Here is a 112556-nt window from a genome sequence, read left to right as displayed (position 1 = left end):
GGCGGGCTGCCGGCCGAAGTGATGCTGCCGAAGATCGAGTGGGACGACATGCCGCTTTCCATGGGCCAATACGGCATGAGCGAGGGCGAACCGCAGCTGCGTGAAATCCTCGCTGCCGAGGCCCGGGCCCTGGGTGTGCCGTGTGAGGCGAGCCAGGTGCTGGTGGTCAGTGGTTCCCAGCAGACCCTGGATCTGGCAGCCAAGCTGTACATCGACAAGGGCACCGAGATCATGCTCGAAGCGCCGACCTACCTGGCGGCGCTGCAGATCTTCCAGCTGTTTGGCGCTGACTGCATCACCGTGCCCCTGGAGGCCGACGGCCCGGATCTCGGGTTATTGCGTGCGCGCCTGGAACAACACCGGCCGGCGTTTATCTACCTGATCCCGACCTTCCAGAACCCGTCGGCGGTGCGCTACAGCGAAGCCAAGCGCGATGCGGTGGCGGCGTTGCTCGATGAATTCGGTGTGACCCTGATCGAAGACGAACCTTATCGCGAGCTGACCTTTGACGGCGGCAGCGCCACCCCCATCGTCAGTCGTTTGAAAAAGGCCAGCTGGATCTACACCGGCACGGTTTCCAAGACCTTGCTCCCCGGTTTACGTGTGGGTTACCTGATCGCCAGCCCGGACCTGTTCCCGCATCTGCTGCGGCTGAAACAGTCGGCCGACTTGCACACCAACCGTGTTGGCCAGTGGCAGGCGATGCAATGGCTTGGCAGCGAAAAATTCCAGCAGCACCTGCACGAGTTGCGAGCTTTTTACCGGGTGCGCCGCGATGCATTTCAGGCCGCACTGCAGACTCACTTCGCGGACCTGGCGGATTGGCAGGTGCCTCAGGGTGGACTGTTTTTCTGGCTGAGCTTGAAACAGCCCCTGGACACCCGCACCTTGCTCAAGCCGGCGCTGGAACAGGACGTGGCTTTTATGCCTGGCGAGCCGTTCTTTTCCGAGCCGGACCGCAATCCAGGTCATTTGCGGTTGAATTTCAGTCATATCGATCCAGCGCGGCTGGACGAAGGTCTCAAGCGGTTGGCCGCCGTAGTACGTCAAGCACAGGCTGCACAAGCAGCCTAAGGGGAGGGCCATGTACAAGGTTTACGGCGATTATCGTTCAGGCAACTGCTACAAGATCAAGCTGATGCTGCACCTGCTGGGGCTGCCCTATGCCTGGCAGGCGGTGGATATCCTCAATGGCGACACCCAGACCGAGGCCTTTCTGGCCAAGAACCCCAACGGCAAGATTCCGGTGCTGGAACTTGAAGACGGCACCTGCTTGTGGGAGTCCAACGCGATCCTAAACTTCCTGGCCGATGGCAGCCGGTTCTTGCCCAGCGAGCCGAGATTGCGCACCCAGGTCCTGCAATGGCAGTTTTTCGAACAATACAGTCACGAGCCTTACATCGCCGTGGCGCGTTTTATCCAGCTGTACCAGGGCTTGCCGGCAGAGCGGCAGCATGAATACGAAAAACTGCAAAAGCGCGGCTACAAGGCGCTGGACGTGATGGAACAGCAACTGAGCCGCACGCCCTACCTGGTGGGCGAGCAGTTCTCGATTGCCGATATTGCGTTGTATGCCTACACCCACGTGGCCGATGAGGGTGGATTCGACCTGGTTCGCTACCCGGCGATCCAGGCCTGGATCCAGCGGGTACAAAGCCAGCCGGGGTATATCGGGATGTTTGACTGAACCTGCGCGGCCGCCGGACCGGGGCTGAGCAGCCCCGGGGTTGGCGACCTCAAGCCGCCTGGAAGCGTTTGTCGAGGTAGTCGATGATCGCTTTGGATTCATACATCCAGGTGGTCTGGCCGTTTTCTTCGATGCGCAGGCACGGGACTTTGATCTTGCCGCCCTGTTCCAACAGGGTCTGGCGGTCCTGTTCGTTGTTTTTCGCATCACGCAGGGCCACCGGCACGTTCAGGCGGCGCAGGGTGCGGCGGGTTTTCACGCAGAACGGGCAGGCATGGAACTGGTACAGGGTCAGGTCCTTGGCGGCCTGATCGACCTGGGCCTGGGCGGCAGCAGGGCGCTGCTGCTTGCGCGGGCGGGTGATGAAGTCGATGAGGATGATGAGTTGGCCCAGGCCGACTCGGAGCGCTTTGACAATCACAATTACAGCCTCTTGCCCATGAATGAAGGGGCGGCAGCTTACCTGATTTTGCTCAGGCGAAAAAAAACCGGCGATGAACGCCGGTTTTTCTGTGTTCGGTATTACTTGATCAGGCTGAGAAACTCGCTGCGGGTAGCAGCGTTTTCGCGGAACTCACCGAGCATCACCGAGGTGATCATGGACGAGTTCTGTTTCTCGACACCGCGCATCATCATGCACATGTGCTTGGCCTCGATCACCACAGCCACGCCCAGGGCGCCCGTCACTTGCTGGACGGCGTCGGCGATCTGCCGGCTGAGGTTTTCCTGGATCTGCAGGCGGCGGGCATACATATCGACGATGCGCGCGACCTTCGACAGGCCTAGGACCTTGCCACTCGGAATGTAAGCGACGTGGGCCTTGCCGATGAAAGGCAGCAGGTGGTGTTCGCACAGCGAGTAAAGCTCGATGTCCTTGACCAGTACCATTTCGCTGTTGTCGGAGCTGAACAAGGCACCGTTGGTGACTTCTTCCAGCGTTTGTTCATAACCGCGGCAGAGGTACTGCATGGCTTTGGCGGCACGCTTGGGCGTGTCGAGCAGGCCCTCGCGGGAGACGTCCTCGCCCAGTTGGCCGAGGATCGCGGTGTAATTCTGTTCCAGGGACATGAAACTACCTGTGGGATTTTACGCAAAGGGCAAGGGTACGGTGGCGGACACGACGCTGCAAGCATGCAACATCGGCTTTATTCGTCGCGACCTTCCATCATGGTGCGTTTGAGCATGACGTAAACCGCTCCGGCACCGCCATGCCTGGCCTGGCACGAGGTGAAGCCAAGCACTTGCGAATGCTGGCGCAACCAGGTGTTGACGTGGCTTTTGATCATCGGCCGCTTGCCGTCCAGGCGCACCGCCTTGCCGTGGGTTACGCGCACGCAACGGATTTCGAATTTGGTGGCTTCGGCGAGAAAGGCCCACAGGGTTTCCCGGGCTTTTTCCACGGTCATGCCGTGCAGGTCGAGGCTGCCTTCGAACGGGATCTGGCCAACCTTCAGCTTGCGCATCTGGCTTTCCTGAACCCCGTCGCGGGCCCACATCAACTCGTCTTCCGGACCCACGTCGATAACGAACTGGTCGGACAGGCCATCCACAGTCGTGGCGTCGTTGCGCACGGTCGCGGCCTGGCGCAATGTCGCAATCTGCGCCCGGTCGGACTTGGGTTTGCCGGTATCGGCGCGATCATGCTTGATCGGCTTGACGCCGCGGATCTCGCTTTTGAACAGGGAAAAATCGTCGTCTTGCATGTCAGCCTCCGCGAAGGGCGGCTAGTTTACCCAACTCGACGCCAGCGGCGCGACAAAACACGGGCGCGTCGAGTCAGTCATGTTTTTTCATCAGGTGCGGGGCGATGTTCAGCGTTTGCGGTTGGCGCATGCGGCGCCGGCAGCGACGCCAGAGCCAGACACCGGCGTACAGCAACAACAGGCCCACCACCAGAATCACCGCCGAGCCCGCTGGGCTCGCATTCAACTCGCCGAGTGCCGGAGGGCGTCCGAGCAGGCTGGCAGCGCCGGCCATTGCCAGCAGCACACCGAAGGTCGCCAGCAATGCAGAGAATGCCGCGCCCAAGCGCAATCGCCAGTTTCGCGGGCCTTTGGGCCGTAGTCGGCGTGCGTCAAAACCATCGGATATCTTCATTCCGACCTTCCTCAATGGGTATCGGCCCTTCGACCGGGAGATGCGCGGGTTGTTCCTGAGGCTAAGGCAATTGCCGCCAATGACAGGTTATTACGGATGAGCGGCCCACCAGCCGCTCATCTGGGGAGGGGATCAAATCAGATCTTTGGTCTGCGCCAGGGTGGCGAAGTTGTCGGCCATGATTGCCATTTCGGTCTGCTGCACGGTTTCGGCGCTGAGGATACCGCCCTTGTAGGGCAGGTCGCGGGTGGCGCAGGCGTCCTCGACTAACGTGCAGCGAAAGCCCAGGTTCTTGGCCGCGCGCACGGTGGTGCTGACGCTGGAGTGGCTCATGAAGCCGGCGACGATCAGGTCGAGCGAGCCGAGGTCCTGCAGGCGTTTTTCCAGGTCGGTGCCATGGAAGGCGCTGGGCAGCAGCTTGCCGATGATGGTTTCGTCACCTTGGGGCTCTAGACCCGGGATGAACTCGCCCCGTTCGCCTTGCGGGTCGAACAGGCCGCCGACGGTGCCGAGGTGACGCACATGCACCACTGGCCGGCCGGCTGCGCGGGCAGCGGCCACCAGTTGCTGGATGTTGGCGACGGCCGCCGCCATGCCGGACAGCGCCAGCGGGCCGTTCAAATATTCTTTCTGGGCGTCGATGATCACCAGGGTCGCGTGGCTCAGATTGGCCGCTGCATAACCACGACCGCTGAGTTGAAACATCGTCTTTGGAACAGACATTCTGGGGCTCCTGTGAGTGGGGCTTTTGCGTCATTGTCCTCTGGCAGAGCGCTTCTGTGAATCGCTACTAACGTAAGGTGCGCCGTTGTTGGCTTACAGCCGTGTCAAGGGCCGTGTGCAATGGCGTCCGACGACGAAAAACGGCTCCGGTGCCGGGTTTTTTCAAGCGTCGTCGGGGAGCGTTTAGGCTGCTAGAATTGCCAGTCGTTTTTTCAGGAGTCTGCCCGTGATCACTTCCCGCCTGCGCACCTTGCGCGACCACATCCGCTGGGCTGTCAGCCGTTTTCATGGGGAGGATCTTTTTTTCGGCCATGGGACCGACAATGCCTGGGATGAAGCCCGCCAGTTGGTACTGGGAGCCCTACATCTGCCGTGGGAAATCGCCGACAGTTATCTGGATTGCGCGCTGGAGGACGATGAGCTGGTCAACCTGCAACGGCTGCTCAAGCGTCGGATCGAAGAGCGCATCCCCACCGCCTACCTGTTGGGCGAGGCCTGGTTCTGTGGCTTGTCGTTCATTGTCGACGAGCGTGTGCTGATCCCGCGTTCGCCGATTGGCGAGCTGATCGAAAAACGCTTTGCGCCCTGGTTGGGCAGCGAGCCAGCGCGGATTCTCGATCTGTGCACCGGGTCCGGCTGCATCGGTATTGCCTGTGCCTACGAATTCCAGAGTGCCGAAGTGGTACTCGCCGACCTGTCGTTCGAAGCCCTTGAAGTAGCCAATCAGAACATCGAGCGCCATGGCGTCGATGAACGTGTATTCACCGTGCAGGGCGACGGGTTTGACGGGTTGCCGGGGCAGCGGTTCGACTTGATCGTGTCCAACCCGCCCTATGTCGACGCCGAAGATTTTGCCGACATGCCCGATGAGTATCAGCACGAACCGGAGCTGGGCCTGGCCTGTGGTGAAGACGGCTTGAACCTGGTGCGACGCATGCTGGCCGAGGCCGGCGAGCACCTGACCGAGAAGGGCTTGCTGATCGTCGAGGTCGGTAACAGCCAGGTGCATGTCGAGGCGCTGTACCCGGAAGTCGACTTCGCCTGGCTCGACTTCGCGCGTGGCGGCCATGGCGTGTTCATGCTGACTGCCGAGCAGTGCCGAGCGCATCAGGGGCTGTTCGCCTCCCGCGTCTGAGGCATGAAAAAGCCCGCTCGATGGCGGGCTTTTACGTGACAGCACGGATATTCAGCGGTGGGTGGCGATCCAGATCAGCAGCCCGGCCTGGAACACCGCAAAGGCCACCAGGCAACTGATGGTAAAGCGCAGCCCGGTGTCTTCGCGTTTGTACTTGCTGACCTTTTCGTCCTGCTTGCGCAGTTTGCCTTCCAGCTCTTCGAGGTTCTGTTCGGCTTGCTGGAGCATCTGCGCGGCTTCGAGGATTTCCACGAACTGCAGCTTCTCAGTGTTCCACTTGTCCAGCAGCTCACCGACCTGCACCGCCTTCACGCTGCCCTTCAAGTGCTGGGCATCGGCGTAGACCACATCAAAGCCCTGGGTGCGCAGCACGTGGTCGCGGCGCAGGCGCGTGTCTTCGTTCAGCGCATCCTTGTTTGCCAGGTCAAAGCCTTCGATCCGATAGTGCGACCACTTCTTCTGCGCCCAAATCGCCGCCTGGGCCAGTAGGAAGCGGCCGATGCCGCGGTTTGCCGGTTCGATCTGCAAACCGCTTTCCGGCTGGAACGTGACGCTGTGGGTGGCATGGTCGACCCACAAATCCAGATGATTCTGTTCCTTGCGTACCCGTTGCCCGGGCAACGAAATACTCATGCGCAACAAGCTGTGCTCTTTGTTACTGCGCTCGGCATAACCGAACTCCACAAAACGCAAAGGCCGCCCACCGGTGGCGCGATCAGTCTGCAGCGGTGCCAGGCGGAGCATCTTATGGTGCTCGGCATGCACATCCGCCCACGGCCGCTCGACCGCCTCCGGGGCGGGTTTGTCGAGTTCGGTGTCGGTTGAATTCGGGGTTTCAGTCATAACGGCGAGGTCCTGTCCAAGCGCTGCTTGCCGACGGAAAGTAAGCGGCCGGCAAAGGCTTATCGGCCGTTTTTTTCAGGACTGGAGGGCGAAAACGCGTTAACGGATGTGAAGTCCGTCAATAAATCCGAGAATTTTCGTTCCCAGCTCGGCGGCCAGTGGCAGTTGCGGATCCTTGTACGAGGCCAACTGACGCTTGATGTCGTTGGGCACGATGCGCATCACGTGGTTCATGCCCTCGATCAGCGCCAGCTGCGCATCCGGCTTGGCAGCCTTGAGCATTTGCGCATCGCCGACGCCGACCTGGATGTCGTTGCTGCCCTGAATGATCAGTGCCGGCATTTTCAGTCTGGCAAAGGCGGCGGACGGGTCTTCCCGGAACAGGGTGATCAGGTAGGGCTGGACGCTGGGGCGGAAGATCACCTGCAGTTGCGGCGGCACGTCTTCATCCACCCGGCCGGCCTTGAGGCTGTCCAGGAGTTCGTTGGCGCGCAGCATCAGCGCGGGTGGCAGGCGGTAGCTCAACTGCTGGCGCAGTACCTGGTCGACCGGGCGCGCGGTGCCGGACACCGAAATGACCGCCGCCGCATCCAGTTGCGGAGCGGCGAGGGTGGCAATCAGCGCACCTTCACTGTGGCCAAGCACGATCAGCGGGCCCAGGCGCGAGTCGGCCTTGAGCTTCTGGCCCCAGGCCACGGCGTCCGACACGTAGGCGTCGAGGGTCAGGTTGCGTTCGTCCGGGGTCGCGGCCAGGCTGGCGGCGACCCCGCGCTTGTCGTAGCGCACACTGGCGATGTTGTGCTTGGCCAGCACCCAGGCCAGGCGCTTGAGGCTGTCATTGCGCCCGCCGTCCGGGTTGTTGCCGTCGCGATCGGTGGGCCCGGAGCCGGAGATGATCAGCACCACCGGCACCGGCTGCTCGGATTTGGGCAGCAGCAGCGAGCCATAGAGTTCGCCGTGCCCGGTGTCCAGGCTGATCGGGCGTTGCAATACGGCGGCCTGGACCAGGCCGGTGAACAGGGTAAGGCTCAAGAGGAGAACTCGCAGCATCATCACGCCATCATGGATAAGGTGCCGGTTGGACTTCCCGGTACGAATAAGGTTCGAGGATGAACTAGTCCGATAGCCTGCGTATACTGGCGCGCTCAGTAATCCTGATTGAGTTATTTCGGCTGATTTCACGGAGCTCCCCGCATGTCCGGCAATACCTACGGCAAGCTGTTCACTGTCACCACCGCGGGCGAAAGCCATGGTCCGGCGTTGGTCGCCATTGTCGACGGCTGCCCGCCGGGCCTCGAGCTGTCGCTGGACGATCTGCAACGTGACCTGGACCGGCGCAAACCCGGCACCAGCCGCCATACCACCCAGCGTCAGGAGCCCGATGAGGTCGAGATCCTTTCCGGGGTATTCGAAGGCAAGACCACGGGCTGCGCCATCGGTCTGCTGATCCGCAATACCGACCAGAAGTCCAAGGATTACTCGGCGATCAAGGATCTGTTTCGCCCCGCTCACGCTGACTACACCTACCACCATAAATACGGCGTACGCGACTACCGTGGCGGCGGCCGCAGTTCGGCGCGGGAAACCGCCATGCGCGTCGCGGCCGGTGCCATCGCCAAGAAGTTCCTGGCCACCCAGGGTATTGTGGTTCGCGGCTACATGAGCCAGTTGGGCCCGATCGAGATCCCGTTCAAGACCTGGGACTCGGTGGAAGACAACGCCTTTTTCAGCCCCGACCCGGACAAAGTGCCGGAGCTGGAGGCCTATATGGACCAGTTGCGCCGCGACCAGGATTCGGTCGGAGCCAAGATCACGGTAGTCGCCGAAGGCGTGATGCCGGGCCTGGGCGAGCCGATTTTCGATCGCCTGGACGCCGAACTGGCCCACGCGCTGATGAGCATCAATGCGGTCAAGGGCGTGGAGATCGGCGCCGGCTTTGCCAGCGTCGCCCAGCGCGGCACCGAACACCGTGACGAACTGACCCCGGAAGGTTTCCTCAGCAACAACGCCGGCGGCATCCTCGGCGGGATCTCTTCGGGACAGCCGATCATTGCCCACCTAGCACTCAAGCCAACCTCCAGCATCACCACTGCGGGCCGTTCCATCGACGTTGATGGCAACCCGGTGGACGTCATCACCAAGGGCCGTCACGACCCGTGCGTCGGCATTCGCGCCACGCCGATCGCCGAGGCGATGATGGCCATCGTGCTGATGGATCACCTGCTGCGTCATCGCGGGCAGAATGCCGACGTGCGCGTCAGCACGCCGGTGCTGGGCCAGTTGTAATGGCGGTCCTGCCAGTCGCCACGGTCTGAACGCCGTGGCGGCGCTCCCGTACTGGCGGCTCTCCAGCTTCTACCTGTTCTATTTCGCCTTGCTGGGGTCGACCGCGCCGTTTCTTGCGCTGTATTTCGACCACCTGGGGTTTTCCAGCGCGCGCATTGGCGAGTTGGTGGCCATCCCCATGCTGATGCGCTGCGTGGCGCCCAATATCTGGGGCTGGCTGGGGGACTACAGCGGGCGGCGCCTGGCTATCGTGCGTTTTGGCGCGATCTGCACGTTGCTGAGTTTTTCGCTGATTTTCATCAGCAAGACCTACGCCTGGCTGGCGATGGTCATGGCCCTGCACGCCTTCTTCTGGCACGCAGTGCTGCCCCAGTTCGAAGTGATCACCCTGGCCCATCTGCGGGGCCAGCCCGCACGCTACAGCCAGATCCGCCTGTGGGGCTCGATCGGTTTTATCCTGGCGGTGGTCATCATCGGGCGCCTGTTCGAATGGCTGAGCCTGGATATCTACCCGGTGACGCTGGTGGTGATCATGTCCGGAATCGTACTCAGCAGCGCCTGGGTGCCCAATGCCCAGCCTGCGACCCAGGGCAGCAACAGTTCGGCCGGTTCGGGGTTTCTCAAGCAACTGCGGGTGCCGGGCGTCCTGGCGTTTTATCTGTGCGTGGCCTTGATGCAGTTGAGCCATGGCCCGTATAACACCTTCCTCACGTTGCACCTGGAGCGACTCGGTTACAGCCGTGGGTTGATCGGCCTGTTGTGGGCGCTGGGGGTGGTGGCCGAAGTGCTGATGTTCCTGGCCATGAGCCGGATCCTGGCGCGCTTTTCAGTACGCCGGGTGCTGCTGGCGAGTGTGCTGCTGGCGGCCTTGCGCTGGCTGCTGCTGGGAGAGTTTGCCGAGTACCTCGGGGTCTTGTTGCTGGCCCAGGTGCTGCACGCGGCGACATTCGGCAGCTTTCATGCGGCTGCCATTCATTTCGTGCAACGTAGTTTCGGTGCCCGCCAGCAGGGGCAGGGCCAGGCGCTGTATGCCGCCCTGGCCGGTGCCGGCGGGGCCATGGGGGCCTTGTATTCCGGTTACAGCTGGAATGCCCTGGGACCTGTGTTGACCTTTAGTATTGCCAGCGTCGCAGCTTTGGCTGCAGCCGTTATCATTGCCACACGTATGCAAGAGGACAGGCCATGAGCCTTACCCGTGAACAGCTCGCCCAGGAAATCATCGATGCCGGGCGCTTTCTTTATGGCCGCGGCTGGTCGCCGGCCACCAGCAGCAACTATTCGGCCCGCCTGTCGTCGACCGAGGCTTTGCTCACGGTCTCTGGCAAGCACAAGGGGCAGTTGGGGGTGGACGATGTGCTGGCCACCGACCTGGCCGGCAACAGCCTGGAACCGGGGAAGAAGCCGTCGGCGGAAACCCTGCTGCACACCCAGCTCTACAGTTGGCGCCCGCAGATCGGTGCGGTATTGCATACCCATTCGGTGAACGCCACAGTGCTCTCGCGCCTGACCCCGGGGACCGTGATCGAGTTCGAAGACTACGAACTGCAGAAAGCCTTCAGCGGCGTCTCGACCCACGAGTCGCGGGTACGGGTACCGATCTTTGACAATGATCAGGACATTGCGCGCCTGGCAGCCAAGGTCCAGCCCTGGCTGGAGGCCCACCCGGATTGCGTCGGCTACCTGATTCGCGGCCATGGCCTGTACACCTGGGGCGCACGCATGAGTGATGCGCTGCGCCAGATCGAGGCTTTTGAGTTTCTGTTCGAATGCGAGTTGAAGACCCGCGCGATCCTGAACCGTTAAACCGTCAAGGCTTTCTTCGACCGAAGTAGCCATCGCCTGATGAAGTGCCTCGCCTGACCGGTGTGTAAAAGCCGGAAGGCGGGACGAAGACCTAGGAGTTGCCATTATGAGCAGCCTGTCCGTTTACCACGTATCCAGCCCGGACCTGCCAAACAAGGTCCTGACCCATTTCGACGATATCGCTTCGACCCTGGCCGAGCAGGGCGTGCGTTTCGATCGCTGGCAAGCTGCTAGCAAGATCGAGCCGGGTGCCAGCCAGGAAGAAGTGATCGCCGCCTACCAGGTGCAGATCGATCGCCTGATGACCGAGCGCGGCTACATCACCGTCGATGTCATCAGCCTCAACAGCGATCACCCGCAAAAAGCTGAATTGCGCGCCAAGTTCCTCGACGAGCACCGACACGGCGAAGATGAAGTACGGTTTTTCGTCGCCGGGCGTGGGCTGTTTACCCTGCATATCGATGATTATGTGTACGCGGTGCTGTGTGAGAAAAACGACCTGATCTCGGTGCCAGCTGGCACCCCGCACTGGTTTGACATGGGCGAGCACCCGCATTTCGTCGCCATCCGCCTGTTCAATAATGCAGAAGGTTGGGTCGCTCAATTCACCGGCGAAGACATCGCCAGCCGTTTCCCACGCCTGGAGGATTGAGCGGATGCCGATCAAGGCCATTCTGACCGACATTGAAGGCACCACCAGCGCGGTGAGTTTCGTGTTTGATGTGCTGTTTCCCTACGCCGCCACGCATTTGCCCGACTTTGTTCGCCAGCACGCCACCCGCGCAGATGTGGCCGAGCAGTTGCAGGCGGTGCGCCAGGACAGCGGCGAAACGGCGGCGGATGTGGAGCGGGTGATCGAGACTCTGTTGGGCTGGATCGCCGAAGACCGCAAGGCCACGCCGCTCAAGGCATTGCAGGGCATGGTCTGGGAGCAGGGTTATCAGGCCGGCCAGCTCAAAGGGCATGTCTACCCCGACGCGGTCGAAGCGCTGCAGCACTGGCATCAGCAGGGTTATGAGTTGTATGTCTACTCGTCTGGCTCGATCCAGGCGCAGAAACTGATCTTCGGCTGTTCGGATGCCGGGGATCTGTCTGGGCTGTTCAGCGGGTATTTCGACACCACTTCAGGCCCCAAGCGCGAGGAGCAATCCTATCGCCGCATCAGCCAGGCCATGGCTTGCCCGGCGGCGCAGGTGCTGTTCCTGTCGGATATCGTCCAGGAACTGGACGCAGCCAAAGCCGCTGGCATGGCCACCTGTGGCCTGGTGCGCGACGGCGGGGAATTGTTGGGGCATCTCAATGTAACGAGCTTTGCCGATATCGATCCGACCAGCTTCTAAAACGAAGGCCGTGTCAGCGCAAGGCTGGCACGGCCTGAGGTGTGGCGCGAGCTTCACTCAAACGGAGTGATAGGTCGGCAGGGCGAAGCGATTCTGGCTTTGCAGCATGGAAATCTGTGGCAACTCGCTGGCTTGTTCGGCCAGGTCGCGACGAATCGCACTGATCACCCAAGACAACTGGTCACCGGCATGCAACTGCGCGTAGGAGATCGACCGTTTGAACTGTCGGCCTTCGCTATTGCGCAATGTGAGCAGGATGCCGCCGTCAGGACGTGGCTGGGTGGTGACTTCGAAGTTGGAGAACAGCGACGAAAATTTTTCTTGGATCAGGCTCATGTCTATCAGCTCCGTTAGCTCTTGAATGGCAAGCGTGGAGTGATAGGTGCAGCGATTGTGCCAGTATTTGATTTTAATAAAACTCTATTAAAATCAAGATGTTACAAATTATCCGATTTTTCTTTTTCGTGCATATTGCATGAATGGCCATCGTGCATCCTGCATTTTGCGTGGTTCGGGCGGGCTCTGGCGCTCGATCCGGGTACCGCTGTGACCCTGGCACCGTCCTAAAAATTCCATGGCTCAGACTTGCGGTCGGCAATTTTTCCCCAGGGCAGGCGTTGCCAAGGGATACAAAACTTTGCAAAAACCACGTGTACAGTCCGAGAACGGCTGACGTATTTTTCAGCCTGCAACGCTGCCTCACGGCTGTCGTGGCCAAGCGTTGTGCCAGCTGTTTACGGGAGTTGCCGAGTAGTGCCGGTTATCACGACAAGGAAAGTCATGAGCGGCGGATTGCGAGGTCCGCTCGACCGAATAATAAGAAACAGGATGGGATCCATGAACAGCAATCAAAGCGACATGATCACCTGGGGCATGATAATTCGTAAGTTGCCGTCCATTGCCCGGGCGTTGCCTCGGGTGCTCAAGGGCATGAAAGCGGCCAACGTCGAGAAACCTGATCAAGCCTGCGGTCTGGGCTGGACCTTCGAACAGGCAACACAGCGCAATCCCGATGGCGCGGCGCTGCTCTATGGCAACCAGCGGCTGACTTATACACAGGTCAACCAATGGGCCAACCGCATCACTCATTACCTGCAGCAACAGGGCCTGGGCAAGGGCGATGTGGTGGCGATCTTCATTGAGAACCGCCCGGAACTGCTGGTGACGGTGCTGGCGGTGGCCAAGCTGGGTGGCATCTGCGCAATGCTCAATACGGCGCAGACCCAGGGCGTGCTCGCGCACAGCCTGAATCTGGTCAAGCCGGCAGCGATTGTGGTTGGTGGCGAACTGGTCGCGGCCTATTCCGCGGTTCGCCCGCAGTTGGCGATCGACGCGCAGCGGACCTGGTTTGTTGCCGATCAACAGACCTTTGTCGATCCGGGCGAGGCGCCCGAGGGCTACATCAATCTGATCAGCGCCAGCGCCGATTCGCCATCGAGCAATCCGCCGAGCACCCAGCAGATCTACCTCGATGACCCGTGCTTCTACATCTATACCTCCGGTACCACAGGCCTGCCCAAGGCCGGGATCTTCAAGCACGGGCGCTGGATGCGCACCTCCGCCAGCTTCGGCACCATCGCCCTGAATATGCAGCCCGAAGACGTGGTCTATTGCACCTTGCCGCTGTACCACGCCACCGGGCTTTGTGTGTGCTGGGGTTCGGCCATTGTCGGCGCCTCGGGGTTTGCGATCCGGCGCAAGTTCAGTGCCAGCCGGTTCTGGGATGACGTACGACAATTCAATGCCACCACCCTGGGCTATGTCGGCGAGCTTTGCCGCTACCTGATCGATCAGCCGCCCAGCGCCCGGGACCGTGACAACCCGGTGTTGAAGATGATCGGCAATGGCCTGCGCCCGGGCGTCTGGGCCGAGTTCAAGCAACGTTTCGGAGTTGGGCATATCTGCGAGCTGTACGCCGCCAGCGACGGCAATATCGGTTTCACCAACGTGCTCAACTTCAACAACACCATTGGGTTTTCCCTGGCGTCCTGGGCCTTGGTGGAGTACGCCCACGACACGGGGGAACCGATCCGCAACAGTGCCGGGTTCATGCAGAAGGTCGCCAAGGGCGGGCAGGGCCTGCTGTTGGCGAAGATCGATGACAAGGCGCCTCTGGACGGCTACACCGAGCCAGAGAAAAACCGCAAGGTCACGCTGTGCGATGTGTTCGAGAAGGGCGATCGCTACTTCAACACCGGCGATCTGCTGCGCGATATCGGTTTTGGCCATGCGCAATTCGTCGACCGTCTGGGCGATACCTATCGCTGGAAGGGCGAAAACGTCTCCACCACCGAGGTCGAGAATATCTTCCTGCAACACCCCCATATCGCCGAGGCCGTGGCCTACGGAGTGCAAGTGCACAACACCAACGGCCGTGCCGGAATGGCGGCGATCACCCCGGCCGAGTCCCTGGCGACCCTGGATTTTCGCGACCTGCTGCAATTTGCCCGGGAGCAGATGCCGGCGTATGCCGTGCCGCTGTTCCTGCGGGTGAAGGTCAAGATGGAAACCACCGGCACCTTCAAATACCAGAAAACCCGGCTCAAGGAAGAAGCCTTCGACCCCGCCAAGACCGGTGACGACCCGATCTATGCCTGGCTGCCAGGCTCGGATACCTATGTGCAGGTAACTGAACAGACGGTGCTGGATATCCAGTCGGGCAAATTCCGTTATTGATTCTGGCTATGGCCGCTCTTGAGAAAAAAGGGGTGACAGGGCCGGGGCGGCTTAAGGAAACTAGCGCCTTTGCAATTTGCCGAATGTGGAGTTTCCGATGACAGACAACAGCCGCCAGATGACCCAGGAAGAAGCTGAGGAGTTTGCCGAGCAGGTGTTCAACGTGGCCCGTCAGGGTGACGCATTGATGCTCGACAGGCTGGTGAGCAACGGCCTGCCGATCAACCTGCGCAACCATAAGGGCGACACTTTGCTGATGCTCGCCAGCTACCACGGCCACCTGGACGCGGTGCAAGTGCTGCTCAAACACAAGGCCGACCCGGAGATTCGCAACGATAACGGGCAGAGCCCGATTGCCGGCGCGGCGTTCAAGGGCGACCTGGCGGTGGTCAAGGCGTTGGTCGAGGGCGGCGCCGAGGTTGAAGGTTCGTCCTTCGACGGCCGTACCGCGCTGATGATGGCCGCGATGTTCAACCGCACCGAGATCGTCGACTACCTGATCAGCCAGGGCGCCGACCCCAAGGGCCGCGACGCGAATGGCGTGAGTGCGCTGGAGGCGGCCAAGACCATGGGCGCCAAGGACACGATCGCGCAGCTTGAGCGCCTGCTGGGCTGACCGCAGGGGAGGGCGAGGGCGCAACACCCTCGCCGCCTCCTGGCCTTTGCGCTATCCTGCGCGCCCGAAAAAATCACTCGCCTTCAGGATGCACCCATGAAAACCGCCCTAATCGAACTCATCGGCAAAATCAGCTCCGGGTGCATGGGCGATGCTGAAATCGAGCAAATCGCCACCGACGCGGCGCAAGCCTACGCCGACCCCGAAGCGTTTCTGACGGCCAATCCGGACATCAACTACGACGATACTTTCCCGATCCCGCTGGGTGAGTGGGTGGTAGTGGGTAGTCTGCCGGACACCGTGCTGTTCCAGGCCGATACCTATGTTGACCTGTTCGCCCAGATCGTCGACTCGTTCGGCCCGGGCGTTACCTTCAACATCAAGCCCAAGCAACTGGCGAAGACCGAGGCGTTGACTGCCCTCAACCGCATTCAGATCCAGATGGCCAGCATGAACCCGGAAAACGGCGGTTATGTGCTGATGAATTTCAGCCAACTGCTGGATGACGAGCTGCAACTGGTGCTGGTGTATGGCAACGACGTGCCGCGCGTCCTGGAGTTGTGCGCCGAGGTAGGGATCGCCGCTGCGCCGTCCCTGGAAGCGCTCAAGGTCGCGATTCACGTTTAAAACCGGCGATCTGCGCAATAAAACGGAACCCTGGCCAGGCGCGGCTATCCTAAGGGTGCAATCCATCACTTGGGAGCAACACCATGGGATCCACCTTCAATGGCCTTATCGGCCTGATTATTCTGGCGCTGGATATCTGGGCGATCATCAACGTTCTGAAAAGTAGCGCAGAAACCGGGATGAAAATCATCTGGGTGCTGCTGATCATCCTGTTGCCGGTGCTGGGCCTGATTATCTGGGCGATCGCCGGGCCGCGAGGCAACGTGCGGATCTGACCCCCAGCGGGTGTAACTACCCCCGAGCCCCGGCAACGGCTGCCGGGTGATCCATGCCGTGGCCCGGGCCGGGCATGAAAGTCGAACCAGAAGGTTCGACCTGTCATGTTCGGCGACGTAGAATGCGCGCCTTTCCTTGGTCGAATGCCCACACGCAGGTGTCGGCATCCGACCATCATGGGCGGGTAACCGTCCGTTGCCACCAGCATTTATCGGGGGACTTACCCATGAGCAGCACCAAGACCAGCGAATACCTGGAAACCCTCTACGAAGGCTACGGCCAGCGTTTTCGCGTGGAAAAAATGCTTCACGAAGTGCGTACCGAACACCAGCACCTGGTGATTTTCGAAAACCCGCGCATGGGCCGGGTCATGGCGTTGGACGGTGTGATCCAGACCACCGAGGCTGACGAATACATCTACCACGAGATGCTGACCCACGTGCCGATCCTCGCCCACGGCACGGCCAAGCGCGTGCTGATCATCGGCGGCGGTGACGGCGGCATGTTGCGTGAAGTGACCAAGCACCGCGGTATCGAACACATCACCATGGTCGAGATCGACGGCACCGTGGTCGAAATGTGCAAGGAGTTTCTGCCCAACCACTCCAAGGGTGCGTTCGATGATCCACGCCTGAACCTGGTGATCGACGACGGCATGCGCTTCGTCGCTACCACCGAAGAGAAGTTCGACGTGATCATCTCCGACTCCACCGACCCGATCGGCCCGGGTGAAGTCCTGTTCTCGGAAAACTTCTACCAGGCCTGCCATCGCTGCCTGAATGAAGGCGGGATCCTGGTGACCCAGAACGGCACGCCGTTCATGCAACTGGGTGAAGTCCAGACCACCGCCGGCCGCCTGCGCAGCCTGTTCCCGGATTGGCACTTCTATCAGGCGGCGATTCCGACCTACATCGGCGGTGCCATGACCTTTGCCTGGGGCGCGACCGACACCGCTTATCGCAAGCTGTCCCGTGACGTCCTGCGCCAGCGTTTTGCCGGCAGCGGTATCGTGACGCGCTACTACAACCCGGAAATTCATATCGGCGCCTTTGCCCTGCCGCAATACGTCTTGCAAGCAGTGAACAAACCGAGCAACGACTGATCATCATATGGAAAGGGCCTCAGGGCCCTTTTTTATGTGACCAAATATGCGTTGCACAAAATTTTCACAAAGTTTCCAAGACAATCCGCCCGCACCGTTTCCTCTGTTTTGTGACGCAATCTCTTGCCCTAGAGCCGTTGCGGGCTTGCTTGGGTGTTTGCCAGTAATCAATGGCAATGCCACGAGTGATCGTGCAACATTTGCGCTCCGCGTATCCCCCCTGCCCCTGGTGGCGAAAAGAGGGCAGAGCGCAGCTGCATTTTTGAAACTTAAACTTCCAATGGGTCCTAAAACGACATGGCAAACCCGGACGCCCTGAGTCAGCAGCGAGCCTCGAATCGCCTGCTGCAACCGACCGTCAAATCCCACCTGGCTTATACGCTGCTGTGCGCGTTGGTCATGATGGTGATGTTCACTTTGCTGCGCGTGGCGCTGCTGGCCTACAACCGCGAGATGATCCTCGACACCCCGGCTTCGACTTTTCTCGAAGCGTTCGCCAACGGTCTGCGTTTTGACCTGCGGCTGGTGGTGTACCTGAGCATTCCGCTGTTGCTGGCACTGTTCAGCGCCAGGGCCATGGCCGCACGCGGCTTCTTCCGCTTCTGGCTGACCCTGGTATCGAGCATCGCGCTGTTCCTCGGCCTGATGGAGATGGACTTTTACCGTGAGTTCCACCAGCGCCTCAACGGCCTGGTCTTCCAGTATGTGAAGGAAGACCCGAAAACCGTGATGAGCATGCTCTGGTATGGCTTCCCGGTGGTGCGTTACCTGCTGGCGTGGGCCGTGGGTACCTGGATCCTGAGCCTGGCGTTCAAGGGCGCCGACCGTGCGACCCGCCCTCGTGGCCCCTTCAGTGGTGGCAGCATCGGCACCCGGCAGATCGCCCCCTGGTACGCCCGGGTCGGTGTGTTCGTGGTTTGCCTGCTGATCTGTGTGGTTGCAGCGCGCGGCACCTTGCGCCAAGGGCCGCCGCTGCGTTGGGGTGACGTTTACACCACCGACTCCAACTTCGCCAACCAGCTCGGCCTGAATGGCACCTTGCAACTGGTGGCGGCAGCCAAGGACCGCATGTCGGAAGACCGCGGCAACATCTGGAAAGCCACCCTGCCTCAGGAAGAGGCAACCAAGATCGTGCGCCAAATGCTGGTGATGCCGGACGAAAAACTGGTGGATGCCAGCACGGCCGCCGTGCGCCGTGACTACACGCCGCCCGCCGAGAAGACCCTGCCGATCAAGAACGTGGTCGTGATCCTGATGGAAAGCATGGCCGGTCACTCGGTCGGTGCATTGGGCGCTCCCGGCAACATCACGCCGTACCTCGACAAGTTGTCCAAGGAAGGGCTGCTGTTCGACAACTTCTTCTCCAATGGCACCCATACCCACCAGGGCATGTTTGCCACCATGGCCTGCTTCCCGAACCTGCCCGGTTTCGAATACCTGATGCAGACCCCGGAAGGCAGCCACAAGTTGTCGGGCCTGCCGCAACTGCTCAGTGCTCGCAAGTACGACGATGTGTACGTCTACAACGGCGACTTCGCCTGGGATAACCAGTCGGGCTTCTTCAGCAACCAGGGCATGACCAACTTTGTCGGGCGCAACGACTTCGTCAACCCGGTGTTCTCCGATCCGACCTGGGGCGTATCCGACCAGGATATGTTCGATCGCGGCCTGGTCGAGCTCAAGGCGCGGGAGAATGGCGCACCGTTCTATGCCCTGCTGCAAACCCTGTCCAACCACACGCCTTACGCGCTGCCGACGCCGTTGCCGGTTGAGCCGGTGACCGATCGCGGCACCCTGAATGAGCATTTGACCGCCATGCGTTACGCCGACTGGGCGTTGGGCCAGTTCTTCGAGAAGGCGCGTAAAGAGCCTTACTTCAAGGAAACCCTGTTCGTGGTGGTGGGTGACCATGGCTTCGGCAACGAGCGCCAGATCACCGAAATGGACCTGGGCCGCTTCAACGTGCCGATGCTGATGATCGCGCCGGGGATCCAGGAAAAGTTCGGTCCGCGCAGCCATATCGTCGGGACCCAGGTCGACATCGTGCCGACCATCATGGGCCGCCTGGGTGGCGAAGTGCGTCACCAGTGCTGGGGCCGTGACCTGCTGAACCTGCCGGAAGGCGACACCGGGTTTGGCGTGATCAAGCCATCGGGTAGCGAGCAGACCACCGCCATTGTGACGGCGGGTGAGATCCTGGTGCTGCCGAAGGAAAAGGAAATGCTGCCCAAGATGTACCAATACCAACTGGGGACTAACCCACGAGCTGAAATCGTTCCGGACGCACCTGATACCGCCGAGATGAAACTCAAGTTGGAAGCCTTCCTGCAAACAGCCACCAAGAGTCTGATTGATAACACGGCCGGTGTTATCGATGGCAAGCCGGACTGATCAGTAAGCGCAATAAAAAAGAGGCCCCGCAAGGGCCTCTTTTTTTTCAGCGATACAATAGTGCTGTGCTTATATTCGACCCAGCAGCAGCAATACCAGCAGCACTACCAGAACCACACCGATGATACCGGACGGGCCGTAACCCCAGCTTCTGGAGTGCGGGAACACCGGAAGACCACCGATCAGAAGAAGTATCAGAATAACGATCAGAATTGTGCCCATGTCGATTTCCTTATTGGAGTTTTCGGTCAAGACGCGGCTGTTTGACGACGAGGTTCAGTTATCAACTAAGCCGAACCGCTTAATAAATCCGACTCTGCACGCGGAGAAAAAATTCCAAGTATTTTTAATGTTTTTTGCACACGGGTTTATTTCTTTTAATGCTGGGGCAATTGCCCCTCGGCGCTGAACTTATTGATTCGCGCCAAGTCCCGACTCGGATTGTGCAAGGCATGGGGGCTAAGTTTGCCTGGGGCATTCAGCATTCTGATGGTACGTGGGAGAGCCAGGCTCCTTCGCTACACTGCGGCTCAACTTCCCCGGAACAACAAGGCAACTCCTATGCAAAATCGCATGATGATTACTGGCGCCGGGTCCGGCCTGGGTCGTGAAATCGCACTGCGCTGGGCTCGTGAAGGTTGGCAGTTGGCGTTGTCCGATGTCAGTGAGCCGGGCTTGCAGGAAACCCTGAAGCTGGTGCGCGAGGCGGGTGGCGATGGCTTCGTGCAGCGCTGCGATGTGCGCGACTACAGCCAATTGACCGCGTTTGCCCAGGCCTGCGAGGTGAAGCTGGGCGGTATCGATGTGATCGTCAACAACGCCGGGGTGGCCTCGGGCGGGTTTTTCAGCGAGCTGTCCCTGGAGGATTGGGACTGGCAGATTGCAATCAACCTGATGGGCGTGGTCAAGGGCTGCAAGGCGTTCCTGCCGTTGCTGGAACAGAGCAAGGGCAAGATCATCAACATCGCCTCCATGGCGGCCCTGATGCAGGGCCCGGCCATGAGCAACTACAACGTGGCCAAGGCCGGTGTGGTGGCGCTGTCGGAAAGCCTACTGATCGAGTTGGCGCAACAGGAGGTCGGGGTGCATGTGGTATGCCCGTCGTTCTTCCAGACCAACCTGCTGGATTCATTCCGTGGCCCGACCCCGGCGATGAAAGCCCAGGTCGGCAAACTGCTTGAAAGCTCGCCCATCAGCGCGGCCGACATTGCCGACTATATCTACCGTCAGGTCGCCGCCGGCGAGTTCATGATCCTGCCCCATGAGCAGGGCCGCATGGCCTGGGCCCTGAAGCAGAAGAACCCGCAGCTGCTGTACGACGAAATGACCCTGATGGCCGACAAGATGCGGGCCAAGGCCCGGCAAAGCGCAAGCTGAACTTGCCCGCTGGCCGGTGCGTCGTTAGGGTTGCCGGCATCTGGCAATCCTGACGAGACCTTGCATGCTCAATTACCTGTGGTTTTTCCTTGCCGCGCTATTTGAAATCGCTGGCTGCTACGCCTTCTGGATGTGGTTGCGCCAGGGCAAGAGTGCCTGGTGGATCATCCCCGCGCTATTGAGCCTGACCTTGTTTGCCCTGTTGTTGACCCGCGTCGAGGCCACTTATGCGGGGCGCGCCTACGCCGCCTATGGCGGGATCTATATCATCGCTTCGATTGGCTGGCTGGGGCTGGTGGAGCGGGTGCGTCCGCTGAGCTCGGACTGGCTCGGGGTGGCACTGTGTGTGATAGGCGCGAGCGTCATCCTGTTCGGCCCACGCTTCTCCAACGGCTGATCGGGCCCAATGCGGGCCCGCAGACTCTTCAGTCGAACAGGGCCTTGGGCACATCGTGCTTGAGCATCAACTGGCACTGTTCGCTCTCCGGATCGAAAACGATCAGCGCCTGACCCTTGCTCAAGGCCTGGCGCACCCGCAGCACGCGGGTTTCCAGTGGCGTGTCATCGCCATTATCGGTGCCGTCGCGGGTCACGAAGTCTTCGATCAGGCGGGTCAGGGTGTCGACTTCAAGTTGGTCGTGGGGAATCAGCATACGGGCCTCCGGCAAACAATCCCGGATGCTACTGCGCCCGGGCCTGCACCGCCAGCCAAAGCGCGTGCAGGCGGGGTGTCAGTCGCCGTTATGATTTTTGCCCGACCAGGCTGTCGACCGACGGCACTCGGGTGTCGCTCTCCATCTGTGCGTCATGCTCCAGTTGATGGCTGAAGCGATCGAGTGAGCCCTGGGCCGGTTGCGCGTCGCTGGCGAATACCGGCGGGCTGAGGATGTAAGCCCCGAGCAAACGACTGAGCGCCGCCAGGCTGTCGATATGAGTGCGTTCGTAGCCGTGGGTCGCGTCGCAACCGAAGGCCAGCAGCGCCGTGCGGATATCGTGACCGGCGGTGACCGCCGAATGGGCGTCGCTGAAGTAGTAGCGGAACAAATCCCGGCGTACCGGCAACTCGTGGTCATGGGCCAGGCGCAGCAGGTGGCGCGACAGGTGGTAGTCATAAGGGCCGCCGGAATCCTGCATGGCGACACTCACCGCGTGTTCGCTGGAGTGCTGGCCGGGCGCGACCGGGGCGATGTCGATGCCGACAAACTCGCTGACATCCCAGGGCAGGGCGGCCGCCGCGCCACTGCCGGTCTCCTCGGTGATGGTGAACAGCGGGTGGCAGTCGATCATCAAGGGTTCGCCACTGTCGACAATGGCCTTGAGCGCGGCCAGCAAGGCGGCGACCCCGGCCTTGTCGTCCAGGTGGCGGGCGCTGATATGCCCGCTTTCGGTGAACTCCGGCAGCGGATCGAAGGCGACGAAATCCCCGACGCCGATGCCCAGGGAGTCGCAGTCGGCGCGGGTGGTGCAATAGGCGTCCAGGCGCAGCTCGATGTGGTCCCAGCTGATGGGCATTTCATCCACTGCCGTGTTGAACGCGTGCCCGGAGGCCATCAACGGCAACACGCTGCCGCGCAGCACCCCGTTATCGGTAAACAGGCTGACCCGGCTGCCTTCGGCAAAGCGGCTGGACCAGCAGCCGACTGGGGCCAGGGTCAGGCGCCCATTGTCTTTGACCGAGCGGACGCTGGCGCCAATGGTGTCCAGGTGGGCCGAGACCGCGCGGTCCGGGCTGTTTTTCTGGCCCTTGAGGGTGGCGCGGATGGTGCCACGGCGGGTCAGTTCAAAGGGAATGCCCAGTTCTTCCAGGCGTTCGGCGACGTAACGCACGATGGTGTCGGTAAAGCCCGTCGGACTGGGGATGGCCAGCATCTCCAGGAGGACTTTCTGCAGGTAGGTGAGGTCGGGTTCGGGGATTTTACGGGTCATGGAAACTCCTGATGAGTAAAGGGCATCGATGGTTTCGATGAGGCCAAGGGCGTGTTGCCTGGTGCAGGTCGAGGGCCTTGATGCCGGCACCACAGCCCGTCGGGCTGCCGATGCCGGCCCAGGGCGAACCTAGGTCGCCGGTTGGCTATGGGGGAACAGCAGATCGACAAAGCGCTCCGCCGTCGGTTGCGGCTCGTGGTTGGCCAGGCCGGCGCGTTCATTGGCTTCGATAAACACGTACTGCGGCTGATCGGCGGCCGGCACCATCAGGTCGAGGCCGACCATCGGGATATCCAGCGCCCGCGCGGCTCGCACCGCAGCGTCGACCAGGGTCGGATGCAATATCGCTGTGACGTCTTCCAGGGTGCCCCCGGTGTGCAGGTTGGCGGTACGTCGCACAAACAGGCGTTCGCCTGCCGGCAGTACGCTGTTGTAGTCATAGCCTGCGGCATGCAGGGTGCGCTGGGTTTCGTGGTCCAGGGGGATCTTGCTTTCGCCGCCGGTAGCGGCCTGGCGTCGGCGGCTCTGGGCTTCGATCAGGGCACCGATTGAATGCTGACCGTCACCGATCACTTCAGCAGGCCGGCGAATCGCGGCCGCCACCACTTCAAAGCCAATCACCAGGATTCGCAGATCCAGGCCTTGGTGAAAGCTTTCCAGCAACACCCGGCCGTCGAACTGCCGGGCATGATCGATAGCCTGCTGCACCTCTTCAATGCTGCGCAGGTCGACCGCCACGCCCTGGCCTTGCTCGCCGTCCAGGGGCTTGACCACGACCCGCTCGTGTTCATCGAGAAACGCCAGGTTGTCGTCGGCGTTACCCGCCAATTGCTGCGCGGGCAGATTCAGCCCGGCGCTGCGCAGCACTTTGTGGGTCAGGCTCTTGTCCTGGCACAGGCTCATGCTGATGGAACTGGTCAGGTCGCTCAGGGACTCGCGGCAGCGCACCCGGCGCCCGCCGTGGCTCAGGGTGAACATCCCGGCCTCGGCGTCGTCGACCTGCACATCGATGCCGCGGCGATGGGCTTCCTCGACAATGATCCGCGCGTAGGGGTTGAACTCGGCTTGGGGCCCAGGGCCCAGGAACAGCGGCTGATTGATGCCGTTCTTGCGCTTGATGGCAAAGGTCGACAGGGTGCGAAAACCGAGCTTGGCATAGAGGTTCTTGGCCTGGCGGTTGTCGTGCAGCACCGACAGGTCGAGGTAGCTCAGACCACGGCTCATGAAGTGCTCGATCAGGTGCCGCACCAGCACTTCGCCGACACCGGGGCGGGTGCACTGCGGGTCTACCGCCAGGCACCAGAGGCTGCTGCCGTTTTCCGGGTCCTGGAACGCCTTGTGATGGTTGAGCCCCATCACGCTGCCGATCACCGCGCCGCTGTCTTCGTCTTCCGCCAGCCAGTACACCGGGCCGCCCGCGTGGCGCGGAGTCAACAGCGCCGGGTCGATGGGCAGCATATTGCGCGCCTGGTACAGCTGGTTGACGGCCTGCCAGTCGGCCTCGTTCTGCGCGCGGCGGATGCGAAACCCGCGAAAGACCCGGGTCGCCTGGCGGTAATCACTAAACCACAGGCGCAAGGTGTCGGACGGGTCGAGAAACAGCTGCGTCGGCTCCAGCCCCAGAATCTGCTGCGGCGCTGCCACATACAGCGCGATATCGCGCTCGCCGGGCTGTTCGTTGAGCAACTCCTGGGCCAGGCTCGCCGGGTCGGGAAAGGTATGGCCGATCAGCAGCCGGCCCCACCCGCAATGCACGGCAATGGGTTCCGGCCCGGGCTCGCTGCCGTCTTCGGCAAAGCGCGCTTGCAGGCGTTCATAAGACGGCGCCTGACCGCGTAACAAGCGTTGGCTGTAAGCCGTGGCGTGGGGTTTCATCGATCAGATTCCTTGTTCGCTGAGCCACAGGTTCAGCGCTGCCAGTTGCCACAGCTTGGAGCCGCGCAATGGCGTCAGTTGGCCTTGCGGGTCGGTCAGCAGGCGGTCGAGCATGGCCGGGTTGAACAGGCCACGATCCTGGCTCGGGTCCAGCAGCAGTTCGCGCACCCAGTTCAGGGTGTCGCCTTGCAGGTGCTTGAGGCCCGGGACCGGGAAATAGCCTTTCTTGCGGTCGATCACTTCGCTGGGGATGACCAGCCGTGCCGCTTCCTTGAGCACTTGCTTGCCGCCGTCCGGCAGCTTGTATTTACCCGGCACCCGCGCCGACAACTCCACCAGGCGGTAGTCGAGGAAGGGCGTGCGCGCTTCCAGGCCCCAGGCCATGGTCATGTTATCCACACGCTTGACCGGGTCGTCGACCAGCATCACCGTGCTGTCCAGGCGCAGGGCCTTGTCCACCGCGGCGTCGGCTCCGGGCTGGGCGAAATGCTCGCGCACAAAGTCACCGGCGGCGTCGTTGGCGGTCAGCCATTTGGGCTGCACGGTGGCGGCGTAGTCGTCATAGCTGCGGTCGAAGAACGCCTCGCGGTAGGCGGCATACGGGTCGCTGGCGCCATCTACCTGCGGGTACCAGTGGTAACCGGCAAACAGTTCATCGGCGCCCTGGCCGCTTTGCACCACCTTGCAGTGCTTGGCCACTTCCCGCGACAGCAGGTAAAAGGCGATGCAGTCGTGGCTGACCATGGGCTCGCTCATGGCACGGAAGGCTGCCGGCAACTGCTCGATGATTTCGCGCTCGTCGATACGCAACTGGTGATGCTCGGTGCCGTAATGCTTGGCGATCAGGTCCGAGTACTGGAACTCGTCGCCACGTTCGCCGCCGGCATCCTGAAAACCGATGGAGAAGGTCGAGAGATTTTCCACCCCGACTTCCCGCAGCAGGCCCACCAGCATGCTCGAATCGACACCGCCCGAAAGCAGCACACCGACATCCACCGCCGCCCGCTGGCGGATCGCCACGGCTTCACGGGTGCTGTCGAGCACACGGTCGCGCCAGTCTTCCAGGGTCAGGTCGAGCTCGTCAGCGCGCGGACCGTAGGGCAGGGTCCACCAGGTTTGCTGCTCGGTGCGGCCATCGGCTTCGATGCGCATCCAGGTCGCGGGCGGTAGTTTCTCGATACCGGCCAGCAGGGTGCGCGGCGCAGGTACCACGGCGTGGAAATTCAGGTAATGGTTCAGCGCCACCGGATCGAGGATCGGGTTGATGTCGCCGCCCTTGAGCAGTGCCGGCAAGGCCGAGGCAAAGCGCAGGCGCTGGCCGGTGCGGGACAGGTACAGCGGCTTGACGCCCAAACGGTCGCGGGCGATGAACAGGCGCTGGGCATCGCGCTCCCAGATGGCAAAGGCAAACATGCCGTTGAGCTTGGGCAGCAGGTCGGCGCCCCAGGCGTGATAGCCCTTGAGTAGCACTTCGGTGTCGCCACCGGAATAAAAGCAGTAACCCAGGCCTTCGAGTTCGGCCCGCAGCTCGGGGAAGTTGTAGATCGCGCCGTTGAACGCCAGGGACAGCCCCAACTGGTTGTCGATCATCGGCTGCGCCGAGCCGTCCGACAGGTCCATGATTTTCAGGCGTCGATGGCCGAGGGCAATGGGCCCCTGGCTATGAAAGCCCCACGCGTCAGGGCCGCGAGGGGCCAGGTGATGGGTAATTCGTTCAACCGCTGCCAGGTCGGCAGGTTGATGATCAAAGCGTAATTCGCCAGCTAGTCCGCACATAAGTCCTTACCGGTTTTTCCGTTGGGGAGAGTCAATCGTTGATCGGCCAGAAGGGCCGGTACTCAGAAACTGACCTGTGTGAAACTCGGGAGTTTTAGACCGATAGGTTATAAGGCGCCCGGCTGTAGTGCGCAGCCAGGTGCTGGAAAAGGCTTGGGGTGCATGCGGGCGGCGTTGCACGGGAGCAACGCCGCCAAGGGGCTCAGGCTTTGCCGCGAATCAGCCGACGCAAGGCAAAACGGTTGGGATGGCAGGCTTCGGCCACGCTGCGGGGCAGGGGCAGCGGCTCGTTTTCCAGCCAGGCGGCCAGCAGTTCGCCAGACAGCGGGGCGGTGATCAGCCCCCGGGAGCCGTGGCCGCTGTTGATATACAGGCCATCCAGCCAGGGGCACCGCAGGTCCGGTACTTGCCGTGCGTCCTTGGCCAGTGCGGCGTAGGTCTGGGCGAAGAGCGTCTGATCAGCCAGCGGCCCGACGATCGGCAGGTAATCCGGGCTGGTGCAACGAAACGCGGCCCGTCCCTGCAGGTTATCCACAGGCAGTTGATCGGCCTGCAGGCGTGCCACCAGGTCGCTGGAGATTTCTTCCAGCATCTGCAGGTTGCCGGCGTGTTCGGCCGCGGTGGGCGTCAGGTCGTCGCTGTTGAAGTCAAAGCTCGCCCCCAGGGTGTGTTCGCCCAGGCGTGGCGGCGCGACATAACCTTCGGCGCAGACCACGGTGGCCAGGCTCTGGCTGAGGGCGGTCTGCGGCAGGCGGGTGATCTGCCCGCGAATACGCTTGAGGGGCAGTTCGGCGCTGGGCGCGAAGCGCTTGATCTCTGCCGCGCCGGCAAGAATCACCACCGGCGCACTGGCCAGCAACTGCTCGCCGTCCCAGGCTTGCCATTGCTGGTCGACCTTGTGCAGGTGCAGCACATCGTGGTGCGCGAGGACCTCGATCAACGGGTTGCGGGCCTGCCACTGGCACAGTGCCGGTGGATGGACCCAACCGCCCTCGGGGAAAAACAGCCCCCCTTGGGCCAGGGCGATACCGGCCCGTGCCTCGGCCTGGGCCTGGTCCAGTCGATGCAACAGGTCGGGGGGAAAGGCCTCGGCCAATTGTTGCTGGCGCTCATCTTCCTTGGCGTTGAACGCCAGTTGCAGCACCCCGCAGCCGTCCCAGTCGACGCCCCGTTGCAGGTGCTCCAGCAGACGCCGGGTGTAACCGAAGCCGCTGAGGATCAGCTGCGACAACGCGGTGCCGTGGGCCGAAAGCTTGAGGTAGAGCACGCCCTGGGGGTTGCCCGAGGCTTCCTGGGCCAGCCCGGCATGGCGCTCCAGCAGGCTGACCCGCCAACCGCGTGCGGCCAGGCTCGCGGCACTGGCGCAACCGGCCAGGCCGGCACCGATCACCAGGGCGTGTTTGTCTGTCGGGGCCTGATCGGGGCGAGCGAACCAGGGCCTGGCAGTGGCGGGTGCCGGAGTCTCGGCGGGCCAGCCGAGAAACTCGCCGCGCAGCACTTCCCATTTGTGGCCGATGCCCGGGGTGCGTTTCATTTTGAAGCCGGCGGCGTTCAGCAGGCGGCGCACCCAGCCGGTGCTGGTAAAGGTGCTGATAGTCGAACCCGGGGCCGCCAGGCGCGCCAGCTCGGCGAACAGCTCCGGGGTCCACATGTCGGGGTTTTTCGCCGGGGCGAAGCCGTCGAGGAACCAGGCATCGATCTGTGCGTCGAGCTGGGGCAACTGCTCCAGGGCATCGCCGATCAGCAGGGTCAGGGTGACGCGGCCCTGGTCCAGGACCAGGCGCTGGAAACCCTGATGCACTGCGACATAGGCCTTGAGCAGTAGCTCGGCGAACGCTGCCAATTCCGGCCACAGGGCCAGGGCGCGTTGCAGGTCGGCAGGGGCCAGCGGGTACTTTTCAACACTGACGAAATGCAGGCGAGCGCTGGGCTCGGCCTGTTGCTCGAAGAGCTGCCAGGCGCAGAGGAAATTCAGCCCGGTGCCGAAGCCGGTCTCGCCAATGACAAATCGGGCACCCGGGGCCAGCGCGGCAAAGCGTTCGCGCAGCCGATTCTGTTCGATAAACACATGGCGGGTTTCATCCAGCCCGGACTCGGTGGAGAAGTACACGTCATCGAACACCCGCGAGTGCGGGCGTCCCTGTTCGTCCCAGTCGAGCTGGGCGTGGGGCAATACGGCGGTCATGTTCGGCTCGATTACGGCAAGGCGGCCATTCTAGCCGATAGCCGTGGCGGCGATTGATCCATGACAAGGCCGTGGTTCGACAGTCGGCCGCCATTGGCGCGGGGGCAAGGCCGGGTGAATGAATCGTCGGGGATTTGTTTCCACAGCCAGGGGGCGATCCGCTAGTCTTGCCCCATCTTGGAAGGGAGCCGCCCATGTTCGAATCTGCCGAAATCGGTCACGCCATCGACAAAGAAGTCTACGACGCCGAAGTCCCCGCCCTGCGGGAAGCCCTGCTGGAAGCACAGTTCGAGTTGCGAGAAAAAGCGGCCTTTCCGGTGATCGTATTGATCAACGGCATCGAAGGCGCCGGCAAGGGCGAGACGGTCAAGCTGCTTAACGAGTGGATGGACCCGCGGCTGATCGAGGTGCGCACCTTCGACCAGCAGACCGACGAAGAACTGGCGCGGCCGCCGGCCTGGCGCTACTGGCGGATGCTGCCGGCCAAGGGCCGCATGGGTGTGTTTTTTGGCAACTGGTACAGCCAGATGCTCCAGGGGCGGGTGCATGGGGAGTTCAAGGATGCGCGCCTGGACCAGGCGATCAACGCCGCCGAACGCCTGGAGAAAATGCTCTGCGACGAGGGCGCGCTGATCTTCAAGTTCTGGTTCCATTTGTCGAAGAAACAGATGAAGGCGCGGCTCAAGTCGCTGCAGGACGATCCGCTGCACAGCTGGCGTATCAGCCCCCTGGACTGGCAGCAGTCGAAGACCTACGACAAGTTCGTCAAATACGGCGAGCGTGTCCTGCGCCGCACCAGCCGCGACTACGCGCCCTGGCACGTGATCGAAGGTGTGGACCCGCACTACCGCAGCCTGACAGTGGGGCGGATTCTGCTCGAGGGCCTGCAGAACGCCCTCAACCGTCCCGCCGCCAAGCCGGCCACGGTGAACGCGGCGCCGTTGCCGGTGAGCGTCGATCAGATCAGCCTGCTCGACAGCCTGGACATGACCCAGCACCTGGAAAAAGACGATTACGAAGAACAACTGATTACCGAGCAGGCGCGCCTCGCCGGTTTGCTGCGTGACAAGCGCATGCGCAAACACGCGCTGGTGGCGGTGTTCGAAGGCAACGATGCGGCGGGCAAGGGGGGCGCCATTCGCCGTCTGGCGGCAGCCCTCGACCCGCGCCAGTACAGCATCGTGCCGATTGCCGCGCCCACCGAAGAGGAGCGGGCGCAGCCTTATCTCTGGCGGTTCTGGCGGCATATTCCGGCGCGGGGCAAATTCACCGTGTTCGACCGCTCGTGGTATGGCCGGGTGTTGGTGGAGCGGGTCGAGGGCTTTTGCAGCCCGGGTGACTGGTTGCGTGCCTATGGCGAGATCAATGACTTCGAAGAGCAGCTCGATGATGCGCGGGTGATCGTGGTCAAGTTCTGGCTGGCGATCGACAAGCAGACCCAGCTAGAGCGCTTCCAGGCCCGCGAGGAAATCCCCTTCAAGCGCTTCAAGATCACCGAGGATGACTGGCGCAACCGCGACAAGTGGGACGCCTATCGCGCGGCCGTTGGCGACATGGTTGATCGCACCAGCACCGAAGTTGCGGCCTGGACCCTGGTCGAAGCCAATGACAAGCGCTGGGCGCGGGTCAAAGTGCTGCGCACCATCAACCGCGCCCTGGAATCGGCGTTTGAAAAGTCCGACAAGCACGATAAGAAGCACGGCAAATAAGGCGATGGTTTTGCATACGCGGGGTGAATGATTGTCGCGGTCGGGGGAGGGCTGGATCTATGCTCGATCCACTCTTAACCGACAACAACAATGAGGTGTGCCATGCGTGAAGTGGTGATCGTCGACAGCGTACGGACTGGCCTGGCCAAATCCTTTCGCGGCAAGTTCAACCAGACCCGTCCGGATGACATGGCGGCTCATTGCGTGAATGCGCTGCTGACCCGCAATGGCATCGACCCGGCCAGCGTCGAGGACTGCATCGTCGGCGCCGGCTCCAACGAAGGCGCCCAGGGCTACAACATCGGGCGCAACGTCGCGGTGCTTTCGCAACTGGGCACCGGCACTGCGGGCATGACCCTCAACCGTTTCTGCTCCTCGGGCCTGCAGGCAATCGCCATCGCCGCGAACCAGATCGCTTCCGGTTGCAGCGAGATCATCGTCGCCGGTGGCGTCGAGTCCATCAGCCTGACCATGAAAAGCGTCAACACCGACAACCTGATCAACCCGCTGCTCAAGGAACAGGTTCCCGGGATCTACTTCCCCATGGGCCAGACCGCCGAGGTTGTCGCCCGGCGCTACAACGTCAGTCGCGAAGAACAGGACCTGTACGCCCTGCAAAGTCAGCAGCGTACGGCCCAGGCCCAGGCGGCCGGCCTGTTTGATGACGAAATCGTGCCGATGGCGGTCAAGTACCGGGTCGAGGACAAGAACACCGGCCAGGTGCAGATTCTCGAGGGCGTGGTGGACCGCGACGACTGCAACCGCCCTGACACCACCCTGGAAAGCCTGGCTGGCCTCAAGCCAGTATTTGCCGAAGACGGCTCGGTGACCGCGGGCAACTCCTCGCAATTGTCCGATGGCGCGTCCATGACTCTGGTCATGAGCCTGGAAAAAGCGCTGGCACTGGGGCTCAAGCCTCGGGCGTTGTTTCGCGGGTTTACGGTAGCCGGTTGCGAGCCCGACGAGATGGGCATCGGCCCGGTGTTCTCGGTGCCCAAGCTGCTCAAGGCCAAGGGTCTGCAAGTGGCCGATATCGACCTGTGGGAGCTCAATGAGGCATTCGCCTCGCAGTGCCTGTACAGCCGCAACCGCCTGGAAATCGACAACCAGAAATACAACGTCAACGGCGGTTCGATCTCCATCGGCCACCCGTTCGGCATGACCGGCTCGCGACAGGTAGGGCACCTGGTGCGTGAGCTGCAACGGCGCAACCTGCGCTATGGCATCGTCACCATGTGCGTGGGCGGGGGCATGGGTGCGAGTGGGTTGTTCGAGGCCTTGCGTTGAGCAGACAGTCCTCTTTGTGGGGCCTGGCGGCGGGTTGCACCGCTGACGGAGCGACGGCTCTTACATGGGTTGCCTGTGCAAGAGCCGTTTTTATCCACAGCCCGAATCAGCCCTGTTTGCCAGCCTCGAGCATGTTTTCCGGGCGAACCCAGGCGTCGAACTCCTCGTCGGTCAGATAACCCAGTTGCAGCGCCGCTTCGCGCAAGGTCAGGTTCTCGCCGTAGGCCTTCTTGGCGATTTCCGCCGACTTGTCGTAGCCGATATGGGGGTTGAGCGCGGTCACCAGCATCAGGCCGCGTTCAAGGTGCGCCGCCATTTGCACCGGATCAGGTTCCAGGCCCGCCACGCAATGCTGCTGGAAGTTGCTGCAGCCATCGGCCAGCAGGCGAATCGATTGCAGCAGGTTGTGGATGATCACCGGTTTGAACACGTTCAGTTGCAGGTGACCCTGGCTGGCGGCGAAGCCGATGGCCACGTCGTTGCCCATGACCTGGCAGGCCAGCATCGACAGGGCTTCGCACTGGGTCGGGTTGACCTTGCCGGGCATGATCGAACTGCCGGGCTCGTTGGCCGGCAACTTGACCTCGGCAAACCCGGCCCGCGGCCCGGAGCCCAGCAGGCGCAGGTCGTTGGCGATTTTCATCAGGCACACGGCCAGGGTCTTCAGCGCACCGGACAGGCTGGTCAGCGGCTCATGGCCGGCGAGGGCGGCGAATTTGTTGGGTGCGGTGACAAACGGCAGGCCCGACAGCGCGGCCAGCTCGGCGGCAATCGCTTCGCCGAAACCATGGGGTGAATTGAGTCCGGTGCCCACTGCGGTGCCGCCCTGTGCCAATTCGCACACCGCTGGCAGCGTGGCGCGAATCGCCCGTTCGGCGTAATCGAGCTGGGCGATGAATGCCGACAACTCCTGGCCGAAGGTGATGGGCGTGGCGTCCATCAAGTGAGTGCGTCCGGTCTTCACCAGCTTCATGTGCCGCGCCGAAAGTTCGGCCAGGCCGCCGGACAACTCGGCGATCGCTGGCAGCAGGTGATGCTGCACGGCCTGGGCTGCGGCAATGTGCATGGCGGTCGGGAAGCTGTCGTTGGAGCTTTGCGAGCGGTTGACGTGGTCGTTGGGGTGCACCGGGCTTTTGCCGCCGCGTGGGTTGCCGGCCAGTTCGTTGGCGCGTCCGGCGATCACCTCATTGACGTTCATATTGCTCTGGGTGCCGCTGCCGGTCTGCCAGACCACCAGCGGAAACTGCTGGTCGTGATCGCCTGCCAGCACTTCGTCGGCGGCCTGCTCGATCAGGCGTGCGATGTCAGCGGGCAGGTCGCCGTTGCGATCGTTGACCCGGGCCGCGGCCTTCTTGATCAGGGCCAGGGCATGCACCACCGACAGCGGCATGCGCTCGTCGCCGATTGCGAAGTTGATCAGCGAACGCTGTGTCTGAGCGCCCCAGTAGGCTTCATCCGGGACTTCAACCTGGCCAAGGCTGTCGGTTTCGATACGGCTCATCGTGCACACTCCTGTAGGTCTGATTGCGCAGTTTAGGTCGTGATCGGGCAGAGGGGTTCCCTAAAGCTGCTTTTGCGTCGTTTGGTCGAGCAAATCCAGGCGCGGCAAGGGGTGGGGTTGAGTGCATGAGTTTTTTAGGCGCAGAATGGTCGCCCTTGGGGTCTTACCTCGCCTGCTAGAAAAGGAAACTCGATGACTCGTCTTCGTGCCATCTGTACCGCGGTTGTTCTGGTTTGCGCCAGCGGCCAGGTTCTTGCCGATACCGCCAGCCACAATGCCAGTGCCGAAGCCTTCCTGACCCTGGCGCACGCCGACAAGCTGGGTACCCCGGTGTACATGCAAGTGCAGCAAATGTTCGCTCAGCGGTTTGAGCAGACCAAAGCCCCCGAATCGAAAAAAGCCCTGCTGGACACCTACCAGGCCAAGGCCAACGCCGCCCTGGACCAGGCCATCGGCTGGAACAAGCTGAAGCCGGACATGGTCAAGCTCTACACCAGCAATTTCAGCGAATCCGAACTCAAGGACCTGGTGGCGTTCTACCAGTCGCCGCTGGGCAAGAAAGTCCTGGAAAAAATGCCTCAGCTGACCCAGCAATCGGCCCAACTGACCCAAGCCAAGCTGGAAAGCGCGGTGCCTGTGGTCAACAAGCTGCTGGATGACATGACCACTGAACTGACGCCAAAAGCAGCACCGGCGAAGAAGAAGTAAGCGGAGCCAGGAATGACCATGCAACAACGTATCGAATCGGCGCTCGGCGCATTGCAGCCAGAGCATTTGCAGGTGGCGGATGAAAGCCATATGCACAGTCGCGGGCTGCAGACCCATTTCAAGGCCGTGCTGGTTAGTGAGCAGTTTGCCGGGCTCAACAGTGTCAAGCGCCACCAGAAGGTGTACGCCACGCTTGGCGACCTGATGGGCGAGTTCCATGCGTTGGCGCTGCATACCTATACCCCTGAGGAATGGGCGAAGATCGGTGTGGCCCCGGCCTCGCCGACCTGCGCCGGGGGCAGCGGCAAGCATTGAGGGGCCCGCCGCAAGCTTGACGCTTGCCCCTTGGAGCTTGTAGCTGCCTTCCTGCTACAATCCGCAACGCGCCGCTCAGTCGGCGCGTTTTTTTTCGCATCCGGTTCACCCTTTACGAGGGTAGCCACCTGGAGATCACCCATGACACAACCCATTGTCGTGGCGGCACTGTATAAGTTCGTCACCCTTGAAGATTACGTAGCCCTGCGCGAACCCCTGCTGCAGGCGATGCTCGACAACGGCATCAAAGGCACCCTGTTGATCGCCGAAGAAGGCATCAACGGTACGGTTTCCGGTAGCCGCGAAGGCATCGACGGGCTGATGGCCTGGCTCAAGAACGATCCGCGCATGGACGATATCGACCACAAAGAGTCGTACTGCGACGACCAGCCGTTCTACCGCACCAAGGTCAAGCTGAAGAAAGAGATCGTCACCCTGGGTGTCGAGGGCGTGGACCCCAACAAGCAGGTCGGGACCTATGTCGACCCGCAAGACTGGAACGCCCTGATCAGCGATCCGGAAGTACTGCTGATCGATACCCGCAACGACTATGAAGTCTCGATCGGCACCTTCGAAGGCGCCATCGATCCGAAAACCACCAGTTTTCGCGAGTTCCCCGATTACATCAAAGCCCACTTCGACCCGAGCAAACACAAGAAAGTCGCGATGTTCTGCACCGGCGGCATTCGCTGTGAAAAAGCCTCCAGCTACATGCTCAGCGAAGGCTTCGACGAGGTGTTCCACCTCAAGGGCGGAATCCTCAAGTACCTCGAAGAAGTACCGCAGCAAGAGAGCAAATGGCAGGGCGACTGCTTTGTCTTCGATAACCGGGTCACCGTGCGCCACGACCTGAGCGAAGGCGACTACGATCAATGTCATGCCTGCCGCACTCCGGTAAGCGTCGAAGATCGCGCATCCGAGCACTATGTGCCGGGCATCAGTTGCCCGCACTGCTGGAACACCCTGAGCGAGAAGACCCGACGCAGCGCCGCCGATCGGCAGAAGCAGATCGAACTGGCCAAGGCTCGCAACATGCCTCACCCCATTGGTTACAACTACAAGCAATCACCTTCCGAGGCCTGAGCCATGTCTGCCCGCCTGCTCTATGTAATGGATCCGATGTGTTCCTGGTGCTGGGGCTTCGCTCCGGTGGCCGAGGCCCTGGTGGAGCAGGCACATGCAGCAGGCGTCGAGCTGCACCTGGTGGTGGGTGGTTTGCGCACCGGCAGCGGTGCGGCGCTCGAGCCCACGACCCGGCGCTACATTCTTGAGCACTGGCAGGCGGTCACCGAGGCCACCGGCCAGCCGTTCCAGTTCGAAGGTGCGCTGCCGGATGGCTTCGTCTACGACACCGAGCCCGCCTGCCGCGCCATCGTCACCGCCCGCAGCCTGGCGCCCGACTGCGCCTGGAAGCTGCTCGGGCTGATCCAGCGAGCGTTTTACCGTGAGGGGCGCGACGTCACCCACGCCAGTGTGCTGGTGGAGTTGGCCGAGCAGGCGGGTGTGCCGCGAATCGAATTCGCCGAGGCTTTCGACCGTGCCGAACAGCACGCAGCCACCGCAGCGGATTTCACCTGGGTACAGGATCTGGGCATTGCCGGTTTCCCGACCCTGCTGGCCGAGCGCAATGGTCAACTGGCGTTGCTGACCAATGGTTATCAACCGCTGAGCGAGTTGTCGCCACTGCTCGGACGCTGGTTGGAGCGAGCTGCCGGTGGATGAACGGGACGCGACGAGCGAGCAAGGTCAAACGGTCGACCGCCTGAGCTGGGCGGAAATTCGCCGTCTGGCACTGCATCACAAGAAAGCCTTGTGGATTGCCAACGGCGTCGCCGTGCTGGCGACCTTGTGCAGCGTGCCGATCCCTCTGCTGCTGCCGCTGTTGGTGGACGAAGTGCTGCTGGGCCACGGTGACGCCGCGCTGAAATTCATGAACCATGCCTTGCCCACGGCTTGGCAGAGCGCGGCCGGTTATATCGGCCTGATGCTGCTGGCGACGCTGACCCTGCGCTGTGGCGCGCTGGTGTTCAACGTGTTGCAGGCGCGGCTGTTCGCCGGGCTGGCCAAGGACATCGTGTATCGGATTCGCACCCGGCTGATCGAGCGTCTCAAGCGGATCTCCCTGGCTGAATACGAAAGCCTGGGCAGCGGCACCGTGACCACGCACTTGGTCACCGACCTCGACACTGTGGATAAGTTTGTCGGCGAAACCCTCAGTCGCTTCCTGGTGGCGATGCTGACCCTGGTCGGCACGGCCGGGATCCTGATGTGGATGCACTGGCAGCTGGCGCTGTTGATCCTGTTGTTCAACCCGCTGGTGATCTACGCCACGGTGCAACTGGGCAAACGGGTCAAGCACCTGAAGAAGCTGGAGAACGACAGCACCGCGCGTTTCACCCAGGCCCTGACCGAAACCCTGGACTCGATACAGGAAGTGCGGGCCGGCAATCGCCAGGGATTTTTTCTCGGCCGCCTTGGGCTGCGGGCACGGGAGGTTCGCGATTTTGCCGTGGCCTCGCAGTGGAAAAGTGATGCATCCAGCCGCGCCAGCGGCCTGCTGTTCCAGTTCGGCATCGATATATTTCGTGCAGCGGCCATGCTCACCGTGTTGTTTTCCGACCTGTCCATCGGCCAGATGCTGGCGGTATTCAGCTACCTCTGGTTCATGATCGGCCCGGTGGAGCAGTTGCTGAACCTGCAATACGCCTACTACGCCGCCGGTGGTGCCCTTTCACGCATCAACGAGTTGCTGGCGCGTGCCGACGAGCCGCAATACCCGGGGGGTGTGGACCCGTTCCAGGGCCGTGAAACCGTGGGAATCGACGTCCGTGGCCTGTGTTTTGGCTATGGCGACGAACTGGTGCTCAATCAACTGGACCTGTCGATCACCCCTGGCGAAAAGGTCGCCATCGTCGGTGCCAGTGGCGGTGGAAAAAGTACCCTGGTGCAGTTGCTGCTGGGGCTCTATACCCCGCAGGCCGGGACCATCCGCTTCGGCGGTTCGACCCAGCAGGAGATTGGCCTGGAAACCGTGCGGGAAAACGTCGCAGTGGTGTTGCAGCATCCGGCGCTGTTCAACGACAGCATCCGCGCCAACCTGACCATGGGCCGCGAGCGCACAGACGCTGCCTGCTGGCAGGCCCTGGAAATCGCCCAGCTGGAAGCCACGGTGCGCAACCTGCCCCAGGGCCTGGACAGCGTTGTTGGACGTTCAGGGGTGCGTTTGTCCGGCGGCCAACGCCAGCGATTGGCCATTGCGCGCATGGTTCTGGCCGAGCCCAAGGTCGTGATACTCGACGAAGCGACCTCCGCCCTGGACGCCGCTACCGAGTACAGCCTGCACCAGGCATTGACCCGATTCCTGCGCGGGCGCACGACCCTGATCATTGCCCACCGCCTGTCGGCGGTAAAACAGGCGGATCGGGTGCTGGTGTTCGATGGCGGGCAGATTGCCGAAGATGGCGACCATCAGCAGTTAATTGCCGACGGAGGTTTGTACGCCAAGCTTTATGGGCACTTGCAGCAAATTTGACGCTCTTGAGTTTTGCCCGATTTTCTGCGCTTAGTAATTGAATTCCTTGGTGGAAAGCCTGTTTCGAGCGTATCGGCCACAGGCATTCAAGGGCGAGGCGCCGACGCGCGCGCCTCGCTGCACTTCGAACGGACGCAAACTAGCCTAGTCTGTGCTGGTAGGTGCAGGACTCCTCGGGTGTTCATTGGGCAATGCTTATGCAAGGGACCTCATGAAGCAAAAGCGCACTCTCGGAACCCCACGGCTGCTGGGCATTGTCTGGCCATTTATCGCCGTGGTGTTGTTTCAAGCACTGTTGGGTGGCCTGAGCCTCTACGTCCTTTCGGCGGTGCGTGGGTATGTCGCGGGCGAAAGCCTGTGGTCCAAGGGGCAGAAGGATGCGATTTATTACCTCAACCTCTATGCCGACAGCCGCGATGAATCGGCCTTCCTCAAATACCAGAACGCAATTGCCGTGCCCCAGGGCGGTCATGAACTGCGTCTCGCCCTGGACCGCAAGCCGCCGGACCTGGAAGCCGCGCGACTGGGTATCCTCAAGGGCGGTAACCATCCGGACGATGTGTCCAGCCTGATCTGGCTGTACCTCAACTTTCGCCACTTCAGTTACCTGGAAAAGGCCATCGACCTGTGGACCGTCGGCGACAGCTACCTGGTGCAGCTGGATGCGGTGGCGCGGGATATGCACCAGAGCATCAGCCGCAATCAAGTCAGTGATGCCGATATCCTTCGCTGGAAGAGCCAGATTTTCGCCATCAATGATGGGGTGACTCCGGCCGCCAAGGCGTTCAGTGATGCCCTGGGCGAGGGCTCGCGGGTCATCCTGCGTTTGCTGCTGGTGACCAACCTGGCCACCGCGCTGGTGTTGATTGCCCTGGCGTTATTGCGAACTCACAAATTGCTCACCCAGCGCCATGAATTTGCCGATGCCTTGCAGCTGGAAAAGGAGCGGGCGCAAATCACCCTGCAGTCCATCGGCGACGGGGTGATCACCACCGATGTGGAAGGCGCCATCGCCTATATGAACCCTGCAGCCGAAGAGCTGACCCACTGGAAAGCCGAGCAGGCGGTAGGGTTGCCCCTGGCGGCATTGTTCAACCTGCTGGATGAAAATGCCCAAGCCGACGGGTTTACCCTGATCGAACATATTCTCAGTGGCCAGCTCAGTGGCGGCAGCGAGCATTCCAAGCTGATCCAGCGCCTAGACGGCAGCACGGTGTCGGTGACCCTGGTCGGGGCTCCGATCCAGAACGCGGGCAAGGTCAGCGGCACCGTGCTGGTGCTGCACGACATGACCCAGGAGCGTCAGTACATCGCCAATCTGTCCTGGCAGGCGACCCATGATGCGCTGACGGGGCTGGCCAACCGCCGGGAATTCGAGTTCCGCCTGGAGCAGGCATTGCACAACCTGTCGCGCCAGCCAGGGCGCCATGCGTTGATGTTTCTGGATCTGGACCAGTTCAAACTGGTCAACGATACCTGCGGTCACGCGGCCGGGGATGAATTGTTGCGGCACATCTGCGCGCTCCTGCAATCCGGGCTGCGCGAGGGCGATACCCTGGCGCGCCTGGGTGGCGATGAGTTCGGCATTTTATTGGAGAACTGCCCACCTGACGCGGCAGAGAAAATCGCCGAAGGCCTGCGCCAGACCGTGCAGAACCTGCATTTCGTGTGGAAGGGCCGGCCGTTCGTGACCACGGTCAGCATCGGCCTGGTGCATATCGCGCAGACCCCAACCACTCTGGAAACCTCCCTGCGTGCGGCCGACATGGCCTGCTATATGGCCAAGGAAAAGGGCCGCAATCGAGTCCAGGTCTACCACGCCGATGACTCGGAGCTGTCCTTGCGCTTTGGCGAAATGGCCTGGGTCCAGCGCCTGCATATGGCCCTTGAGGAAAATCGCTTCTGCCTTTACTCCCAGGAGATTGCGGCCCTCGGACACCCTGATCGCTCTGGCGGACATATCGAGATTCTGTTGCGCCTGCATGACGAAGCCGGGCGCATGATCCTGCCGGACAGCTTTATTCCTGCAGCCGAGCGCTATGGGCTGATGACGTCCCTGGACCGTTGGGTGGTGCAGAACGTGTTCAAGATCATTGCCCAGTGCATTGAGGAGAAAAGCGAAGGGCCGATGGCCATGTGTGCGATCAATCTGTCGGGCATTACCATCGGTGACGACGACTTTCTCGACTTCCTGCGCGAGCAATTCACCCGCTACGCCATTCCGCCAGCGATGATCTGTTTTGAAATCACCGAAACCAGCGCTATTGCCAACCTGGGCAGCGCGATTCGTTTTATTAATGAACTCAAAGGGTTGGGTTGTCACTTCTCCCTGGATGACTTTTGTGCGGGCATGTCCTCATTCGCTTATCTCAAACATTTGCCTGTAGACTTCTTGAAGATCGATGGAAGTTTCGTAAAGGATATGCTGGACGACCCGATTAACCGCGCCATGGTCGAAGTGATCAATCACATCGGCCATGTCATGGGTAAACGCACCATTGCCGAGTTTGTCGAAACGCCGCAAATCGAGCAGGCGTTGCTTGAAATCGGTGTGGATTTTGCTCAGGGCTACATCATCGAACGCCCGCAATTGTTCACCTGTGACAGTCTGCAGTGTCGACCACCACGCGCGCAGCCGCTGTTGTTCAAGGCGCCCGGCACGTTCCGTTGAAACCTTTGTTGATCAGTATGAATCACACTCAAAAGGAGCCCGACAGTGATTGACACCTTCAACCGAACCGGCCCGCTCATGGAAGCCGCAAGTTACCCCGCCTGGGCTCAGCAACTGATCCAGGATTGCAGCGAGAGCAAGCGCCGTGTAGTCGAACACGAACTGTATCAGCGCATGCGTGACAACAAACTCAGTGCCAAGACCATGCGCCAATACCTTATTGGCGGTTGGCCGGTGGTCGAGCAGTTTGCTTTGTACATGGCGCAAAACCTGACCAAGACCCGCTTTGCCCGCCATCCGGGCGAGGACATGGCGCGACGCTGGCTGATGCGCAATATTCGCGTCGAGCTCAACCATGCCGATTACTGGGTGCACTGGAGTCGAGCCCATGGCATCAGCCTGGAGGATCTGCAGGCGCAACAAGTGCCGCCCGAATTGCACGCCTTGAGCCACTGGTGCTGGCATACCAGTTCCTCTGACTCCCTGATCGTGGCGATTGCTGCCACCAACTATGCGATCGAAGGTGCGACGGGCGAGTGGTCTGCGCTGGTCTGTTCCAATGGCCTATACGCCGCGGCCTTTCCTGAAGAGGACCGCAAGCGCGCCATGAAGTGGTTGAAGATGCATGCCCAGTACGATGACGCCCATCCATGGGAAGCACTGGAAATCATCTGCACCCTGGCCGGCCAGAATCCGAGTAAGGCGTTGCAGGTCGAGTTGCGCCAGGCTGTGTGCAAGAGCTACGACTACATGTACCTGTTCCTGGAGCGCTGTATGCAGCAGGAAAAAGCCCCCGTAAGCCGCGAGCGGTTGGCCCTAGCGGAAGGCTGAGTACAGGATTTGCCTGCGCGGGCAGGTTCGGCGTCAACGGGAGCTGCGGCTTTCCGAGGCGACGAACCTGCCCGCGATTGTTTTCGGGGCAGGTTCAGCCGGCCATTGCCAGGCGGTTACGGCCTTCGCGCTTGGCCACATAGAGTGCGCTGTCGGCACGGCGCAGCAGGCTGTCCGACGACTCGCCAGGCAACAGAGTCGAGCAGCCGAGGCTGACGGTCAGTTCGATCGGCTGGCCGTCGACCCGATAATCGTGGGTCTGAGTCGCATGCCGCAGGCGCTCGCCAATCATCGCGGCAGCGTCGCGCCCGGTGTTGGAAAGCAGGATCAGAAACTCCTCCCCGCCGAAACGGAACACCATGTCGACATTGCGCAGTTGCCCCTTGATGGCTGCTGCAACGGCTTTGAGCACCTCATCGCCCGCGCTGTGGCCATGGTTGTCATTGATTCTCTTGAAGTGGTCAATATCCAGCATGAGCAGCGACAGCGGCTGGGTGTGCCGGCGTGCCATTTCGATTTCGCGCTGCAGGGTCTGGTCCATGGCGATACGGTTGCCGGTATCGGTCAGGGGGTCACGCAGGGCACTGCGGGTCGCTGCGCGATACAGCAGGGCGTTGCGCATGGGGTAGAGCAGGGATGAGAGCAGCGATTCGAGGTTGCCCTGTTCCTGGTCGTTGAAGCGCTGATTGCGTCGGAACACCAGTTCGCCCATGGGCTCGCCTTCATGGCTGAGGCTGTAGCTGACCGAGTGGTGGCCGCGCAGCCCGAACTCCAGGCGCAGGTCGCTGGGGGTGTGTTGATAGACCATGGCATCGAGGGGGACCAGGCGCTGGACTTCACGGAAGAACAGGCCAAGGATCCGCTGTGGTTCGAGGCTGGTTTGCAGCTGCAGGCCCAGTTGCTGGCGTAATTGAGCCAGCCCTACCGGACGTTGCGCCAATGGCGATGGTTGACCAAAGCCCAGGCGTTGCAATTTGGCGCTATCGAAGTCAATTGCGTTGGTCTGGGTTGGTGTTTTCATATGGCGTGAGCCCCTGAGCACGTAATGCAGTCTTACTGGCTGGGTGAGAGCGGCTCTGGGCTGCGCGTCATACTGTTCCATCAGTCCCGTAGGACGAGTTTTCACAGTCTAATCCGCTTTGCCCGTCGTTATAAGCCCCGATTGGGGCGGTGCCTGGCTCGCCAATACACTGCGTGTATGAGCAGGTTTAGAGCGAAAGTCATGCCATTCGGTTCAGATAAATAAAAGTCTTTTGAATTCAATCTGTTGGCAATAATGAGTGGCAAGAGAGGATGCCTGGCGCGGCATTTGTTTGACTGGAGGCGGCAAAAGTCCGCGGAATTTCAAAAAAGGCCGCGACAGCTTTCCGCCGCGACCTGATGTACGGCATGTTTACTGGGCGTCGAAGGCCTGGCCGTTGATCCCGCTGCTGTCCGGCCCCATGAGGTAGAGGTAGACCGGCATGATCTGCTCCGGAGTTGGGTTGTTGCTCGGGTTTTCCCCGGGGTAGGCCTGGGCGCGCATGCTGGTGCGGGTGGCGCCAGGGTTGATGCTGTTGGCGCGGACCGGGGCCACGGTATCCAGTTCGTCGGCCAGGGTCTGCATCAGGCCCTCGGTCGCGAATTTGGAAACGCCGTAGGCGCCCCAGTAGGCACGACCTTTGCGGCCGACGCTGCTCGAAGTGAAGACCACCGAGGCGTCCTTGGATAGCTTGAGCAACGGCAGCAGGGTGCCGGTCAGCATGAACATGGCGTTGACGTTGACTTGCATCACGCGCATGAAGTTCTCGCCCGAGAGCTGCTCTAGTGGCGTGCGCGGGCCGATGATCGACGCGTTGTGCAGCAGGCCGTCGAGGTGGCCGAATTCGGTTTCGATCATGGCCGCCAGTTCGTCGTACTGGTGAGGCAGGGCGGTTTCCAGGTTGAACGGGATCACCGCCGGTTGCGGATGGCCGGCGGCTTCGATTTCGTCGTAGACCTGGGTCAGGTTGGCTTCGGTCTTGCCCAGCAGCAATACGGTGGCACCGTGGGCGGCAAAGGTCTTGGCGGCGGCAGCACCGATGCCACGGCCGGCGCCGGTGACCAGGATGACCCGATCCTTGAGCAGTTCGGGGCGAGCGGAGTAATCAAACATAAAAACCTCAACACAATTCAACGATAGGACCGGCAGCGCTCTTGGCGCTGGGCCGGTCGCACAGCCTGGGCGGTGACAGTGCAACTGCTCGGGCGAGGGGTATTACCCGCGTCGCATCAGCAGCTGCAGAGGGCGTTATCCAGCACGCGGCGCAGTTCCAGCGGGTGATCGACTACCACGTCGGCGCCCCAGTGCCTGGGGTTGTCGTCCGGGTGGATATAGCCGTAGGTCACGGCGGCGGTCTTGGTGCCGGCATCGCGCCCGGATTCGATATCACGCAGGTCATCGCCGACGAACAATACGCTGGCCGGGTCTAGGTCGAGCATCTTGCACGCCAGGATCAGCGGCTCCGGGTCGGGTTTGCTGTTTTTCACGTGGTCCGGGCAAATCAGCAGGGCCGAGCGTTCGGACAGCCCCAGTTGCTGCATGATCGGTTCGGCGAAACGCAGCGGCTTGTTGGTCACCACGCCCCAGATCAGGTTGGCCTTCTCGATATCCGCCAGCAGCTCGGCCATGCCGTCGAACAATTTGCTGTGCACCGCGCAGTGCTGGAGGTAACGCTCCAGGAACTCCAGGCGCAGCTCTTCGAATCCGGGCGATTCAGGGTCCATGGAGAAGGTCACGGCGACCATGGCCCGGGCACCACCGGAGATTTCGTCACGGATGTGCTGGTCGACGATCGGTGCTAGGCCGCGATCGGTGCGCATGCTCTGGCAGACGGCGATGAAGTCCGGCGCGGTGTCGAGCAGGGTGCCGTCCATGTCGAAAAGAACTGCTCTGATACCCATGGGCTTATTCCTCTCGCTGGGTCTGGATCATGTAGTTGACGTCAACGTCCGCCGCCAGCTTGTAGTGCTTGGTCAGGGGGTTGTAGGTCAGGCCGATGATGTCCTTGACGGTCAGGCCGGCCATGCGGCTCCAGGCGCCAAGCTCGGAAGGGCGGATGAATTTCTTGAAGTCATGGGTGCCGCGCGGCAGCAGCTTCATGATGTATTCCGCGCCAATGATGGCGAACAGGTAAGCCTTGGGATTGCGGTTGATGGTGGAGAAAAACACCTGGCCGCCCGGCTTGACCATGCGGAAGCAGGCGCGGATCACCGACGACGGGTCCGGTACGTGTTCGAGCATTTCCAGGCAGGTCACGACGTCGAATTGCTCGGGCATTTCTTCGGCCAGGGCTTCGGCGGTGATTTGCCGGTATTCGACGCTGACACCCGACTCCAGCTGGTGCAACTGCGCCACTGCCAGTGGCGCCTCGCCCATGTCGATACCCATCACGGTAGCGCCACGCTGGGCCATGGCTTCGCTGAGGATGCCGCCGCCGCAACCGACGTCGAGGACTTTCTTGCCCGCGAGGTTGACCCGCTCGTCGATCCAGTTGACCCGCAACGGGTTGATGTCGTGCAGGGGTTTGAACTCGCTTTCACGGTCCCACCAGCGGTGAGCCAGGGCTTCGAATTTGGCGATTTCAGCGTGGTCGACGTTGCTCATGGGTAATCCTCAAATCTAAAAAATTCTGCACTGGGCCTTGAGTTGATCCTCAAGGGGTCTGTCTATTCGGTATGTCCGCTGATGCGCTGGCCCCAGGCGGTGGCCGTGGCGCACAGCTGCTGTTCATCGAGGCGGGTCAGGCGCCGGTCGTCGAGCAACTGCTTGCCGGCGACCCAAAGGTGTTTCACGCAATCGCGGCCGGTGGCATATATAAGCTGCGAAACCGGGTCATAAATCGGCTGCTGGGCCAAACCCGACAGGTCGAACGCCACCAGGTCCGCGGCCTTGCCCAGTTCCAGCGAACCGACTTCAGCCTCCAGGCCCAGGGCGCGAGCGCCGTTCAGGGTCGCCATGCGCAGGGCACGATGGGCGTCCAGTGCGGTGGCGGAGCCTGCAACGGCTTTGGCCAGCAGCGCGGCAGTGCGGGTTTCACCCAGCAGATCCAAGTCATTGTTACTGGCGGCGCCATCGGTGCCGACCGCGACATTCACCCCAGCCTGCCAAAGTCGCTCCACCGGGCAGAAACCGCTGGCCAGCTTGAGGTTCGATTCCGGGCAATGAATAACGTTGCTGTTGGTTTCTACCAGCAAAGCCAGGTCTTCATCGCTGACCTGGGTCATATGAACGGCCTGGAACCGAGGGCCGAGCAAACCGAGGCGGCCAAGGCGGGCCAGGGGCCGCTCGCCGCGCTGTTCGAGGGATTGTTGCACCTCGAATGCGGTTTCATGGACGTGCATATGGATCGAGGCGTCGAGTTCTTCGGCGATAACGCGAATTTTTTCCAGGTTCTCATCGCCCACGGTATAGGGTGCATGAGGGCCGAAGGTGATCTTGATGCGTGGGTGGTGCTTGAGGTCGCCGAACAGCTCGACGCCCTGGCGGATCGCTTCATCGGCGTCGTGGGCGCCGGGAATCGGGAAATCGAGGATTGGAATCGCGATCTGTGCGCGTATGCCGCTGTTGTGCACGCGTTCGCTGGCCACCTTGGGGAAGAAGTACATGTCGGAGAAGCAGGTAATGCCGCCTTTGAGCTGTTCGGCAATCGCCAGGTCGGTGCCGTCGCGCACGAAGGCTTCATCGACCCACTTGGCCTCGGCCGGCCAGATGTGCTTTTCCAGCCAGGTCATGAGCGGTAGATCGTCGGCCAGGCCGCGAAACAGGGTCATGGCCGCATGCCCGTGAGCGTTGATCAGGCCCGGGCTGAGCAGCATGCCTGGCAGTTCCCGCACTTGCGTGGCCTTCAGGCGCAAGGCCTCGGCCCTGGGCCCGATAAAGGCGATGCGCCCGTCGCGGATGCCCAGGCCGTGTTCTTTGAGAACCACGCCAGCAGGTTCGACAGGCACCAACCAGGTCGGCAACAGCAATAAGTCGAGCGCAGCGGCAGGTGTCGGCATCGAAGATCGGTTCCAGAGCTTTTGTAAGGGATGGCGAAGTATACCCGAGCGTCTTCGCCGGGGGATCGCTATAATCGACGGCTTTTGTTCATGAGTGCGGGGTGAAGGATGCGCGATCGACTGTTGGCTGCGGAGAAGGTGAAGGCCATCGATTGGCGGGATGACGCCCTGTATCTGCTCGATCAGCGCATTTTGCCTTTCGAGGAAACCTGGATCGCCTACACCAGCGCCGCGGGCGTTGCCGAGGCAATTCGCTCCATGGTGGTCCGTGGCGCGCCGGCAATCGGCATCAGCGCGGCCTATGGCGTGGTCCTGGCGGCGCGCGCGCGGTTTGCCGCCGGCGGTGACTGGCAGGCGGCAATGGAGGAGGACTTCACCCTGCTTGCCGACTCGCGCCCGACCGCGGTCAACCTGTTCTGGGCGCTCAATCGCATGCGCGATCGCCTGGAGCGGCTCAAGGACCACATCGACCCGCTGGCCGTGCTCGAGGCCGAAGCTCTGGCCATTCATGAAAGCGATCGCGAAGCCAACCTGACCATGGCGCAGTTGGGCGTGGACCTGATCCGCCGGCACCAGGGCAATGCCCAGGCGCTGCTGACCCACTGCAATACCGGTGCCCTGGCCACCGGTGGCTTTGGCACGGCGTTGGGGGTTATCCGCGCGGCATGGCTCGAAGGCATGGTCGAGCGCGTTTACGCCGATGAAACCCGGCCTTGGCTGCAAGGTTCGCGCCTGACGGCCTGGGAGCTGGCCAATGAAGGCATTCCGGTGACCTTGAACGCAGACTCTGCGGCGGCCCATATCATGAAGACCAAGGGTGTGACCTGGGTGATAGTCGGTGCCGACCGCATCACCGCCAACGGTGATGTGGCGAACAAGATCGGCACTTATCAGTTGGCGGTCAATGCCATGCACCATGGCGTGCGATTCATGGTGGTCGCGCCCAGTTCCACCATCGACATGAACCTCGCCAGTGGCGATGAGATCCCGATCGAAGAGCGCGACGGCAAGGAATTGCTGGAAGTGGGCGGCAAGCGCGTCGGTGCCGAGGTGGACGCCTTCAACCCGGTATTCGATGTGACGCCGGCAGACCTGATCGACGCCATCGTCACTGAAAAAGGCATAGTCGAGCGGCCGGATACCGCGAAAATGGCCCAATTGATGTGCCGCAAACGCCTGCATTGAGACACTCGTTTCCCGTGGAGTAGGCCGCTGCTCCCTGGAAACGGCTATTGGTCAAGAAAAAATCCCCGTTTAAGCGCGAAATCCGCCTCTGAGCTTCTCTGGTCCCCTATCAGGCTGTCACCGGTCAACTAACTACGCACCATGCGCATCTGGGGGATAGGTGCGTGGCGGCGATTGTGATAACATCCGGCGGTTTCCAAGGTGGCCCAAAGTGGTTGCCTTTACTGCGCAAATCCATGGCATAACTTGTTGATTTGTCGTAAGTCGGTGCAAGGCGCTAGGCCTGCAGCGACGAGCTTCGTTCGTCCCATATGGATGTGACGAGGTTTCACCAGAAAAAGGAATCAGGCTTCTCATGGGCGAACTGGCCAAAGAAATCCTCCCGGTCAATATCGAAGACGAGCTGAAACAGTCCTACCTCGACTATGCGATGAGCGTAATTGTCGGGCGGGCACTGCCTGATGCGCGCGATGGCTTGAAGCCCGTGCATCGGCGTGTGCTGTTCGCGATGAGCGAGCTGGGCAACGACTTCAACAAGCCGTACAAGAAATCTGCCCGTGTTGTCGGTGACGTGATCGGTAAGTATCACCCTCACGGTGATACCGCGGTGTACGACACCATCGTTCGGATGGCGCAGCCATTCTCGCTGCGCTACCTGTTGGTAGACGGTCAGGGCAACTTCGGTTCGGTCGACGGCGATAACGCTGCGGCCATGCGATACACCGAAGTGCGCATGACCAAGCTGGCACATGAGCTGCTGGCCGACCTGCATAAAGAAACCGTGGACTGGGTGCCGAACTACGACGGCACCGAAATGATCCCGGCGGTCATGCCGACCCGTATTCCCAACCTGCTGGTCAACGGTTCCAGCGGCATCGCCGTGGGCATGGCGACTAACATTCCGCCGCACAACCTCGGTGAAGTCATCGACGGTTGCCTGGCGCTGATCGACAACCCTGAGTTGACGGTCGACGAGCTGATGCAATACATCCCGGGCCCGGACTTCCCGACCGCCGCGATCATCAACGGTCGTGCCGGCATCATCGAAGCCTATCGCACCGGTCGTGGCCGCATTTACATGCGCGCCCGCTCGATGATCGAAGATATCGACAAGGTCGGTGGCCGCCAGCAGATCGTCATTACCGAGCTCCCATACCAGTTGAACAAGGCGCGTCTGATCGAGAAGATCGCCGAGCTGGTTAAAGAGAAGAAGCTCGAAGGCATCACCGAGCTGCGCGACGAGTCCGACAAAGACGGGATGCGCGTGGTGATCGAGCTGCGTCGCGGCGAAGTGCCTGAGGTGATCCTCAATAACCTCTACGCCCAGACCCAATTGCAAGCGGTGTTCGGTATCAACATCGTGGCCCTGATCGATGGCCGCCCTCGGATCCTCAACCTCAAGGATCTGCTGGAAGCCTTCGTTCGTCACCGTCGTGAAGTCGTCACCCGCCGTACTGTGTTCGAGCTGCGTAAAGCGCGCGAACGCGGCCACATTCTTGAAGGTCAAGCGGTTGCCCTGTCGAACATCGACCCGGTCATTGCCCTGATCAAGGCCTCGCCAACCCCGTCGGAAGCCAAGGAAGCGCTGATCAGCACTGCCTGGGAGTCCTCCGCGGTGGTGGCAATGGTCGAACGCGCCGGCGCCGATTCCTGCCGTCCAGAGACCCTGGACCCGCAGTACGGCCTGCGCGAAGGCAAGTACTTCCTGTCGCCAGAGCAGGCGCAAGCCATTCTGGAGCTGCGTCTGCACCGCCTGACCGGCCTGGAACACGAAAAACTGCTGGCTGAGTATCAAGAGATCCTCAACCAGATCGGCGAGCTGATCCGCATCCTCAACAGCGCTACGCGCCTGATGGAAGTGATCCGCGAAGAGCTGGAAGTGATCCGTGCCGAATACGGCGATGTGCGCCGCACCGAGATTCTCGATGCCCGTCTCGACCTGACCCTGGGTGACATGATCCCGGAAGAAGAGCGCGTGGTGACCATCTCCCACGGCGGCTATGCCAAGACCCAGCCATTGGCTGCGTACCAGGCCCAGCGTCGTGGCGGGAAAGGCAAATCGGCCACTGGCGTCAAGGATGAGGACTACATTGCTCACCTGCTGGTAGCCAACAGCCACACCACGCTGCTGCTGTTCTCCAGCAAGGGCAAGGTGTACTGGCTCAAGACTTACGAAATCCCTGAAGCATCGCGTGCGGCCCGTGGTCGTCCGCTGGTCAACCTGTTGCCGCTGGATGAGGGTGAGTACATCACCACCATGCTGCCGGTCGAGGAATACACCGAAGGTCACTTCATCTTCATGGCCACCGCTGGCGGCACCGTGAAGAAGACCCCGCTGGAATCCTTCAGTCGTCAACGCAGCGTCGGCCTGATCGCGCTGGAGCTGGACGAAGGCGACGTGCTGATTTCTGCCGCGATCACCGATGGCGAGCGTGAAGTCATGCTGTTCTCCGACGGCGGCAAGGTCACTCGCTTCAAGGAATCCGACGTTCGCGCTATGGGACGTACCGCTCGCGGTGTGCGCGGCATGCGTCTGCCGGAAGGCCAGAAGCTGATTTCCATGCTGATTCCGGAAGAGGGCAGCCAGATCCTGACCGCATCCGCACGTGGTTATGGCAAGCGCACGGCGATCACCGAATTCCCTGAGTACAAACGTGGCGGCCAGGGCGTTATCGCCATGGTCAGCAATGATCGTAACGGCCGTCTGGTCGGTGCGGTCCAGGTGCTGGATGGTGAGGAAATCATGCTGATTTCCGACCAGGGCACCCTGGTGCGTACACGGGTCGACGAAGTGTCGAGCCTGGGTCGTAACACCCAGGGCGTGACCCTGATCAAGCTGGCCAGCGATGAAACGTTGGTCGGCCTGGAGCGGGTGCAGGAGCCGTCTGAAGTCGAGGGTGACGAGCTGGAAGGCGAAGAGGGCGAAGAGTTCGAAGGGACCGTGCTGGACGCGGGCACCGATCCGGATGACGCAACCGAGGGCCGGCAGGCTGACGCCGCAGGCGAAGAAGAGTCGCAAGACTAAATAAATCGTAGCAGGGCAGAGTGTTTGCTCTGTCCGCTACCGTGAATGCATAGCGAGAGTGGATGTGAGCAAACGAGCCTATAACTTCTGCGCGGGTCCCGCTGCGCTACCTGAAGCTGTCCTGTCGCGTGCCCAGGCCGAGTTGCTGGATTGGCATGGCAAGGGCCTGTCGGTCATGGAGATGAGCCATCGCAGCGATGAGTTCGTGTCCATTGCCACCAAGGCTGAGCAGGATCTGCGTGACCTGCTGGATATCCCCTCGAACTACAAAGTGCTGTTTCTGCAGGGCGGCGCCAGCCAGCAATTTGCTCAGATCCCCCTGAACCTGTTGCCGGAAAACGGCTCGGCCGACTATATCGATACCGGTATCTGGTCGCAGAAAGCCATTGAAGAAGCCTCGCGCTACGGCCACGTCAATGTGGCTGCCACCGCCAAGCCCTACGACTATTTCGCCATTCCCGGCCAAAACGAATGGCAGCTGTCGAAAGACGCGGCCTACGTTCACTACGCACCGAACGAAACCATCGGCGGCCTGGAATTCAACTGGATCCCGGAAACCGGCGACGTTCCGCTGGTGGCTGACATGTCTTCCGACATCCTGTCGCGCCCTGTGGATATCTCCCGTTTCGGCATGATCTACGCCGGCGCGCAGAAAAACATCGGCCCTAGCGGGATCCTGGTCAACATCATCCGTGAAGACCTGCTGGGGCGTGCCCGCTCCCTGTGCCCGACCATGCTCGACTACAAGGTCGCGGCGGATAACGGCTCGATGTACAACACCCCGCCGACCCTGGCCTGGTATCTGTCCGGGCTGGTGTTCGAGTGGCTCAAGGAACAAGGCGGCGTAGAGGCCATCGGCAAGCTCAATGAAGTGAAGCAGCGCACGCTGTATGACTTCATCGACGCCAGCGGCCTGTACAGCAACCCGATCAACAAGTCCGACCGCTCGTGGATGAACGTGCCGTTCCGTTTGGCTGACGATCGCCTGGACAAGCCGTTCCTGGCCGGTGCCGAAGCGCGTGGCCTGTTGAACCTCAAGGGTCACCGCTCGGTTGGCGGCATGCGCGCCTCCATCTACAACGCCGTCGACATCACCGCAGTCAATGCGCTGGTGGCCTACATGGCAGAGTTCGAGAAGGAACACGGTTAATGTCTGAGCAAGAACTCAAGGCACTGCGCCTGCGCATTGATGCCCTGGACGAAAAGGTCCTGGAACTGATCAGTGAGCGTGCGCGCTGCGCCCAGGAAGTCGCGCGCGTCAAGATGGCCTCCCTGGCCGAAGGCGAAGTGCCAGTGTTCTATCGTCCTGAGCGTGAAGCTCAGGTGCTCAAGCGGGTGATGGAGCGTAACCAGGGGCCGCTAGGCAACGAAGAGATGGCGCGCTTGTTTCGCGAAATCATGTCGTCGTGCCTGGCGCTCGAGCAGCCGCTGAAAGTGGCTTACCTCGGCCCTGAAGGCACCTTCACCCAGGCCGCGGCGATGAAGCATTTCGGTCACGCCGTGATCAGCAAGCCAATGGCAGCGATCGATGAAGTGTTCCGCGAAGTGGCAGCCGGTGCGGTGAATTTTGGCGTGGTCCCGGTGGAAAACTCCACCGAGGGCGCGGTCAACCACACCCTCGACAGCTTCCTTGAGCACGACATGGTCATCTGTGGCGAAGTCGAGTTGCGGATTCACCACCATTTGCTGGTCGGTGAAAACACCAAGACTGACAGCATCAGCCGCATCTACTCCCATGCCCAATCCCTCGCCCAGTGCCGCAAGTGGCTGGACGCGCACTACCCGAATGTGGAGCGTGTCGCCGTCTCGAGCAATGCCGAGGCCGCGAAGCGGGTCAAGGGTGAGTGGAACTCGGCGGCGATTGCCGGTGATATGGCAGCAGGTTTGTATGGCCTGACTCGCCTGGCCGAGAAAATCGAGGACCGCCCGGACAACTCCACGCGGTTCCTGATGATCGGCAGCCAGGAAGTACCGCCGACTGGCGACGACAAGACCTCGATCATCGTCTCCATGAGCAACAAGCCGGGCGCGCTGCATGAGCTGCTGGTGCCATTCCACGATAACGGCATCGACCTGACGCGAATCGAAACCCGACCTTCGCGCAGTGGCAAGTGGACCTATGTGTTCTTTATCGACTTCGTCGGCCATCACCGCGACCCATTGGTCAAAGGTGTGCTGGAGAAGATCAGTCAGGAAGCAGTGGCACTCAAGGTGCTGGGTTCCTACCCGAAAGCGGTTCTCTGAGGCTTTAACAATGAGTGGCGACTTCCTCGCTCTGGCACAGCCGGGCGTGCAACAACTTTCGCCTTACGTTCCGGGCAAACCCGTGGACGAACTGGCGCGTGAGCTGGACATCGATCCGGCAAAAATCGTCAAGCTGGCAAGTAACGAAAACCCGCTGGGCGCCAGCCCCAAAGCGCTGGCGGCGATCCGTGACGAGCTGGCAGAGCTGACACGTTATCCCGATGGCAATGGTTTTGCCCTCAAGACCCTGTTGGCCGAGCGTTGCGCTGTCGAGCTGAGCCAGGTCACCCTGGGCAACGGTTCCAACGACATTCTGGAGTTGGTCGCTCGTGCCTACCTGGCCCCGGGCTTGAATGCCGTATTCAGCGCCCATGCCTTTGCCGTCTATCCGATTGTCACCCAGGCCGTGGGCGCGCAGGCGCACGTGGTTCCGGCCAAGGATTGGGGGCATGACCTGCCTGCAATGCTCCAGGCAATCGACGCCAATACCCGGGTGGTGTTTATCGCCAATCCGAACAACCCGACCGGTACCTGGTTCAGCGCCGAGGCGTTGGACGAGTTCCTGCAGGATGTGCCAGGGCATGTGCTGGTGGTGCTGGACGAGGCTTATATCGAGTACGCCGAAGGCAGCGACTTGCCCGACGGCCTGGATTTCCTGGCGGCCTACCCGAATCTGCTGGTTTCGCGGACCTTCTCCAAGGCCTATGGCCTGGCGTCGTTGCGTGTGGGTTATGGCTTGTCGACGCCGGTGGTGGCCGATGTGCTGAACCGGGTTCGCCAGCCGTTCAACGTCAACAGTCTGGCGTTGGCTGCTGCCTGTGCGGCGTTGCAGGACGAGGAATACCTGGCTGAAAGCCGTCGCCTGAATGAGGCTGGCATGCAGCAGCTGGAGGCGGGCTTTCGCGAGCTGGGACTGTCGTGGATTCCTTCCAAGGGCAACTTCATTGCCGTTGACCTGGGAAGGGTGGCTGCTCCGGTATTCCAGGGGTTGCTGCGCGAGGGTGTGATTGTGCGTCCGGTGGCCAATTACGGTATGCCAAACCACCTGCGTATTACCGTCGGTCTGCCGGCTGAAAACAGTCGCTTCCTCGAGGCGTTGTCCAAGGTTCTGGCTCGTGGTTGATGTCATTCCAATGCAATCTGCTGTGCCTATGATCGGTCGCCTGGTGGTGGTCGGTCTGGGGCTGATTGGTGGCTCTTTTGCCAAGGGCCTGCGTGAAAGCGGGGTGTGTCGCGAGGTGGTAGGGGTCGATCTGGATCCTCAATCGCGCAAGTTGGCAGTCGAATTGGGCGTGGTGGACCGCTGCGAAGAAGACCTCGCCGTGGCCTGCCAGGGTGCTGATGTGATCCAGCTGGCAGTACCGATCCTGGCCATGGAAAAGCTCCTGGCGCTCTTGGCTGGCATGGACCTGGGGCAGGCGATCCTGACGGATGTCGGCAGCGCCAAGGGCAACGTGGTGCGCGCTGCAACCGAGGCCTTTGGTGGCATGCCGCCGCGCTTCGTGCCGGGGCACCCGATTGCCGGTTCCGAGCAGAGCGGCGTCGAGGCGTCCAATGCCCAGCTGTTTCGTCGACATAAAGTAATTCTGACTCCGCTGGAGCAGACCGACCCCGAGGCGTTGAGGCTGGTCGATCGGTTATGGCGCGAGCTGGGAGCGGATGTCGAGCATATGCAGGTCGAGCGCCACGATGAAGTGTTGGCGGCGACCAGTCATTTGCCCCACCTGCTGGCATTCGGCCTGGTCGACTCGTTGGCCAAGCGCAGTGAAAATCTGGACATCTTCCGTTACGCTGCGGGCGGTTTCCGCGATTTCACGAGAATCGCCGGCAGCGACCCGGTCATGTGGCACGACATCTTCCTCGCCAATCGCGAAGCGGTACTGCGCACACTCGATACATTTCGCAACGATCTCGACGCTCTGCGCGACGCGGTCGATGCAGGGGATGGGCACCAATTGTTGGGCGTATTCACTCGCGCCCGGGTTGCCCGCGAGCATTTCAGTAAAATCCTGGCCCGCCGGGCCTATGTGGACGCTATGAACTCCAACGATCTGATTTTCCTGGCAAATCCTGGTGGCCGCCTGAATGGGCGGATTCGTGTACCGGGTGACAAGTCGATTTCTCACCGCTCGATCATGCTCGGCTCGCTGGCTGAAGGCGTTACCGAGGTCGAAGGTTTCCTCGAAGGCGAAGACGCGCTGGCAACCTTGCAGGCGTTTCGCGACATGGGCGTGGTGATAGAAGGTCCGCACCACGGCCGCGTAACCATTCACGGCGTTGGCCTGCATGGCTTGAAGCCCGCTCCAGGTCCTATCTACCTGGGCAACTCCGGTACCTCGATGCGCCTGCTGTCCGGCCTCCTGGCGGCGCAGAACTTCGACAGCACCCTGACGGGTGATGCGTCGCTGTCCAAGCGTCCGATGAATCGCGTGGCCAACCCGTTGCGGGAAATGGGCGCTGTCATCGAAACGGCTGCCGAAGGTCGTCCGCCGATGGTCATTCGCGGTGGCAGCAAGCTCAAGGGCCTGACGTACACCATGCCGATGGCCAGTGCCCAGGTTAAGTCCTGCCTGCTGCTGGCGGGGCTTTACGCCGAAGGCAAAACTACCGTGACCGAGCCTGCGCCGACCCGTGACCATACTGAGCGTATGCTGCGCGGTTTCGGCTACCCGGTCAGCGTCGACGGTGCGACTGCTTCGGTTGAGTCGGGCCACAAACTGACTGCTACGCACATTGAAGTACCAGGCGATATCTCGTCGTCGGCGTTCTTCCTGGTGGCTGCGTCGATCGCCGAGGGTTCGGAGTTGGTGCTGGAGCATGTCGGTATCAACCCGACCCGCACCGGCGTGATCGACATCCTGCGCCTGATGGGAGCGGATATCACCCTAGAAAACCAGCGTGAAGTCGGTGGCGAACCTGTGGCAGACCTGCGCGTACGGGCGGCTAAACTCAAAGGTGTCGAGATTCCTGAAGAGTTGGTGCCCTTGGCCATTGACGAGTTCCCGGTGCTGTTTGTCGCAGCGGCCTGCGCCGAAGGGCGTACCGTGCTGCGTGGTGCTGAAGAGCTGCGGGTCAAGGAGTCTGATCGTATCCAGGTCATGGCCGACGGCCTGCTGGCGCTGGGCGTCAAGTGCGAACCTACGCCGGACGGCATCATCATCGATGGCGGCCAGATTGGTGGCGGTGAAGTGCACGGTCACGGTGATCACCGGATTGCGATGGCTTTCAGCGTGGCTTCGCTGCGTGCCAATGCTCCGATCCGCATTCATGATTGCGCGAACGTGGCGACTTCTTTCCCCAACTTCCTCGCGCTGTGCGCGCAGGTCGGTATCCGCGTAGCGCAAGAGGCTCAGTCGTGAACATCAAGGCACCTGTAATCACCATCGATGGGCCTAGTGGTTCTGGCAAGGGAACCATCGCCGGGATGCTGGCCAAGCGTCTGGGCTGGTGCCTGCTGGACTCCGGGGCCTTGTACCGGTTGCTGGCATTTGCTGCACGCAACCATGGCGTCGACCTGACCAACGAAGAGTCGCTGAAATTGCTCGCGGCTCATCTCGATGTACAGTTCCTCGGTGCGACTGAAGGGCATCCGCAGCGCATCATTCTCGAAGGTGACGATGTCACTGATGATCTGCGCAATGAGCAGGTGGGCGCCTGGGCTTCCCAGGTAGCCGCATTACCCGCGGTGCGTGATGCGCTGTTGCAGCGCCAGCGGGCCTTCCAGGAGCCGCCGGGCCTCGTGGCTGACGGTCGTGACATGGGGACGGTGGTTTTTCCAGAGGCGCCGTTGAAGATTTTCCTCACTGCCAGTGCCGAGGAGCGTGCACGTCGCCGTTACCTGCAGTTGAAGGGAAAAGTAGATGGTGTTAGTCTGTCGAGTCTGCTAGATGAGATTCGTGCGCGCGATGAGCGCGACACCCAGCGAGCGGTAGCCCCGCTTAAACCGGCGGCTGACGCCATACAGCTGGATTCCACGGAGTTGTCCATCGAGCAGGTGCTGGAACGCATTCTGAGCGAGATCGCCATTCGCGACATCGCCGGGTGACCAAGAAGAGCGTGGGGAACCAGTCATAGTCCCGCGTTCTTTCTTTTATATGAACGTAACCCACATCGTCTGGGATGTGGCAGATGGGCGTATTCTTCGCCCTTATCAACAGGAATTAAAATGAGCGAAAGCTTTGCGGAACTCTTTGAAGAAAGCCTAAAAACCCTGAACCTTCAGGCAGGCTCCATCATCACCGGTGTTATCGTTGATATCGATTACCAAGCTCGTTGGGTAACCGTTCACGCTGGCCTGAAGTCTGAAGCACTCATCCCGCTTGAGCAGTTCTACAACGACGCTGGCGACCTGACTATCAACGTCGGTGACGAAGTTCACGTTGCGCTGGACTCGGTTGAAGATGGCTTTGGTGAAACCAAGCTGTCCCGTGAAAAAGCCAAGCGCGCTGAATGCTGGATTGTTCTGGAAGCAGCCTTCGCAGCCGAAGAAGTGGTCAAGGGCGTTATCAACGGTAAGGTTAAAGGCGGCTTCACTGTCGACGTTAACGGCATCCGTGCGTTCCTGCCAGGTTCTCTGGTTGACGTCCGTCCAGTGCGCGACACCACGCACCTGGAAGGCAAAGAGCTGGAATTCAAGGTCATCAAGCTGGACCAGAAGCGCAACAACGTTGTCGTTTCCCGTCGCAGCGTCCTCGAAGCCGAGAACTCCGCCGAGCGTGAAGCTCTGCTGGAATCCCTGCAGGAAGGCCAGCAAGTCAAAGGTATCGTTAAAAACCTCACCGATTACGGCGCATTCGTCGATCTGGGTGGCGTTGATGGCCTGCTGCACATCACCGACATGGCTTGGAAGCGTATCAAGCATCCTTCCGAAATCGTCAACGTTGGCGACGAGATCGATGTCAAGGTTCTGAAGTACGATCGTGAACGTAACCGTGTCTCCCTGGGCTTGAAGCAGCTGGGCGAAGATCCATGGGTCGCTATCAAAGCTCGTTACCCAGAAAGCACTCGCGTTACCGCGCGTGTAACCAACCTGACCGACTACGGCTGCTTCGCTGAGCTGGAAGAAGGCGTTGAAGGCCTGGTACACGTTTCCGAAATGGACTGGACCAACAAGAACATCCACCCTTCGAAAGTCGTACAAGTCGGCGACGAAGTGGAAGTTATGGTTCTGGACATCGACGAAGAACGTCGTCGTATCTCCCTCGGTATCAAACAGTGCAAATCTAACCCATGGGAAGATTTCTCTGGCCAGTTCAACAAGGGCGATAAAATCTCCGGCACCATCAAGTCGATCACCGATTTCGGTATCTTCATTGGTCTGGACGGCGGCATCGACGGCCTGGTTCACCTGTCCGACATCTCCTGGAACGAAGTGGGCGAAGAAGCCGTACGCCGCTTCAAGAAGGGCGACGAGCTGGACACCGTTATCCTGTCGGTTGACCCAGAGCGTGAGCGTATCTCCCTGGGCATCAAGCAACTGGAAAGTGATCCGTTCTCCGAGTACGTTCAAGAGAACGATAAAGGCGCAATCGTTAAGGGTGTTGTAAAAGAAGTTGACGCCAAAGGCGCCATCATCACCCTGGCCAACGATATCGAAGCTACTCTGAAAGCCTCCGAAATCAGCCGTGACCGCATCGAAGATGCACGTAACGTTCTGAAAGAAGGCGAAGAAGTTGAAGCCAAGATCATCAGCGTTGACCGCAAGAGCCGCGTAATCCAGCTCTCGATCAAGTCGAAAGACGTTGAAGACGAGAAAGAAGCAATCCAAAGCCTGCGCGACAAGCCAGCTGCTTCGGACATCGCTGCTGGTCCTACCACTCTGGGCGACCTGTTGCGTGCACAAATGGAAAAACAGAACTAAGTTCTGTAAGACCATAGAAAAAGGGCGACTTCGGTCGCCCTTTTTTGTGCCTTGAATTTGAGTTAAACCCTTCTGAAACCAACATATGCAGTGAGTTGTCTCTTCTTACAAGCAACAAGCTTGCTCATCAGGAGCTAGGCTTGGGTTGAAAGGGTGTCAGCATCGCAGCCTATGCTGCATAAGGAAGGGAATGAACAGACTCGCAGTTATTGTCGCCGTGCTCCTTCTTGCTGGATGTACTACCAGCGCCAAGACCCATGCGATACGTGGCGTCAGTGGAATTGAAATTGATTGCTCGGGTTTGGGCTCGGATTGGGATAAATGTTACAAGCGCGCGGCTAAGGAGTGCAAAGCCGGTGGGTACAAGGTCATAACCAAGTCTAGCGATGCGAAGGACGAGGAGGGCGATTATCCCTTCGGCTGGAACCCCGCTGGCTACGTTACCCGCACAATGCTGGTCATGTGTAGGTAAGTGGCTCTGAGGTGCTGAAGGGGGCGCTAGATGCGATGCAATTGTGGTCCAGCAGATAAGTCAATACACGGGCTGTTCAAAATCCTCAGAGCATGCTAAAACCTTCTGAGCACTGACCTAGCTGCTTGAAAAAGAAGGGAAAAATATGACGAAGTCGGAGTTGATCGAACGAATTGTCACCCATCAAGGGCTGCTGTCATCCAAGGATGTCGAGCTGGCCATCAAGACTATGCTTGAGCAAATGTCCCAATGCCTCGCTACCGGCGACCGGATAGAAATTCGGGGGTTTGGTAGTTTCTCACTGCACTACCGTGCGCCGCGAGTGGGTCGCAACCCGAAGACAGGGCAGTCGGTAAGCCTCGACGGGAAATTCGTGCCGCATTTCAAGCCGGGTAAAGAACTGCGCGATCGAGTGAATGAAGAAGAGGAAGAGGGTTTTTAATTTTAAGTATATACACGAGGGTAATGATTGAAGTTGCCAGACTTGGTTGTTTTTGACTTTTGGCGCTGGTGTTATTGCGTGGCGTACTTTGCCGCGTCTATATAACAAATATTAAGGCAGGTCGGATTTTACTAAAAATACTCTGAGATTGATGGTGTAGTTCTTCTGTTTTTTCGGTGGATGGCCGCTTTGCAAAATTTTTATTTTGAGTTCCACATCTGACGCATTCAAAGAGCGCATGTACCGTGTGATTCTATGGGGCGTGTAGAATTTTTCTGTCTGTTTTTTAATCAGTATTTGGGTCATTACTCTTGATTTGAAGGCGATTCATCAAGGTTTGATGTTTCTAGCTGGCCGATTTCACTGAATCAATAAGTATCTAAATTTCAAGAGGTAAGATGAGCAGGATCCTTTTGACCGGAGTGTCCGGCCTTGTGGGCCGTGCTGTTCACGAGCGGTTATCCATCTCCCCAATAAATGAATTGGTTGCAGTGCTGCGAACGCATGTAAACGATTTTCCTGAGTCCACAGTCGTTGCGAAAGTTGCCGATATCGATGGAAATACAGCTTGGGGGGATGCCTTAGGTGGATGCAGCGCTGTTGTTCATGCTGCGGCACGTGTCCATGTCATGAATGAAACCTCAAGTGACAGCCTTCGTGATTTTCGTCGGGTAAATGTTGAAGGATCTCTCAATCTGGCCCGACAAGCAGCACAAGCGGGCGTTCGTCGCTTTGTATTTATTAGCTCGATCAAGGTCAATGGCGAAGGAACAGTTCCAGGCGCTCCTTATTTTGCAGATGCTGAACCTGCACCAGCAGATCCCTATGGTATTTCTAAAATGGAAGCCGAGCAGGGATTAAGGGAGATCGCCAGGAAAACCGGGATGGAGGTTGTCATTATCCGGCCCACTCTCGTTTACGGACCGGGCGTGAAAGCCAATTTTCTGAATATGATGCGTTGGTTGAACAAGGGAGTGCCGCTGCCATTGGGGGCGATTAATAATCGCCGTAGTCTGGTGGCGCTGGGAAATCTGGTTGATTTAGTTGTTACCTGTCTGAGTCACCCTGCGGCTGCCAATCAGACCTTTCTGGTTAGCGATGGTGAGGATCTTTCTACGACTGAGTTGTTGCGTAGAATGGGGCAAGCCCTTGGCTCTCCGGCTCGTCTACTGCCTGTACCCAGTTGGATGCTTGAGACAGGGGCTACGCTTCTCGGCAGAAAAGCTCTTTCCCAGCGCTTATGCGGTTCGCTCCAGGTCGATATCAGTAAAACCCGCGAGTTGTTAGGCTGGACTCCTCCCCTGAGTGTTGACGCTGCACTGCGCGTCACCGCTCAGCATTTTATTGAACAGCGTAAGTAATCCGCAGGCGGTCCAACGAGCGCAGTTATTCTCATCCGGATGTTAGCGCCTTGGATCTGTCCGCTGATGAACTCTCATATGGTTTCAGGAACTGAATCGTAAATGGCAATTTGGTACTTTTTTGCGGGGGTGGCACTTGCCTCGCTTTTGCTCACATGGGTACTACGTCGATACGCATTGGCGCGCAGCCTTATGGATATACCTAATGGGCGTAGCTCTCATACGGTGCCAACGCCGCGCGGGGGCGGGGTGGCAATTGTCCTTAGTTTCCTTCTCACTTTGCCGTTTCTGGCGGTAGCAGTTGAGATGCCATTGCCTGTTGTATGGGCACTGACGGGAGCTGGAGGACTGATAGCAATTGTTGGGTTTCTGGATGATCACGGGCATATCGCCGCCCGCTGGCGATTATTGGCGCATTTCCTTGCCGCGGCGTGGGCATTGCTCTGGTTGGGTGGGCTGCCGACTATCAAAATTTTTGGGGCTGACATCAGCCTTGGTTGGCTGGGCCACGCCCTGGCTGCTTTTTATCTGGTCTGGTTGCTCAATCTCTACAACTTCATGGATGGAATTGATGGTATCGCCAGTGTTGAGGCTATTTGTACGTGCCTGGGGGCTTGCCTGATCTATTGGTTGACTGGCAATGAGCATTTGATTTGGTCGCCATTGTTACTGGCGATGGCTGTGCTCGGATTCCTCTACTGGAATTTCCCACCGGCACGCATTTTCATGGGGGATGCGGGCAGTGGTTTTCTCGGCATTATCCTCGGCGTCCTGTCTCTGCAAGCTGCGTGGGACTCGCCACAATTTTTATGGGTGTGGCTGATCCTGCTGGGCGTATTCATCGTTGACGCTACTTTCACCTTGATCCGGCGTCTGCTGAGAGGGGACAAGGTTTATGAAGCGCACCGTAGCCATGGATATCAATTCGCTTCCCGACAGTTTGAGCGCCATCTGCCGGTCACGCTTGCAGTCGTGTTTATTAATCTGTTCTGGTTGCTGCCAATAGCGCTTGGCGTCAGTCTTTTTGGGCTGGATGGTATTATTGGTGTTGCGCTGGCTTATCTGCCTTTGATTTTCCTGGCACTCAGATTCCATGCTGGAGAGCTGGAACAAAAAAGCTGATGCACATCTGCATGGGTTAGCGTGGAACACGTATTGGCTTGCTGACCAAATAAATCAATACACCATGGTTATCAAGCCTAGGGATTGAGGTAGTAACAGAGGTTATGGATAAAATACGAACATATCTATTGAGCCTTCCGCGCCGACAAAAGCGCTTCCTTCAGGTGGCCACCGACATTGTGTTGGTTTGGATCGCCTTGTGGATGGCGTTTGTTGTGAGGTTGGGGTTCGAGGATCTGAACAATCCCTTTGTCGTTCATCTCTGGCTATTTTTGAGCGCGCCGGTGGTGGCAATTCCGCTTTTTGTCCGGTTTGGAATGTATCGCGCGGTGATGCGTTACTTTGGTAACGATGCGCTGATCGCCATTGCCAAAGCAGTCAGTTTATCTGCGTTGATACTGGCCCTGGTTGTGTACTTGTACAGTAATCATCAAACGGTCGTCCCTCGTTCCATCGTGTTCAACTATTGGTGGTTGAGCATGGTTCTGGTAGGTGGATTACGTCTGGTGATGCGCCAGTACTTTATCGGTGACTGGTTTACCGCAGCACAGCATGTTCCTTTTACTAATCGCGATGATGGGCTGCCCAAAGTTGCCATCTATGGAGCCGGCGCTGCTGGTAACCAGCTTGTTGCTGCATTGCGCATGGGTAAGCTTATGCGTCCCGTGGCCTTTATCGATGATGACAGCAGCATCGCCGATCGGGTGATCTCCGGGTTGCAGGTCTATAAGCCAAAACACATCAAACAGATGATTGATGATACAGGGGCGATCGAAGTGCTCCTGGCTATCCCTTCATCAAGCCGCAGTCGTCGTCGGGAAATATTGGGTTTCCTGGAGAAGTACCCACTGCACGTGCGCAGTGTTCCCGGTTTTATGGACCTTGCCAGTGGTCGGGTAAAGGTCGATGACATTCAAGAGGTGGATATTGCTGACTTGCTGGGGCGTGATGCAGTGCCCGCGCAGGAGGAGCTGCTTGCCCGTTGTATCAAAGGGCGAATTGTTCTGGTGACGGGAGCGGGTGGGTCTATCGGCTCTGAACTTTGCAGGCAGATACTTTCGTCCGAGCCAACGACGCTGCTGCTGTTCGACCATAGTGAATTCAATCTTTACAGCATTCTGTCAGAGTTGGAGCAGCGCATCGCGCGCGAATCATTGCCGGTCAAGTTGCTACCCATTTTAGGCTCGGCCCGTAATCAGGCGAAGTTGTTAGATGTGATGACAACCTGGAAGGTCGATACGGTCTACCACGCCGCGGCGTACAAGCATGTGCCGATGGTCGAGCACAACATTGCCGAAGGTGTCCTGAATAACGTCATCGGCACACTGAATACGGCTCAGGCCGCTTTGCAGGCAGGTGTCGCAAACTTTGTACTTATCTCTACAGATAAGGCTGTTCGCCCGACCAATGTCATGGGCAGTACCAAGCGTCTTGCCGAATTGACTCTGCAGGCGTTGAGTCGTGAACTGGCTCCCGTTTTTCTGGGCGATGAGTCGAATATTTCTCGAGTCAATAAAACCCGCTTCACCATGGTTCGCTTCGGCAATGTGCTGGGATCTTCCGGTTCAGTCATTCCGTTGTTCCATAAGCAGATCAAATCTGGCGGCCCGCTAACGGTCACCCATCCCAAGATCACCCGTTACTTCATGACCATCCCTGAAGCGGCTCAATTGGTGATTCAGGCCGGCTCCATGGGGCAGGGCGGTGATGTTTTCGTGCTGGATATGGGGGAGCCGGTCAAGATCGTCGAGTTGGCGGAGAAGATGATTCACCTTTCGGGCCTGAGCGTGCGTTCGGACAAGAACCCGCATGGTGATATCGCCATCGAGTTCACAGGTCTGCGTCCGGGTGAAAAGCTTTACGAAGAGTTGCTGATTGGCGACAACGTTGCTGCGACCGATCACCCCATGATCATGAGTGCCAACGAAGACCATTTGCCTTGGGATGTATTGAAGGTCCGGCTGACCGAACTGCTTGCTGCTGTTGAGCTGGATGACTACGCCCGGGTTCGCCAATTGCTGCGCGAGACGGTCAGCGGCTATACCCCGGACGGGGAGATTGTTGATTGGATTTATCAGCAGCGGCGCCTCAAACCCTAGACCTACATAAGCTGTAACTCACCCACTTTTGACTTGCCCGGCACATCACCTAGGTTTGGAAGGCAGCTTCGGAAAGCTGCTTTTCCTAATCGATGTCATGGAGAGTCACTCAATGCGTAACCCTTACTTTTCTTCGTTGATCTTTGCATTGCTGGCCGGCGTGGCGGCGACTGTCGTCAACGCTGCTCCTGTTGCCAAATCGCAAACTGAAGCTCCGATCGTTGCTTCAGCTCCCGCAACGGTCGCGGTAACCAAGCTCGATTTGAATACCGCTGATGTAGCAGCATTGCAGCGTGAGCTTTTCGGTGTCGGTGAAACCAAAGCGAAGGCCATCATCGCTTATCGCGAAAGCAATGGCCCGTTCACATCGGTGGATGAATTGCTGGAAGTCAAAGGGATCGGCAAGGTGTTGCTGGAAAAGAACCGCGAGAAACTCGAGGTCAATTGAAGCTGATCTAACGTCTGAAGCCGGTCATTGACCGGCTTTTTTTTGCGTCGGTTTTGGTGAGTGTAGGCAGGCTTTTTTGTGAGCTGAACGTTGCGAAGCAGGCGCTGCGCAATGTGGCTGCGGCCAAAATTCCCAAGTGCTTCACGCAAGCCTGTTCAGCTCGATGACGGTGGCGTCTGCTTCAGTTGCTCACGCGCGACATCCAGTATGCGTCGAGCCAGCTCGGTGCTTTGCACACTGCGCGACAGTACCAGGGCACCAACCAAGGTCGACATGATCAGCAGGCTTTGATCGTTAGCCTGCTCTGTACCCAGCAAGGCGTTTTGCACTTGCTCAAGTCGGGCCTTGAGGATGGCATCGGTGGTGGGGCTTGGCTGGCCGCGCAAGCCCAATTCTGCGGACATGGTCGGCAGGGGGCACCCTTGGTGAGGGGAGCTTTGATGCCATTCGGAAAGGTAGTTGTCGATAAAGGCGTGCAGCGGTCGCTGCTCGCTAAACAGCTGGGCGCAATGCTCGTCGAGCTCTGCAGCCGAGGCTTGCAGGGCTTTCTCGACCAGTTCGTCCTTGGACGCGAAATGCGAGTAGAAGCCTCCGTGGGTCAGGCCTAAGGCTTTCATCAGCGGTTGCAGTCCGGTGGCGCCGATACCGTCACGTCGGAAGCGCTGCGAAGCCTCTTTGATGATGCGCTGGTGGGTCTGGGCTTTGTGGTCTGGTGAGTACCGCATCTTAGAAATCTCCACAAACTGAGGCGCCATCTTAACCAAGGTTAATCAGATGGTGACTGTACTTCAAAGTCCCGACGGCCAGCTGTCGGCGGAGTCAGTCCGTTGCTGACGGGATGTGGGTAGTTGGCACGATTAGTGGTTATCTGTTGTTCAGTGATTGTTGAACAATGTCGAGGCGCCCCATGAGTGCAGGTGTGTCACTGGCCGATCAGATCAGGCTCGAATTGCGTGACGATATTATCGGTGGGCGCCTGCTGCCCGGGATGGCGTTGATCGAAAGCGAGCTGGTGGCGGCTTACAACGCTTCGCGCAATACCATCCGCGAAGCCTTGCATCAGCTTGGGCAGGAAGGCTTGACCCGTTATGTGCGCAACAAGGGGGTCATGGTCCGGCGCTTGGGCACGGAAGAAGTACGTGATCTGTTCCAGGTGCGCCGGACGCTGGAGTTGCAGGCCATCGCCAATAGCCGGCCTTTGCGCGACTACCAGTCCGATCGCATGCTCGAATCCATTGAGGCCGCGCAGTTGGCATGGGAGCGTGAAGACTGGCGCTCGGTAGGCACCCATAGCCTGGGTTTCCACCAGCATGTTGTGGGGTTGATGGGCAGTCGGTTGTTCGACGAGTTCTTCACCAACGTTGTGGCACAGATGCGACTGGTGTTTTGTGCCGCCCCGGACGAGCAGCATTTCCAGGCCCCCTGGCTGACGCGGGACCGGCATATCCATGACTTGCTGGCCGAAGGCGACAGGTACCAGGCGGGTGTGGCCATGGAAGGGTATCTGGACGACTCCGAGCGTTTGCTGCTCGACATTCTCAATCAGGCTTCCCGTTAACCCGCGAGGGCTTCAACCATGTACAAGGACTATCCAGCCGCTTATCAGGTGAGCAAAGGCTCTGCTTTGCAGGTAGACACGGCGTTTTATGAGCGGATCCGCGATACACCCGACAAGCGCCGGCTGATCGAGCAGTTCGAGGTTCCGATCCGCACCGGGCGTGCCTGGAAAGTACCCGCCGGGCATGTGTTTCGGGTGACCACCCCGGTGGGGCCTCAGGTTGGCGACTTCAATGTCTGGAATGCCAATGACCCTCGGGAGCGGTTGTGGGCGGCGCGAACCCGGCAATTGCAGGGTGCCCACGTCAGCACCCATGACCGGCTCTGGTCGAATCTCCCGTTTCTGCGGCCGTTGGTCACCATCACCGATGACAGTCTGGCCAGCTACGGCATCGATGAGCATGGTGGCCGGGTGCATGACCTGCTGGGCACGCGCTGCGACCCCTACGTCAACCGGATGCTGACCGGCGAGGACTTCCATCACCATTGCCACTCCAATCTGACCCGCGCCGTGCTGCCCCATGGCCTGACCGAGTTCGATGTGCACGATGTGTTGAATATCTTTCAGTGCACCGGGCTCAACCATGACGACCTGTATTTCATGAAGGCCTGTCCGGCGCAGAAGGGCGACTACCTGGAGTTCTTCGCCGAGATCGACGTGCTGTGTGCGTTGTCGACCTGTCCCGGCGGCGATCTGTCGTTGCCGATGTGGGGGCCGGATGCCCAGGATCCGTTGAGCGTCTGCCGACCGTTGGGGGTGGAGATTTATCAGCTGGAGGAATCGTTGCTCGAGGGTTGGAGCCAACCCGAACGTGCGGCCTATAAGGGGCAGCATGGTCTGCAACTGGCCAGGGCCGATTGGGAATAGCGGCCATTGAAAAGCCCCTTCCTGATCAGGGAAGGGGCTTGAGGTTTAACGGTCTTGCGCTTCCTTGGCATCCATTTGTGCGTTGCGCTCGGCGACGCGTTTACGTTGCTCATCGGTCAGTTCCACCTTGTCGGCGGTGTCGCGCAGCATCATCAAGCCGCCGACGATCGAACCTATAGCAACCACCAGAATCAACCAGGCATACCAGGGCATAGGGCTCTCCTTGATGGCAGGCCGGTGGGCGAAGGGTTCGCCTGCGAGCCTGCCTGTACCACTTTGAGTTAAAGCGTTTCGCAGTGGTTCCATTGTATGCCTGATCAGGCGGGCATGCGTCCGCTCCGTTGTCAGAGCCCGGTGAGCATCGCGTCCGCTGGAGCCTCGGCGCGCAGTTGCGCGGTGAGCTGGAAGTAGATGAAGCCGGCCGCCATGAAACCGAGAAAGATCAGCCCGATCAGGGTGTTGAACCAGGCCATGGCCACCAGGCAAACCACCGCCAGTGCCAGGGCGATGGCGGGTACCAGCGGGTAGCCCGGGGCACGGAAAGTACGTTCCAGGTTGGGCTCGGTTTTGCGCAGCTTGAACAGGCTGAGCATGCTCATGATGTACATCACAATCGCTCCGAACACCGCCATGGTGATCATTGCCGCCGTCAGCGTCATGCCGCCCAGGTTGATCAGGCCGTCACTGTAGATGGCGGCGATACCGATCAGGCCGCCCGCGATGATGGCACGGTGCGGGGTCTGGAAACGTGACAGTCTGGACAGCGATTTGGGCAGGTAGCCGGCGCGGGCGAGGGCGAAGAATTGCCGCGAGTAGCCAAGGATGATGCCGTGGAAGCTCGCCACCAGGCCGAACAGGCCGATCCACACCAACATATGCAGCCATCCCGAGCTTTCGCCGACCACGGTCTTCATTGCCTGGGGCAGCGGGTCATTAATGTTCGACAAGGTGCGCCAGTCACCCACGCCGCCGGCAAAGAACATCACGCCCATGGCCAGTAGCACCAGGGTCAGGATGCCGCTGATGTAGGCCTTGGGAATGGTGCGTTTCGGGTCCTTGGCTTCTTCGGCGGCCATGGCTGCACCTTCGATGGCGAGGAAGAACCAAATGGCGAATGGAATGGCCGCGAACATCCCGGCAATCGCCGGCGCGCCGAAGGTGTCCGAACCGGCCCAGCCATTGAGGGCGAAGTTGCTGAAGCTGAACGCCGGAGCGACCACGCCCATGAACACCAGCAGTTCGGCCACCGCCAGCACGCACACCACCAGTTCGAAGGTGGCGGCCAGTTTCACCCCGAGAATATTCAGCCCCATGAACACCAGGTAGGCGCCGACTGCGGCGTGTTTCGGGTCGAGGGCGGGAAACTGCACGTTCAGGTAGGCGCCAATCGCCAGGGCGATGGCCGGCGGGGCGAAGACGAACTCGATCAAGGTCGCCAGACCCGCAATCAGCCCGCCCTTTTCACCAAAGGCCCGACGGCTGTAGGCAAAGGGCCCGCCGGCATGGGGAATCGCGGTGGTCAGCTCGGTGAAGCTGAATATGAAGCAGGTGTACATGGTCGCGACCATCAGTGAGGTCAGCAGAAACCCCAGGGTCCCGGCCACGCCCCAGCCATAACTCCAGCCGAAGTACTCCCCGGAAATCACCAGGCCGACCGCAATACCCCATAAGTGCAGCGTGCCCAAGGTGGGCTTGAGTTGTGTGTTCATCGCATGCTCCCTGAACGGTTTGAAGTGCTCAGGGGGGAGGGCTGCACCGGCCATGCCAGTCTTGGCCAGTACGTCGCAAAGCTGTGAAAGCTGTCGTATCGAGGATGTTTAGCCCTTTTTCGCCCCTGAAAGCGTTCGAAATGGGGCGCCCGCGTGCCTTGCATCGGGGCGCCGCTGTTGGCGTGGCCAATGGTGATCGGCTCCTTGCAGACAGGCGTAAAGGGCATGCAAAGCCACTCTTTACGCTTTCTTTATGCCTGACCCACCGCGTCGATCTCGTTCCTTTACAGGCTGCCTGCGGACAATGCCCCTACACGCGGCAATCGCCGTAACTCGGAGAAATTCCATGAGCGTTCTGGACGGGGTGTCACTGCTGTTGGCAGTGGGGCTGTTCATTTATCTACTGGTTGCGCTGTTGCGCGCGGATCGGAACTAGGAGCAGCTATGCACAGTTATGACTACGGGCTGATTCTGGCTTTTTTCGCCCTGGTGCTGCTACCGGCGCCGTTGCTGGGACGGTTCTACTACAAGGTAATGGAAGGCCAGCGCACCTGGTTGACACCGGTGCTGGGGCCGGTGGAGCGGGTCTGCTATCGCCTTTCCGGGGTTGATCCGCAGACCGAGCAGAGCTGGCAGAAGTACACCCTGGCGTTGCTCGCTTTCAACCTGGCGGGCTTTGTCCTGCTGTTCGCGATCCTGCTGTTCCAGGACCACCTTCCGCTCAATCCGCAGAACCTGCCGGGCCAGGAGTGGACGTTGGCGTTCAACACCGCCATCAGCTTCATGACCAACACCAACTGGCAGAGTTACAGCGGCGAAGCCTCCCTGAGCTACCTGAGCCAGATGGCAGGCCTGACCGTGCAGAACTTCGTCAGCGCCGCCACCGGCCTGGCCGTGCTGGTTGCCCTTTGCCGGGGTATCGGTCGTCGCTCGGCGCAAACCCTGGGTAACTTCTGGGTCGACATGACCCGCGCAACGCTCTATGGCTTGCTGCCGTTGTGCCTGCTGCTGGCGCTGTTCCTGGTGTGGCAGGGCGTGCCTCAGACCTTCGCTCACTATGTGAATGCCCTGACGATGCAGGGCGCCGATCAGGTGATCCCCCTGGGCCCGGCGGCCAGCCAGATCGCCATCAAGCAACTGGGGACCAACGGCGGTGGCTTCTTTGGCGCCAACTCGGCCCACCCATTCGAAAACCCGAGCGCCTGGAGCAACCTGTTCGAGTTGGGCTCGATCATCCTGATCCCGGTGGCCCTGGTGTTTACGTTTGGCCATTACGTCAAGGATCTGCGCCAGAGCCGGGCCATCATCGCCTGCATGCTGGCGTTGTTCCTGATTGGCGGCGCCACCTCGCTGTGGGCCGAATACCAACCCAACCCTGCGCTGAACAATGTGGCGGTGGAGCAGACCGCGCCGCTGGAAGGCAAGGAAGCGCGTTTCGGTACGACCGCCACCGTGCTCTGGTCGGTGACCACCACCGCGGCGTCCAACGGTTCGGTCAACGGCATGCATGACAGCCTCAACCCCCTGAGCGGGATGGTGGCGCTGATCAACATGATGGTTGGCGAAGTGATCTTCGGCGGCGTGGGAGCCGGTCTTTACGGGATGTTGCTCAACGTGTTGATCGCTGTGTTCCTGGCCGGGTTGATGATCGGGCGAACCCCGGAATACCTGGGCAAGAAACTGCAGGCCAAGGAAGTGCAATTGCTGGTGGTGACCCTGATGGTGATGCCGATCGGTGTGCTGGTGCTGGGGGCGGTTGCCGCCAGCCTGCCGGTGCCCGCATCGGCCATCAGCAACCCCGGGCCCCATGGTTTCAGCCAGTTGCTCTATGCCTACACCTCGGCCAGTGCCAACAACGGCTCGGCCTTCGCCGGCTTCAGCGCCAACACTGCCTTCCACAACCTGATGCTGGGCCTGGGCATGTTGATCGGGCGCTTCGGCTACATCCTGCCGGTACTGGCCCTGGCCGGTAGCCTGGCGATGAAGAAGACCGCGCCGATTGGCCAGAACAGTTTCCCGACCCATGGCCCGCTGTTCGTCACGCTGCTGACGGTGACCATTTTGCTGGTGGGTGGCCTGACGTTCCTGCCAACCCTGGCACTGGGGCCTATTGCCGAACACCTGAGCATGGCTGCCCTTGGGTTCAAGGGCTGAGGATTAGACGATGAATATGCATGTTCCTGCTGCAAAAAAATCTGCGCCTGATGCTGCTGGCACCACGCCTGGCAGTTCCCGGCCGGCGACCTCGGAGCAGTCGAAAACCGCAATCTCGGCCCTGTGGCGCCCGGCGCTGGTCCAGGCCTTCGTCAAGCTCGACCCGCGCCAGCTCAAACGTTCGCCGGTGATGCTGGTGGTGGAGCTGACCGCGGTCCTGACCACTGTCCTGTGTGTGTTGCCGGACCCTGCGGTACCGACCTTCGTCGCCGCGCAAATCGCTCTGTGGCTGTGGTTTACCGTGCTCTTCGCCAACTTTGCCGAAGCCTTGGCCGAGGGGCGCGGCAAGGCTCGCGCCGACAGCCTCAAGGCGGGCAGCGAAGGCTTGAGCGCCCGGCGGCAGAAGGACGATGGCAGCTTCCAGGTTGTACCCGCCGCCAGCTTGCGCAAGGGTGATGTGGTGCGAGTCGAAGCCGGGGAGATGATCCCGGGTGATGGTGAGGTGATCGAAGGGATTGCCGCGGTCAACGAAGCGGCGATTACCGGGGAGTCGGCTCCCGTGATCCGCGAGTCCGGGGGGGATCGCTCGGCGGTCACCGGCAATACCCGGCTGGTGTCTGACTGGCTGCGGGTGCGGATTACCGCCAACCCCGGCGAGTCGACCCTGGACCGCATGATCGCCTTGGTGGAAGGCGCCAAGCGCCAGAAAACGCCGAATGAGGTGGCGCTGGATATCCTGCTGATCGGCCTGACCCTGATCTTCCTGCTGGTGGTGGTGACCTTGCAGCCCTTTGCCCACTTCGCCAACGGCAGCCTGCCACTGGTGTTTCTGGTGGCGTTGCTGGTGACCTTGATTCCGACCACCATTGGCGGCCTGTTGTCGGCCATCGGCATCGCCGGCATGGACCGCCTGGTGCGCCTGAATGTGATCGCCAAATCCGGGCGAGCGGTGGAGGCGGCGGGGGACGTGCACGTCCTGCTGCTGGACAAGACCGGCACCATCACCTTCGGTAACCGCCGCTGCACCGCGATTCACGCAGCGCCTGGGGTCAGTGCCAAAGAGATGGCCGAGGGCGCGTTATTCGCCTCCCTGGCCGACGACACCGCCGAGGGCAAGTCCATCGTTGAGTACCTGCGCGGGCTTTATCCACAGCCTGAACCGGCGATCGAAGTGCTGACTGCCGTGCCGTTCAGCGCAGAAACCCGCTTGTCAGGGGTCGATTACCAGGGGCGGGTCTACCGCAAGGGGGCGGTGGATTCGCTGCTGGCCTTTGTCGGCCTGCAACGCAAGGACCTGCCTGCGGCGCTGTCCCGGGAGATCGACCAGATCGCCCAAAGCGGCGGTACTCCTTTGCTGGTCTGCGCCGAGGGCAAGCTGCTGGGCGCGATCCATCTCAAGGACGTGGTCAAACCGGGCATCCGCGAGCGTTTCGCCGAGCTGCGCAAGCTCGGGATTCGTACCGTGATGGTGACGGGTGACAACCCGCTGACCGCCGCCGCCATTGCGGCCGAAGCCGGTGTCGATGACGTGCTGGCCGAAGCCACGCCGGAGAAGAAGCTGGCGCGGATTCGCCATGAGCAGAATGACGGGCGGCTGGTGGCCATGTGTGGCGACGGCGCCAACGATGCCCCGGCCCTGGCCCAGGCGGATGTCGGCATGGCGATGAACGACGGCACCCAGGCGGCCCGCGAGGCGGCGAACATGGTCGATCTCGACAGCGATCCGACCAAGCTGCTGGACGTGGTGCAGATCGGCAAGGAGCTGCTGGTTACCCGAGGCGCACTGACCACCTTCTCGATTGCCAACGATGTGGCCAAGTACTTCGCGATCCTGCCGGCGTTGTTTGCGGCGATTTATCCACAGCTGGGCGTGCTCAACGTCATGGGGCTGACCAGCCCGCAGAGCGCGATCCTGTCGGCGATCGTGTTCAATGCCCTGATCATCGTCGTGCTGATTCCACTGGCATTGCGTGGGGTGCGGGTGCAGGCAGCCAGTGCGGCCCACCTGCTGCGCCGCAACCTGTTGATTTACGGCGTGGGCGGGATCGTGGTGCCGTTCGTCGGTATCAAGCTGATCGACATGCTGCTGACCGCGCTGCACCTGGTGTAACTCCCCGTTGCAGGGGCCGGCTGACCCGCCTGCTCCTGCCGGGATCGGACTTGATGAATCGAGGATTGAATGATGTCTAGCGTATTGCGTCCGGCCTTGAGCCTGATGGTATTGATGACCCTGATCACCGGTGTCGCCTATCCACTGGTTGTGACCGGGGTCGCCCAGTTGGCGTTCCCGGACCAGGCCAACGGCAGCCTGGTGCGTGACGCCGACGGCAAGGTGCGTGGCTCGGCCCTGATCGCTCAGGATTTTGTCGGCGATGCCTGGTTCCATCCGCGTCCTTCTGCAGGCGCTTTTGCCACGGTTTCCAGCAGCGCCAGCAACCTGGCACCGAGCAACCCGGCCCTTGCCACGCGGGTGATCGATGACGCCAACAAACTGCTGGTGCCTGGCCAGGGACCGGTGCCCCTGGCCTTGCTCACCACCTCTGGCAGTGGGCTGGATCCGCACTTGCCTCCGGCCGCGATTACCTATCAACTGGCGCGGGTTGCGGCGGCGCGCAACCTGCCCCAGGCCAAGGTCCAAGCGCTGGTGGACACGCTGGTCGAGCAGCCGCTGATAGGCCCTCCAGTGGTCAATGTGCTGGCCCTGAATCGGGCCCTGGAAACCTTGTAGGCACAGCCGCGGCTGTTTACTGCCGCTGCGTTGATTAACTTTTTTGTTGCAGAGAGTTCCGCCCATGAGCGATTCCGGCCGCGCCGACGCGCTGTTAGCTGATCTGCCCCGCGATGGACGCGGTCGGCTCAAGGTTTTTCTGGGCGCCGCACCGGGCGTGGGCAAGACATACGCCATGTTGCAGGCGGCCCATGCGCAACTGCGCCAGGGGGTAAAGGTCCTGGCCGGGGTGGTCGAGACCCACGGCCGCGCAGAAACCGAAGCCTTGCTCGGCGGCCTGCCGCAACAGCCGCTGGTGCGCTCCGAGTATCGCGGGGTGATGCTGGAAGAGATGGACCTCGACGGGTTGCTCAAGGCCCGGCCCAAGCTGGTACTGGTAGACGAGTTGGCCCACAGCAACGCCCCCGGCAGTCGCCATGCCAAGCGTTGGCAGGACATCCAGGAACTGCTGGCAGCCGGGATTGACGTGTTCACCACGGTCAACGTGCAACACCTCGAAAGCCTCAACGATCAGGTGCGCGGCATCACCGGTGTGCAGGTGCGCGAAACCTTGCCTGACTGGGTGCTGCAGGAAGCCTATGAGCTGCTGCTGGTCGACCTGCCGCCCCGAGAGCTGTTGGAGCGCCTGCGCGATGGCAAGGTCTACGTGCCGGAGCAGGCGCGGGCGGCCATCGATGCCTTCTTTACCCAAACCAACCTCACTGCCTTGCGCGAGTTGGCGATGCAGACCGCGGCGGCCCAGGTGGACGATGACCTGGCCCAGGGCTATCGGCAGCTGGGGCAGGCGGCGCCGGCCGTGCGCGGCCGATTACTGGTCGGGGTCGATGGTGATGCCCAGGCCGAACGCCTGGTGCGGCATGCGAGCCGGGTGGCACAACGTCGGCACCTGCCCTGGAGCATGGTGCATGTCGACAACGGCAGTGTGCGTGACGAACAGTCGCGCCTGCGCTTGCAGGCGGCGCAGCAATTGGCCGAGCGCCTGGGCGGTGAAGTGGTGTTGCTGCGCGCCGCCGAAGTGGCGAAAACCCTGATTCAGCATGCGGCGGAGCGGCGGGCGAGCCTGGTGCTGGTCGGCCAGTCCAGTCATCGCCTGCGCCGACGCTGGTTCGGCGGCGGGCTGGCGGCGCGTTTGCTGCGTCAGGCCAGCGGCCTGGAAATCAACGTCCTGGACAGCGAAGCACAACCGCATCAGCCACGGCTGCGCACTGAGCAATCCGTGGCCTGGTTCGACTACGGGTTGGCGCTGCTGGCTACGGCCTTGGCCAGTGCCCTGGCCTGGGCGGTGGCCAGTGTGCTGCCGCTGCCCAACATCTCCCTGGTGTTTCTGGCCGCGGTGTTGCTGGTGGCGGTGCGCAGCAGCTTGGGGCCGGCGCTGGCGTGCGCGGTGCTGTCGTTTCTGACCTATGACTTCCTGTTTATCCCGCCCAGTTTTTCCTTCTCGATCCAGCGCGAAGAGGATGTATTGACCCTGGTGTTCTTCCTCATGATGGCGGCCCTGACCGGTAACCTGGCTGCCCGCCAGCGCCGCCAGTTGCAGGCATTGCGTGATACCCAGGAAGAAACCAGCGAGCTGTTGGATCTGTCGCGCAAACTGACCGCGGCTACCGATCGCCAGGCGGTGATCAGCGCTGCGGCCCAGCACTTGAACGGCTGGAAGGACTTGAAACTGTGCCTGCTCAACCGCGACGGGCAGGGTGACTGGAAGGTGGAAACCGGTGGCCCGCTGCAGTTTTCCGAAGCCGAGCGTGCGGCTGCCGATTGGGCTTGGCAGCATGACCAGCCGGCCGGCCATGGCACCGGTACCTTGCCTTTTGGACGCTGGTGGTGGTGGCCGCTGTCGGTGGACGAAGGTCCGCTAGCCTTGTTGGGGGTTTGCCCGAAAGAGGGCACGGAACTTACCGGGCAACGTCGGCGGTTATTGACCGCCTTGAGTCAGCCGCTGGCCCAGGCGCTGGCGCGGGCGCAACTGGCCGAAGACCTGGAAGCCGCCAGGCTGCACGGCGAAACCGAACAGCTGCGCAGCGCCTTGCTGGCCTCGGTGTCCCATGACCTGCGCACTCCCCTGACCTCGATGCGCGGCAGCATCGACAGCTTGCTCGCGCTGGGCGAGGCGATCCCGCTGGAGGACCGCCGCGAATTACTGGAGGGCACCCGTGACGAAGCCGAGCGCCTGGACCGCTACATCCAGAACCTGCTGGACATGACCCGCCTCGGCCATGGTGCCCTGAAGCTGGCACGGGACTGGGTGGCCCCCGGGGATATCGTCGGCAGTGCAATGAACCGCCTGCGGGCCGTGTTCGCCTCTTTGCAAGTCAGCACCGATGTGCCCGCGCAGTTGCCGCTGTTGTATGTGCACGCGGCCTTGATCGAACAGGCGCTGGTGAATGTGCTGGAGAACGCCGCGCGGTTCTCTCCCGCCCACGGTCGTTTGCAGTTGAGCGTCGGTGCGAGTGAAAGCGAACTGTGGTTTGCCGTGAGCGATGAGGGGCCGGGTATTCCCCAGGACGAGCGGGAAAAAATCTTCGATATGTTTTACACCGCCGCCCGGGGTGACCGAGGCGGTCAGGGCACCGGCCTGGGGCTGGCGATCTGTCAGGGCATGGTCGGTGCCCACGGTGGGCACATCAGCGTCGCCGAAGGCATCGAGGGACGTGGCACCTGTATTACCCTGTTCCTGCCGTTGCCGACGCAACCTGCCGCTGAGGCCCAGGTGTGATTGGCTGCCCGGCATCGCCCAGGCCAGGCCCGCGCAGGCAGCGCTGGGCTACTCTTTTGCAACTTATTTGTCTTGAATGGAAATCATGAGCCAGACCGCGACCATCCTGGTCATTGACGACGAACCGCAGATTCGCAAATTTCTGCGCATCAGCCTGGCCTCCCAAGGCTACAAAGTGATCGAGGCCGGCACTGGCAATGAAGGGCTGGCTCAGGCCGCGCTGAACAAGCCGGACCTGCTGGTGCTCGACCTGGGCCTGCCGGACATGGACGGGCAGCAGGTGCTGCGCGAGTTTCGCGAATGGTCGAGTGTGCCGGTGCTGGTGCTCTCGGTGCGTGCCAGTGAAATCCAGAAAGTTGAAGCACTGGACGGTGGTGCCAACGATTACGTGACCAAGCCCTTTGGGATCCAGGAGTTTCTGGCGCGCGTCCGAGCTTTGTTACGTCAGGCGCCTGTCGGTGAAGGGCAGGAAGCCGCGCTGAGCTTTGGACCCTTGACCGTGGACCTGGCCTATCGCCGGGTGCTGCTCGAGGGCGTGGAAGTGGCCCTGACCCGCAAGGAGTACGCGGTGCTGGCGCAACTGGCACGTCACCCAGGGCGGGTGATTACCCAGCAGCAGTTGCTCAAGGATATCTGGGGCCCGACCCATACCGAAGACAGCCACTACCTGCGGATTGTGGTCGGGCACTTGCGCCAGAAGCTGGCGGACGACCCGGCCCGTCCACGTTTTATCCTCACCGAAGCCGGGATCGGCTATCGCTTGTTGAACGCTGAGTCCTGAGCGTCCAGGCGTTCGGTGCTCAGTTCTGCTCGCTTTCGTAGCGGTCCAGGGTATCGCTGGCGATTTCCCGGCCCAGGGCGATCAGCTCCGGCGCCTTGTAGAACTCGAAAAAACGGCAGACGCGCTTGGGCACGTTGATCAGGATATCCGGCGGGTAGCCCGCGATTTTGTATTGCGCCAGGGAGGTCTGCATCACCTCGAAGCTCTGGTTGATCAGGTCCAGCAGCGAGGCCGGGCCGACGTTATCGATGATGAAGGATCCGGTGGCAGACTTCGGCGCCCCTTCACTTTCCGGTGCCGCCGCCGGTTGCTGGGCTTCGGGCTGGGCCGATTCGATCCAGGGATTGATCTCCGCTGCCTCGGCCTTCAAGGCTTCTTGCTCGATAAGCAACAGCTGTTCGGCCTGCTTGCGGCGAAAGGGCATGTGCGAACCCAGGGAACTGATCAGGTTGTCGAAGCGACTCTTGAAGGCCGGAGGGCGTTGAATCACCGGCAATTGATAGTGGCGCTGGTTGGTCGAGTTGAGGTTGACGGCGATGATCAGGTCGCAATGGCTGGACACCACCGGCACGATCGGCAGCGGATTGAGCAGGCCGCCGTCCACCAGCATGCGATTACCTTGCATGACCGGAGTGAACAGGCTGGGGATGGCTGCCGAAGCGCGCATGGCCTGGTGCAGGCAGCCTTCCTGGAACCAGATTTCCTGTTGGTTGGTCAGGTCGGTGGCGACGGCGGTGTAAGGGATTCGCAGGTCTTCGATGTTGATTTCGCCGACGATTTTGCGGATCTGGCCGAAAACCTTCTCGCCGCGAATCGCGCCCAGGCGAAAGCTGACGTCCACCAGACGCAGTACGTCGAGGTAATCCAGGCTCTCGATCCATTCTCGATAATCGTTGAGCTTGCCGGCGGCGTAGATCCCGCCAACCACCGCGCCCATGGAGCAGCCGGCGATGCAGGCGATGTCATAGCCACGCCGTTCGATTTCCTCGATCACCCCTATATGGGCGTATCCCCGGGCGCCACCTGAGCCCAGAACCAGTGCAACACGCTTCTTCATGACTCGACCCTTAGGCAAACAGGCTCCAACAATGCACCCTTCGAGGGGGGCTGTTCAATCGTGGACAGTATTGCGCTGCAGCGCGCGGTTTACCTAGGGGGCCGCAGCGCATGCAGCTATGCTGGCGCACGCTATATTTCCCGGGGGCTATCAAGGCACTTTTTTCGGTGCCGATCGTCTGATCTTGTACGACTGTGTTTTATTCCTGAGGTGTCATCGATGAAAGCCTGGATCTGTCTGCCCCTGATTGTGTTGGCACTGGCCGGTTGCGCCGGCAAAACCGCTTACCGCGACACCTGCGGCACGCAACTGGATGCGGCCTGGCATGAACTGGACCTGGCCAAGGCTGAAGGCTTTGCCGGTACCGTCAGCTACTCCAAGGCCTTGTCCCTGCTGACGGGTGCCAAGACCCAGCAACAATTTGAGGCCTTTGAAGGTTGCGCAAGCAAGGCCGAGAAGGCACGGTTCTACATCCGCGAGTCCCGCGCTGGCCGTTGATGCAATCACTGCTGCCGTGTGAGGTCGGGGAAGGGCCACCACCGCTGGCCGGCATGACGCAGCGCAATGCTGCATGCTGGTCGGCGGTGTCATTCTGAGGGAAACAGGTTGGGCCGTTCAGAGGCTGCAGCCGTGAATGCTCGATGCGGGAGTCAATGATGTCAGCCCTGGTTGATCGATTGGTGGCTCAGGTCCTGAGCCTGGAAGTGCGTTTGCTGGCCTGTCAGGCCCGGCTGGCGGCAAGTACGGATCCCGAAGCACTGCATGACTTGCGCATTACCGTGCGGCGCTTGCGCAGCTTGTTGCGACCCCTGCGCGGTTTGCCTGGGGTGGAGCAACTCGAGGCGGCAGCGGGGGAGGTCGGTCAATTGACCACGCCCTTGCGGGATCGCGAAGTGCTGGCGGCCTATCTGCATCAGCACGGGCAGCATCAGGCCGCTGATCGGCGTACCGCGCAACTGGCCCAGGAGCTTCCGGCCGTCGCAACCGGGCCGCAAGTGCAGCAGTTGCTGATGGTGCTCGATGCGTTCCCACGGTTTTTGCGGGCGTCCGAGCGGCAGGGCATCTTGCGCAGCTTGCGCCAGCGCATCGAAAAACGCCTGGCCAAACAGTGGAAAGCGCTGGATGTGGCATTGCATGACCCCGCCCATGATCGACACCGCCTGCGCCTGTTGATCAAACGCGTACGCTACGCCGCTGATGCCTACCCCGAACTCGATCGTTTGCCGGCCAAGGCGATGTCCCGGCTCAAGGCGGCCCAGGGGGCACTGGGCGATTGGCATGACTGCTGGCAGTGGCTGGCGCAGGCTGAGCAGCAACCGGACTTGCAGCCCTGCGTGGGCGTCTGGCGCAGCACCATGCTCAAGGCGCAAACCCGCGCTGACCGGGTGCTGGACAAACTCAGCGGCGATTGTTTCAAGTCCTGACCATGCGTTGACGGCTCATCTGTCCGCTTGTTTGGCGGGAATAAGTGCTGTGCCCCTGCTTTTGGCTGGTTACTATCCTCGAGTTCTTTTCCGCTCTCGAGGTTTCCATGCGCTTTTTCGATTTGCTTGATGCCGTTCGCCAGAATCCCCAGCAGCTGTCTATCCCGGCCGAGTGGGCCCAGGGGCGGGCGAGTTTTGGTGGCCTGGTGGTGGCCTTGCAGTACGAAGCCATGCGCGCCAAGGTTCCGGCCGATCGTCCTGTACGTTCGTTGGCCATCACCTTTGTCGGGCCGGTCGAGCCGGATGTGCCGGTGAGTTTCGAAGTGGATGTGCTACGTGAGGGCAAGGCCGTCAGCCAGGTACTGGGCCGGGCGATGCAGAACGGGCAGGTGGTGACCCTGGTGCAGGGGAGTTTCGGTGCTTCCCGGGCCTCCGAAGTCAGCGTCGAGGCGCAACCGGCACCGGAAATGAAACACTGGGATGAGTGCCAGGAGCTGCCCTATATCAAAGGGGTAACGCCCGAGTTCATGCGCCACCTGGCCATGCGCTGGAGCATCGGCGGCCTGCCCTTTACCGGTAATCAATCCCGTGACATGGGTGGTTGGGTGCGCTTGCGCGGAGACGTGAAGGAAGAGCCGCTGACCGAGGCGCATATTCTCGCCCTGGTCGATGCCTGGCCGCCGGCGTTGTTGCCGCACCTGCGCAAACCGGCGGCGGGCAGCACCCTGACCTGGACGATTGAATTCGTTCAGCCGTTGCTGGAGTTGAGCACCCTGGACTGGTGCAAGTACTGCGTGAATATCGAGCATGCACGCGACGGTTATGGCCATGCTGCCGCTGCGCTGTGGAGCCCTGAAGGCGGATTGATAGCCTTGAGCCGGCAAACGGTGACGATTTTCGCCTGAGTCCTTTGCTGCCGAGTGGCACGGGTATCGCCCGGCCACCCGGCGGCAATGAACACTGGCCGCTAACAGGGTTGCCAGTAACCTGGCGAATAGCCCTGTTAGTGCCGGACCGCCCGCAACTTCAGGCTTCCAGGCTGTGACCACGACGTTGCAGCGACAGAGCGGCGACTACCGCGACTGCGCCAATGGCAACGCTGACCGCGCTGGGCGCGAACACCCCTGATGCAATCAGCAGGAAACCCACGATAAATAACGGGCCTGCAATCAACTGCAATACCAGGTTGGCCGAGTTGCGATGGCTTTCCGGGGTGCTGCGCCATTGCCATGCGGGGATGTTGGGATGACGTTTGCCCATGTTGTCCTCCTTAATTCATTTGTTGAAGCCGATGAATCAAGAATAGGGGCGACGCTGGGCAACATCGAATCAAGCGTTGCTATCGGGTTGATAGGCTATTGGGGGGATTCACACCGGCCAAGTTCCAGGCCTTGCGGCCAACCCATAACCTTGCAGGGCTGGGCTGGCCGATAACCTGAGATTAAAGCTTCAGCTGTCCGATAGCCTTGCTCAAGGCGCCGGCCAGGGTCGCCAGTTCATTGCTGGTGGTGGCCGAGTCGACGGTTTGCTGCACAGTGTTTTCGGTCACATCACGGATGCTGACCACCGCACGATTCATCTCTTCCGCCACTTGGCTCTGTTGCTCGGCGGCCACCGCGATCTGGGTATTGCTTTCACGCATCTGCGCCACGGCACTGGTTATTTCGGCCAGTGCGGCTCCAGCCTCCTGAGCCTGTTGCACACAGTCGTCGGCCTTGAACGAGCTTTCCTGCATGAAGTCCACCGCATCGCGGGTACCGGCCTGCAACGCGGAAACCATGGTGGTGATCTCATCGGTTGAGCTTTGTACGCGCTTGGCCAGGTTACGCACCTCGTCGGCAACCACTGCAAAACCACGCCCCATTTCCCCGGCGCGGGCCGCTTCGATCGCGGCGTTGAGGGCCAGCAGGTTGGTCTGTTCGGCGATGCTGTGAATCACACTGACCACGCCGTTGATTTTCTGGCTGTCTTCGGCCAGGCGCTGGATCATCTCGGCGGTCTGCTGTACGCCACTGGACAGCCCAGCGATGGATTTCTGCACGCGACTGACCACCTCCTGGCCACTGCCAGCCAATGTATCGGCAGTCTGGGACAGGTCGCGGGTTGCGCCGGCATGTTGGGCGATGTGGTAGACCGTGGCCGACATTTCATTGATCGCGGTAGCCGCCTGGTCGGTCTCACTTTGCTGGCCGAGCATGCCATGGCGTACGTCGTTCATGCTCGACGCCAGGCGCGCGGCACCCACATCCAACTGCCGGGCGGTATCGGCCACGGTGTTGACCACGCGCTGATAGCCGGCCTGCATGGCGTTGAACGCTGTCGCCATCTGCCCGACTTCATCCTTGCAGGCCAGGGGAACACGGGCCGCCAGGTCGCCGGTCTTTTCAACATGCAACATCACGTCTTTGAGTGTGTTGAGTTGGCTCAGCAGAAAGCGGATCAACAGTTGCGAGGCGCACAGCATGGCGAACATCAGGATGAATACAGCAGCGGCGTAGTTGGTGAAGCGCTCGCTGAACACCTGACTCAGGCTCGGGCCGTAGGCGAGTACCGCGATTTGCTGGCCATCGGCGCGACTGATGACTTCAGCGCCCATCAGTGGGTTATCGCCGAACAAGGGCATATGGCTGAACTCGACCCAGCCCTTGGCCCCGTTCAGCTCGGGTAATGGGCGATCGTTGAGAGAGGGCGTCTGCCCGGGCTGAAAACTCAGTAAATGATCGGCACGGGGCAAAGCCTGTCCAGCCGGCCAGGCGCTGAGCAGCCGTGCCTGGGCTTGAGCGGCACCCTGAGACGCCTGGCTGCGAGCCTGCTGCTCCAGTTGTACGGCGTACAGCACCAGCAGCAGGGTAGTAACGAAGGCGACCGCATTGACCGCCCAGAATTTGTACTTCAGCGAGATATTGCTAAGCCAGGCACCCATGGAAGGTCTTCTCTGATTGAGCGAAACAGTATTGGCAAGGTGCCATTATTGTGCCGCTACTTGCTCAGACAAATCTTGATGTGGGTCAAGCAATATCCGGCAAGCCGAAGAATGCCCGGGAGCAGGCGGTGCTGTGGGCGGCCAGTTCCTCTTGGCTTTCGTTGCGATGCAAGGCCACTTCGCGCAGCACCTCCGTCAGGTAGGCTGGTTCGTTGCGGCCATTTTTAGGCTTGGGACGAAGGCTGCGTGGCAGCAGGTAGGGCGCGTCGCTTTCCAGCATCAGGCGACCCCGGGGAATTTCCCGAACCAGCGGGTGCAAATGTGTGCCACGGCGCTCGTCGCAGATCCAGCCAGTGATACCAATATGCAAGTCCAGGTCGAGGTAGCTGAACAGCGCGCGCTGCTCGCCGGTAAAGCAGTGCACCACCGCGGCGGGCAAGCGATCGCGGAAGTCGCGCAGCATGTCCAGCATGCGCTGATTGGCGTCGCGTTCATGGAGGAACACCGGTAGCTGCAAGTCTGCGGCCAGGGCCAAATGCTCTTCCAGCACCTTTTCCTGCTGCGGGCGTGGTGAGAAGTCTCGATTGAAATCCAGACCGCATTCTCCCACTGCACGCACCTGGGTCTCATTGAGCAGGGCGCGCAGGCGGCGGGCACTGTCAGCATTCCAGTCACTGGCCGAGTGGGGATGGATACCGGCGGTGGTGAACAGCCGTTGGCCGCTTTCGTCCAACTGGTGGGCCAATTCCACCGCCTGTTCACTGCCCTCGACGCTGGTACCGGTCAGGACCAATTGGCACACGCCTGCCGCGTACGCCCGGTCGAGAACGGCCTGGTGCTTTTCGGCGAAACTTGGGTTGGTCAGGTTGACGCCGATATCGATGAGTTGCATGGTGTACCTCCGCCTGCGGCCGGAAAGCATATCAGAGCTGTAGATTTATAAGAAAAGCCAAGAACTACAACGAGTTAAAGCTGTCTTTTGCTGTCGGAAGTTAGCTTCGGTTGGTAACCCAGCCATTGCTGTGCCCGTCTTTCGCACTTTGCCAGCGCTCAAGGCGCTCTGTTTCTGACCCCCGACTCTCAAGTCTTCCTTGAAGAGTTGGCCAGTATTCTTTCCGGAGAGCGGATGATCCGACCCTCGGTTTTGTTTGCGCTGTGCTTGTCGCTGTTGCTGCCGTTACCGGCGGTGGCACGTTTGGCTGGGCCGCCGGAAATCGTGGCGTCGAGCAAAGTTCGCGATCTAGCGGAGATTCGCAGTAGCCGGGTGTTACGGGTGCTGGTCAATCAAAGCCGCAACAGCTCTGGCGAAGTCCAGGGTCAGGCGATTGGTGTCGAGTACCACCGGCTGCGCGCTTTCGAGCAGTACCTGAATGGCCACGCCCGCGACGGCCAGGAAATCAACCTCAAGATCATTCCCAAGTCCAAGGATCAGTTGCTTGGCGCCTTGCAACGTGGCGAAGGTGACTTGGTCGCGCCGGGCGAATTACTGGAGGCGCAACCAGGGCAGGCCGTGAGCCCCAGTGATCCCATTGCCAGTAACGTGCCGCTGCTTCTGGTGGGGATCAAGGGCGAACGCCGCTATACCCGGCTGGAACAGCTGTCCGGCAAAACCCTGGCGCTGACCACTGGCAGCGTTGCCGGCGACGCCATCAGCCAGATCAATCAGAAGCTGGCGCTGCACAAATTGGCGCCGGTGAAAGTGGAGTGGGTTGATCCCAGCCTGGCGGTGGAGGATGTACTGGAAATGGTCCAGGGCGGGATTTTCCACCTGACCATTGTCGAACAGCCCATTGCCGAACGGTGGGGCAAGATCCTGCCGAAGTTGCGCTTCGATCGTCAGGTCCTGATTAGCGAGCCGGGCGAGGAACACTGGTTTGTTCGCAGGGACGCCTCGATACTGCGTGCGAGCATCGACCGCTTTCTGAAGACTTACAAAACCCCGGCCGATCAGGATGTGGCGTTTTTGCGCATCTATCGGCGTCTGTATCAGGTGCATTACCCCTTGGCTCGCGCGGACCGCCAGCGTCTGGAAAAGCTGCGGCCGGTGTTGCAGAAGCACGCAAAGGAACAGGGGATGGACTGGCTGAACCTGGCGGCCCTGGCGTTCAAGGAGTCTGCCTTGCAGCCCAACGCACGCAGCGGCGCAGGCCCTACCGGCCTGATGCAGATCACCTCATCTGCGGCGCAACGGGTAGGCGTGAATGATATTCAGAACTTGGATAACAATGTTCAGGCCGGGGCCAAATACCTGGCGTTGATCCGACGTAAGTTTTTCGCCAGCCCCAAGCTTAATGAGCGTGAGCGCATGGCCTTCGTGCTGGCCGCTTACAACATGGGGCCTGAGCGGGTCCAAGGCATGCGTACCGAGGCCAAACGCCGTGGTTTGAACCCTAATCAGTGGTTTTTCCAGGTGGAGCGTATCGCCATGGAACAGGTGGGAATGGGAGCCGTCAGCTATGTTAATAGCGTCAATAAATATTATCTGGCCTTCGACCGCGAAAGGGACTCGTTGGAGCCCCAGGCAAGAAGCGTCGCCTCACGTAAGTGATCGATATAGTTGATTGTTATGGCGGGTTTTTTGCGCTTTTAACATGATAAAAACTGATTAGTATGGCGACCAACTTCCCACCTTAAACAAGGACTACACAGCATGAGCCCACTGATCAAATCCGTACTGAGCACCCGCGCTGGCTTTGGCCTGAGCGTATTGCGTATTTTTGTCGGCATCATTTTCGCAGCCCATGGCTCACAAAAACTCTTCGGTCTGTTTGGCGGTTATGGCCTGGCCGGCACTGCGCAGTGGATGGAGAGTATCGGCCTGGCTCCAGGTCATTTGATGGCGTTGCTGGCGGGGGGAACGGAGTTCTTTGGTGGCCTGGCATTGATTATCGGCTTGTTGGCTCGCCCGGCGGCTTTGGGCCTGTCCTTTACCTTGCTGGTTGCGATCTTCTCGGTGCACATCAGCAACGGTTTGTTCATGGCTAACAACGGCTATGAGTTCGCCTTGGCATTGCTTGGCGGCACCGTGGCGGTATTGCTTGAGGGCGCGGGCAAGCTTTCGCTGGATGCGGCGATCACAAAGTAGCACTTGGCGTACCACTGGAAAGGCCCGCCTGATGCGGGCCTTTTTCGTTTATGGAGGTTCTTGACACTGGCCTATGGGCTTCTCTAGGATGCTGCTTATGCGCCGATTTAAACAGCTACTTGCGGGGCGCCAGATGATCGAAAGGTTGTCGTTAGAAGCTTGAGGAAGGCTTCGAAATACCGCTAAAGCGCTGGTTCGGTGTTGCCTCTCACCTGCCCGGCAGAAACTTGAGGCAGAGACACGACACGATGAATGCAATACACCCCCTTGTACGTATTGCGCCGATCACGGCGAACCTTGTCCAGCGCAATCCGAAAATCCTCCTGGCTGGCAAGCACCAACCCACGCTATTGCGATACCTGGACGGTTGGCCGCGACGCACCGGCAGGCCTTCGGCTTTCCTGATCCAGTTTGTCGAAGAGGGTGAGTCCCTGGCTCGTTTCCCCAGCGACAGTTTTGACCTCGCGGTCATTCAAGCCCCTAGTGCCGAAAACGCTGCTGAAGTCATCAAGCAACTGACCCGCGTTGCGCGCCAGGGATTGATTACTCGTCCTCAAGACCGGTTATAAGCAATCTCGGCACGGCTGATGGCGAGTTTGGTTTGTGGGTTCGCGCTATTTAAACAATCGCGTTACGTTTCGCCAGATCAACCAGCGCGACCAGATTGGAAATATTGAAACGTTTCAATAAGCGCACTTTGTAAGTACTTACAGTCTTATGGCTGATCAACAGTGCGTCGGCGATCTGCTGGTTATTCAGCCCTGTCGCCAGCAACCTCAAGACGGTAATTTCACGATCTGTGAGTCGTGAAATCAACACGCTTTCCTGGCAAGCCGCCGTGTTGTTCTGCTGCAGGATATTGATCGTGTCTTCGGGGAAGTAGCTGTAGCCCGACAAAATCGCCTTGACCGCATTGGCCAGCTCATTGAGGTTTTCGGTTTTGCATAGAAAGCCTGCGGCACCTGCTTGCAAGCAACGCAACGCGAAGTTCTTCGAATCACTGGAGGTCAGTACCAGCGTCTTGACTTGCAGATGTGCCGACTTGATATGGGCGATGACCGAAAAACCATCCAGATTGGGAATGCCCAAGTCCAGAATCAACAGGTCCGGAACGTGTTTGCGCACCAGTTGTACGGCATCGGCTCCGTTGCTGGCTTCGGCGATGATCGTGTGTTGATGGGGTTCAAGTATCGACCTTATGGCCAATCTGATCAGCGGATGATCGTCGACGATAATGATGTTTCCCATGAACAGGTTCCCCTCGAGTCTATGGTAGTGGGAAGTGTCATCCGCGCACTGCAAAGTGCGCGGTTTCGTTTTTGTTGTTGTGCACTCATTGCCGATTCGTAATGGGCGGATGATCGTTCGAAAAATGGCTGCTTGAGCCTTACGATGATCTGACTGGTCTGAAAAATGAATCGGACTAATCTGATAGTTTCGGTGCGCGCGATGCAGGGAAGGGCAGATTGCTAACCCAGCACGCAGCCACCATCCCTCGATGGCTGTGAGTATTTCATCGAGGATGTCGGCGCTTTACGTAAATGGCGATCAGGAGAAGTAGCAGCGGTATCGTAAAGATATTGATCAGCTTGATTGTTCTTCCCAGTGAGGCAATTTCATTATTGAGCTGCAGTTGCAGGTCTCTTAAGGATTTGCGTATTTGTTGGCTTTCTTGATGGTCCGCTTGTGTCGTTGTGCCGTTGGGAGTCCATTCCTCTGTCTCGGTTGGAGGACTCAGAGCGTATAGCGCGGTTAACTCGGCATCCGTCTGAGCCAGAAGTGTTTCGAGCTTTTCAGTCTTCTCGCGAAAGCGCTCTTCGTTCTCTTCGATCAATTTCTCAATACGAGTAAAAGTCGGTTGGATACGCGGTTGCGATCGCGGATTCAGCAGAGCACTTTGTGCATGGAAGTCACTCAGAATGTTCACTACGAACGCTGCGTTATCTGACCAGACCTGCGGTGCCTGAGAATCCGATTCATTCCCTTCCTTGACCCACATGCGGTTATCCAGGATGTCTGTATCAGCCACTACCACAACCTGTATCCGAGACCGCTCTTTTGGCTCTGTATCGCTGCCTGCCTCCTGTTGAGCAAACGCAGAGTCTGCAAGGCCTTCAATCCGCGCGGCTAATGAATAGCGTTTGTCAGACGTTTTGATTTCGCTCATAAGCTCGCTCAGCCTGCTTTTCTCATTCAGGCGAGCGAGGTCGAATGGCATAGTCTTGGTGGAGCTCTGAAGCAGAGGGGTGAAAGTCGTACTCGCACCCTGAATGGGTTCGAGGATGCCCGCGGTTGAAAGATTAATGCTCTCCACGTTTAACGTGCTGGCATCTGCCTGATTCATGGAGTCTTTGGGCAATTTGATAAAAAACGGGTGGCTGATGGATTGTTGTCCTGGTTTCAGCACGGCTGACATTGCATAGAGGCCATCTCCGAGAACGCGTTCGGGCAGCATCTGTACTCCCCAGGCCTTTAGCAGTTTCGGGAGTGCGGAAGATGTCTCTCGACCCGTTGGGTTTACGGCTTCCTGTTTTAACTCCAGCTCGCTGATGGGGTCTAGAAAAACCAGGAGTTTCCCCCCGTTCTGCACAAAGCCATCGATTGCTTTTAACGTCTGCTCCGGCAGTTGTTTGGGGTGGACCAATATCAGGCTGCCGAGCTCTTCAGGTATCTGATCTACATCTGGGCTCAACGTAGTCAGGTCAAACTGCTCGCAGACTTCTTGCAACCACTTCCACGCAGGGAGTGTCTGCTGGGTACGTTCATCGAATCGGCGGTTCATGGGCAAGCTGGATATCAACCCCGTCATTGGACGTTTTACTTGTGCCGCACCCTGGATCAACCGATTGATTTCATATTCGAGGAACACTTCGCGCTCAGGGGTAAAAAATGAAATTGCATGGGTCTCGCGATTGGCGTCGCTGGCTGCTAAGCCAAAGTAGAAGTGAGTGCCTTGATCCGGCAGTGGCATGGACTGGAGCCCCAAAAGATCAGCCTTATCCTCTTCATCTGAAAAAGGCATAGGGTCGATGATATGCAGAGTTAATTTGCCACTGGCTTCGTGTTCATAGGTTTTGAGCAGGGCTTTTACACGTTTGGCATATTCATCTGTGGTGCCTGGCGTTTTTACATGATTGCTGGAGTAGAAAAAAAACAATTCAAGTGGTTTGTTGAGGGCGTTCAGAATGTTCTTTGTGTTCTGTGAAATGCTATAGGTCTTTTGCTCAGTCAGATCAAATTGAATGGCAGGCAATTTGGAATTCAAGATCAGAGTGAAGACTAAGAGTAGAGACCCGATCAGCAGCAGAACGCGGCTGGGTCGAAGTATATTCTTCATGTGTTTACCCTTATTCAGCTTTCTTGAGTTCGATGACAGCAGTGGTTGCTATGAGCCACGCACTGATCATGGCGAAGAAGTACAGCAAATCTCGTAGGTCGATCACACCCTTGCTGAACCTATCGAAATGGGAGATCAGGCCTATAGAGTCAAAGGATGCGCTTAGCCATTCGGGGAGGCTTGCAACGGGAACGTCCAGCGCTGGCAATAGGTTTGGGGTCATGAAGACAAGCCCAATAATAAAGGTCGAAATAAACGCGGTCAGATGGTCGCGCGCTAAGGCGGACAAGCAGCAACCTATTGATAAATAAGCGCCGGCCAATAACCAGCTGCCCAAATAACCGATGTAGAGTGCAGTATTGTCGGGCTGGCCGAGGTAGTTGATGGTGGTTGCAAGCGGGAAGGTGAGTAATAGGGATAGTCCCAAAATCGTCCAGGCAGCCAGAAACTTTCCCATTACCACTTGAAAGCTGTTGATTGGCAGGGTTAACAAGAATTCGATAGACCCGCTCTTGCGTTCTTCTGCCCAGGTTGATGTGGCAATTGCTGGGATCAGCAAGATGTAGAGCCAGGGGATGATGTCAAACAGCGGGTTGAGGTTGGCAATATTTCGTTCGAATAAGCTCCCGAAATAAAAGCAGGATATCCCCGAGGCTGCCAAAAAGACTGCTATATAAATATAGGTCGCAGACGTGAGTGAGTAACTCTTAAGTTCACGTTTTAAAATAATCAGAGACTGTCTCAATTTGATTTTCCAAACATGCTTTCGATCACCTCATCCAGACTTCCCGGGTCGACGGTCAGGTGTTTGATCACCCATTGCCGTGCAGCAATCAGTGCGTTGATCTTTGGAGAAATAGTTGCGCCTGGCGTAGCAAGTATGGTGATGGCGCCGGGTATGTCGGTTTGCTCTTCAATTCCCGCAACCCCTGGCAGTACGGCCAGTGCAAGGTAATCCAAGGGTTTCTCACTGACGATAGTCACTGCGTTGTGATAGCGGGATTGTTTACGCAGTTCAGGAATTGTATTGTCCGCCAAGAGGCGACCGTCGTACATGATCAGCGCCCGACTACAAATAGCAGTTATTTCATCCGCGCAGGTTGTGGAGAAGATGATGGTCGTGTCTGTTGACAGTGACTTTATAATGTTGTGGAGTGTTTGCCTTTGATCGGGATTGAGCCCATTCGTTGGCTCGTCGAGAACAAGTAATTTAGGCTCATGAACTATGGCCTGGGCTAGCCCGACTCTCTGCTTGAGCTCCCATGACAGGCTGCCAATCGGTTGTTTCAGAATATTTTGAAGCTTTAGTCGCTCAACGGTATTACTCAAGTTCTTGCTTTTTTTTGCGCCCCGAATTCCCCGTAGTTCGGCAACGAAGTCGAGAAACCAATGAACGTCCATGTTGGCGTATCGGGTGGCTCTTTCAGGCATATAGCCGAGTTGGCGCAGCGCCTGAAGTTTCTGCTTGTCTACATCGAAGCCGGATAGCTCCACTTTTCCTGAAGTAGGGGGGAGTAAACCGGTCATTATCTTCATGAGTGTGGACTTTCCTGCGCCGGTGGGCCCGAGTAGTCCTAGTACTTCGCCTGCTTGGGCGCCGAACGAAACATTCTTGATGATAGTGTGCTCGCCAAAGCGCTTGGTTAGTTTTTCTACATAGATCATATTCTTGTGCCTGATAATCCTGAAGGCGACTCTCTCTACAGGGCTGGATCCGTCCCTTTAAGGTAGCCAGTGGCATCATTGATCACGGTGGTTCGAGCGAAGCTGAGGAGTTGCATAGTGCAAGTGCGCGCGTCTGCTCTAAGGCCAAATAATACGGTTAATGTCAGTAACTGCAAGCCTGTGGCTGATTAATAGGACTGGTCCTAATGTGGTTTTTGTCCGCTTGTAATATCTTCCCTGAGCTTGTTTTTTAATATGCATGATGGGGTTGCAAATCTGCTATGTTTCTACGAACCATTACCATAAAAAACGCTGATCAAGAAATCGTTAGTGGTGCGTTGCTCTGTGGTGTTGCAGTTCCTCAAATTGGCAGTAATTTTCTTGTGTATAGCCTGAATGAGGAAGTGGAAGGCGACAAAACTCGCGTGTATATCGCAATGTTGCATAAGGCGAGTGATAAGTATGTTTTGAGTCAGGTTGATTCAGGCCATGAATGGACGGTCGCAGCTCAAGTATTCAAGCAACTCGTCAGAAGAGTTGCCCACGGTGATCTTCAGAGCCATGTCGATATTCCCTATCATCTTATTGATCTGACAGATTGTGACTTGCCTGTCGCCGAAGTCGAAGATCATCGGCCTCTCGGCATCAAAAAGGCGCTGATCACCAAGCTGATCTCCATGCGCGATCAAGAGCGGTTACCAGCGATCGAACGTACGGCGCCGATTGTTTCGGGTGTTAGTGCTTTGTTCACGGAGCCAGATGGATCTTATGAACATGATGACTCTCAGTTGCTGACGCTCCTTGATACAGCGGAAATGCCGGGCGATGACTTTATTCAGTTAACTTCTCAAGACGCTAAGGGGCTCGATAACGGGTCATCCATGTATGCGGAGGCTGCTGACGAGCAGAAAGCAGAAGGTGTGGTGCAACACTCGGGTGATTTCAGTTCTGCACTGGCTTCATTTACCAGTGAAGAGCTGCTGCCTGCTCCGATGCGGACTGCTTCATTTATAGATGGCTCGCAGATCAGTTCAAATGCCGAGGCATCGGATCTCTATTCGGCCGATGGGGCTCCAGGCTTGGCACTCGACAACGAAGGTGAGCCTGATGTCCTGGAAGTTACAGCGCTCGCGACTACTGCTGCTCAAGAGGAAACGGACATGAAACTCCCTGTTTCGTCATCGATGGTTGAGCGCCTACGAGTTGATGACAGTCAAAGCGAACAGTTTCGCCAGGATATGCAAAGCACATTGGCGGAGCTTGAAGGGCTGGTAGGCGATCTCGGTTCGGAGCCCCTTAACGATATGACTCTGGAAGAAAACGGCTCAGACCTTGGTGCAGAAGATGCCGGTATGGACTCATTGCTACCTGTTGCCCAGGTCGATGAGCATGAGGTGGGATCAACTGATTTCATTCGGTCGAATCTTGCGGTTTCAGCCATGACTGAGGTTGACGGTGCATCTGAAGGGGCCTCAATGAGTCCACTTGAACAACCACGGGCTGAAGAGATGTTGGATCCAGAACACTCAGCGAAGAACTTAAAAGAACTTGAGAGCATTCAGCCGTTTGAAAGTGCATCTCTTCCAGGGGCTGATACCGAGCATCTGTTGCTTGATGTCGAGAGTACCTTGGCCAATGTTGCGGGCATGGCGCAGGAGTTGGTCCAGCAAAAGCTGGGCGCAATGAAGCAGCAAGAAACCCTGGAGGGTTTGAAGTCCCAACTGCAGGAGAGAGAGCGGCAACTGGTGGAGAAAGAGGAGGGCTTGATGCAGCTCCAGAGTCAGTTGCAGCAGGAACGGGTGGCCGCAGACAGAGCTGCCGACAACAACGCCCGGATCATCGCCGAGCGTAGTTCCGCTTTGCAGCAATTGGCTGAAAGCCTTGAAGCGAGGGAGCGAAATGCAATTCGGCGATCCGAGCTTCTGCAACTGGGGCAGCAGCGTCTTGAGGAGCTTTCCAAGCAGCAGCGCGCCCGGGATCTCAAATTGGAAGCGCGTGAGCTGGATATACAGAAAAAGAGTGCTGAATTGGTAGAGCGCTTGAAGCAACTAACCAATGCCAAGAAAAAGCTCAGCAGCATTGTGAAGAACTTCAACGAAACGGTGACTTTCAACAATAGCCTCCATGCCATTTCCAGCATCCCCCTCGGCGAGGGCGAATGTTCTCCGGATGGAGTGGTCTGAGCCCGCTGTAAGCGGCGAATCACGTTATTTGAAGCCTGTCTCTGCCTGATTCCAGGTACCGCTATCGAGCCCTGATCTTGTTGAAAGAACAGGGCCTCACTTCCCCCTTTTCAAGCCATTCCAATAGACGTGCTCTCGCAGATTTTTTCTGCGTCATTACGTTTTCTATGAGCAATGGATCGATCAGGGATTGCTCTAGTTGCCGATCTCCTGGGGGGCTTAGGTTGAGTGTCGGCCGTGCTCCCAGGCAGAGATCGGTTGATGCGGCTGCCTCGTTCACCGCAAGGATTAGGGCTAGCTACTTTCCCGCAGTGATTTATCATCGGTTTTTCTCAAGCCGGCTGGGCCCGCGACTTAGGTCCGGTCAGGCGGGTTGTTCGGCCTCAGGCCAAATCGTGAGATTCATGGTCAGTTCATTGCGGGTGGTGATTAAGCAATTGAGTACAAAACTGATTACCCAGGAAGGTCATGAGGCCCTCAAGAAAGAGCTCGACTATCTATGGCGGGAAAAGCGTCCCGACACTACCCGCAAAGTCACCTGGGCTGCGTCACTGGGTGACAGGAGTGAAAACGCCGATTACCAGTACAACAAGAAGCTGCTGCGAGAAATTGATCGCCGGGTGCGCTACATACGCAAGCGTCTGGAAGACATGCGCGTGGTTTCATACGCGCCCGAGCAGGAGGGGCGAGTGTTCTTCGGCGCCTGGGTCGAGGTGGAGAATGAAGAGGGTGAGACCAAGCGCTTTCGTATTGTTGGTTATGACGAGATATACGGGCAGAAGGATTACATCTCCATCGACTCGCCAATGGCTCGAGCGCTGTTGAAGAAGGAAGAGGGGGATGAAGCGATTGTTCCTACGCCTGGAGGTGAAACCTGCTGGTGGATCAATCGAATCGAGTATCAAAAGTAGGCCCGTCTGCCTGAGACGGGCCTCGGTCTTCAGCCTTCCCGCAGTACCGTCAGCGGGCTGGCATTCAAGGCCCGCCGTGTGCCGAAAACCCCCGCGCCGCCGACCAGTGCGGCACCGATCAGCGGCAACACCAGCAACCACGGATGTGGGTGCCAAGGCAGGTCGAAGGCGTAGCGGTAGAGCACCAGGCTCACCAATTCAGAACCCAGAGCAGCCAGCAGACCACTGACAGCGCCGAGCAGGCCGAACTCGATACGCCGCGCTTTGACCAGCAACCGCCGCTCCGCCCCCAAGGCCCGCAACAGCGCACCTTGGCGAATGCGCTCGTCAAGGGTGGCCTGCAGGCCGGAGAAGAGGACGGTCATCCCAGCTGCCAGGACAAACAACAAGACGTATTCCACCGCCAGGGTCACCTGGGCGAGGATGCTGCGCAGTTGCTCCAGCAAGGCCTCGACCTGAAGGATGGTCACTGCGGGAAAGGCACGGGACAGCTCGACGATCTGTTGGTCATGCCCGGCTGCCAGGTAAAAGCTGGTCAGGTAGGTCGCGGGGAGATCTTTCAAGGTGCCCGGCTGGAAGATCATGAAGAAGTTGGGCTGGAAGTTATCCCAGTTGATTTTGCGCAGGCTGGTGACTTGGGCTTCTCGATTGATCCCGCCGACGGTGAAGGTCAGCCGATCGCCGATTTTGAGTTTCAGGCTTTCTGCGACCTTGTTTTCCACCGAGACGCCGGGCAGATCGCCTTGCGGCTGGCTCGACCACCAGCTCCCGGCGGTGATGCTATTGCCTTGTGGCAAGTCGGCGGCCCAGGTCAGGCTCAGGTCGCGCTGGACAGCGCGATCGCCGCTGGAGTCTTTGCTGACGATATCCCTGACCGGCTCGCCGTTGATGCTGATCAGTCGCCCCGGTACTACCGGATACAGCGGCGCCGAAGGTGCCGAGAGTGCCACCAGCCGATCGGTGAAGGCCTGTTTATCGGCGGGAAGGATATTCAGCGCGAAGTAGTTGGGGGCATTTTTCGGTAGCTGATTCTGCCAGGTATCCAGCAGCTCGCCGCGCAACAGGGCGATTAACGCCATCGACAATAGAATCAGGCCGAATGCCAGGGATTGGCCCGCAGCCGCCAGTGGATGGCGCAGCAACTGCCCCAGGCCCAGGCGCCATGGCAGCGAGGCGCGAGCCAACAGGCGCCGCAGGCTTTGCAGGGCGAGCAGCAGAAGCCCACCCAGAACCACCGCAGCCACCACGCCACCGCCGAGCAGGGCGAAGGTCAGCACCAGGTCCAGGCTCAGGCGCCACATGATCAGGCCCAGGGCGAGCAGGGCCGCGCCATAGACCATCCAGGTGCTCGAAGGGATGGGCAGCAGGTCGCGACGTAACACTCGTAATGGCGGAACACGACCTAGGGCGGCAAGCGGCGGCAGGGCGAAGCCGGCGAGTGCCACCAGCCCGGTGCCGATCCCGGCGACCGCCGGCAGCCATCCACCCGGCGGTACATCACTGGGCAAGAGGTCATGCAGCAGGGCGAACAATCCGAGTTGAGCCAGCCACCCTATCAGCGCGCCGCTGAGGCTGGCCAGCAGGCCGAGTACAGCCAACTGCACACTGAACAACAGCATGGTTTCACGTCTGGACAAGCCAAGGCAGCGCAGCAGGGCGCTGGCATCGAAGCGCCGGGTGGCGAAGCGCGTGGCCGACAGCGCCACCGCGACGCCCGATAGCAGTACGGCTACCAGGCTGGCCATGTTCAGGTAACGCTCGGCCTTGCCCAAGGCGCCGCCGATCTGTTGGTTGCCATCGCGTGCATCCTGCAAGCGCTGATTGGCAGCCAACCCTGGTTTGATCAATTGTCGATAGGTTTCCAGCGCAGGAGTGGTGCCGCGCCACAGCTCCTTGTAGCTGACCCGGCTACCGGGCTGCACCACGCCCGTGGCCGCCAGATCGGACAAATTGATCAGCACCCGCGGCGTCAGGCTGTAGAAGTTGCCGGCACGGTCCGGCTCATAGGTCAGCACTCGGGCCAGGCGCAGAGTCTTCATCCCAACGTCGATGCTGTCGCCGATCTTCAAATCCAGCGCGGCCAATAGGCGCGACTCGACCCAGGCCTCACCTGGCTTCGGTCCGCCTCCTGACTCTTCGGCAGCGTAGGGCGCCGGTGCGCTTTTCAGCTCGCCACGTAATGGATAGACCTCATCCGCTGCCTTGATACTGGACAGCTGGATACCTTTGTCGGTGGCTACGACGCTGGAGAACTCCACGATCTGCGCATGCTCCAGCCCCAGTTCCCGGCCGCTCTGGATCTGCTCCGGGCGTGCCGGCGAGCTGCCCTCGAGCAGCAGGTCGGCGCCGAGGAATTCGGTGGCGCGCAGCAGCATGGCGCCGTTCAGGCGGGCGCCGAAATAGCCGATGGCGGTGCTGGCCACAACAGCCACCAGCAAGGCGAAGAACAACACCCTTAATTCACCGGCGCGGGCATCGCGCAGCAGTTGACGCAGGGCGAGGCTGAACAGGCGCAACAGCGGCAGGCGTGCCATCAAGGCTCCAGAGGGGCGACCAGCAGGCCGGCTTCAAGGCGGATCAGGCGCCGGCAGCGATGCGCCAGGCGTTCGTCGTGAGTGACCAGAACCAATGTGGTGCCGCGTTCTTTATTGAGCTCGAACAACAGATCGCAGATGCGCTCGCCGGTGTGGCTGTCGAGGTTGCCGGTCGGTTCATCAGCGAACAAAACGTCGGGCTCGGCCGCAAATGCCCTGGCGATCGCTACCCGCTGCTGTTCGCCGCCGGAGAGTTGGCGCGGTGAATGGGTCAGGCGCTTGCCCAGGCCCACCCGTTGCAGCAATTGGGTCGCGCGCTCGCGAGCATCCTTGCGACCGTCCAGCTCCAGCGGCAGCATGACGTTTTCCAAGGCATTGAGGCTGTCGAGCAATTGAAATGACTGGAAGACAAAACCCACGTGTTCGGCACGGATGCGTGCTCGCTGATCCTCATCCAGGGTACTCAGGGCCTGGCCTGCAAGCGTGACTTCACCGCTGCTGGGCAAGTCGAGCCCGGCCAGCAGGCCCAGGAGCGTGGATTTGCCGGAACCTGAGGCACCGACGATGGCCAGGCTATCGCCCTTGTTCAGTTCCAGGCTGAGTTGGTGCAGGATGGTCAGTTCACCTTCCGCGCTGGGAACCATTTTGCTAAGGTTCCGCGCAGTGAGAATGCTTGCGCCCATGGAGAGTCCGATGCGTGTGTGGTTTTTGAGTGCTGGCCTGGCCTTGATGTGCATGGCCCAGAACGCAGCGGCGGGTACAGTCCTGATCGTTGGCGATAGTATCAGTGCGGCTTTCGGCCTGGATACCCGACAAGGGTGGGTAACCCTGCTGGAGCAGCGGCTCAAGGACGAAGGTTTCAACGACAAGGTAATCAATGCATCGATCAGCGGCGACACCAGCGCAGGAGGCCTGGCGCGGCTACCTGCGCTGCTCACAGAGCATAGGCCGGATGTGGTGATCCTGGAGCTGGGGGGCAACGATGGGCTGCGCGGTCAACTGCCAACGCAATTGCAACAAAATCTTGCGTCGATGATTGATAACTCAAAAGCCAGCGGTGCCAAGGTGCTACTACTGGGTATGCAGCTACCTCCCAACTATGGCGTGCGTTATACCCAGGCATTTGCCGAGGTCTACAGCAACCTGGCCAACGAGAAGAAAATCGCCCTGGTGCCGTTTTTTCTGCAAGGGATCGGCGGCATTCCCGAGCTGATGCAGGCCGATGGTCTGCACCCAGCGCCTGCGGCCCAGGGCAAGTTGCTGGAAAATGTCTGGCCGACGCTAAAACCGCTGCTTTGACGCTTTTCTAGTGGCAGTGTTTCGGCTAATGTGGCGCCCCCGATTTGGAGCCCCCAATGCCGCGTCCTGCCTGGTCCCTGTTTGCCTATCAACTGATCGAGCCTGACGAACAGCTGGATCTGTTTGCCTGCCAGGAAGTTCGGGTGCACCTGGTCACGCGTCAGTTGGAACTCGGTGGTGCTGCCGACCGGACGTTATGTGGCTCTTTGCTTCCCGCCCAGCCGCGCTGGTCGAGCGTGGACCGGACCATTTTTCAGGAACAGCGCCTGTGTCCGCTCTGCCGCGCGATTCTCGAGTCGCAGAAGCGTGGTACTCCACCGATCTGGCCTGAGCTGCGCTTCGAACTTTAAACATTCGCCATCGGATGGCCTGTAGCTACGCTTACCCCAGCCAACTGCCGAAGCGGGAGGCTGCGGTGTACAATCGCTTTTTTTCTCACCCGTTGATCATGCGAAGGATTTTCCGGATGTTGCCGCGTTTTCCTGCCGTCACCCGCTGCCTGACGCTTGCCGCACTTTGTATGGCAGGCCCGGTGGCCGCACTGGAGTTGCCTCTACCCCCCCCCGGTGAAGACATCGTGGGCCAGGTGCAGGTGATCAAGGCCAAGTACGAAGACACCTTTGCCGATCTGGGAACGACTTACGACCTGGGTTATCTGGAAATGGTGGCGGCCAACCCGGGCGTCGATCCATGGTTGCCTGGAGCGGGTACGGAAGTGGTTCTGCCGACCCGATTCATTCTGCCGCCGGGCCCGCGTGAGGGCATCGTGATCAACCTGGCCGAATATCGGCTGTATTACTTCCCCAAGGGACGTAATGTCGTTTACACCTTCCCCCTGGGCATCGGCCGCGAAGGCTGGGGCTCGCCGATTGCGCACACCAGCATCGTGGCCAAAACTCCGAACCCGACCTGGACGCCTCCTGCTTCGATCAAGGCGGAGCATGCGGCCGACGGTGACCCGCTGCCAAACGTGGTGCCGGCCGGCCCGGACAACCCGCTGGGCCCGTTCAAGTTCACCCTGGGAACTCCGGGTTACCTGATTCACGGCTCGAACAAGAAATTCGGGATTGGCATGCGCACCAGTCACGGCTGCTTCCGCATGTTCAATAACAACGTGCTGGAAATGGCCGGCATGGTGCCGGTTGGTACCTCGGTACGAATTCTCAACGACCCTTACAAGTTTGGCGTCAGCGGTGGCAAGGTCTATCTGGAGGCTCACACGCCACTGGACGACAATGGCAACCCGTCGGTGGTCGACAAGCACACCGCAGTGATCAATGCCTTGCTCAAGCGCGAAGACCTGGCGAACAGCCTGCGCATGAATTGGGATGTGGTGCGTGATGTCGTCGCGGCCGAGGATGGTCTGCCGGTGGAGATCGCGGTGCCTGTTTCCGCACCGACGGTGTCTTCCGTTCCCGTCGATCCAGAGCAGTAATCACTGTTGGAAAAGCCCGTCGGAGCCTCTGGTTTCGACGGGTTTTTTATTGCCTGCAGAAAAATCCAGGCAATAAAAAAGCCGACCCAAAAATGGATCGGCTTGATAACAATCCCGAGGGACTATTACTTGCGGCTAGCTTTTTCAAGCATGCGCAGAGCGCGCTCGTTAGCTTCGTCAGCAGTCTGTTGTGCTTTTTGAGCAGCAGCCAGAGCTTCATCAGCTTTACGGTAGGCTTCGTCTGCACGAGCCTGGGAGCGAGCTGCTGCGTCTTCAGTAGCAGTCAGACGAGCTTCGGTTTCTTTGGATACGCTGCTGCAACCGGTAGCCAGAACTGCGGCCAGAGCCAGAGCAGAGAATTTCAGAACGTTGTTCATCGTGTTCCCCTTCAAGGACTTTCTATTAGTAGCTATCTCTTCAGAGTGAGGAAATAGCCGGCGTACATACTACCCATTACTTGTAGTAAGTAAACTGACGTAGCGCAAGAAGCAAAAAAAATTCTAGGTGCTGAATCTTTTTCGAGCAACTTTTTAGCCAGTTGTATAAAAACCGCGCAGCTGCGAGGCCCGGCCTGGGTGCCTTGCTGGATAGCCGGTGTTACCCGTTAGCCACTCCCCACAGCAGTTTCTGAGTGTAGGCTAAAGTCGATCTATATTGAGGCGTCTACACTTTTCTTCAGATTCTGTGTAAACGCTCACGTATCTTTGTTGATGTTGAGGTGACTTTAAGAAGGGGCGCTCGTCTTAAGTCTCAACATCCGGCGATGTTCAGTGTGTCATTGGTGAAACGTTGTGTACGTAAGCATTTTGGTTTGCACTGTTAGGTCGGCGTGTGACGCGCCTCATGCTGCGCAGCACAAGATGAGTGCGTCTTGAGCATTTATGCCAATGATGCCTACTATTTGTAACGTGCAGGTTGAACCTGAGCGGCAGGCTTTTCTCGGTGTCCAGTCAGGCACGGGGTGGCGTAGATGTTCCTTCGCCGGAAAAACATCGGTAAGGTAGGGGTCAGAATCCAAGACCCGCGAGGAGTAGTGATGAGCGAGGCGTTGTCCATCCACCATGACCAGGCTGGTCATCAGTTCGAGACCAATGTGGACGGTCATCGTGCCTACCTGACTTACATGGACCTGGGTAAGCAGACCCTGGATATCTATCGGACATTCGTGCCCAACGCATTGCGTGGCCGTGGCATTGCTGCCGCGTTGACCGAGCAGGCCCTGGAGTATGCTGATCGCATGGGGTACACGGTAATTCCTTCGTGCTCATACGTGGAGCGCTACATGGAGCGCCATCAGCGTCACGCCGCGAAACTCTGAGTGGGCACACACAAAAACGCCGGGCTGAGCCCGGCGTTTTTGTTTGCGTCTTTTGTGAAATCAGCCGCGATCGCGTTTAGGCAATACGTCCTTGAGCTTGGCATGCATGCCGCGCAAGGTTTTTTCGGTGCTTTCCCAGTCGATGCAGGCGTCCGTGATCGACACGCCGTATTGCAATTCGGCCAAGTCTTTCGGAATCGCCTGGCAGCCCCAGTTCAGATGGCTCTCGACCATCAGGCCGATGATCGACTGATTGCCTTCGAGAATCTGGTTAGCCACGTTCTCCATGACCAAAGGTTGCAGCGCCGGGTCCTTGTTGGAGTTGGCGTGGCTGCAGTCGACCATGATGTTGGGTTTGATCTTCGCTTTGTTCAGCGCCTGTTCACACAGCGCGACGCTCACCGAATCGTAGTTCGGCTTGCCGTTGCCACCGCGCAATACCACGTGACCATAAGCGTTGCCTTTGGTGGTGACGATCGACACGCCGCCTTCCTGGTTGATACCCAGGAAGCGATGAGGGCTGGAAACCGATTGCAGTGCATTGATCGCAACGGTCAGGCCGCCATCGGTGCCGTTCTTGAAGCCGACAGCGGAAGACAGGCCAGACGCCATTTCGCGGTGGGTCTGGGATTCTGTGGTGCGCGCGCCGATGGCCGACCAGCTGATCAAATCCTGCAGGTACTGCGGGGAGATCGGGTCCAGCGCTTCGGTGGCGGTTGGCAGGCCCATCTCGGCCAGGTCCAGCAGCAACTGGCGGCCAATGTGCAGGCCGTCCTGAATCTTGAATGAGTCGTCCAGGTAAGGGTCGTTGATCAGGCCTTTCCAGCCGACCGTGGTCCGCGGCTTCTCGAAGTAGACGCGCATTACCAGGTACAGAGTGTCGGACACTTCGGCGGCCAGTACCTTCAGGCGCTCGGCGTACTCGTGAGCTGCTTTGATGTCGTGGATCGAGCAAGGGCCGATAACGACAAACAGGCGATGGTCGGTGCCATCCAGAATATTGCGGATCACCTCGCGGCCCTTGGTCACGGTGCGCAGGGCAGCATCGCTCAGGGGGATGTCACGCTTGAGCTGATCAGGAGTGATCAGCGTCTCGTTGGAGGCGACGTTAAGGTCGTTGATCGGTAAATCAGCCATCGTGTTACTCGTCAGGTCACGGGTGCCGGCCGCCAGCGATCCCCGCGCGGCGGAGCACAGCGGATTTGAGCGCGTCGGGGAGCGGAACCTTAGCGCGTTAGCCGGTGATTCGACAATGGGCTGGCGGGGGTTTTATCCCGCTAGGGCTGGATAAATGCGCGATGGACCTGCTCCTGGGAAAAGTCCTCGGCGTGCTGGGTGATCCATTGCAAGGCGAGCGCCTCGGTACGCTGTCGTTCGGCCTGGGGTTCGTGCAGGCGGCAGTAGCGTTCGATCTGGCAAACCTGCGCGCCCATGCGCGCACCGAACAGGGTCTGTTCGTCGACAAAGGCGATACCCACCAGGTAGCCGTGCTTGCGGCGCAGGCACCAGGCGACATAGCCCTGATAGCAGGCGTTTTCGCCCAGGGTCGGCATGCGCACCAGCAGCGCCGTGCCGCATCGCCAGGCACGGTGGTAATTGCAAGCCACGCCGCCGAGGCTGATAGTGTGCAGCCGCTGCCGCGAAATGCACGAGTGTTTGCGCAAGGTCAGTTCAACCGGAACATCGTCTGGATGAGGTAGAAAACGTCCCATGAGCGCGGACCCCGAGCGTCGGCTAGTCGACAGTGTTTCCCCCAGTATAGTGGCCCAATTGGAGCTGACCGATTTCGACACCGATCAGCGGTTGTTGGCGATGAGTGGCATTTCCCTGGTGATTTTCACCAGCATCGGTTGCTCCAGCTGTCGTTGGGCACGCCAGCAATTGCCCACCTTTGATTTGCCTGTCGATCGGCTGTGCTGGATTGATGCGGGTAACAACGGTGGCGTCGTCCAGCGTTATCAGGTGTTTCATTTACCGGCCCTGTTCGTGGTGCGCGACGGTGAATTTTACGGCGCTGTGCAATCGCGTCTGCGCGCGACTGATCTCGCCGACGCCGTGCACCAGGCATTGGAGCGAATTGCAGAGGAGTTGCCATGATGAGTGCTGTGCACAAGCCGCGAGTCGGCATTATTGGTACCGGCGCGATCGGTGGTTTTTATGGCGTGATGTTGGCGCGGGCCGGTTTCGACGTGCACTTTTTGCTGCGCGGTGAGTTCTCGGCGGTGGCACTGCGTGGCTTGCAGCTGAACCATGCGGTTCAAGGTCAACTGACACTGAACCCAGTGCAGGCTTACGCCAACGGCGAGGATCTGCCGCCTTGCGACTGGTTGCTGGTGGGAGCCAAGGCCACCAGCAATCCTGATCTTGCACCCATCTTGATCAGCGCAGCGGCCCCGGGGGCCAAGGTGTTGTTGCTGCAGAACGGCTTGGGCGTCGAAGAGGCACTGCGTCCATTGCTGCCTGAGTCAATCCATGTGCTGGGTGGGCTTTGCTATATCTGTGCATACCGTTCGGCGCCCGGGGTGATTGAGCACCAGGCCCTGGGTGCGGTGAATCTGGGGTATCACAGTGGTCCGGCGTCGGATGCGGCGGCACGTCAGGCCATTGTCGAAGAAGGCTCGGCGATGTTTCGCAAGGCCGGTCTCGATTCCCAGGCCATGCCTGACCTGGGGCAGGCGCGCTGGCAGAAGCTAGTGTGGAATGTGCCGTACAACGGTCTCTCGGTGCTGCTCAAGGCCAGTACCGCGCCCCTGATGGCCGATGACGCAAGCCGGCAGTTGATCCAGGCCTTGATGGCTGAGGTGGTGCGCGGGGCAGAGGCCTGTGGGCATAGCGTGCCGACCGGTTATGCCGAGCATCTGTTCAAGGTTACGGAAAAAATGCCGGATTACTGGCCGAGCATGTACCACGATTATCTGCACAAGCGCCCCTTGGAGCTTGCGGCCATCTATGCTGCGCCTCTGGCCGCGGCCAAGGCCGCGGGATGCGAGCTGCCGAGAATCGAAGCGCTGTATCAGGCGTTGAGTTTTATTGATCGGCATAACGATTGAAACCGTCAGGCGGGGGAGCAGTACATGGCTAAGGGCCTGGGTGGAAAGTTGGTGGTGGCGATTTCGTCGCGGGCACTGTTTGACTTGAGCGACAGCCACAAGGTCTACCTGGCGGAGGGCGTCGAGGCTTATCGGCAGTATCAGATCGAGCATGAAGAGGAAAACCTCGAGCCGGGTGAGGCTTTTCCTCTGGTGAAGAAGCTTCTCAGTCTCAACGCCAGCCTTGGGCGAGCCCGGGTCGAAGTCGTCCTGGTATCGCGCAACAGCGCCGACACCGGCTTGCGTGTGTTCAACTCGATCCAGCACTACGGCCTGGATATCTCCCGGGCCGCTTTCGTCGGCGGGCGCAGCCCTTACCCTTATCTCGCGGCATTTGGCTGTGACCTGTTCCTCTCGACTCACGCCGAAGACGTGCGCAGCGCGCTGGATGCCGGATTCGCTGCGGCGACCATTTTGTCGGGCGGCGCGCGCCGTGCCGCCAGTGCCGAGTTGCGCATTGCCTTTGACGGTGATGCGGTTTTGTTTTCCGATGAATCGGAACGGGTTTATCAGTTGGGCGGCCTTGAAGCGTTCCAGGCCAAGGAGCGCGAATCTGCTCGCGAGCCTTTGCGAGGCGGGCCGTTCAAAGGCTTTCTCGCTGCGCTCAATCTGTTGCAGCGCGAGTTTCCCGAAGACGCCTGTCCGATCCGCACCGCCCTGGTCACTGCGCGCTCGGCGCCGGCTCATGAACGGGTGATCCGCACCTTGCGCGAGTGGGATATCCGCCTGGATGAATCGCTGTTCCTGGGCGGCCTGGAGAAAGCGGCGTTTCTCGAGGCTTTTGCCGCAGACGTATTTTTCGATGACCAGGCCGGTCATTGCGAACTGGCGCGCGAAGTGGTCGCCACTGGCCATGTGCCCCATGGCATCAGCAATGAGAGCAAAACCTGAGCCTTTGATCCCGGGCCCGGCGGCTGGCGTCGCAGTTGGCCGGGCACTGCTAAGCTGAATCAATCTCCGCCGTCCTGGCAGTCATGGAGGTCATATGATTCGTTCGATGCTATATGCCACTGACCTTGGTCTGTACGCACCTTATGTGATGCAGCATGCGGTGGAACTGGCTCGAACGTTCAATGCAGACCTGCATGTCATCCACGCCGTGGAGCCTATGGGGCTGTTTGCCGAGTCGGTGCTGCAGAGCTACCTCGATGAGCAGGCGTTGAATGATTTTCACAACCAGGGTTTGAGCACGGTGATGGCCAGTATCGAGCAGCGGGTGCTCGACAGCTTCCGTGAAGAACTGGGGGAAGGCATGCAGGACCTGGCGTTGATTCAGTCGGTCAGGGTGTTTCAGGGGGACCCTGCGCAGGTCATTCTCGAGCAGGCGGCGAAACTCTCCGTGGATTTGCTGATCGTAGGAAGTCATAGCCACGAAGCGGGCGTGGAAACCCCGCTGGGCAGGACGGCAGCCCGTGTGTTGCAGTTGGCGAAGGTGCCGGTGTACCTCGTGCCTTTGGTGCAGCGTCGTCGACTGGGGGATATCTGAAAGGGGCGTCGAAGAGTTTCTAATAAAAAGTTCTAGATTTATTCTTCAAACCATTAATATAGTTATATACCGTCGCTGATACCCGTGGCGTCCAACTGCTTTGAGGGATTGATATGAAGCTCCAACAATTGCGCTACATCTGGGAAGTGGCGCACCACGACCTCAACGTTTCCGCTACAGCCCAAAGCCTTTACACCTCGCAACCGGGTATCAGCAAGCAGATCCGCCTGCTCGAAGATGAGCTGGGGGTCGAAGTCTTTGCCCGCAGCGGCAAGCATTTGACTCGTGTTACTCCGGCCGGTGAGCGCATCATCACCACCGCCGGTGAGATTCTGCGCAAGGTCGAAAGCATCAAGCAGATTGCCCAGGAGTTCTCCAACGAGAAAAAGGGCACCCTATCGATCGCCACTACTCACACCCAGGCGCGTTATGCGTTGCCGCCGGTGATCAGCAGCTTTATCAAGCAATACCCTGACGTTGCCCTGCACATGCATCAGGGCTCGCCCATGCAGATCGCCGAAATGGCGGCCGACGGCACTGTCGACTTTGCCATCGCCACCGAAGCCCTGGAGCTGTTCGGTGACCTGGTAATGATGCCGTGCTATCGCTGGAACCGTTGCGTGGTCGTGCCCCAGGGCCACCCGCTCACCAAGTTGCCGAAGCTGACCCTGGAAACCCTCGCGGAATACCCGATCGTCACCTACGTATTCGGGTTCACCGGTCGTTCCAAGCTCGACGAAGCCTTCAGCCACCGTGGTCTGACCCCCAAGGTGGTGTTCACCGCCGCCGACGCCGATGTGATCAAGACCTACGTGCGCCTGGGCCTGGGTGTTGGCATCGTGGCCAAGATGGCGGTCGATACCAAGCTCGACAGTGACCTGGTGGTACTGGATGCCAGCGAATTGTTCGAGTCGAGCATCACCAAGATTGGCTTCCGCCGTGGCACCTTCCTGCGCGGTTTTATGTGCGACTTCATCGAGAAGTTCGCCCCGCACCTGACGCGTGAAGTCATGGCCAAGGCCATCCAGTGCCACAACAAACAGGAACTGGAAGAGCTGTTCGACGGCGTTGAGCTGCCAGTGCACTAAGGCTGCGGCGTGCTCACTTGACCTCGGTAACAGTGAACTGTTGCCGAGTGCCCGCGACAACGATCTGTACCTCATCTCCCTCGAATTTACCCACCAGGCTCTGGCCCAGCGGTGAGCGAGGGGTGATGACGGTAATCAACTGGCCTACCACGTACACCTTCAGCCCAGCACCATCCGGCCCCAGAAACAGCCATTGCTCGTGGCCGTTTTCATCTTCAAGCCCCAGTAAGGCCCCCACCTGAATCCCTGTCTGTTCGTCATAGGCGCGCAGTGTCAGGTTCTGGCACAACGCCAGGGCTTGCCTGATCTCCTCGACGCGTTTGGCCTGACCTGCAGCCAGGTACGAAGCCTCAAGGCCCAGGGTGTCGTATTTGTTTTCGGCGATGTTCTCTTCGTGGGTCGCCGTCTCGTAGGCCGTTTGCGCCGCACGCTGTGCCACGTCGAGGTCGTCCTGGAGTTTTTGCAGGATCAGTTGATGGATGGCGTGTTTGTTCATGATCAATCGCAGAACTGCAGGACGTTGGCCCGGCTTTTGTCGGTCGGCGCCGTCTGGTCCTGTTGCAGCCAGAACTGGCATTTGGGATTGGACTGATTGCGCAGGTTGTTGCGAGCATTCTCCAGGCTTTGCTGTTGTTCGTTCTTGCGCAGGTTTTCCTGATATTGCTCGAACATCGGGTTGGCGGGTGCCGGTTCGACCACCGGCGGTTTGGCCAATTGCTGAACGGCTTGGGCCACCGGCGCCAGTTGTTGGCTGAACACAAAGCGCGAGGCCAGCCAGCAGGTCAGGGCAATGGCCACAAAACCCAGCCACAGACCCAAGGCAATGCTGACGCTGAGTTTCAGGCCATTGAAGCTGATGCGTAGCGGTTTGCGGGCGGTGGGGCGGTAGGACATGGCGGCCTCCTGGCGGGCGGACGAGTGCGGGGGCCGATTGTCGCACGAAGATTAATCGGTGTCGGCTCTTCTGCGCGGGACGATTTATGCGGACAATCGGCGCCTTTGCCAATCGGAGCCCGCAATGAAAGCCTCCTGGGATATTTTCTGCAGTGTCGTGGACAACTTCGGCGATATCGGGGTCACCTGGCGCCTCGCTCGGCAGTTGGTGGCCGAGCATCAATGCGAGGTGCGGCTGTGGGTCGACGATCTGCGTGCCTTTGAGCGCCTTTGCCCGGAAGTCGATATCAGCGCTTTCCGCCAATGGCAGGCAGGCGTCGAGGTCCGGCACTGGCCGACGGAATGGGCTGCGCAGCCGGCTGCCGATGTGGTGATTGCCGCCTTCGCCTGCCAACTGCCTGCGGCTTACATGGAAGCCATGGCCGAGCGCGAGCGCCCGCCGCTCTGGTTGAATCTCGACTACCTGAGCGCCGAGGATTGGGTGGTCGGGTGCCACGGCTTGCCGTCGGTGAAGTTCAAGGGTGTGCAGAAGTACTTTTTCTTTCCCGGGTTTCGCCCGGGCACAGGTGGCCTGTTGCGTGAGGCAGGGCTATTGGAAAGGCGTAGGGCGTTTCAACAAGACACCCTCGCGCAGCGTAATTTCCTGCAAGGGCTTGGCGTATCTGCCGCGAGCGATGCACGGCTGATCTCGTTGTTTGCCTACGAAAATGCCGGCTTGGGCAACTGGCTCGACGCGTTGGCGGCCGATACCCGGCCGACTCATCTGCTGGTGCCCGAAGGTCGAATTCTCGGCGATGTGAAGCGCTGGCTGGCCTGCGACGAGCTGCATGTCGGCACGCAACAGGTGCGTGGTGCAGTGACGGTGCAGGTCCTGCCGTTCGTCCGGCAGGAACAATACGATCAGTTGTTGTGGTGCTGCGATTTCAATGCCGTGCGTGGCGAAGACTCGTTTGTACGGGCGCAATGGGCCGGGCGTCCGATGCTCTGGCACATCTATCGTCAGGACGAAGATATCCATCTGGACAAGCTCGAGGCCTTCCTCGACCTGTATACCCAGGGCCTGTCGCCGCAGGCTCGTGACGCAATCAATGGCTTGTGGCAGGCGTGGAATGCCGGTGGCGACATGGGCCAATGCTGGAAAACCCTGCTCGATGTGTGGCCGGAGGTGTCTTTGCATGCTGAGCAATGGTGTCTGGAACAGGCCTTGCAAGCCGATCTTGCCGCAGCGCTGGTGCAGTTTTACCTAAATTGGATATGATACGCGGCCTAGATTTTTGTAAATCCCATCCAAATTCGGATATTCGTAATGAAAACTGGTAAAGAACTGAAACCTGGGATGGTGATCCGTCTCGAAAACGATCCTTGGCTGGTTCAGAAAGCTGAATTCACCAAATCCGGTCGTAACAGCGCGATCATGAAGACCAAGCTGAAAAACCTGCTGACCGGTTACAAGACCGAGATCGTTTACAGCGCTGACGACAAACTGGACGACGTGATCCTCGACCGCAAAGAAGCGACCCTGTCCTTCATCAGCGGCGACTCCTACACGTTCATGGACACCACCGACTACACCATGTACGAACTGAACGCTGAAGACATCGAAGCTGTTCTGCCTTTCGTTGAAGAAGGCATGACCGATGTTTGCGAAGCGATCTTCTTCGAAGAGCGTCTGGTTTCCGTAGAACTGCCGACCACTATCGTGCGTCAGGTTGACTACACCGAAGGTTCCGCTCGCGGCGACACTTCGGGCAAGGTGATGAAGCCTGCCAAACTGAAAAACGGTACCGAGCTGAGCGTTGCAGATTTCGTTGAAATCGGCGACTGGATCGAGATCGATACCCGCGACGGTGGCTCCTACAAGGGCCGCGCCAAGGTCTAAGCCTGGCTTAAACCTGTACGAAAAAGCCCGACCATTGAGTCGGGCTTTTTTGTGCCTGGGATCTTCTGCCAGGACTCAGACGCTGACGTGCAAGCGCACATCGACGTTGCCGCGAGTTGCGTTGGAGTACGGGCAGACCTGATGCGCTGCGTCCACCAGGCTCTGGGCCTCGGCTTGCTCGAGGCCGGGCAGGCTCACATGCAGGTCGATATCCAGGCCAAAACCACCGGGGATCTGGCCGATGCCGACGTGGGCGGTGATCGAGGCTGCATCCGGGATTTGGCGTTTGCTCTGGCTGGCGACGAATTTCAGGGCGCCAATAAAGCACGCAGAGTAGCCGGCGGCGAACAGCTGTTCCGGGTTTGTCGCCTGGCCACCGGCACCGCCCAGCTCTTTAGGGGTGGCAAGCTTGACGTCGAGGATGTTGTCGCTGGAGACAGCGCGGCCATCACGGCCACCGGTAGCGGTTGCGACTGCGGTATAGAGCGTTTGCATGGGGTAGGTCTCCGAGGTTTGGTTTTCGCCAAATATTAGCGCACTAAATAAATGCCAAATAAATGTATCGCGCTAATATTTAGTGCGCAATATATATTTTTGAGAAAATGTCGCGCTGTCCCCGCGAGATGTCTTATCTAGTTGATTTTAGAGAATTTTAATATTCGGAGGTGGTTGGCGAGACTTTCCGCCCGCCAGCAGGTCATGTGGGGGCGGCTATGTCGGGGCGGCGTGCAGGCAGGAAGGGCTAGAGGCTGTGTTGCAGATGGCCGCGCAACGCCAGCAGGTCGGCCTGCAATTTTTGCAGTTGCTCCACCGTCTGGCCGCTGGCCGCCAGGATGCAGTGCGGTATTTCGCGAGCCTTGTCGCGCAGGGCGCGGCCTTGCGCGGTCAGTTCAACGATCACCACCCGTTCATCCTCTCGGCTGCGGGTACGGCTGAGCAGGCCTTCGGCTTCGAGGCGCTTGAGCAGCGGGGTCAGGGAGCCCGGGTCGGTCAGCAAGTGAGTGCTGATCTCGCCAACGGTCAGGCCGTCACGCTCCCACAGCACCATCATCGCCAGGTATTGGGGGTAGGTCAGCCCCAGTGCTTGCAGCAGGGGCTTGTAGACCTTGGTCATCAGCAGCGAGGTGGAGTGCAGGGCGAAGCACAGCTGATTATCCAGCCGCAGTTCGTCGCAAGAGTCGGGGAGGGAGCCTTTGGTGGTCATGGTGGGGCCTTGATCAGTACAGGTTTTGAATCTAGCGGGCGAATCTTTAATGCGCCAGATAATTGTGCGAGGGAGCTGAGTCCAAGGCTTCAGCCCATCTTGCTTTGCAGGGCCAGGTCCCAGGGTGGAACCGGGCTGAAGCGCGCCTTCAAGTATTCCAGCAGCAGGCGGCTACGGGCGTTGCTGTGCTGCTCCAGGCGCAGGGCATAGATGCCGGAGGTTTCCGCCGGGGGCAGGCCATGCTGGCAAAACAGCGGTAGCAGCTCGCCGCGCAGCAGGTATTCACTGGCCAGCCAGGTGGGCAGGTGGGCGATGCCCAGGCCGGCCAGCGCCCCCGAGAGCAATGCTTCGGCGTTGTTGGCGCTCATGCGGATGCGCTGCGGGCGATGACTGTGCATCTGGCCATCCTGCTCGAAACGCCAGGCGAAGAGTGGAGCCAGTCCCTCCCAGTCGAGCCCGTCGTGTTCACCGAGTTCGTTGGGGTGGGCCGGCGTCCCGCGGTTTTTCAGGTAGACCGGGCTGGCGCAGGCAATGCGCACAATGCTGGCCAGCGGGGTGGCCACCAGCCGGGTATCGACCATATGCCCGGCGCGCAGCACCAGGTCGACCTTACCCAGGTTCGAGCCCTGCATATCGACAAAGCTGTCGATCAGGTGCAACTGCACATCCAGCCCTGGGTAGACGCCGAGGAAGTCGGCGATTGCCGGCGCCAGGTGGCGTCGGCCGAAGGCGGCCGGAGCGTCGACCCGGATCAGCCCTTCGGGGGCGTGGCTCAGGGACACCGCTTCGGCTCGGGCCAATTGCAGTTCGGCGACTATCCGTCGTGCGCGTTCAGCAAAGGCCAGGCCCGCCGCAGTCGCGACCACGGCGTGGGTGGTGCGCATGAACAGCTTGCTGCCGATGGCACTTTCCAGGCTGTCGATGCGCCGGGCCACCGCCGAGGGCGTCAGGGGATGGCGCCGGGCCGCGGCGGAAAAACTGCCGGTTTCCAGGACGTCAATGAACAGTCCGAGCTGCTCGGTCAGGGCTTTGGGGTTCATTTTCGATGTGCTTGTGCGGAGTTGGCACAGCCATTGTGCGTTGCTGTGCGTTTCCGTACCAGCGCCGACTGCGTAGCATGCAGCCTCTGACGTGAGGGGAAATGCACCGTGATTGATCTAGTGATGTATCTGCTGCTGGGTGTGGCCTTGGGCACCATGGGTGGGCTGTTTGGCATCGGTGGTGGCTTGATCGCGATTCCGGTGTTGGGCGTGTGGTTCGGCCTGGATCAGCAAATCGCCCAAGGCACTGCCCTAGTGATGGTGGTGCCCAATGTGATGCTGGCTGTGTGGCGTTATCACCAGCGCAATCGCATTGAGCTGCGGCACGCCTTGCCACTGGCGAGCATGGGCTTCTGTTTTGCCTGGATCGGCTCGATCTGGGCGGTTGGCATTGATGCGCAGATCATGCGCATCGGGTTTGTCGCATTCCTGGTGGCGCTCTCTTGCTACAACCTGCTGCGGATGTTTGTCGGCAATACCCCGGCATCGGCGCAGATGCGTTATTCCTGGCCCTGGCTGGGCGTGCTGGGCGCGGCCTCGGGCACCATGGGCGGGCTGTTCGGGGTCGGCGGCGCGGTGGTTGCCACGCCGATACTGACCAGCGTGTTCGGCACCAGCCAGGTGGTTGCCCAGGGTTTGTCGCTGGCGCTGGCGCTGCCCAGTACCGGAGTCACCCTGGTGACCTATGGCGTGCACCATGAAGTGGATTGGATGATCGGCCTGCCCCTGGCCCTGGGTGGCTTGATGAGCATCAGTTGGGGCGTGAAGATTGCGCACTCGATGCCGGAGCGCCTGTTGCGCGGATTGTTCTGCGGGTTTCTGGTGCTGTGTGCGGTGATGCTCGGCTTCAAAGTTTAAAACCGTCGACGATATGCTCGGCCAGGCACTCGGTGATGGGTGAGGGCGTGTTCAGGTTGCGCAGCAGCATGATGCTGGCCTCGGGCAACTGCGGCAGGTTTTGCGCGGCGCCGAGAATGCGCATGTCCGAAGTGATCAGGCTTTCGAGCTGAGCGGTGACCGCCAGGCCGGCGCTGACCACCGCCATGATCGCCGACAGGCTGGAGCTGTTGTAGGCGATCCGATAATCACGCCCTGCGGCGTCCAGCGCATTGCAGGCCCACAGCCGGCAGAAACAGTCACTGTTGAACATGGCCAGGGGCATGGGCGTTTGTTCATGAGGGTTGAAGCACTGCGCCTCGGCCCAGACGAAGCGCTCCTTGCGCAACAGCTGACCGATCTCGCTGCCCGGCTCGCGGGTGACGATGGACAGGTCCAGGTCCTGGCGCTGCAACAGTTGCTTGGACGATTCGCAGTGGACTTCGATCTGGATCAGCGGGTAAGCCTGGGCGAAGCGCGACAGTATTCCCGGCAGAAACCGCATGACATAGTCATCCGGCGTGCCGATGCGCACCGTGCCGACCATGTGGGGTTCGCGCAGGGTATTGAACACTTCGCTGTGCAGTTTCAGGATCCGTCGCGCGTAGCCCAGCAGCACCTGCCCTTCGGCGGTGAGCTTGACCTGGCGTCCGTCGCGCTGGAATAGCTGGCGCTGCAGCACGTCTTCCTCCAGGCGCTTCATCTGCATGCTGACGGCAGATTGGGTGCGATTGACCAGCTCAC

The 112556-nt window shown here is 59.9% G+C and carries 109 protein-coding genes and 1 pseudogene (2 of these 110 cut by a window edge); 68 read left to right on the top strand and 42 right to left on the bottom strand.

Annotation, left to right across the window (positions count from 1 at the left end):
• Together AC19YX_RS24690 and AC19YX_RS24685 are read left to right on the top strand one after the other, a co-directional pair.
• Positions 1 to 1074 carry the 3' portion of an aminotransferase-like domain-containing protein gene (locus AC19YX_RS24690; protein WP_500607237.1) on the top strand. 93 nt of this gene lie to the left of the window's left edge, so only the last 1074 of its 1167 coding nucleotides appear in the window; its start codon lies beyond the left edge, outside the window; its stop codon occupies positions 1072 to 1074.
• Between the two features lie 10 nt (positions 1075 to 1084).
• On the top strand, positions 1085 to 1687 hold the full coding sequence (locus tag AC19YX_RS24685) for a glutathione S-transferase family protein (RefSeq protein ID WP_078470737.1): 603 nt from the start codon (positions 1085 to 1087) through the stop codon (positions 1685 to 1687).
• A gap of 49 nt (positions 1688 to 1736) precedes the next feature.
• Here AC19YX_RS24685 and AC19YX_RS24680 read toward each other — a convergent pair whose 3' ends face one another.
• The 5 genes from AC19YX_RS24680 to AC19YX_RS24660 all read right to left on the bottom strand — a co-directional run bounded on the left by AC19YX_RS24680 (position 1737) and on the right by AC19YX_RS24660 (position 4507).
• Positions 1737 to 2108 (bottom strand): glutathione S-transferase N-terminal domain-containing protein, encoded by a 372-nt coding sequence (locus AC19YX_RS24680; protein ID WP_500607236.1) that lies wholly within the window; start codon positions 2106 to 2108, stop codon positions 1737 to 1739.
• A gap of 101 nt (positions 2109 to 2209) precedes the next feature.
• Complete coding sequence (gene folE, locus AC19YX_RS24675) at positions 2210 to 2755, bottom strand: GTP cyclohydrolase I FolE (RefSeq protein WP_003204506.1); 546 nt, start codon at positions 2753 to 2755, stop codon at positions 2210 to 2212.
• A 77-nt stretch (positions 2756 to 2832) separates the two neighbouring features.
• Positions 2833 to 3390: a Smr/MutS family protein gene (locus AC19YX_RS24670; RefSeq protein WP_020299594.1), complete on the bottom strand. Its 558-nt coding sequence runs from the start codon at positions 3388 to 3390 to the stop codon at positions 2833 to 2835.
• A gap of 73 nt (positions 3391 to 3463) precedes the next feature.
• The gene (locus tag AC19YX_RS24665) at positions 3464 to 3784 is read right to left on the bottom strand and encodes a hypothetical protein (RefSeq protein WP_043230410.1); all 321 of its coding nucleotides are present in this window, start codon (positions 3782 to 3784) and stop codon (positions 3464 to 3466) included.
• Between the two features lie 132 nt (positions 3785 to 3916).
• Positions 3917 to 4507 (bottom strand): cysteine hydrolase family protein, encoded by a 591-nt coding sequence (locus AC19YX_RS24660; protein ID WP_078470736.1) that lies wholly within the window; start codon positions 4505 to 4507, stop codon positions 3917 to 3919.
• A gap of 226 nt (positions 4508 to 4733) precedes the next feature.
• Here AC19YX_RS24660 and prmB point away from each other — a divergent pair, with 226 nt between their 5' ends.
• On the top strand, positions 4734 to 5642 hold the full coding sequence (gene prmB / locus AC19YX_RS24655; RefSeq protein ID WP_078470735.1) for a 50S ribosomal protein L3 N(5)-glutamine methyltransferase: 909 nt from the start codon (positions 4734 to 4736) through the stop codon (positions 5640 to 5642).
• A 51-nt stretch (positions 5643 to 5693) separates the two neighbouring features.
• Here prmB and AC19YX_RS24650 read toward each other — a convergent pair whose 3' ends face one another.
• Together AC19YX_RS24650 and AC19YX_RS24645 are read right to left on the bottom strand one after the other, a co-directional pair.
• Positions 5694 to 6485, bottom strand: a complete 792-nt coding sequence (locus AC19YX_RS24650; RefSeq protein ID WP_078470734.1) for a hypothetical protein — start codon at positions 6483 to 6485, stop codon at positions 5694 to 5696.
• Between the two features lie 99 nt (positions 6486 to 6584).
• Positions 6585 to 7538, bottom strand: coding sequence for an alpha/beta hydrolase (locus tag AC19YX_RS24645; protein WP_020299599.1), 954 nt, complete (start codon positions 7536 to 7538; stop codon positions 6585 to 6587).
• 141 nt (positions 7539 to 7679) lie between these two features.
• Between AC19YX_RS24645 and aroC the strand changes: the two genes are divergently transcribed.
• From aroC to mtnC, 5 genes are all read left to right on the top strand, one after another.
• Complete coding sequence (aroC, locus tag AC19YX_RS24640; RefSeq protein ID WP_500607235.1) at positions 7680 to 8771, top strand: chorismate synthase; 1092 nt, start codon at positions 7680 to 7682, stop codon at positions 8769 to 8771.
• 34 nt (positions 8772 to 8805) lie between these two features.
• Positions 8806 to 9957 carry an MFS transporter gene (locus AC19YX_RS24635; protein ID WP_201131936.1) on the top strand — a complete coding sequence of 384 codons (1152 nt, stop codon included), beginning with the start codon at positions 8806 to 8808 and terminating at the stop codon, positions 9955 to 9957.
• Positions 9954 to 10574: a methylthioribulose 1-phosphate dehydratase gene (locus AC19YX_RS24630; protein ID WP_500607234.1), complete on the top strand. Its 621-nt coding sequence runs from the start codon at positions 9954 to 9956 to the stop codon at positions 10572 to 10574. Before AC19YX_RS24635 ends, AC19YX_RS24630 begins: the two co-directional genes overlap by 4 nt.
• Positions 10575 to 10680: 106 nt before the next feature.
• Complete coding sequence (locus AC19YX_RS24625; protein WP_078470730.1) at positions 10681 to 11226, top strand: 1,2-dihydroxy-3-keto-5-methylthiopentene dioxygenase; 546 nt, start codon at positions 10681 to 10683, stop codon at positions 11224 to 11226.
• A 4-nt stretch (positions 11227 to 11230) separates the two neighbouring features.
• A complete protein-coding gene (gene mtnC / locus AC19YX_RS24620) occupies positions 11231 to 11914 on the top strand; it encodes an acireductone synthase (RefSeq protein WP_500607233.1) in 684 nt (227 codons plus the stop codon).
• Positions 11915 to 11971: 57 nt separating this feature from the next.
• On the opposite strand, the gene AC19YX_RS24615 is transcribed toward mtnC, so the two are convergent.
• Positions 11972 to 12250: a DUF3509 domain-containing protein gene (locus AC19YX_RS24615; protein ID WP_020299605.1), complete on the bottom strand. Its 279-nt coding sequence runs from the start codon at positions 12248 to 12250 to the stop codon at positions 11972 to 11974.
• 501 nt (positions 12251 to 12751) lie between these two features.
• On the opposite strand from AC19YX_RS24615, the gene AC19YX_RS24610 reads away from it, so the two are divergent.
• The 6 genes from AC19YX_RS24610 to AC19YX_RS24585 all read left to right on the top strand — a co-directional run bounded on the left by AC19YX_RS24610 (position 12752) and on the right by AC19YX_RS24585 (position 19602).
• The gene (locus AC19YX_RS24610; protein ID WP_201131933.1) at positions 12752 to 14590 is read left to right on the top strand and encodes a long-chain-acyl-CoA synthetase; all 1839 of its coding nucleotides are present in this window, start codon (positions 12752 to 12754) and stop codon (positions 14588 to 14590) included.
• 97 nt (positions 14591 to 14687) lie between these two features.
• The gene (locus AC19YX_RS24605) at positions 14688 to 15206 is read left to right on the top strand and encodes an ankyrin repeat domain-containing protein (RefSeq protein ID WP_020299607.1); all 519 of its coding nucleotides are present in this window, start codon (positions 14688 to 14690) and stop codon (positions 15204 to 15206) included.
• Between the two features lie 96 nt (positions 15207 to 15302).
• Complete coding sequence (locus AC19YX_RS24600) at positions 15303 to 15833, top strand: hypothetical protein (RefSeq protein ID WP_078470726.1); 531 nt, start codon at positions 15303 to 15305, stop codon at positions 15831 to 15833.
• Between the two features lie 83 nt (positions 15834 to 15916).
• Complete coding sequence (locus AC19YX_RS24595; RefSeq protein WP_020299609.1) at positions 15917 to 16108, top strand: PLDc N-terminal domain-containing protein; 192 nt, start codon at positions 15917 to 15919, stop codon at positions 16106 to 16108.
• 227 nt (positions 16109 to 16335) lie between these two features.
• Positions 16336 to 17211: a polyamine aminopropyltransferase gene (gene speE, locus AC19YX_RS24590; RefSeq protein WP_020299610.1), complete on the top strand. Its 876-nt coding sequence runs from the start codon at positions 16336 to 16338 to the stop codon at positions 17209 to 17211.
• A 297-nt stretch (positions 17212 to 17508) separates the two neighbouring features.
• Entirely contained in the window at positions 17509 to 19602 is a 2094-nt protein-coding gene (locus tag AC19YX_RS24585) for an LTA synthase family protein (protein WP_500607232.1), read from the top strand.
• 69 nt (positions 19603 to 19671) lie between these two features.
• Here the strand turns inward: AC19YX_RS24585 and AC19YX_RS24580 are convergent, their stop codons facing one another.
• Complete coding sequence (locus AC19YX_RS24580; protein WP_177323429.1) at positions 19672 to 19830, bottom strand: DUF3309 family protein; 159 nt, start codon at positions 19828 to 19830, stop codon at positions 19672 to 19674.
• Between AC19YX_RS24580 and AC19YX_RS24575 the strand changes: the two genes are divergently transcribed.
• The 3 genes from AC19YX_RS24575 (at position 19823) to AC19YX_RS24565 (ending at position 21376) form a co-directional block, all read left to right on the top strand.
• Entirely contained in the window at positions 19823 to 20011 is a 189-nt protein-coding gene (locus AC19YX_RS24575; protein ID WP_153050235.1) for a hypothetical protein, read from the top strand. The two genes, AC19YX_RS24580 and AC19YX_RS24575, sit on opposite strands and share 8 nt — an antisense overlap.
• Positions 20012 to 20163: 152 nt before the next feature.
• Complete coding sequence (locus AC19YX_RS24570) at positions 20164 to 20979, top strand: SDR family oxidoreductase (protein WP_020299613.1); 816 nt, start codon at positions 20164 to 20166, stop codon at positions 20977 to 20979.
• Positions 20980 to 21043: 64 nt separating this feature from the next.
• Positions 21044 to 21376 (top strand): YnfA family protein, encoded by a 333-nt coding sequence (locus AC19YX_RS24565; protein ID WP_078470724.1) that lies wholly within the window; start codon positions 21044 to 21046, stop codon positions 21374 to 21376.
• A gap of 28 nt (positions 21377 to 21404) precedes the next feature.
• Here AC19YX_RS24565 and AC19YX_RS24560 read toward each other — a convergent pair whose 3' ends face one another.
• The 5 genes from AC19YX_RS24560 to mnmC form a co-directional block, all read right to left on the bottom strand.
• Complete coding sequence (locus AC19YX_RS24560) at positions 21405 to 21632, bottom strand: YheU family protein (RefSeq protein WP_020299615.1); 228 nt, start codon at positions 21630 to 21632, stop codon at positions 21405 to 21407.
• Between the two features lie 88 nt (positions 21633 to 21720).
• Positions 21721 to 22905, bottom strand: a complete 1185-nt coding sequence (locus AC19YX_RS24555; protein ID WP_078470723.1) for an osmoprotectant NAGGN system M42 family peptidase — start codon at positions 22903 to 22905, stop codon at positions 21721 to 21723.
• A 129-nt stretch (positions 22906 to 23034) separates the two neighbouring features.
• Positions 23035 to 24780 (bottom strand): N-acetylglutaminylglutamine synthetase, encoded by a 1746-nt coding sequence (ngg, locus tag AC19YX_RS24550; protein WP_421548408.1) that lies wholly within the window; start codon positions 24778 to 24780, stop codon positions 23035 to 23037.
• A 3-nt stretch (positions 24781 to 24783) separates the two neighbouring features.
• Positions 24784 to 26556 (bottom strand): N-acetylglutaminylglutamine amidotransferase, encoded by a 1773-nt coding sequence (locus tag AC19YX_RS24545; RefSeq protein WP_500607231.1) that lies wholly within the window; start codon positions 26554 to 26556, stop codon positions 24784 to 24786.
• 202 nt (positions 26557 to 26758) lie between these two features.
• Entirely contained in the window at positions 26759 to 28741 is a 1983-nt protein-coding gene (gene mnmC, locus AC19YX_RS24540; RefSeq protein WP_500607230.1) for a bifunctional tRNA (5-methylaminomethyl-2-thiouridine)(34)-methyltransferase MnmC2/FAD-dependent 5-carboxymethylaminomethyl-2-thiouridine(34) oxidoreductase MnmC1, read from the bottom strand.
• A gap of 194 nt (positions 28742 to 28935) precedes the next feature.
• Here mnmC and pap point away from each other — a divergent pair, with 194 nt between their 5' ends.
• Together pap and AC19YX_RS24530 are read left to right on the top strand one after the other, a co-directional pair.
• Complete coding sequence (gene pap, locus AC19YX_RS24535) at positions 28936 to 30450, top strand: polyphosphate:AMP phosphotransferase (RefSeq protein ID WP_078470719.1); 1515 nt, start codon at positions 28936 to 28938, stop codon at positions 30448 to 30450.
• Positions 30451 to 30552: 102 nt separating this feature from the next.
• Entirely contained in the window at positions 30553 to 31737 is a 1185-nt protein-coding gene (locus AC19YX_RS24530; RefSeq protein WP_078470718.1) for a thiolase family protein, read from the top strand.
• A gap of 106 nt (positions 31738 to 31843) precedes the next feature.
• On the opposite strand, the gene AC19YX_RS24525 is transcribed toward AC19YX_RS24530, so the two are convergent.
• Entirely contained in the window at positions 31844 to 33238 is a 1395-nt protein-coding gene (locus tag AC19YX_RS24525; RefSeq protein ID WP_078470717.1) for a class II fumarate hydratase, read from the bottom strand.
• A 192-nt stretch (positions 33239 to 33430) separates the two neighbouring features.
• On the opposite strand from AC19YX_RS24525, the gene AC19YX_RS24520 reads away from it, so the two are divergent.
• From AC19YX_RS24520 to AC19YX_RS24490, 7 genes are all read left to right on the top strand, one after another.
• Complete coding sequence (locus tag AC19YX_RS24520; protein ID WP_020299623.1) at positions 33431 to 33946, top strand: DUF2059 domain-containing protein; 516 nt, start codon at positions 33431 to 33433, stop codon at positions 33944 to 33946.
• A 12-nt stretch (positions 33947 to 33958) separates the two neighbouring features.
• A complete protein-coding gene (locus AC19YX_RS24515) occupies positions 33959 to 34261 on the top strand; it encodes a BolA family protein (RefSeq protein WP_020299624.1) in 303 nt (100 codons plus the stop codon).
• 141 nt (positions 34262 to 34402) lie between these two features.
• The gene (trhO, locus tag AC19YX_RS24510; protein WP_078470716.1) at positions 34403 to 35344 is read left to right on the top strand and encodes an oxygen-dependent tRNA uridine(34) hydroxylase TrhO; all 942 of its coding nucleotides are present in this window, start codon (positions 34403 to 34405) and stop codon (positions 35342 to 35344) included.
• A gap of 36 nt (positions 35345 to 35380) precedes the next feature.
• On the top strand, positions 35381 to 35983 hold the full coding sequence (locus AC19YX_RS24505; RefSeq protein WP_178102949.1) for a DsbA family protein: 603 nt from the start codon (positions 35381 to 35383) through the stop codon (positions 35981 to 35983).
• Complete coding sequence (locus AC19YX_RS24500; RefSeq protein ID WP_500607229.1) at positions 35976 to 37793, top strand: ABC transporter ATP-binding protein; 1818 nt, start codon at positions 35976 to 35978, stop codon at positions 37791 to 37793. Before AC19YX_RS24505 ends, AC19YX_RS24500 begins: the two co-directional genes overlap by 8 nt.
• A 211-nt stretch (positions 37794 to 38004) precedes the next feature.
• Positions 38005 to 40464 (top strand): EAL domain-containing protein, encoded by a 2460-nt coding sequence (locus AC19YX_RS24495; RefSeq protein WP_500607228.1) that lies wholly within the window; start codon positions 38005 to 38007, stop codon positions 40462 to 40464.
• Between the two features lie 78 nt (positions 40465 to 40542).
• Positions 40543 to 41295, top strand: a complete 753-nt coding sequence (locus AC19YX_RS24490) for an iron-containing redox enzyme family protein (RefSeq protein WP_500607318.1) — start codon at positions 40543 to 40545, stop codon at positions 41293 to 41295.
• A gap of 94 nt (positions 41296 to 41389) precedes the next feature.
• Here AC19YX_RS24490 and AC19YX_RS24485 read toward each other — a convergent pair whose 3' ends face one another.
• The 5 genes from AC19YX_RS24485 to AC19YX_RS24465 form a co-directional block, all read right to left on the bottom strand.
• Positions 41390 to 42316, bottom strand: coding sequence for a GGDEF domain-containing protein (locus AC19YX_RS24485; protein WP_078470712.1), 927 nt, complete (start codon positions 42314 to 42316; stop codon positions 41390 to 41392).
• 372 nt (positions 42317 to 42688) lie between these two features.
• Entirely contained in the window at positions 42689 to 43429 is a 741-nt protein-coding gene (locus AC19YX_RS24480) for a YciK family oxidoreductase (protein WP_078470711.1), read from the bottom strand.
• Between the two features lie 116 nt (positions 43430 to 43545).
• Positions 43546 to 44217, bottom strand: coding sequence for an N-acetylmuramic acid 6-phosphate phosphatase MupP (gene mupP / locus AC19YX_RS24475; protein ID WP_500607227.1), 672 nt, complete (start codon positions 44215 to 44217; stop codon positions 43546 to 43548).
• Between the two features lie 4 nt (positions 44218 to 44221).
• Positions 44222 to 44920 (bottom strand): bifunctional 2-polyprenyl-6-hydroxyphenol methylase/3-demethylubiquinol 3-O-methyltransferase UbiG, encoded by a 699-nt coding sequence (gene ubiG / locus AC19YX_RS24470; protein WP_500607226.1) that lies wholly within the window; start codon positions 44918 to 44920, stop codon positions 44222 to 44224.
• 62 nt (positions 44921 to 44982) lie between these two features.
• Positions 44983 to 46314 (bottom strand): TRZ/ATZ family hydrolase, encoded by a 1332-nt coding sequence (locus AC19YX_RS24465; RefSeq protein WP_078470709.1) that lies wholly within the window; start codon positions 46312 to 46314, stop codon positions 44983 to 44985.
• A 108-nt stretch (positions 46315 to 46422) separates the two neighbouring features.
• Here AC19YX_RS24465 and mtnA point away from each other — a divergent pair, with 108 nt between their 5' ends.
• The 14 genes from mtnA (at position 46423) to AC19YX_RS24395 (ending at position 64572) form a co-directional block, all read left to right on the top strand.
• On the top strand, positions 46423 to 47499 hold the full coding sequence (gene mtnA / locus AC19YX_RS24460; RefSeq protein WP_201131924.1) for an S-methyl-5-thioribose-1-phosphate isomerase: 1077 nt from the start codon (positions 46423 to 46425) through the stop codon (positions 47497 to 47499).
• Between the two features lie 355 nt (positions 47500 to 47854).
• The gene (gyrA, locus tag AC19YX_RS24455) at positions 47855 to 50524 is read left to right on the top strand and encodes a DNA gyrase subunit A (RefSeq protein WP_020299636.1); all 2670 of its coding nucleotides are present in this window, start codon (positions 47855 to 47857) and stop codon (positions 50522 to 50524) included.
• A gap of 64 nt (positions 50525 to 50588) precedes the next feature.
• Entirely contained in the window at positions 50589 to 51674 is a 1086-nt protein-coding gene (gene serC / locus AC19YX_RS24450; protein WP_078470937.1) for a 3-phosphoserine/phosphohydroxythreonine transaminase, read from the top strand.
• Positions 51674 to 52768 (top strand): prephenate dehydratase, encoded by a 1095-nt coding sequence (gene pheA, locus AC19YX_RS24445; RefSeq protein WP_007899727.1) that lies wholly within the window; start codon positions 51674 to 51676, stop codon positions 52766 to 52768. The genes serC and pheA overlap by 1 nt, the downstream gene beginning before the upstream one ends.
• A gap of 10 nt (positions 52769 to 52778) precedes the next feature.
• Complete coding sequence (hisC, locus tag AC19YX_RS24440) at positions 52779 to 53891, top strand: histidinol-phosphate transaminase (protein WP_078470707.1); 1113 nt, start codon at positions 52779 to 52781, stop codon at positions 53889 to 53891.
• A 28-nt stretch (positions 53892 to 53919) separates the two neighbouring features.
• Complete coding sequence (locus AC19YX_RS24435; RefSeq protein ID WP_500607317.1) at positions 53920 to 56127, top strand: bifunctional prephenate dehydrogenase/3-phosphoshikimate 1-carboxyvinyltransferase; 2208 nt, start codon at positions 53920 to 53922, stop codon at positions 56125 to 56127.
• The gene (gene cmk / locus AC19YX_RS24430; RefSeq protein ID WP_500607225.1) at positions 56124 to 56813 is read left to right on the top strand and encodes a (d)CMP kinase; all 690 of its coding nucleotides are present in this window, start codon (positions 56124 to 56126) and stop codon (positions 56811 to 56813) included. Before AC19YX_RS24435 ends, cmk begins: the two co-directional genes overlap by 4 nt.
• Before the next feature lie 120 nt (positions 56814 to 56933).
• Positions 56934 to 58628 (top strand): 30S ribosomal protein S1, encoded by a 1695-nt coding sequence (gene rpsA / locus AC19YX_RS24425; RefSeq protein ID WP_020299641.1) that lies wholly within the window; start codon positions 56934 to 56936, stop codon positions 58626 to 58628.
• Positions 58629 to 58818: 190 nt separating this feature from the next.
• Positions 58819 to 59100: a hypothetical protein gene (locus AC19YX_RS24420; protein ID WP_078470705.1), complete on the top strand. Its 282-nt coding sequence runs from the start codon at positions 58819 to 58821 to the stop codon at positions 59098 to 59100.
• A 145-nt stretch (positions 59101 to 59245) separates the two neighbouring features.
• On the top strand, positions 59246 to 59542 hold the full coding sequence (gene ihfB / locus AC19YX_RS24415) for an integration host factor subunit beta (RefSeq protein WP_020299643.1): 297 nt from the start codon (positions 59246 to 59248) through the stop codon (positions 59540 to 59542).
• A 398-nt stretch (positions 59543 to 59940) separates the two neighbouring features.
• Positions 59941 to 60903: a UDP-glucose 4-epimerase family protein gene (locus tag AC19YX_RS24410; RefSeq protein WP_500607224.1), complete on the top strand. Its 963-nt coding sequence runs from the start codon at positions 59941 to 59943 to the stop codon at positions 60901 to 60903.
• A gap of 102 nt (positions 60904 to 61005) precedes the next feature.
• Positions 61006 to 62025 carry an MraY family glycosyltransferase gene (locus tag AC19YX_RS24405; protein WP_078470703.1) on the top strand — a complete coding sequence of 340 codons (1020 nt, stop codon included), beginning with the start codon at positions 61006 to 61008 and terminating at the stop codon, positions 62023 to 62025.
• Positions 62026 to 62129: 104 nt separating this feature from the next.
• The gene (locus tag AC19YX_RS24400; protein WP_500607223.1) at positions 62130 to 64124 is read left to right on the top strand and encodes a polysaccharide biosynthesis protein; all 1995 of its coding nucleotides are present in this window, start codon (positions 62130 to 62132) and stop codon (positions 64122 to 64124) included.
• A 112-nt stretch (positions 64125 to 64236) separates the two neighbouring features.
• The gene (locus AC19YX_RS24395; RefSeq protein ID WP_078470701.1) at positions 64237 to 64572 is read left to right on the top strand and encodes a ComEA family DNA-binding protein; all 336 of its coding nucleotides are present in this window, start codon (positions 64237 to 64239) and stop codon (positions 64570 to 64572) included.
• Positions 64573 to 64727: 155 nt separating this feature from the next.
• Here AC19YX_RS24395 and AC19YX_RS24390 read toward each other — a convergent pair whose 3' ends face one another.
• Complete coding sequence (locus tag AC19YX_RS24390; RefSeq protein WP_078470700.1) at positions 64728 to 65297, bottom strand: TetR/AcrR family transcriptional regulator; 570 nt, start codon at positions 65295 to 65297, stop codon at positions 64728 to 64730.
• 182 nt (positions 65298 to 65479) lie between these two features.
• Here AC19YX_RS24390 and AC19YX_RS24385 point away from each other — a divergent pair, with 182 nt between their 5' ends.
• Together AC19YX_RS24385 and AC19YX_RS24380 are read left to right on the top strand one after the other, a co-directional pair.
• Positions 65480 to 66130 carry a GntR family transcriptional regulator gene (locus AC19YX_RS24385; RefSeq protein ID WP_421548397.1) on the top strand — a complete coding sequence of 217 codons (651 nt, stop codon included), beginning with the start codon at positions 65480 to 65482 and terminating at the stop codon, positions 66128 to 66130.
• 18 nt (positions 66131 to 66148) lie between these two features.
• Positions 66149 to 66997 (top strand): urea carboxylase-associated family protein, encoded by an 849-nt coding sequence (locus AC19YX_RS24380; RefSeq protein WP_078470698.1) that lies wholly within the window; start codon positions 66149 to 66151, stop codon positions 66995 to 66997.
• 45 nt (positions 66998 to 67042) lie between these two features.
• Here the strand turns inward: AC19YX_RS24380 and AC19YX_RS24375 are convergent, their stop codons facing one another.
• Complete coding sequence (locus AC19YX_RS24375; RefSeq protein WP_078470697.1) at positions 67043 to 67210, bottom strand: DUF2897 family protein; 168 nt, start codon at positions 67208 to 67210, stop codon at positions 67043 to 67045.
• A gap of 131 nt (positions 67211 to 67341) precedes the next feature.
• Positions 67342 to 68706, bottom strand: coding sequence for an ethanolamine permease (eat, locus tag AC19YX_RS24370; RefSeq protein WP_421548395.1), 1365 nt, complete (start codon positions 68704 to 68706; stop codon positions 67342 to 67344).
• Between the two features lie 346 nt (positions 68707 to 69052).
• Between eat and kdpF the strand changes: the two genes are divergently transcribed.
• The 6 genes from kdpF to AC19YX_RS24340 all read left to right on the top strand — a co-directional run bounded on the left by kdpF (position 69053) and on the right by AC19YX_RS24340 (position 77085).
• Complete coding sequence (kdpF, locus tag AC19YX_RS24365) at positions 69053 to 69142, top strand: K(+)-transporting ATPase subunit F (protein WP_007899818.1); 90 nt, start codon at positions 69053 to 69055, stop codon at positions 69140 to 69142.
• A gap of 8 nt (positions 69143 to 69150) precedes the next feature.
• Positions 69151 to 70860 carry a potassium-transporting ATPase subunit KdpA gene (gene kdpA / locus AC19YX_RS24360; RefSeq protein ID WP_020299655.1) on the top strand — a complete coding sequence of 570 codons (1710 nt, stop codon included), beginning with the start codon at positions 69151 to 69153 and terminating at the stop codon, positions 70858 to 70860.
• Positions 70861 to 70876: 16 nt separating this feature from the next.
• A complete protein-coding gene (gene kdpB / locus AC19YX_RS24355) occupies positions 70877 to 72970 on the top strand; it encodes a potassium-transporting ATPase subunit KdpB (RefSeq protein WP_421548587.1) in 2094 nt (697 codons plus the stop codon).
• Between the two features lie 72 nt (positions 72971 to 73042).
• Positions 73043 to 73588 carry a potassium-transporting ATPase subunit KdpC gene (kdpC, locus tag AC19YX_RS24350; RefSeq protein WP_078470693.1) on the top strand — a complete coding sequence of 182 codons (546 nt, stop codon included), beginning with the start codon at positions 73043 to 73045 and terminating at the stop codon, positions 73586 to 73588.
• 64 nt (positions 73589 to 73652) lie between these two features.
• Positions 73653 to 76304 carry a DUF4118 domain-containing protein gene (locus AC19YX_RS24345; RefSeq protein WP_500607222.1) on the top strand — a complete coding sequence of 884 codons (2652 nt, stop codon included), beginning with the start codon at positions 73653 to 73655 and terminating at the stop codon, positions 76302 to 76304.
• Between the two features lie 85 nt (positions 76305 to 76389).
• Positions 76390 to 77085, top strand: a complete 696-nt coding sequence (locus AC19YX_RS24340; protein WP_020299659.1) for a response regulator — start codon at positions 76390 to 76392, stop codon at positions 77083 to 77085.
• A gap of 19 nt (positions 77086 to 77104) precedes the next feature.
• Here AC19YX_RS24340 and AC19YX_RS24335 read toward each other — a convergent pair whose 3' ends face one another.
• On the bottom strand, positions 77105 to 78142 hold the full coding sequence (locus AC19YX_RS24335) for a patatin-like phospholipase family protein (RefSeq protein ID WP_020299660.1): 1038 nt from the start codon (positions 78140 to 78142) through the stop codon (positions 77105 to 77107).
• 219 nt (positions 78143 to 78361) lie between these two features.
• On the opposite strand from AC19YX_RS24335, the gene AC19YX_RS24330 reads away from it, so the two are divergent.
• From AC19YX_RS24330 to AC19YX_RS24320, 3 genes are all read left to right on the top strand, one after another.
• Positions 78362 to 78640, top strand: coding sequence for a hypothetical protein (locus AC19YX_RS24330; RefSeq protein ID WP_020299661.1), 279 nt, complete (start codon positions 78362 to 78364; stop codon positions 78638 to 78640).
• A 158-nt stretch (positions 78641 to 78798) separates the two neighbouring features.
• Complete coding sequence (locus AC19YX_RS24325; RefSeq protein WP_421548392.1) at positions 78799 to 79566, top strand: CHAD domain-containing protein; 768 nt, start codon at positions 78799 to 78801, stop codon at positions 79564 to 79566.
• 107 nt (positions 79567 to 79673) lie between these two features.
• Entirely contained in the window at positions 79674 to 80471 is a 798-nt protein-coding gene (locus tag AC19YX_RS24320; RefSeq protein WP_500607221.1) for an acyl-CoA thioesterase, read from the top strand.
• A gap of 124 nt (positions 80472 to 80595) precedes the next feature.
• On the opposite strand, the pseudogene AC19YX_RS24315 reads toward AC19YX_RS24320, so the two are convergent.
• From AC19YX_RS24315 to AC19YX_RS24305, 3 genes and pseudogenes are all read right to left on the bottom strand, one after another.
• Positions 80596 to 80826, bottom strand: a pseudogene (locus AC19YX_RS24315) (terminase); the annotation flags it as partial.
• Positions 80827 to 81007: 181 nt separating this feature from the next.
• A complete protein-coding gene (locus tag AC19YX_RS24310; protein WP_500607220.1) occupies positions 81008 to 82489 on the bottom strand; it encodes a methyl-accepting chemotaxis protein in 1482 nt (493 codons plus the stop codon).
• An 85-nt stretch (positions 82490 to 82574) separates the two neighbouring features.
• A complete protein-coding gene (locus AC19YX_RS24305; protein ID WP_500607219.1) occupies positions 82575 to 83381 on the bottom strand; it encodes a TatD family hydrolase in 807 nt (268 codons plus the stop codon).
• Positions 83382 to 83615: 234 nt separating this feature from the next.
• Between AC19YX_RS24305 and AC19YX_RS24300 the strand changes: the two genes are divergently transcribed.
• The 3 genes from AC19YX_RS24300 to AC19YX_RS24290 all read left to right on the top strand — a co-directional run bounded on the left by AC19YX_RS24300 (position 83616) and on the right by AC19YX_RS24290 (position 86143).
• Entirely contained in the window at positions 83616 to 85037 is a 1422-nt protein-coding gene (locus AC19YX_RS24300) for an MltF family protein (protein ID WP_500607218.1), read from the top strand.
• A 102-nt stretch (positions 85038 to 85139) separates the two neighbouring features.
• Complete coding sequence (locus AC19YX_RS24295; RefSeq protein ID WP_078470685.1) at positions 85140 to 85574, top strand: DoxX family protein; 435 nt, start codon at positions 85140 to 85142, stop codon at positions 85572 to 85574.
• Between the two features lie 248 nt (positions 85575 to 85822).
• Positions 85823 to 86143: a class I SAM-dependent methyltransferase gene (locus AC19YX_RS24290; protein WP_421548389.1), complete on the top strand. Its 321-nt coding sequence runs from the start codon at positions 85823 to 85825 to the stop codon at positions 86141 to 86143.
• 49 nt (positions 86144 to 86192) lie between these two features.
• On the opposite strand, the gene AC19YX_RS24285 is transcribed toward AC19YX_RS24290, so the two are convergent.
• The 4 genes from AC19YX_RS24285 to AC19YX_RS24270 all read right to left on the bottom strand — a co-directional run bounded on the left by AC19YX_RS24285 (position 86193) and on the right by AC19YX_RS24270 (position 90576).
• Complete coding sequence (locus AC19YX_RS24285) at positions 86193 to 86822, bottom strand: response regulator transcription factor (RefSeq protein ID WP_020299670.1); 630 nt, start codon at positions 86820 to 86822, stop codon at positions 86193 to 86195.
• 265 nt (positions 86823 to 87087) lie between these two features.
• Positions 87088 to 88911, bottom strand: coding sequence for a Gldg family protein (locus AC19YX_RS24280; RefSeq protein WP_500607217.1), 1824 nt, complete (start codon positions 88909 to 88911; stop codon positions 87088 to 87090).
• A 10-nt stretch (positions 88912 to 88921) separates the two neighbouring features.
• Complete coding sequence (locus AC19YX_RS24275) at positions 88922 to 89656, bottom strand: ABC transporter permease subunit (protein ID WP_500607216.1); 735 nt, start codon at positions 89654 to 89656, stop codon at positions 88922 to 88924.
• A complete protein-coding gene (locus AC19YX_RS24270; protein WP_500607215.1) occupies positions 89653 to 90576 on the bottom strand; it encodes an ABC transporter ATP-binding protein in 924 nt (307 codons plus the stop codon). Before AC19YX_RS24270 ends, AC19YX_RS24275 begins: the two co-directional genes overlap by 4 nt.
• Before the next feature lie 281 nt (positions 90577 to 90857).
• Between AC19YX_RS24270 and AC19YX_RS24265 the strand changes: the two genes are divergently transcribed.
• Positions 90858 to 92759, top strand: coding sequence for a hypothetical protein (locus tag AC19YX_RS24265; RefSeq protein ID WP_500607214.1), 1902 nt, complete (start codon positions 90858 to 90860; stop codon positions 92757 to 92759).
• A 437-nt stretch (positions 92760 to 93196) separates the two neighbouring features.
• A complete protein-coding gene (gene greB / locus AC19YX_RS24260) occupies positions 93197 to 93670 on the top strand; it encodes a transcription elongation factor GreB (RefSeq protein ID WP_078470936.1) in 474 nt (157 codons plus the stop codon).
• A 29-nt stretch (positions 93671 to 93699) separates the two neighbouring features.
• Here the strand turns inward: greB and AC19YX_RS24255 are convergent, their stop codons facing one another.
• Positions 93700 to 96204, bottom strand: coding sequence for an ABC transporter permease (locus AC19YX_RS24255; RefSeq protein ID WP_500607213.1), 2505 nt, complete (start codon positions 96202 to 96204; stop codon positions 93700 to 93702).
• Positions 96204 to 96887: an ABC transporter ATP-binding protein gene (locus tag AC19YX_RS24250; protein WP_500607212.1), complete on the bottom strand. Its 684-nt coding sequence runs from the start codon at positions 96885 to 96887 to the stop codon at positions 96204 to 96206. The genes AC19YX_RS24255 and AC19YX_RS24250 overlap by 1 nt, the downstream gene beginning before the upstream one ends.
• A 10-nt stretch (positions 96888 to 96897) precedes the next feature.
• On the opposite strand from AC19YX_RS24250, the gene AC19YX_RS24245 reads away from it, so the two are divergent.
• The 3 genes from AC19YX_RS24245 to AC19YX_RS24235 all read left to right on the top strand — a co-directional run bounded on the left by AC19YX_RS24245 (position 96898) and on the right by AC19YX_RS24235 (position 98938).
• The gene (locus AC19YX_RS24245) at positions 96898 to 97503 is read left to right on the top strand and encodes an arylesterase (protein WP_500607211.1); all 606 of its coding nucleotides are present in this window, start codon (positions 96898 to 96900) and stop codon (positions 97501 to 97503) included.
• A 56-nt stretch (positions 97504 to 97559) separates the two neighbouring features.
• On the top strand, positions 97560 to 97853 hold the full coding sequence (locus AC19YX_RS24240; RefSeq protein WP_020299677.1) for a hypothetical protein: 294 nt from the start codon (positions 97560 to 97562) through the stop codon (positions 97851 to 97853).
• A gap of 116 nt (positions 97854 to 97969) precedes the next feature.
• On the top strand, positions 97970 to 98938 hold the full coding sequence (locus AC19YX_RS24235) for a L,D-transpeptidase family protein (RefSeq protein WP_500607210.1): 969 nt from the start codon (positions 97970 to 97972) through the stop codon (positions 98936 to 98938).
• A 125-nt stretch (positions 98939 to 99063) separates the two neighbouring features.
• Here the strand turns inward: AC19YX_RS24235 and oprI are convergent, their stop codons facing one another.
• The gene (gene oprI / locus AC19YX_RS24230) at positions 99064 to 99315 is read right to left on the bottom strand and encodes an outer membrane lipoprotei OprI (RefSeq protein WP_003172710.1); all 252 of its coding nucleotides are present in this window, start codon (positions 99313 to 99315) and stop codon (positions 99064 to 99066) included.
• A 659-nt stretch (positions 99316 to 99974) separates the two neighbouring features.
• On the opposite strand from oprI, the gene AC19YX_RS24225 reads away from it, so the two are divergent.
• Complete coding sequence (locus tag AC19YX_RS24225) at positions 99975 to 100256, top strand: GNAT family N-acetyltransferase (RefSeq protein ID WP_007931380.1); 282 nt, start codon at positions 99975 to 99977, stop codon at positions 100254 to 100256.
• Positions 100257 to 100316: 60 nt separating this feature from the next.
• Here AC19YX_RS24225 and AC19YX_RS24220 read toward each other — a convergent pair whose 3' ends face one another.
• Together AC19YX_RS24220 and AC19YX_RS24215 are read right to left on the bottom strand one after the other, a co-directional pair.
• The gene (locus tag AC19YX_RS24220) at positions 100317 to 101393 is read right to left on the bottom strand and encodes a 3-deoxy-7-phosphoheptulonate synthase (protein ID WP_020299679.1); all 1077 of its coding nucleotides are present in this window, start codon (positions 101391 to 101393) and stop codon (positions 100317 to 100319) included.
• A 140-nt stretch (positions 101394 to 101533) separates the two neighbouring features.
• Positions 101534 to 101968: a pilus assembly protein PilZ gene (locus AC19YX_RS24215; protein WP_078470675.1), complete on the bottom strand. Its 435-nt coding sequence runs from the start codon at positions 101966 to 101968 to the stop codon at positions 101534 to 101536.
• Between AC19YX_RS24215 and AC19YX_RS24210 the strand changes: the two genes are divergently transcribed.
• The 5 genes from AC19YX_RS24210 (at position 101967) to cysB (ending at position 105919) form a co-directional block, all read left to right on the top strand.
• Complete coding sequence (locus AC19YX_RS24210; protein WP_201131902.1) at positions 101967 to 102353, top strand: YbbN family protein; 387 nt, start codon at positions 101967 to 101969, stop codon at positions 102351 to 102353. The genes AC19YX_RS24215 and AC19YX_RS24210 overlap by 2 nt on opposite strands.
• Entirely contained in the window at positions 102350 to 103306 is a 957-nt protein-coding gene (locus AC19YX_RS24205) for a putative 2-dehydropantoate 2-reductase (RefSeq protein WP_500607209.1), read from the top strand. The genes AC19YX_RS24210 and AC19YX_RS24205 overlap by 4 nt, the downstream gene beginning before the upstream one ends.
• 24 nt (positions 103307 to 103330) lie before the next feature.
• Entirely contained in the window at positions 103331 to 104236 is a 906-nt protein-coding gene (locus AC19YX_RS24200) for a 5'-nucleotidase (RefSeq protein ID WP_020299683.1), read from the top strand.
• Between the two features lie 94 nt (positions 104237 to 104330).
• Positions 104331 to 104831 carry a universal stress protein gene (locus AC19YX_RS24195; protein ID WP_078470672.1) on the top strand — a complete coding sequence of 167 codons (501 nt, stop codon included), beginning with the start codon at positions 104331 to 104333 and terminating at the stop codon, positions 104829 to 104831.
• Between the two features lie 113 nt (positions 104832 to 104944).
• A complete protein-coding gene (gene cysB, locus AC19YX_RS24190; RefSeq protein WP_007931387.1) occupies positions 104945 to 105919 on the top strand; it encodes an HTH-type transcriptional regulator CysB in 975 nt (324 codons plus the stop codon).
• Between the two features lie 13 nt (positions 105920 to 105932).
• Here the strand turns inward: cysB and AC19YX_RS24185 are convergent, their stop codons facing one another.
• Positions 105933 to 106415, bottom strand: a complete 483-nt coding sequence (locus tag AC19YX_RS24185) for a GreA/GreB family elongation factor (protein WP_500607208.1) — start codon at positions 106413 to 106415, stop codon at positions 105933 to 105935.
• 2 nt (positions 106416 to 106417) lie between these two features.
• Positions 106418 to 106813 carry a hypothetical protein gene (locus AC19YX_RS24180; RefSeq protein WP_201131899.1) on the bottom strand — a complete coding sequence of 132 codons (396 nt, stop codon included), beginning with the start codon at positions 106811 to 106813 and terminating at the stop codon, positions 106418 to 106420.
• A 124-nt stretch (positions 106814 to 106937) separates the two neighbouring features.
• Between AC19YX_RS24180 and earP the strand changes: the two genes are divergently transcribed.
• Positions 106938 to 108071, top strand: a complete 1134-nt coding sequence (earP, locus tag AC19YX_RS24175) for an elongation factor P maturation arginine rhamnosyltransferase EarP (protein WP_500607207.1) — start codon at positions 106938 to 106940, stop codon at positions 108069 to 108071.
• Positions 108072 to 108119: 48 nt separating this feature from the next.
• Entirely contained in the window at positions 108120 to 108692 is a 573-nt protein-coding gene (locus AC19YX_RS24170) for an elongation factor P (protein ID WP_043230442.1), read from the top strand.
• Positions 108693 to 108767: 75 nt separating this feature from the next.
• Here the strand turns inward: AC19YX_RS24170 and AC19YX_RS24165 are convergent, their stop codons facing one another.
• From AC19YX_RS24165 to AC19YX_RS24155, 3 genes are all read right to left on the bottom strand, one after another.
• Positions 108768 to 109187 (bottom strand): organic hydroperoxide resistance protein, encoded by a 420-nt coding sequence (locus tag AC19YX_RS24165; protein ID WP_201131897.1) that lies wholly within the window; start codon positions 109185 to 109187, stop codon positions 108768 to 108770.
• A 247-nt stretch (positions 109188 to 109434) separates the two neighbouring features.
• Positions 109435 to 109896 carry a MarR family winged helix-turn-helix transcriptional regulator gene (locus AC19YX_RS24160; RefSeq protein ID WP_421548381.1) on the bottom strand — a complete coding sequence of 154 codons (462 nt, stop codon included), beginning with the start codon at positions 109894 to 109896 and terminating at the stop codon, positions 109435 to 109437.
• Between the two features lie 89 nt (positions 109897 to 109985).
• Positions 109986 to 110936: a LysR family transcriptional regulator gene (locus tag AC19YX_RS24155; protein ID WP_500607206.1), complete on the bottom strand. Its 951-nt coding sequence runs from the start codon at positions 110934 to 110936 to the stop codon at positions 109986 to 109988.
• 108 nt (positions 110937 to 111044) lie between these two features.
• On the opposite strand from AC19YX_RS24155, the gene AC19YX_RS24150 reads away from it, so the two are divergent.
• The gene (locus tag AC19YX_RS24150) at positions 111045 to 111794 is read left to right on the top strand and encodes a sulfite exporter TauE/SafE family protein (protein WP_078470665.1); all 750 of its coding nucleotides are present in this window, start codon (positions 111045 to 111047) and stop codon (positions 111792 to 111794) included.
• Here AC19YX_RS24150 and AC19YX_RS24145 read toward each other — a convergent pair.
• Positions 111784 to 112556: the 3' portion of a LysR substrate-binding domain-containing protein gene (locus AC19YX_RS24145; protein ID WP_500607316.1), read on the bottom strand. 82 nt of this gene lie beyond the right edge of the window; the window shows 773 of its 855 coding nt (coding positions 83-855); its start codon lies off the right edge, out of view; the stop codon is at positions 111784 to 111786. The two genes, AC19YX_RS24150 and AC19YX_RS24145, sit on opposite strands and share 11 nt — an antisense overlap.

This window comes from Pseudomonas sp. MF09150, assembly GCF_059862355.1.
The sequence above is the reverse complement of the archived record's forward strand: the minus strand, read 5'-3'. Positions and strand labels throughout refer to the sequence as shown.

Coding starts and splice junctions, on each gene's coding strand:
- AC19YX_RS24685 (WP_078470737.1), top strand. CDS start 1,085: ATGTACAAGGTTTACGGCGATTATCGTTCAGGCAACTGCTACAAGATC.
- folE (WP_003204506.1), bottom strand. CDS start 2,755: ATGTCCCTGGAACAGAATTACACCGCGATCCTCGGCCAACTGGGCGAG.
- AC19YX_RS24670 (WP_020299594.1), bottom strand. CDS start 3,390: ATGCAAGACGACGATTTTTCCCTGTTCAAAAGCGAGATCCGCGGCGTC.
- AC19YX_RS24665 (WP_043230410.1), bottom strand. CDS start 3,784: ATGAAGATATCCGATGGTTTTGACGCACGCCGACTACGGCCCAAAGGC.
- AC19YX_RS24660 (WP_078470736.1), bottom strand. CDS start 4,507: ATGTCTGTTCCAAAGACGATGTTTCAACTCAGCGGTCGTGGTTATGCA.
- AC19YX_RS24650 (WP_078470734.1), bottom strand. CDS start 6,485: ATGACTGAAACCCCGAATTCAACCGACACCGAACTCGACAAACCCGCC.
- AC19YX_RS24645 (WP_020299599.1), bottom strand. CDS start 7,538: ATGATGCTGCGAGTTCTCCTCTTGAGCCTTACCCTGTTCACCGGCCTG.
- aroC (WP_500607235.1), top strand. CDS start 7,680: ATGTCCGGCAATACCTACGGCAAGCTGTTCACTGTCACCACCGCGGGC.
- AC19YX_RS24630 (WP_500607234.1), top strand. CDS start 9,954: ATGAGCCTTACCCGTGAACAGCTCGCCCAGGAAATCATCGATGCCGGG.
- AC19YX_RS24625 (WP_078470730.1), top strand. CDS start 10,681: ATGAGCAGCCTGTCCGTTTACCACGTATCCAGCCCGGACCTGCCAAAC.
- mtnC (WP_500607233.1), top strand. CDS start 11,231: ATGCCGATCAAGGCCATTCTGACCGACATTGAAGGCACCACCAGCGCG.
- AC19YX_RS24615 (WP_020299605.1), bottom strand. CDS start 12,250: ATGAGCCTGATCCAAGAAAAATTTTCGTCGCTGTTCTCCAACTTCGAA.
- AC19YX_RS24610 (WP_201131933.1), top strand. CDS start 12,752: ATGAACAGCAATCAAAGCGACATGATCACCTGGGGCATGATAATTCGT.
- AC19YX_RS24605 (WP_020299607.1), top strand. CDS start 14,688: ATGACAGACAACAGCCGCCAGATGACCCAGGAAGAAGCTGAGGAGTTT.
- AC19YX_RS24600 (WP_078470726.1), top strand. CDS start 15,303: ATGAAAACCGCCCTAATCGAACTCATCGGCAAAATCAGCTCCGGGTGC.
- AC19YX_RS24595 (WP_020299609.1), top strand. CDS start 15,917: ATGGGATCCACCTTCAATGGCCTTATCGGCCTGATTATTCTGGCGCTG.
- speE (WP_020299610.1), top strand. CDS start 16,336: ATGAGCAGCACCAAGACCAGCGAATACCTGGAAACCCTCTACGAAGGC.
- AC19YX_RS24585 (WP_500607232.1), top strand. CDS start 17,509: ATGGCAAACCCGGACGCCCTGAGTCAGCAGCGAGCCTCGAATCGCCTG.
- AC19YX_RS24575 (WP_153050235.1), top strand. CDS start 19,823: ATGTCGATTTCCTTATTGGAGTTTTCGGTCAAGACGCGGCTGTTTGAC.
- AC19YX_RS24570 (WP_020299613.1), top strand. CDS start 20,164: ATGCAAAATCGCATGATGATTACTGGCGCCGGGTCCGGCCTGGGTCGT.
- AC19YX_RS24565 (WP_078470724.1), top strand. CDS start 21,044: ATGCTCAATTACCTGTGGTTTTTCCTTGCCGCGCTATTTGAAATCGCT.
- AC19YX_RS24560 (WP_020299615.1), bottom strand. CDS start 21,632: ATGCTGATTCCCCACGACCAACTTGAAGTCGACACCCTGACCCGCCTG.
- AC19YX_RS24555 (WP_078470723.1), bottom strand. CDS start 22,905: ATGACCCGTAAAATCCCCGAACCCGACCTCACCTACCTGCAGAAAGTC.
- ngg (WP_421548408.1), bottom strand. CDS start 24,780: ATGAAACCCCACGCCACGGCTTACAGCCAACGCTTGTTACGCGGTCAG.
- AC19YX_RS24545 (WP_500607231.1), bottom strand. CDS start 26,556: ATGTGCGGACTAGCTGGCGAATTACGCTTTGATCATCAACCTGCCGAC.
- mnmC (WP_500607230.1), bottom strand. CDS start 28,741: ATGACCGCCGTATTGCCCCACGCCCAGCTCGACTGGGACGAACAGGGA.
- pap (WP_078470719.1), top strand. CDS start 28,936: ATGTTCGAATCTGCCGAAATCGGTCACGCCATCGACAAAGAAGTCTAC.
- AC19YX_RS24530 (WP_078470718.1), top strand. CDS start 30,553: ATGCGTGAAGTGGTGATCGTCGACAGCGTACGGACTGGCCTGGCCAAA.
- AC19YX_RS24525 (WP_078470717.1), bottom strand. CDS start 33,238: ATGAGCCGTATCGAAACCGACAGCCTTGGCCAGGTTGAAGTCCCGGAT.
- AC19YX_RS24520 (WP_020299623.1), top strand. CDS start 33,431: ATGACTCGTCTTCGTGCCATCTGTACCGCGGTTGTTCTGGTTTGCGCC.
- AC19YX_RS24515 (WP_020299624.1), top strand. CDS start 33,959: ATGACCATGCAACAACGTATCGAATCGGCGCTCGGCGCATTGCAGCCA.
- trhO (WP_078470716.1), top strand. CDS start 34,403: ATGACACAACCCATTGTCGTGGCGGCACTGTATAAGTTCGTCACCCTT.
- AC19YX_RS24505 (WP_178102949.1), top strand. CDS start 35,381: ATGTGTTCCTGGTGCTGGGGCTTCGCTCCGGTGGCCGAGGCCCTGGTG.
- AC19YX_RS24495 (WP_500607228.1), top strand. CDS start 38,005: ATGAAGCAAAAGCGCACTCTCGGAACCCCACGGCTGCTGGGCATTGTC.
- AC19YX_RS24490 (WP_500607318.1), top strand. CDS start 40,543: ATGGAAGCCGCAAGTTACCCCGCCTGGGCTCAGCAACTGATCCAGGAT.
- AC19YX_RS24485 (WP_078470712.1), bottom strand. CDS start 42,316: ATGAAAACACCAACCCAGACCAACGCAATTGACTTCGATAGCGCCAAA.
- AC19YX_RS24480 (WP_078470711.1), bottom strand. CDS start 43,429: ATGTTTGATTACTCCGCTCGCCCCGAACTGCTCAAGGATCGGGTCATC.
- mupP (WP_500607227.1), bottom strand. CDS start 44,217: ATGGGTATCAGAGCAGTTCTTTTCGACATGGACGGCACCCTGCTCGAC.
- ubiG (WP_500607226.1), bottom strand. CDS start 44,920: ATGAGCAACGTCGACCACGCTGAAATCGCCAAATTCGAAGCCCTGGCT.
- AC19YX_RS24465 (WP_078470709.1), bottom strand. CDS start 46,314: ATGCCGACACCTGCCGCTGCGCTCGACTTATTGCTGTTGCCGACCTGG.
- mtnA (WP_201131924.1), top strand. CDS start 46,423: ATGCGCGATCGACTGTTGGCTGCGGAGAAGGTGAAGGCCATCGATTGG.
- gyrA (WP_020299636.1), top strand. CDS start 47,855: ATGGGCGAACTGGCCAAAGAAATCCTCCCGGTCAATATCGAAGACGAG.
- pheA (WP_007899727.1), top strand. CDS start 51,674: ATGTCTGAGCAAGAACTCAAGGCACTGCGCCTGCGCATTGATGCCCTG.
- hisC (WP_078470707.1), top strand. CDS start 52,779: ATGAGTGGCGACTTCCTCGCTCTGGCACAGCCGGGCGTGCAACAACTT.
- AC19YX_RS24435 (WP_500607317.1), top strand. CDS start 53,920: ATGATCGGTCGCCTGGTGGTGGTCGGTCTGGGGCTGATTGGTGGCTCT.
- rpsA (WP_020299641.1), top strand. CDS start 56,934: ATGAGCGAAAGCTTTGCGGAACTCTTTGAAGAAAGCCTAAAAACCCTG.
- AC19YX_RS24420 (WP_078470705.1), top strand. CDS start 58,819: ATGAACAGACTCGCAGTTATTGTCGCCGTGCTCCTTCTTGCTGGATGT.
- ihfB (WP_020299643.1), top strand. CDS start 59,246: ATGACGAAGTCGGAGTTGATCGAACGAATTGTCACCCATCAAGGGCTG.
- AC19YX_RS24410 (WP_500607224.1), top strand. CDS start 59,941: ATGAGCAGGATCCTTTTGACCGGAGTGTCCGGCCTTGTGGGCCGTGCT.
- AC19YX_RS24405 (WP_078470703.1), top strand. CDS start 61,006: ATGGCAATTTGGTACTTTTTTGCGGGGGTGGCACTTGCCTCGCTTTTG.
- AC19YX_RS24400 (WP_500607223.1), top strand. CDS start 62,130: ATGGATAAAATACGAACATATCTATTGAGCCTTCCGCGCCGACAAAAG.
- AC19YX_RS24395 (WP_078470701.1), top strand. CDS start 64,237: ATGCGTAACCCTTACTTTTCTTCGTTGATCTTTGCATTGCTGGCCGGC.
- AC19YX_RS24390 (WP_078470700.1), bottom strand. CDS start 65,297: ATGCGGTACTCACCAGACCACAAAGCCCAGACCCACCAGCGCATCATC.
- AC19YX_RS24385 (WP_421548397.1), top strand. CDS start 65,480: ATGAGTGCAGGTGTGTCACTGGCCGATCAGATCAGGCTCGAATTGCGT.
- AC19YX_RS24380 (WP_078470698.1), top strand. CDS start 66,149: ATGTACAAGGACTATCCAGCCGCTTATCAGGTGAGCAAAGGCTCTGCT.
- AC19YX_RS24375 (WP_078470697.1), bottom strand. CDS start 67,210: ATGCCCTGGTATGCCTGGTTGATTCTGGTGGTTGCTATAGGTTCGATC.
- eat (WP_421548395.1), bottom strand. CDS start 68,706: ATGAACACACAACTCAAGCCCACCTTGGGCACGCTGCACTTATGGGGT.
- kdpF (WP_007899818.1), top strand. CDS start 69,053: ATGAGCGTTCTGGACGGGGTGTCACTGCTGTTGGCAGTGGGGCTGTTC.
- kdpA (WP_020299655.1), top strand. CDS start 69,151: ATGCACAGTTATGACTACGGGCTGATTCTGGCTTTTTTCGCCCTGGTG.
- kdpB (WP_421548587.1), top strand. CDS start 70,877: ATGCATGTTCCTGCTGCAAAAAAATCTGCGCCTGATGCTGCTGGCACC.
- kdpC (WP_078470693.1), top strand. CDS start 73,043: ATGTCTAGCGTATTGCGTCCGGCCTTGAGCCTGATGGTATTGATGACC.
- AC19YX_RS24345 (WP_500607222.1), top strand. CDS start 73,653: ATGAGCGATTCCGGCCGCGCCGACGCGCTGTTAGCTGATCTGCCCCGC.
- AC19YX_RS24340 (WP_020299659.1), top strand. CDS start 76,390: ATGAGCCAGACCGCGACCATCCTGGTCATTGACGACGAACCGCAGATT.
- AC19YX_RS24335 (WP_020299660.1), bottom strand. CDS start 78,142: ATGAAGAAGCGTGTTGCACTGGTTCTGGGCTCAGGTGGCGCCCGGGGA.
- AC19YX_RS24330 (WP_020299661.1), top strand. CDS start 78,362: ATGAAAGCCTGGATCTGTCTGCCCCTGATTGTGTTGGCACTGGCCGGT.
- AC19YX_RS24325 (WP_421548392.1), top strand. CDS start 78,799: ATGTCAGCCCTGGTTGATCGATTGGTGGCTCAGGTCCTGAGCCTGGAA.
- AC19YX_RS24320 (WP_500607221.1), top strand. CDS start 79,674: ATGCGCTTTTTCGATTTGCTTGATGCCGTTCGCCAGAATCCCCAGCAG.
- AC19YX_RS24310 (WP_500607220.1), bottom strand. CDS start 82,489: ATGGGTGCCTGGCTTAGCAATATCTCGCTGAAGTACAAATTCTGGGCG.
- AC19YX_RS24305 (WP_500607219.1), bottom strand. CDS start 83,381: ATGCAACTCATCGATATCGGCGTCAACCTGACCAACCCAAGTTTCGCC.
- AC19YX_RS24300 (WP_500607218.1), top strand. CDS start 83,616: ATGATCCGACCCTCGGTTTTGTTTGCGCTGTGCTTGTCGCTGTTGCTG.
- AC19YX_RS24295 (WP_078470685.1), top strand. CDS start 85,140: ATGAGCCCACTGATCAAATCCGTACTGAGCACCCGCGCTGGCTTTGGC.
- AC19YX_RS24290 (WP_421548389.1), top strand. CDS start 85,823: ATGAATGCAATACACCCCCTTGTACGTATTGCGCCGATCACGGCGAAC.
- AC19YX_RS24285 (WP_020299670.1), bottom strand. CDS start 86,822: ATGGGAAACATCATTATCGTCGACGATCATCCGCTGATCAGATTGGCC.
- AC19YX_RS24280 (WP_500607217.1), bottom strand. CDS start 88,911: ATGAAGAATATACTTCGACCCAGCCGCGTTCTGCTGCTGATCGGGTCT.
- AC19YX_RS24270 (WP_500607215.1), bottom strand. CDS start 90,576: ATGATCTATGTAGAAAAACTAACCAAGCGCTTTGGCGAGCACACTATC.
- AC19YX_RS24265 (WP_500607214.1), top strand. CDS start 90,858: ATGTTTCTACGAACCATTACCATAAAAAACGCTGATCAAGAAATCGTT.
- AC19YX_RS24255 (WP_500607213.1), bottom strand. CDS start 96,204: ATGGCACGCCTGCCGCTGTTGCGCCTGTTCAGCCTCGCCCTGCGTCAA.
- AC19YX_RS24250 (WP_500607212.1), bottom strand. CDS start 96,887: ATGGGCGCAAGCATTCTCACTGCGCGGAACCTTAGCAAAATGGTTCCC.
- AC19YX_RS24245 (WP_500607211.1), top strand. CDS start 96,898: ATGCGTGTGTGGTTTTTGAGTGCTGGCCTGGCCTTGATGTGCATGGCC.
- AC19YX_RS24240 (WP_020299677.1), top strand. CDS start 97,560: ATGCCGCGTCCTGCCTGGTCCCTGTTTGCCTATCAACTGATCGAGCCT.
- AC19YX_RS24235 (WP_500607210.1), top strand. CDS start 97,970: ATGTTGCCGCGTTTTCCTGCCGTCACCCGCTGCCTGACGCTTGCCGCA.
- oprI (WP_003172710.1), bottom strand. CDS start 99,315: ATGAACAACGTTCTGAAATTCTCTGCTCTGGCTCTGGCCGCAGTTCTG.
- AC19YX_RS24225 (WP_007931380.1), top strand. CDS start 99,975: ATGAGCGAGGCGTTGTCCATCCACCATGACCAGGCTGGTCATCAGTTC.
- AC19YX_RS24220 (WP_020299679.1), bottom strand. CDS start 101,393: ATGGCTGATTTACCGATCAACGACCTTAACGTCGCCTCCAACGAGACG.
- AC19YX_RS24210 (WP_201131902.1), top strand. CDS start 101,967: ATGAGCGCGGACCCCGAGCGTCGGCTAGTCGACAGTGTTTCCCCCAGT.
- AC19YX_RS24215 (WP_078470675.1), bottom strand. CDS start 101,968: ATGGGACGTTTTCTACCTCATCCAGACGATGTTCCGGTTGAACTGACC.
- AC19YX_RS24205 (WP_500607209.1), top strand. CDS start 102,350: ATGATGAGTGCTGTGCACAAGCCGCGAGTCGGCATTATTGGTACCGGC.
- AC19YX_RS24200 (WP_020299683.1), top strand. CDS start 103,331: ATGGCTAAGGGCCTGGGTGGAAAGTTGGTGGTGGCGATTTCGTCGCGG.
- AC19YX_RS24195 (WP_078470672.1), top strand. CDS start 104,331: ATGATTCGTTCGATGCTATATGCCACTGACCTTGGTCTGTACGCACCT.
- cysB (WP_007931387.1), top strand. CDS start 104,945: ATGAAGCTCCAACAATTGCGCTACATCTGGGAAGTGGCGCACCACGAC.
- AC19YX_RS24185 (WP_500607208.1), bottom strand. CDS start 106,415: ATGAACAAACACGCCATCCATCAACTGATCCTGCAAAAACTCCAGGAC.
- AC19YX_RS24180 (WP_201131899.1), bottom strand. CDS start 106,813: ATGTCCTACCGCCCCACCGCCCGCAAACCGCTACGCATCAGCTTCAAT.
- earP (WP_500607207.1), top strand. CDS start 106,938: ATGAAAGCCTCCTGGGATATTTTCTGCAGTGTCGTGGACAACTTCGGC.
- AC19YX_RS24170 (WP_043230442.1), top strand. CDS start 108,120: ATGAAAACTGGTAAAGAACTGAAACCTGGGATGGTGATCCGTCTCGAA.
- AC19YX_RS24165 (WP_201131897.1), bottom strand. CDS start 109,187: ATGCAAACGCTCTATACCGCAGTCGCAACCGCTACCGGTGGCCGTGAT.
- AC19YX_RS24160 (WP_421548381.1), bottom strand. CDS start 109,896: ATGACCACCAAAGGCTCCCTCCCCGACTCTTGCGACGAACTGCGGCTG.
- AC19YX_RS24155 (WP_500607206.1), bottom strand. CDS start 110,936: ATGAACCCCAAAGCCCTGACCGAGCAGCTCGGACTGTTCATTGACGTC.